General features: G+C 67.8%; 89 protein-coding genes, 1 tRNA gene and 2 riboswitches. Of the genes, 26 read left to right on the forward strand and 64 right to left on the reverse strand.

Annotation, left to right across the window (positions count from 1 at the left end; all coding sequences use genetic code 11):
* Positions 1-13: 13 nt before the first annotated feature.
* The gene (gene lon, locus AC3WQY_RS15055; RefSeq protein WP_492709533.1) at positions 14-2,344 is read left to right on the forward strand and encodes an endopeptidase La; all 2,331 of its coding nucleotides are present in this window, start codon (positions 14-16) and stop codon (positions 2,342-2,344) included.
* A 6-nt stretch (positions 2,345-2,350) separates the two neighbouring features.
* Here the strand turns inward: lon and AC3WQY_RS15060 are convergent, their stop codons facing one another.
* The 3 genes from AC3WQY_RS15060 to AC3WQY_RS15070 are packed head-to-tail and all read right to left on the reverse strand — an operon-like array spanning position 2,351 to position 5,371.
* Positions 2,351-3,334 (reverse strand): zinc-binding alcohol dehydrogenase family protein, encoded by a 984-nt coding sequence (locus tag AC3WQY_RS15060; RefSeq protein WP_492709534.1) that lies wholly within the window; start codon positions 3,332-3,334, stop codon positions 2,351-2,353.
* Between the two features lie 41 nt (positions 3,335-3,375).
* On the reverse strand, positions 3,376-4,611 hold the full coding sequence (locus AC3WQY_RS15065; protein WP_492709477.1) for a class I SAM-dependent methyltransferase: 1,236 nt from the start codon (positions 4,609-4,611) through the stop codon (positions 3,376-3,378).
* Positions 4,604-5,371: a Crp/Fnr family transcriptional regulator gene (locus AC3WQY_RS15070; protein WP_492709535.1), complete on the reverse strand. Its 768-nt coding sequence runs from the start codon at positions 5,369-5,371 to the stop codon at positions 4,604-4,606. Before AC3WQY_RS15070 ends, AC3WQY_RS15065 begins: the two co-directional genes overlap by 8 nt.
* Before the next feature lie 317 nt (positions 5,372-5,688).
* Between AC3WQY_RS15070 and AC3WQY_RS15075 the strand changes: the two genes are divergently transcribed.
* The 3 genes from AC3WQY_RS15075 to AC3WQY_RS15085 all read left to right on the forward strand — a co-directional run bounded on the left by AC3WQY_RS15075 (position 5,689) and on the right by AC3WQY_RS15085 (position 7,679).
* Positions 5,689-6,372 carry a sensor histidine kinase gene (locus AC3WQY_RS15075; protein WP_492709479.1) on the forward strand — a complete coding sequence of 228 codons (684 nt, stop codon included), beginning with the start codon at positions 5,689-5,691 and terminating at the stop codon, positions 6,370-6,372.
* Positions 6,369-7,061, forward strand: coding sequence for a response regulator (locus AC3WQY_RS15080; protein ID WP_492709481.1), 693 nt, complete (start codon positions 6,369-6,371; stop codon positions 7,059-7,061). The genes AC3WQY_RS15075 and AC3WQY_RS15080 overlap by 4 nt, the downstream gene beginning before the upstream one ends.
* A gap of 87 nt (positions 7,062-7,148) precedes the next feature.
* Entirely contained in the window at positions 7,149-7,679 is a 531-nt protein-coding gene (locus AC3WQY_RS15085) for a CBS domain-containing protein (RefSeq protein WP_492709482.1), read from the forward strand.
* Positions 7,680-7,694: 15 nt separating this feature from the next.
* On the opposite strand, the gene AC3WQY_RS15090 is transcribed toward AC3WQY_RS15085, so the two are convergent.
* Both AC3WQY_RS15090 and AC3WQY_RS15095 read right to left on the reverse strand, forming a co-directional pair.
* Positions 7,695-8,003 (reverse strand): hypothetical protein, encoded by a 309-nt coding sequence (locus AC3WQY_RS15090; protein WP_492709483.1) that lies wholly within the window; start codon positions 8,001-8,003, stop codon positions 7,695-7,697.
* Between the two features lie 13 nt (positions 8,004-8,016).
* Positions 8,017-8,445, reverse strand: coding sequence for a universal stress protein (locus tag AC3WQY_RS15095; RefSeq protein WP_492709484.1), 429 nt, complete (start codon positions 8,443-8,445; stop codon positions 8,017-8,019).
* 135 nt (positions 8,446-8,580) lie between these two features.
* On the opposite strand from AC3WQY_RS15095, the gene AC3WQY_RS15100 reads away from it, so the two are divergent.
* A complete protein-coding gene (locus tag AC3WQY_RS15100; RefSeq protein ID WP_492709485.1) occupies positions 8,581-9,030 on the forward strand; it encodes a host attachment protein in 450 nt (149 codons plus the stop codon).
* A gap of 8 nt (positions 9,031-9,038) precedes the next feature.
* Here the strand turns inward: AC3WQY_RS15100 and AC3WQY_RS15105 are convergent, their stop codons facing one another.
* Positions 9,039-9,557 carry a CBS domain-containing protein gene (locus AC3WQY_RS15105; protein WP_492709486.1) on the reverse strand — a complete coding sequence of 173 codons (519 nt, stop codon included), beginning with the start codon at positions 9,555-9,557 and terminating at the stop codon, positions 9,039-9,041.
* Positions 9,558-9,693: 136 nt separating this feature from the next.
* Here AC3WQY_RS15105 and AC3WQY_RS15110 point away from each other — a divergent pair, with 136 nt between their 5' ends.
* The gene (locus AC3WQY_RS15110; protein ID WP_492709487.1) at positions 9,694-10,356 is read left to right on the forward strand and encodes a phosphoribosyltransferase; all 663 of its coding nucleotides are present in this window, start codon (positions 9,694-9,696) and stop codon (positions 10,354-10,356) included.
* A gap of 1 nt (position 10,357) precedes the next feature.
* On the opposite strand, the gene AC3WQY_RS15115 is transcribed toward AC3WQY_RS15110, so the two are convergent.
* A complete protein-coding gene (locus tag AC3WQY_RS15115; protein WP_492709488.1) occupies positions 10,358-10,855 on the reverse strand; it encodes a GlcG/HbpS family heme-binding protein in 498 nt (165 codons plus the stop codon).
* 20 nt (positions 10,856-10,875) lie between these two features.
* Positions 10,876-12,141 (reverse strand): putative Na+/H+ antiporter, encoded by a 1,266-nt coding sequence (locus AC3WQY_RS15120; RefSeq protein ID WP_492709489.1) that lies wholly within the window; start codon positions 12,139-12,141, stop codon positions 10,876-10,878.
* A gap of 129 nt (positions 12,142-12,270) precedes the next feature.
* Here AC3WQY_RS15120 and AC3WQY_RS15125 point away from each other — a divergent pair, with 129 nt between their 5' ends.
* Entirely contained in the window at positions 12,271-15,513 is a 3,243-nt protein-coding gene (locus AC3WQY_RS15125) for an amidohydrolase family protein (protein WP_492709490.1), read from the forward strand.
* A gap of 3 nt (positions 15,514-15,516) precedes the next feature.
* Here the strand turns inward: AC3WQY_RS15125 and AC3WQY_RS15130 are convergent, their stop codons facing one another.
* From AC3WQY_RS15130 to AC3WQY_RS15145, 4 genes are all read right to left on the reverse strand, one after another.
* Positions 15,517-17,211 (reverse strand): serine hydrolase domain-containing protein, encoded by a 1,695-nt coding sequence (locus AC3WQY_RS15130; protein WP_492709491.1) that lies wholly within the window; start codon positions 17,209-17,211, stop codon positions 15,517-15,519.
* A gap of 123 nt (positions 17,212-17,334) precedes the next feature.
* Positions 17,335-18,888 (reverse strand): DegQ family serine endoprotease, encoded by a 1,554-nt coding sequence (locus AC3WQY_RS15135; RefSeq protein WP_492709492.1) that lies wholly within the window; start codon positions 18,886-18,888, stop codon positions 17,335-17,337.
* 62 nt (positions 18,889-18,950) lie between these two features.
* Positions 18,951-20,276 (reverse strand): ATP-binding protein, encoded by a 1,326-nt coding sequence (locus tag AC3WQY_RS15140; protein ID WP_492709493.1) that lies wholly within the window; start codon positions 20,274-20,276, stop codon positions 18,951-18,953.
* Positions 20,273-20,932 carry a response regulator gene (locus AC3WQY_RS15145; RefSeq protein ID WP_285232221.1) on the reverse strand — a complete coding sequence of 220 codons (660 nt, stop codon included), beginning with the start codon at positions 20,930-20,932 and terminating at the stop codon, positions 20,273-20,275. Before AC3WQY_RS15145 ends, AC3WQY_RS15140 begins: the two co-directional genes overlap by 4 nt.
* A 110-nt stretch (positions 20,933-21,042) precedes the next feature.
* Positions 21,043-21,146, forward strand: a riboswitch (glycine riboswitch).
* Positions 21,147-21,155: 9 nt separating this feature from the next.
* Positions 21,156-21,268, forward strand: a riboswitch (glycine riboswitch).
* Between the two features lie 59 nt (positions 21,269-21,327).
* Here AC3WQY_RS15145 and gcvT point away from each other — a divergent pair.
* The 4 genes from gcvT to AC3WQY_RS15165 all read left to right on the forward strand — a co-directional run bounded on the left by gcvT (position 21,328) and on the right by AC3WQY_RS15165 (position 27,257).
* Positions 21,328-22,443 carry a glycine cleavage system aminomethyltransferase GcvT gene (gcvT, locus tag AC3WQY_RS15150; RefSeq protein ID WP_492709494.1) on the forward strand — a complete coding sequence of 372 codons (1,116 nt, stop codon included), beginning with the start codon at positions 21,328-21,330 and terminating at the stop codon, positions 22,441-22,443.
* Positions 22,444-22,495: 52 nt separating this feature from the next.
* Entirely contained in the window at positions 22,496-22,870 is a 375-nt protein-coding gene (gcvH, locus tag AC3WQY_RS15155; RefSeq protein WP_492709495.1) for a glycine cleavage system protein GcvH, read from the forward strand.
* Between the two features lie 106 nt (positions 22,871-22,976).
* Entirely contained in the window at positions 22,977-25,853 is a 2,877-nt protein-coding gene (gcvP, locus tag AC3WQY_RS15160; RefSeq protein WP_492709496.1) for an aminomethyl-transferring glycine dehydrogenase, read from the forward strand.
* A 12-nt stretch (positions 25,854-25,865) separates the two neighbouring features.
* Entirely contained in the window at positions 25,866-27,257 is a 1,392-nt protein-coding gene (locus tag AC3WQY_RS15165; RefSeq protein ID WP_492709497.1) for an L-serine ammonia-lyase, read from the forward strand.
* Between the two features lie 12 nt (positions 27,258-27,269).
* On the opposite strand, the gene AC3WQY_RS15170 is transcribed toward AC3WQY_RS15165, so the two are convergent.
* Both AC3WQY_RS15170 and AC3WQY_RS15175 read right to left on the reverse strand, forming a co-directional pair.
* A complete protein-coding gene (locus tag AC3WQY_RS15170) occupies positions 27,270-28,013 on the reverse strand; it encodes a spermine/spermidine synthase domain-containing protein (RefSeq protein WP_492709498.1) in 744 nt (247 codons plus the stop codon).
* A 17-nt stretch (positions 28,014-28,030) separates the two neighbouring features.
* A complete protein-coding gene (locus AC3WQY_RS15175) occupies positions 28,031-28,807 on the reverse strand; it encodes a YoaK family protein (RefSeq protein ID WP_285232226.1) in 777 nt (258 codons plus the stop codon).
* Positions 28,808-28,873: 66 nt separating this feature from the next.
* Here AC3WQY_RS15175 and AC3WQY_RS15180 point away from each other — a divergent pair, with 66 nt between their 5' ends.
* A complete protein-coding gene (locus AC3WQY_RS15180; RefSeq protein ID WP_492709499.1) occupies positions 28,874-29,074 on the forward strand; it encodes a CopG family transcriptional regulator in 201 nt (66 codons plus the stop codon).
* Here the strand turns inward: AC3WQY_RS15180 and ftsH are convergent.
* On the reverse strand, positions 29,071-30,960 hold the full coding sequence (gene ftsH, locus AC3WQY_RS15185) for an ATP-dependent zinc metalloprotease FtsH (protein ID WP_492709500.1): 1,890 nt from the start codon (positions 30,958-30,960) through the stop codon (positions 29,071-29,073). The two genes, AC3WQY_RS15180 and ftsH, sit on opposite strands and share 4 nt — an antisense overlap.
* A 141-nt stretch (positions 30,961-31,101) precedes the next feature.
* Between ftsH and AC3WQY_RS15190 the strand changes: the two genes are divergently transcribed.
* Positions 31,102-32,367 (forward strand): putative glycoside hydrolase, encoded by a 1,266-nt coding sequence (locus tag AC3WQY_RS15190; protein ID WP_492709501.1) that lies wholly within the window; start codon positions 31,102-31,104, stop codon positions 32,365-32,367.
* A gap of 6 nt (positions 32,368-32,373) precedes the next feature.
* On the opposite strand, the gene AC3WQY_RS15195 is transcribed toward AC3WQY_RS15190, so the two are convergent.
* The gene (locus AC3WQY_RS15195; protein WP_492709502.1) at positions 32,374-33,435 is read right to left on the reverse strand and encodes a patatin-like phospholipase family protein; all 1,062 of its coding nucleotides are present in this window, start codon (positions 33,433-33,435) and stop codon (positions 32,374-32,376) included.
* A gap of 201 nt (positions 33,436-33,636) precedes the next feature.
* Between AC3WQY_RS15195 and AC3WQY_RS15200 the strand changes: the two genes are divergently transcribed.
* From AC3WQY_RS15200 to AC3WQY_RS15210, 3 genes are all read left to right on the forward strand, one after another.
* On the forward strand, positions 33,637-34,530 hold the full coding sequence (locus AC3WQY_RS15200; protein WP_492709503.1) for a hypothetical protein: 894 nt from the start codon (positions 33,637-33,639) through the stop codon (positions 34,528-34,530).
* Between the two features lie 116 nt (positions 34,531-34,646).
* The gene (locus AC3WQY_RS15205; protein WP_492709504.1) at positions 34,647-36,374 is read left to right on the forward strand and encodes a GGDEF domain-containing protein; all 1,728 of its coding nucleotides are present in this window, start codon (positions 34,647-34,649) and stop codon (positions 36,372-36,374) included.
* Between the two features lie 121 nt (positions 36,375-36,495).
* On the forward strand, positions 36,496-37,713 hold the full coding sequence (locus AC3WQY_RS15210) for a DUF4382 domain-containing protein (protein ID WP_492709505.1): 1,218 nt from the start codon (positions 36,496-36,498) through the stop codon (positions 37,711-37,713).
* A gap of 29 nt (positions 37,714-37,742) precedes the next feature.
* Here AC3WQY_RS15210 and AC3WQY_RS15215 read toward each other — a convergent pair whose 3' ends face one another.
* From AC3WQY_RS15215 to AC3WQY_RS15230, 4 genes are read right to left on the reverse strand one after another with little or no spacing between them, the layout of a single operon-like run.
* The gene (locus AC3WQY_RS15215) at positions 37,743-38,753 is read right to left on the reverse strand and encodes a TRAP transporter substrate-binding protein (protein ID WP_492709506.1); all 1,011 of its coding nucleotides are present in this window, start codon (positions 38,751-38,753) and stop codon (positions 37,743-37,745) included.
* Positions 38,754-38,778: 25 nt separating this feature from the next.
* Positions 38,779-40,077: a TRAP transporter large permease gene (locus tag AC3WQY_RS15220; RefSeq protein WP_285232235.1), complete on the reverse strand. Its 1,299-nt coding sequence runs from the start codon at positions 40,075-40,077 to the stop codon at positions 38,779-38,781.
* 5 nt (positions 40,078-40,082) lie between these two features.
* Complete coding sequence (locus AC3WQY_RS15225) at positions 40,083-40,589, reverse strand: TRAP transporter small permease (RefSeq protein ID WP_492709507.1); 507 nt, start codon at positions 40,587-40,589, stop codon at positions 40,083-40,085.
* Positions 40,586-41,083, reverse strand: coding sequence for a gluconokinase (locus tag AC3WQY_RS15230; protein ID WP_492709508.1), 498 nt, complete (start codon positions 41,081-41,083; stop codon positions 40,586-40,588). Before AC3WQY_RS15230 ends, AC3WQY_RS15225 begins: the two co-directional genes overlap by 4 nt.
* Positions 41,084-41,241: 158 nt before the next feature.
* Here AC3WQY_RS15230 and gntR point away from each other — a divergent pair, with 158 nt between their 5' ends.
* Positions 41,242-42,273 carry an HTH-type transcriptional regulator GntR gene (gene gntR, locus AC3WQY_RS15235; protein WP_492709509.1) on the forward strand — a complete coding sequence of 344 codons (1,032 nt, stop codon included), beginning with the start codon at positions 41,242-41,244 and terminating at the stop codon, positions 42,271-42,273.
* Between the two features lie 7 nt (positions 42,274-42,280).
* Here gntR and AC3WQY_RS15240 read toward each other — a convergent pair whose 3' ends face one another.
* Entirely contained in the window at positions 42,281-43,042 is a 762-nt protein-coding gene (locus AC3WQY_RS15240) for a substrate-binding periplasmic protein (protein ID WP_492709510.1), read from the reverse strand.
* A gap of 128 nt (positions 43,043-43,170) precedes the next feature.
* Here AC3WQY_RS15240 and AC3WQY_RS15245 point away from each other — a divergent pair, with 128 nt between their 5' ends.
* Positions 43,171-45,423, forward strand: coding sequence for a tetratricopeptide repeat protein (locus AC3WQY_RS15245; RefSeq protein ID WP_492709511.1), 2,253 nt, complete (start codon positions 43,171-43,173; stop codon positions 45,421-45,423).
* Between the two features lie 4 nt (positions 45,424-45,427).
* Here the strand turns inward: AC3WQY_RS15245 and AC3WQY_RS15250 are convergent, their stop codons facing one another.
* The 5 genes from AC3WQY_RS15250 to AC3WQY_RS15270 form a co-directional block, all read right to left on the reverse strand.
* Positions 45,428-48,673: an efflux RND transporter permease subunit gene (locus tag AC3WQY_RS15250; RefSeq protein WP_492709512.1), complete on the reverse strand. Its 3,246-nt coding sequence runs from the start codon at positions 48,671-48,673 to the stop codon at positions 45,428-45,430.
* Positions 48,674-48,683: 10 nt separating this feature from the next.
* Entirely contained in the window at positions 48,684-49,817 is a 1,134-nt protein-coding gene (locus AC3WQY_RS15255) for an efflux RND transporter periplasmic adaptor subunit (protein WP_492709513.1), read from the reverse strand.
* A 202-nt stretch (positions 49,818-50,019) separates the two neighbouring features.
* Positions 50,020-51,204 (reverse strand): MFS transporter, encoded by a 1,185-nt coding sequence (locus tag AC3WQY_RS15260; protein ID WP_492709514.1) that lies wholly within the window; start codon positions 51,202-51,204, stop codon positions 50,020-50,022.
* The gene (gene aroC, locus AC3WQY_RS15265) at positions 51,204-52,301 is read right to left on the reverse strand and encodes a chorismate synthase (protein WP_285232243.1); all 1,098 of its coding nucleotides are present in this window, start codon (positions 52,299-52,301) and stop codon (positions 51,204-51,206) included. Before aroC ends, AC3WQY_RS15260 begins: the two co-directional genes overlap by 1 nt.
* Before the next feature lie 73 nt (positions 52,302-52,374).
* Positions 52,375-52,839, reverse strand: coding sequence for a CBS domain-containing protein (locus AC3WQY_RS15270; protein ID WP_285232244.1), 465 nt, complete (start codon positions 52,837-52,839; stop codon positions 52,375-52,377).
* A 92-nt stretch (positions 52,840-52,931) separates the two neighbouring features.
* Here AC3WQY_RS15270 and AC3WQY_RS15275 point away from each other — a divergent pair, with 92 nt between their 5' ends.
* The 3 genes from AC3WQY_RS15275 to AC3WQY_RS15285 are packed head-to-tail and all read left to right on the forward strand — an operon-like array spanning position 52,932 to position 55,378.
* Complete coding sequence (locus AC3WQY_RS15275; RefSeq protein ID WP_492709515.1) at positions 52,932-54,236, forward strand: O-acetylhomoserine aminocarboxypropyltransferase; 1,305 nt, start codon at positions 52,932-52,934, stop codon at positions 54,234-54,236.
* A gap of 8 nt (positions 54,237-54,244) precedes the next feature.
* A complete protein-coding gene (locus tag AC3WQY_RS15280) occupies positions 54,245-55,045 on the forward strand; it encodes an alpha/beta fold hydrolase (protein ID WP_492709516.1) in 801 nt (266 codons plus the stop codon).
* 12 nt (positions 55,046-55,057) lie between these two features.
* Complete coding sequence (locus tag AC3WQY_RS15285) at positions 55,058-55,378, forward strand: Mpo1-like protein (protein ID WP_285232247.1); 321 nt, start codon at positions 55,058-55,060, stop codon at positions 55,376-55,378.
* A 7-nt stretch (positions 55,379-55,385) separates the two neighbouring features.
* On the opposite strand, the gene AC3WQY_RS15290 is transcribed toward AC3WQY_RS15285, so the two are convergent.
* Genes AC3WQY_RS15290 through kbl form a run of 3 tightly spaced genes read right to left on the reverse strand, consistent with a single transcriptional unit; the run spans position 55,386 to position 58,431 of the window.
* Positions 55,386-56,216: a MipA/OmpV family protein gene (locus AC3WQY_RS15290; RefSeq protein ID WP_492709517.1), complete on the reverse strand. Its 831-nt coding sequence runs from the start codon at positions 56,214-56,216 to the stop codon at positions 55,386-55,388.
* Between the two features lie 38 nt (positions 56,217-56,254).
* Entirely contained in the window at positions 56,255-57,196 is a 942-nt protein-coding gene (locus tag AC3WQY_RS15295) for an NAD-dependent epimerase/dehydratase family protein (RefSeq protein WP_285232249.1), read from the reverse strand.
* A gap of 14 nt (positions 57,197-57,210) precedes the next feature.
* Entirely contained in the window at positions 57,211-58,431 is a 1,221-nt protein-coding gene (kbl, locus tag AC3WQY_RS15300; RefSeq protein WP_492709518.1) for a glycine C-acetyltransferase, read from the reverse strand.
* A 95-nt stretch (positions 58,432-58,526) separates the two neighbouring features.
* On the opposite strand from kbl, the gene AC3WQY_RS15305 reads away from it, so the two are divergent.
* The gene (locus AC3WQY_RS15305) at positions 58,527-59,105 is read left to right on the forward strand and encodes a helix-turn-helix domain-containing protein (protein ID WP_285232250.1); all 579 of its coding nucleotides are present in this window, start codon (positions 58,527-58,529) and stop codon (positions 59,103-59,105) included.
* A 5-nt stretch (positions 59,106-59,110) separates the two neighbouring features.
* On the opposite strand, the gene AC3WQY_RS15310 is transcribed toward AC3WQY_RS15305, so the two are convergent.
* Complete coding sequence (locus AC3WQY_RS15310) at positions 59,111-60,364, reverse strand: YihY family inner membrane protein (protein ID WP_492709519.1); 1,254 nt, start codon at positions 60,362-60,364, stop codon at positions 59,111-59,113.
* 19 nt (positions 60,365-60,383) lie between these two features.
* On the opposite strand from AC3WQY_RS15310, the gene AC3WQY_RS15315 reads away from it, so the two are divergent.
* Both AC3WQY_RS15315 and AC3WQY_RS15320 read left to right on the forward strand, forming a co-directional pair.
* Entirely contained in the window at positions 60,384-60,785 is a 402-nt protein-coding gene (locus AC3WQY_RS15315; protein WP_492709520.1) for a DUF2069 domain-containing protein, read from the forward strand.
* A complete protein-coding gene (locus AC3WQY_RS15320; RefSeq protein WP_492709521.1) occupies positions 60,782-62,188 on the forward strand; it encodes an FAD-binding oxidoreductase in 1,407 nt (468 codons plus the stop codon). The genes AC3WQY_RS15315 and AC3WQY_RS15320 overlap by 4 nt, the downstream gene beginning before the upstream one ends.
* Positions 62,189-62,262: 74 nt before the next feature.
* Here the strand turns inward: AC3WQY_RS15320 and AC3WQY_RS15325 are convergent, their stop codons facing one another.
* The 25 genes from AC3WQY_RS15325 to rpsO all read right to left on the reverse strand — a co-directional run bounded on the left by AC3WQY_RS15325 (position 62,263) and on the right by rpsO (position 88,008).
* Positions 62,263-65,475, reverse strand: coding sequence for an efflux RND transporter permease subunit (locus AC3WQY_RS15325; protein ID WP_285232254.1), 3,213 nt, complete (start codon positions 65,473-65,475; stop codon positions 62,263-62,265).
* A gap of 3 nt (positions 65,476-65,478) precedes the next feature.
* Positions 65,479-66,633 carry an efflux RND transporter periplasmic adaptor subunit gene (locus AC3WQY_RS15330; RefSeq protein WP_285232255.1) on the reverse strand — a complete coding sequence of 385 codons (1,155 nt, stop codon included), beginning with the start codon at positions 66,631-66,633 and terminating at the stop codon, positions 65,479-65,481.
* A 134-nt stretch (positions 66,634-66,767) separates the two neighbouring features.
* On the reverse strand, positions 66,768-67,196 hold the full coding sequence (locus tag AC3WQY_RS15335; protein ID WP_492709522.1) for a DUF1178 family protein: 429 nt from the start codon (positions 67,194-67,196) through the stop codon (positions 66,768-66,770).
* 24 nt (positions 67,197-67,220) lie between these two features.
* Positions 67,221-67,817 carry an NUDIX domain-containing protein gene (locus AC3WQY_RS15340; protein WP_285232257.1) on the reverse strand — a complete coding sequence of 199 codons (597 nt, stop codon included), beginning with the start codon at positions 67,815-67,817 and terminating at the stop codon, positions 67,221-67,223.
* A gap of 1 nt (position 67,818) precedes the next feature.
* On the reverse strand, positions 67,819-68,127 hold the full coding sequence (locus AC3WQY_RS15345) for a DUF2818 family protein (RefSeq protein ID WP_285232258.1): 309 nt from the start codon (positions 68,125-68,127) through the stop codon (positions 67,819-67,821).
* A gap of 16 nt (positions 68,128-68,143) precedes the next feature.
* Complete coding sequence (gene nuoN, locus AC3WQY_RS15350; protein WP_285232259.1) at positions 68,144-69,628, reverse strand: NADH-quinone oxidoreductase subunit NuoN; 1,485 nt, start codon at positions 69,626-69,628, stop codon at positions 68,144-68,146.
* Positions 69,629-69,642: 14 nt separating this feature from the next.
* Positions 69,643-71,115 carry an NADH-quinone oxidoreductase subunit M gene (locus AC3WQY_RS15355; RefSeq protein ID WP_285232260.1) on the reverse strand — a complete coding sequence of 491 codons (1,473 nt, stop codon included), beginning with the start codon at positions 71,113-71,115 and terminating at the stop codon, positions 69,643-69,645.
* 18 nt (positions 71,116-71,133) lie between these two features.
* The gene (gene nuoL / locus AC3WQY_RS15360) at positions 71,134-73,179 is read right to left on the reverse strand and encodes an NADH-quinone oxidoreductase subunit L (RefSeq protein ID WP_492709523.1); all 2,046 of its coding nucleotides are present in this window, start codon (positions 73,177-73,179) and stop codon (positions 71,134-71,136) included.
* A gap of 7 nt (positions 73,180-73,186) precedes the next feature.
* A complete protein-coding gene (nuoK, locus tag AC3WQY_RS15365) occupies positions 73,187-73,510 on the reverse strand; it encodes an NADH-quinone oxidoreductase subunit NuoK (RefSeq protein ID WP_285232262.1) in 324 nt (107 codons plus the stop codon).
* On the reverse strand, positions 73,510-74,151 hold the full coding sequence (locus tag AC3WQY_RS15370) for an NADH-quinone oxidoreductase subunit J (protein ID WP_285232263.1): 642 nt from the start codon (positions 74,149-74,151) through the stop codon (positions 73,510-73,512). Before AC3WQY_RS15370 ends, nuoK begins: the two co-directional genes overlap by 1 nt.
* Positions 74,152-74,210: 59 nt before the next feature.
* Complete coding sequence (gene nuoI, locus AC3WQY_RS15375; protein WP_285235655.1) at positions 74,211-74,693, reverse strand: NADH-quinone oxidoreductase subunit NuoI; 483 nt, start codon at positions 74,691-74,693, stop codon at positions 74,211-74,213.
* Positions 74,694-74,697: 4 nt separating this feature from the next.
* Entirely contained in the window at positions 74,698-75,795 is a 1,098-nt protein-coding gene (nuoH, locus tag AC3WQY_RS15380) for an NADH-quinone oxidoreductase subunit NuoH (protein ID WP_285232264.1), read from the reverse strand.
* A gap of 4 nt (positions 75,796-75,799) precedes the next feature.
* Complete coding sequence (gene nuoG / locus AC3WQY_RS15385; protein ID WP_492709524.1) at positions 75,800-78,124, reverse strand: NADH-quinone oxidoreductase subunit NuoG; 2,325 nt, start codon at positions 78,122-78,124, stop codon at positions 75,800-75,802.
* 14 nt (positions 78,125-78,138) lie between these two features.
* On the reverse strand, positions 78,139-79,482 hold the full coding sequence (gene nuoF, locus AC3WQY_RS15390; RefSeq protein WP_492709525.1) for an NADH-quinone oxidoreductase subunit NuoF: 1,344 nt from the start codon (positions 79,480-79,482) through the stop codon (positions 78,139-78,141).
* 15 nt (positions 79,483-79,497) lie between these two features.
* Entirely contained in the window at positions 79,498-80,016 is a 519-nt protein-coding gene (locus tag AC3WQY_RS15395) for an NADH-quinone oxidoreductase subunit NuoE family protein (RefSeq protein ID WP_285232267.1), read from the reverse strand.
* Positions 80,013-81,266 (reverse strand): NADH-quinone oxidoreductase subunit D, encoded by a 1,254-nt coding sequence (locus AC3WQY_RS15400; protein ID WP_285232268.1) that lies wholly within the window; start codon positions 81,264-81,266, stop codon positions 80,013-80,015. Before AC3WQY_RS15400 ends, AC3WQY_RS15395 begins: the two co-directional genes overlap by 4 nt.
* 4 nt (positions 81,267-81,270) lie before the next feature.
* Complete coding sequence (locus tag AC3WQY_RS15405) at positions 81,271-81,864, reverse strand: NADH-quinone oxidoreductase subunit C (RefSeq protein ID WP_492709526.1); 594 nt, start codon at positions 81,862-81,864, stop codon at positions 81,271-81,273.
* 12 nt (positions 81,865-81,876) lie between these two features.
* Complete coding sequence (locus tag AC3WQY_RS15410; RefSeq protein ID WP_046113908.1) at positions 81,877-82,353, reverse strand: NuoB/complex I 20 kDa subunit family protein; 477 nt, start codon at positions 82,351-82,353, stop codon at positions 81,877-81,879.
* Between the two features lie 26 nt (positions 82,354-82,379).
* A complete protein-coding gene (locus tag AC3WQY_RS15415) occupies positions 82,380-82,739 on the reverse strand; it encodes an NADH-quinone oxidoreductase subunit A (protein WP_285232270.1) in 360 nt (119 codons plus the stop codon).
* A 245-nt stretch (positions 82,740-82,984) separates the two neighbouring features.
* A tRNA-Leu gene (locus AC3WQY_RS15420) sits at positions 82,985-83,069 on the reverse strand.
* Between the two features lie 101 nt (positions 83,070-83,170).
* Positions 83,171-83,542 carry a preprotein translocase subunit SecG gene (secG, locus tag AC3WQY_RS15425; RefSeq protein ID WP_285232271.1) on the reverse strand — a complete coding sequence of 124 codons (372 nt, stop codon included), beginning with the start codon at positions 83,540-83,542 and terminating at the stop codon, positions 83,171-83,173.
* Between the two features lie 64 nt (positions 83,543-83,606).
* Positions 83,607-84,347, reverse strand: a complete 741-nt coding sequence (gene tpiA / locus AC3WQY_RS15430) for a triose-phosphate isomerase (protein ID WP_492709527.1) — start codon at positions 84,345-84,347, stop codon at positions 83,607-83,609.
* Between the two features lie 15 nt (positions 84,348-84,362).
* Positions 84,363-85,349 carry an NAD(P)H-quinone oxidoreductase gene (locus AC3WQY_RS15435; RefSeq protein WP_492709528.1) on the reverse strand — a complete coding sequence of 329 codons (987 nt, stop codon included), beginning with the start codon at positions 85,347-85,349 and terminating at the stop codon, positions 84,363-84,365.
* 9 nt (positions 85,350-85,358) lie between these two features.
* Complete coding sequence (gene pnp, locus AC3WQY_RS15440) at positions 85,359-87,524, reverse strand: polyribonucleotide nucleotidyltransferase (protein WP_285232274.1); 2,166 nt, start codon at positions 87,522-87,524, stop codon at positions 85,359-85,361.
* A 214-nt stretch (positions 87,525-87,738) separates the two neighbouring features.
* On the reverse strand, positions 87,739-88,008 hold the full coding sequence (gene rpsO / locus AC3WQY_RS15445; protein WP_285232275.1) for a 30S ribosomal protein S15: 270 nt from the start codon (positions 88,006-88,008) through the stop codon (positions 87,739-87,741).
* Between the two features lie 429 nt (positions 88,009-88,437).
* Here rpsO and AC3WQY_RS15450 point away from each other — a divergent pair, with 429 nt between their 5' ends.
* Positions 88,438-88,878 (forward strand): Hsp20/alpha crystallin family protein, encoded by a 441-nt coding sequence (locus AC3WQY_RS15450; protein WP_492709529.1) that lies wholly within the window; start codon positions 88,438-88,440, stop codon positions 88,876-88,878.
* A gap of 8 nt (positions 88,879-88,886) precedes the next feature.
* Here AC3WQY_RS15450 and tsaD read toward each other — a convergent pair whose 3' ends face one another.
* The 9 genes from tsaD to uvrB all read right to left on the reverse strand — a co-directional run bounded on the left by tsaD (position 88,887) and on the right by uvrB (position 97,700).
* On the reverse strand, positions 88,887-89,918 hold the full coding sequence (gene tsaD, locus AC3WQY_RS15455) for a tRNA (adenosine(37)-N6)-threonylcarbamoyltransferase complex transferase subunit TsaD (RefSeq protein WP_285232277.1): 1,032 nt from the start codon (positions 89,916-89,918) through the stop codon (positions 88,887-88,889).
* The gene (gene fdx, locus AC3WQY_RS15460; RefSeq protein ID WP_285232278.1) at positions 89,919-90,257 is read right to left on the reverse strand and encodes an ISC system 2Fe-2S type ferredoxin; all 339 of its coding nucleotides are present in this window, start codon (positions 90,255-90,257) and stop codon (positions 89,919-89,921) included.
* A gap of 2 nt (positions 90,258-90,259) precedes the next feature.
* Entirely contained in the window at positions 90,260-92,116 is a 1,857-nt protein-coding gene (gene hscA / locus AC3WQY_RS15465; protein WP_492709530.1) for a Fe-S protein assembly chaperone HscA, read from the reverse strand.
* A 4-nt stretch (positions 92,117-92,120) separates the two neighbouring features.
* On the reverse strand, positions 92,121-92,648 hold the full coding sequence (gene hscB / locus AC3WQY_RS15470; protein ID WP_492709531.1) for a Fe-S protein assembly co-chaperone HscB: 528 nt from the start codon (positions 92,646-92,648) through the stop codon (positions 92,121-92,123).
* Positions 92,649-92,716: 68 nt separating this feature from the next.
* Positions 92,717-93,040: an iron-sulfur cluster assembly protein IscA gene (gene iscA / locus AC3WQY_RS15475; RefSeq protein WP_285232281.1), complete on the reverse strand. Its 324-nt coding sequence runs from the start codon at positions 93,038-93,040 to the stop codon at positions 92,717-92,719.
* A gap of 17 nt (positions 93,041-93,057) precedes the next feature.
* The gene (gene iscU, locus AC3WQY_RS15480; RefSeq protein ID WP_285232282.1) at positions 93,058-93,444 is read right to left on the reverse strand and encodes a Fe-S cluster assembly scaffold IscU; all 387 of its coding nucleotides are present in this window, start codon (positions 93,442-93,444) and stop codon (positions 93,058-93,060) included.
* Between the two features lie 26 nt (positions 93,445-93,470).
* On the reverse strand, positions 93,471-94,691 hold the full coding sequence (locus AC3WQY_RS15485) for an IscS subfamily cysteine desulfurase (RefSeq protein ID WP_285232283.1): 1,221 nt from the start codon (positions 94,689-94,691) through the stop codon (positions 93,471-93,473).
* A gap of 18 nt (positions 94,692-94,709) precedes the next feature.
* Positions 94,710-95,243 carry a Fe-S cluster assembly transcriptional regulator IscR gene (iscR, locus tag AC3WQY_RS15490; RefSeq protein WP_285232284.1) on the reverse strand — a complete coding sequence of 178 codons (534 nt, stop codon included), beginning with the start codon at positions 95,241-95,243 and terminating at the stop codon, positions 94,710-94,712.
* Positions 95,244-95,600: 357 nt separating this feature from the next.
* The gene (uvrB, locus tag AC3WQY_RS15495; RefSeq protein ID WP_492709536.1) at positions 95,601-97,700 is read right to left on the reverse strand and encodes an excinuclease ABC subunit UvrB; all 2,100 of its coding nucleotides are present in this window, start codon (positions 97,698-97,700) and stop codon (positions 95,601-95,603) included.
* Between the two features lie 168 nt (positions 97,701-97,868).
* On the opposite strand from uvrB, the gene AC3WQY_RS15500 reads away from it, so the two are divergent.
* Positions 97,869-98,784: amino acid aminotransferase (locus AC3WQY_RS15500; RefSeq protein WP_492709532.1), on the forward strand; the 916-nt coding region annotated here is incomplete at its 3' end.

Here is a 98,784-nt window from a genome sequence, read left to right on the forward strand (position 1 = left end):
GCCCTCGCCCACCCTGGTCGCCTTGCTGCCGATGCGCAACCTGGTGCTGTTTCCGCACGTCATGTCGCCCATCACGGTGGGCCGCAGCAAGTCGGTGGCGGCCTTGCAGCAGGCCATGGCCGGGGGGCTGCCGCTGGGCCTGGTGCTGCAGAAGAATGCCAGCGACGACGATCCAGGCCTCGATGCGCTGTGCGCCGTCGGCACCCTGGCGACCGTGGTGCATCACGTGAGCGCACAGTCCGACCAGCACCATGCGGTGTGCCGCGGCATGCAGCGTTTTCGCATCCTCGGCCCGGCCGAGGGCGAGCATCCCTTCCTCTGCGCCCGCATCGAGCCGCTGGAGGAATGCGACGAGCGCAGCTCCGAGTCCGAGGCCCTGGCGATACAGCTGCGCGAGCGCACCATGGAGTTGCTGGCGCTCTTGCCCAGCGTGCCGGCCGAACTGGTGCATGCGCTGCAGGCCACGCGCGGCGCGGCCGAGCTGGCCGACATCACCGCCAGCGTGATCGACGCCGAGGTGGCGGAAAAGCAGGCCCTGCTGGAGCTGCCCTCCTGCCAGGAGCGCATCGCCAAGCTGCTCAAGCTGCTCTCGCACCGCATCGAGGTGCTGCGCCTGTCCAGGGAAATTGGCGAACGCACCAAGGAACAGATCGACGACCGCCAGCGCCGCTACCTGTTGCGCGAGCAGCTGCGCACCATCCAGCAGGAGCTGGGCGAGACCGATGCGGTGGACGAGGAAGTCGGCCGGCTGGAGGAGGCCATCGCCAAGGCCGGCATGCCGGCCGACACCGAGGCGCACGCCCGCAAGGAGTTGCAGCGCCTGCGCCAGATGCCCGAGTCGTCCAGCGAGTACTCGATGCTGCGCAGCTACCTGGACTGGATGGTCGAGCTGCCCTGGGCGCTGCCTGCCGACACCCCCATCGACCTGGCGGCGGCGCGCCACACCCTGGAAGCCGAGCACCATGGCCTGGCGCGGGTGAAGCAACGCATCGTCGAATTCCTTGCCGTGCGCAAGCTCAGCCCGCAGGGGCGTGCGCCCATCCTCTGCTTCGTGGGGCCGCCGGGCGTGGGCAAGACCTCGCTGGGCCAGAGCATCGCACGCGCGCTGCAGCGGCCCTTTGTGCGCGTCTCGCTGGGCGGCGTGCACGACGAGGCCGAGATCCGCGGCCATCGCCGCACCTATATCGGCGCCCTGCCCGGCAACATCATCCAGGGCCTCAAGCGCGCCGGCGCGCGCGACTGCGTGATGATGCTGGACGAGGTCGACAAGCTCAGCGCCAGCGCCCATGGCGACCCCTCCGCCGCCCTGCTGGAGGTGCTGGACCCCGAGCAGAACAACAGCTTCCGCGACAACTACCTGGGCGTGCCCTTCGACCTCAGCCGCGTGGTCTTCCTCGCCACCGCCAATGTGCTGGACCAGATCCCGCCGCCGGTGCGCGACCGCATGGAGGTGATCGACCTGCCCGGCTACACGCAGGAGGAAAAGCTCAGCATCGCCACCAAATACCTGCTGCCACGCCAGCGCGAACTCAACGGCCTGAGCGCCGCGCAATGCGCGCTCAGCGAGGCGGCGCTGCGCGCCCTGGTGGCCGACTACACGCGCGAAGCCGGCGTGCGCCAGCTGGAGCGCGAGATCGGGCGCTGCCTGCGCCATGTGGCCCTGCGCGTCGCCGAGGGCCAGACCGCGGCGGTGGCGATCGACGCCGCCGATCTCGACGCCATCCTGGGCCCGGCCAAGTACGAGCGCGAGCAGGCGCTGCGCAGCAGCGTCACCGGCGTGGCCACGGGTCTGGCCTGGACACCGGTGGGTGGCGACATCCTCTTCATCGAGGCCACCCGCGCGGCCGGCAGCGGCCGCCTGATCCTCACCGGCCAGCTCGGCGAGGTCATGAAGGAAAGCGCCCAGGCGGCGTTGACGCTGCTGAAGGCGCAGGCCCAGGCGCTGCACATTCCGGCGGTGCAATTCGAGGGCATCGATGTGCATGTGCATGTGCCGGCCGGCGCGATTCCCAAGGATGGGCCCAGCGCCGGCGTGGCGATGTTCATCGCGCTGGCCTCGCTGTTCACGCACCGTCCGGTGCGCCATGATCTGGCGATGACCGGCGAGATCAGCCTGCGCGGCCTGGTGCTGCCGGTGGGCGGCATCAAGGAAAAACTGCTGGCGGCACAGCGCGCCGGGCTCAAGACGGTGCTGCTGCCGGCGCGCAATCTGAAGGACCTGCGCGAGCTTTCCGAGGCCGAGCGCGCCGCCCTGCAGATCGTGCCCCTGGACACCGTCGACGACGCCATCCGGGCCGCGCTGGGCGAGCCGCGGGCGCCGGCCGGCGGCTTCGAGCTCAGCTGAACCGGATCAGCCGCACTGCAGCACCGCGGCGCCCACCAGGCGCCCGCTGCGCAGGTCGGCGAGCGCCTCGTTGGCCTGCGCCAGTGGGTAGGCGGTGACGCGCACCTGCAGCGGCAAGGTCTGCGCCAGGCGCAGGAATTCCTCGCCATCGCGCCGTGTCAGATTCGCCACCGAGACGATGCGGCGCTCGCCCCACAGCCAGGCATAAGGGAAGCCGGGGATGTCGCTCATGTGGATGCCCGCGCACACCACCGTGCCGCCCGGGCGCAGCGCCCGCAGCGCCCGCGGCACCAGCGCCCCGTCGGGCGCGAACAGCAGCGCCGCATCCAGCGCTTGCGCCGGCGCCGCGTCGCTGCCGCCGGCCCAATGCACGGCCAGCTCGCGCGCCAGCGCCTGGGCCGCCAGGTCGCCGGGGCGCGTGAAGGCCCAGACCTCGCGCCCCTGCTGCACCGCCAGCTGCGCCAGCAAATGGGCCGCCGCGCCAAAACCGTACAAGCCGATGCGCCGCGCGTCCGGCCCGGCCGCCGCGTAGGCGCGCCAACCGATCAGCCCGGCGCACAGCAGCGGCGCCGCCTCCAGATCGCTGTAGCGCTCGGGCAGCGCAAACACATAGCGCGCATCGGCCAGCGCATACTGGGCATAGCCGCCCTCGATCTGCCAGCCGGTGAAGCGGGCGGCGGCGCAGAGGTTCTCGCGCCCGGCCAGGCAGGCCTCGCAGTGCCCGCAGGTCCAGCCCAGCCAGGGCACACCGACGCGCTGGCCAAGCACAAAGCCGCTCACCCCCTCGCCCAGCGCCGCGACCCGGCCGACGATCTCATGGCCGGGCACCAGCGCGTGATCCGGAAACGCCAGCTCGCCGTCCACCAGATGCAGATCGGTGCGGCAGATACCGCAGCAGGACACCTCGATACGCAGCTGGCCGGCACGCGGCTGCGGCAGTTGCTCGTGCCACAGCGCCCGCAGCGGCTCGCCCGGCGCCTGCTGGCACATGCTGCACCAGGGCCGCAGGCGCCGCTTGGCATGCGCGTCCATCAGCGCCCGCCCGCGCAGAGATGGGCGCGCGTGAAGGGATAGTCGCACTGGGCACCGCGCATGCCGCGGCCCTCGAGCCGGCCATCCGGCCTGGCGGCCAGCAGCTGGTAGAGCGACAGCCAGCCCAGCTCGAAGCTCATGGCCGAGCCGGCCAGGTACATGCGGTAGGCGCGCACCCTCGCCTCGTCGGTGAGCGCGCGCGCCTGCGCCAGCCGCGCTTCCAGCGCGTCCGACCAGGCCCACAGCGTACGCGCGTAATGCGGGCGCAGGTTCTCCGCGTCCAGCAACTCAAGACCGCCGCGTGCCAGGCTGGCACAGACATGCGAGACATGGCTCAGCTCGCCGCCCGGGAAGATGTGGTTCTCGATGTAGTCGCCGATGCCGGCGCCGAGCTGCCGGTTGTCGATGCCACCGGCGGTGATGCCGTGGTTGAGTACCAGGCCGCCGGGCCGCAGCAGCGCCGCCAGCTTGGCGAAATACCTGCGCAACTGGCCATGGCCGACATGCTCGAACATGCCGATCGAAGCGATGCGGTCAAAGCGCTCCGAGTCGGGCAGCGCGCGGTAGTCCATCAGGCGCATCTCGACCCGGCCGCGCAGCCCGCGCGCGTCAATCAGGCGATTTACATAGGCATGCTGGTGCTCGGAAAGGGTGATGCCCAGCGCGCTCACCCCATGGTGTTCGGCGGCCCACATCAGCAAGCCACCCCAGCCGGCGCCGACGTCCAGCAGGCGCATGCCGGGCTGCAGCTGCAGCTTGGCGCAGACATGGGCCAGCTTGGCCTCCTGGGCCTCGGCCAGACTCATGCCGGGGGCGCCGTAGTAGGCGCAGGAATAGACGCGCCGGGGATCGAGCCAGAGCGCGAAGAATTCGTCGCAGAGGTCATAGTGCGAGCGCACCGAGGCCGCGTCGCGCGGTGGCCGATGGCGCAGGCGCGAACGTAGGCCATGCAGCCAGCCGGGGCTCAGGGCACGCCGCCCCTGCCGCACCGGATCGCCGGCAAGCTCGGCCGCCACGCTCATCACGTCCTGCAGCCGCCCCTCGATGTCGAGGCTGCCGCGCACATAGGCGTCGGCCAGCTGGCCGATCTGGCCCCGCGCCAGACTCAACAGCACGCGCGGGTCATGCAGCTTGAGCCGCACCGCGGCGGCAGCCGCACCGGCGCTGCCGCCGGGCCATTCCAAGGCCAGGCGGCCCGGCAATTCGCGCAGACGGGCATCGACAAGCTCAAGCATGGCCAGCCAGTCGCTCCGCCTGCAGGTCCAAGTTGCCGCGCGTGCTCGACGCCAGCTGCCGCAGCAAGCCCATGTCCAGGATTTCCACCTCGCGGTTGTCCACGCGCAGGCAGCCCCAATCCGCCAGCAGCGTGAACGAGCGGCTGACGGTCTCGTGGGCAACGCCGAGATGGCTGGCGATATCGCGCCGGCACATGCGCAGGTACAAGCGCCGCGCCGACTGACCCATCAGCTGCATGCGCGCCGACAGCTGCAGCAGGAAGCGCGCCAGCCGGACCTCGGCCGCCACCGCCGCCATCAGCTGCAGCACCTCGCCCTGGCGCTGCAGCTCCAGGCTGGTGGCCTTTTGCAGCAGCGGCTCGAAGGCCGGTAGCGACGCGGCCAAGCCTGCCAGATCCTGCACCTGCAGGGCGAACACGCGTGCGTCCTCCAGCGCGATGGCCGCGGTGGGATGCCGGCCCAGGCAGATCGCATCAAAGCCCAGCAAGTCGCCGCGCAAGGCAAAGCCCAGCACCTGCTCGTAGCCATCCTCGGCGGTGCGCACGCGCTTGAAGGCACCGCTTTGCACGAAGTAGATGCACTCCACGCCCGCGCCCTCGTGGAACAGCGCCGCGTCGGCGCGCAGCTGACGCAGCGCGAGGGGGAAGCCGTCGCTGCTGGCGCCCACCTGCCAAGTCGCGCCGAGCAGCCTCAGCAGATCGGACAGGCTGTGAGGCAGCGGCGCGTCCCTGGCGGTTCGCTGCGGCGCGTAAGCGCGCATCAAGTCGGATCCGGATGCCGTGGCGTACATGAGAACTCCCGCGTTCCCGCAAGACTTTGAGGGCCTGCAGCAAGCATCGGCGATCGGCCGGGCCGACGCCATCGGCGCAAGGCGCGGCCTGGCGTGCGCGCATTCCGAGCCGGGTTCGGAGTATTCCTAGCCGCATGTGCGCCCTGGCCTTCGCAAACCCGATGCGCTTGCGCCAGGTCAAATCCACTCAGCGGCCTTGGGTGCAATTTCCAAGCTGCTGCGCCCTGCACACGACGAGTCGGGCGCTGGGGTTGATGATGGAACAGGAATCCACAGAGCGGGATGGCTTGGCGTTGGCGCTGCGGCGTTTCTCGGGCAGCCTGATCGATGCGCGCGAGGAGGAACGCCGCCGCATCTCGCGCGAGCTGCACGACGAAATGGGCCAGCGCCTCTCGGCCCTGAAAATGGGCTTGATGGGCTTGAGCGACGAACTGCACGGGCGCGCCAGCCAGAAGCAGTTGCAAGCCATGTTGCAGACCCTGGATGGCGTCGTTGCGGCGATGCGCAGGATTGCCGCGGACCTGCGGCCGCTGATGCTCGACGACCTGGGCCTGAACGCCGCGATCGAATGGCTGGCGCGCGAGTCGGGGCACCGGCTCGGGCTGGATGTGAGCGTGGAACTTGACGACAGCGAGCCCCCGGCCGATCACCGCATGGCCACCGCGCTTTACCGCATGGTGCAGGAGGCGCTCAGCAATGTCGGCAAGCACGCGCGGGCGCGGCGGGTCTGGATCGCCCTGCACCATGTCGGCCAGCAGCTGCAGCTGACGGTGCAGGATGACGGCTGCGGCTTTCCCAGCCCCCTGCCGAACCGCGATGATGCCTTTGGCCTGCTGGGCATGAGCGAACGCGCGGCCCTGCTGGGCGGCAGTCTGCTGCTGGACCAGGGGCCCGCGGGCGGCGCGCGCGTGCGGGTCTTGCTGCCGCTGGGCCAGCCAGCCGACCCGCAGCGCACGGGAGAGCCAGCATGACGCGCGCCTTCGATGCCCCGCTTGCCATGCCGCTGCGGCTGCTGCTGGTCGACGACCATGCCATGGTGCGCGAGGGCCTCCGGCACATCCTGCAGGCCTGCGACGCGCGCTGGACGGTGGACGAGGCGAGCTCCGGCCACGAGGCGCTGGCCAGCCTGGGCCGGCATGCCGCTGACGTCATGATCGCCGACCTCTCCATGCCGGGCATGAGCGGCCTGGAGCTGATCGCCCGGGTGCGGGCCGAGTTTCCGGCCACGCGCGTGCTGATGCTGAGCATGCATGCCGAGGAGCAGTACGCCTTGCGCGCCTTCAAGGCCGGCGCCCAGGGCTACCTCACCAAGGACAGCGCCTCGGCCGAGCTGGTCCGCGCCGTCAGCAAGCTGGCCGCGGGCGGCAGCTACGCCTCGGCCAGCCTGGCAGAACGCGTGATCCAGCAGCTCAGCGGCGCCCTCCCCGCGCCCAGCCACGAGCAGCTCAGCAACCGCGAACTCGAGGTGCTGCGGCGCCTGGTGGGCGGCCAGCGCCTGATCGACATCGCCGACGCGCTGCACCTTTCCATCAAGACGGTCAGCAGCCACAAGACGCATATCCTCGAAAAGCTGCGGCTGCCGAATCTGGCCGCCCTGGTGCGCTACGGCATCGAGCACCAGCTGGACGACGCCGATACCGGCCCCGGCCCGCTCGGCTAGCTGTTGAGCCGACTCAACGCCTGGCCGCCGGCGCTGCGCACACTCCGCATGTGGACGCCGTGGCGTCAGCTGCCAATGGAGCGAGCTATGCAAGTTGGAACCATGTGCAAACGGCAGGTCGTCAGCATTGACGCGCAGGGTTCGCTGGGTGAGGCCGCGCGCCTGATGCGCCAGCACCATGTGGGCGCCCTGGTGGTCACCAGCGGCGAAGCGCAGGGCCGGCATGTCTACGGCATCGTCACCGACCGCGACCTGGTGCTAGACGCGCTGGCGCGCGAGGCCAAGGGCGAGGATCTGCGGGTCGGCGAACTGGCCCACACCACCCTGGTGCTAGTTGCCGAGCACGCCGAGCTCGGCGACGCCATGCAGGCCATGGCGCACAGCGGCGTGCGCCGCCTGCTGGTGAAGGGCAGCAGCGACCAGTTGCTGGGCCTGCTCTCGCTGGACGACCTGATCGAAGCCTACTCGGCCGAGCTGGTGAGCCTGGTGCGCATCATCCGCAGCGGCATGGCCCGCGAGCTGCGCGACACCCCGGCCACGCCGGCGGCCCGGGGCGAGCCGCTGCTGATCCCGGCCATCGGCCGTGCCAACTGGGCCAGCGTGGTGGCCGGCGCCTGAGCGGCAGGCCCGCGCTCAGGGTTCGGACAGATGCGGGGGCGACTGGCCTTCGGCCGGCGCCCCGGTCTCGGGATCGATCCAGGCGGCCATGCCGATCTCGTCCTCGACCTCGGGCAGGGTCTCGCCGGGCGCCAGGCTTTCCTCGCCGGCGTGACGGTCGGCGCGCGCCAGCTCATAGCTCTCGAAGGGGCCGAAGGCCGGACCGTCCGGCTCGGCCTGCCAGTAATAGCCATCGGGCCGGTCCAGGATCAGCTCGTCCTCGCGCTGTTCGACGTGGGCGGCGCTCCGTGGCTGGCTTGCCTGGCGTGGTTGCTTGGGCTTCATGATGCCGATGACGCTACTTCACCAGCAGCACCGGCACGCTGGCCATGTGCACCACCCGTTGTGCCACCGAACCCAGCAGCACCCCGCCCAGCGCACCCATGCCGCGTGTGCCCATGACGATCTGGTCCACCCCGGCTTCGCTCGCCGCGCGCACGATCTCGGGCGCCACCATGCCGGTCACGCCCTTGCTGGCGATCACGTTCAGACCGCAGTCCTTGGCCATGCGGGCGGCGGTTTCCAGCACGCGCGCCTGGTTGGCGCGCACCGCGCTGTCCAGCTCCTCGAAGCCGGCGGGCGTCAGCTCGCCATAGAAGGCCGGCGGGCTGGCCACATGCAGCAGGATCAGCTCCAGCTGCGCCTGGGCCTTTGCCAGCTTGGCCACCGCCTCGATGGCATGCTGTGAATGCTCGGATCCATCGACGGGTATCAATAGCTTCAACATGATGTGCTCCAGCTGTCTATGCCGCCCCAGCGTAGCCAGGCGGGCTCGGCGGCCGTTGAGCCGGCGCAATGCCGCACGCCACCGCGGCACTAGATTCGTGGCAGGGCAGCCGCCAAGTGCTGCAAGGAGCCGGACATGAAGAAGCAATGGATCCTGATTGCCAACGCCGCCACGGCGCGCCTGTATGGCCGCGCCTCGCCGGCGCAGCCGCTGGAGGTGCTGGCCGAACACAATCACCCGGAAAGCCGGCTGAAGGGCAGCGAACTGGGCAGCGACCGGCCCGGCCATGAGGCCTCCGACCACAGCAGCGCCGGCAGCCGCTACGAGCCGCGCACCGACGCCCGCCGCAAGCAGCACCAGCAGTTTGCCGACGAGCTGGCCGAGCGGCTCGCCCAGGGCCTGGCGGAGGGCCGCTACGACAGCCTGTGGCTGTTCGCATCTAACCCCTTCCTGGGCGAACTCAGGGCGCGCCTGAGCCCCCAGGTGGCCCGGCATGTGCAGCTCGCACACGCGAGCGACCTCACCGCCCTGCCCCTTGACGAGCTGGCGCAAAGGCTGCGCGATCCGCGCCTGTTCGAGGCCTGATGGCCTTGCTATGCATGCACCGGCTGCTGCATGCCGGGCGTGCCATGGGCCAGGAACACCGGGCGCGGCGCGGCCGGCCGCGCTGGCGCGGCGGCCTCGTGCGCCAGCCCTTGGCGCTGCGCGGACGCCAGCCCGCTGGCCTGCGCGGCCAGGCTGTCCCAGAGATCATCGGCCGACACCAGGCCGATCAGTACCCCCTCGGCGTCGCTCACCAACAGGCGCCGCACACCGGCGTCGCGCATGCGCTCGATCGCCTCGGACAGGCTGGCGCTGACGGGCACCGCGTGCACGGGCGCGCTGGCGAGCTGAGCGACCAGGGTCTGCCGGTGGTCGCGATCGCGCGCCATGCCGTCGACGACCAGGTCGCGGTCGGTGATCAGGCCCAGCACCTGCTCGCGGCCGGCGGACACTTGCGTCACCACCAGGGCGCCGACATGTTGATCGCGCATCGCGAGCGCGGCGTCGCGCAGGCTTGCATCCGCATGAATCGTCACAACACGCCGGTGACACAGCTTGGCCAGACTCATGATTCACTCCAGCGGCCCGCAACGATGAGGGGGCCTGCCAGCAAGCCTAGGCGACGCGCGGGCGCGGGTGATTGCGCAGGCTCAAGTCGACGGTGGCCATGTTGATCGAGCATGGCACCAAATCCCGGATCCAGCGATGAGCACACCGAGCCTCGCACCGCCGCCCGAGCGCCCCCTGATCTTCGCCGACCGCGAGGACGCGGCGCACCGCTTGGCCGAACGCCTGCTGGGGTATCGCGGCCAGCGTCCGCTGGTGCTGGCGATACCGCGCGGCGCCGTGCCGATGGCCAAGCTACTCGCAGAGCGGCTGCAAGGCGAGCTGGACCTGGTGCTGGTGCGCAAGCTGCGGGCACCTTGGCAGCCCGAACTGGCGATCGGTTCGGTGGATGAGAGCGGCTGGACCTACCTGGCGCCTTACGCGGCCTCGGCGGGCGCCGATGCGGCCTATATCGAGGCCGAGAAGCGCCATCAACTGGAAACCATCCGGCGCCGCCGCGCCGCCTACACACCGTTGCGCGCGCCTGTCGATCCGGCCGGGCGCATCGTCATCGTGGTGGACGACGGCCTTGCCACCGGGGCCACCATGGTGGCGGCCCTGCATGGGCTGCGGCAGCGCCAGCCGGCGCGGCTGATCTGTGCGGTGCCGGTGGCGCCGGCCAGCGCGATCGAGAAGGTCGCGCCGCTGGCCGACGAGGTGGTGTGCCTGCAAACCCCGTACGGCTTCGAAGCCGTGGGGCAGTTCTATCGCCAATTCCCGCAGATCGAGGACGAGGAGCTGATGGCGCTGTTGCGCGATTGATTCAGAACTCGATCAGGTCGGCTACGGCCTTCAGCCCCGCGCGCGCACAGCCCTCGTCCTGCTCGCCGCCCGGTGCGCCGGACACGCCGATGCCGCCCAGCAGGCTGCCGCCGCCCTCAATCGGCAGGCCACCGCCCGCGGCGATGAAGCGCGGCTGGTTGCGCAGGCCGCTCATGGGGCGGCCGGGCTGGGTCTCCTGCGCCAGCGCGCTGCTGGCGGTGCGAAAGCTCAGCGCCGTCCAGGCCTTGCTGCCGGCCACGTCGACCGTGTGCGGCCCGGCATAGCGGTCGCGCAGCAGCACCTGGGTGATGCCGGATCGATCGACCACCGCCACCGCCACTTGGAAGCCCTGCTTGCGGCAGGATTCCAGCGCCGCGCGTGCCGCCTGCAGGGCGGTCTCAGGCGTCAGCGACCTGGTCGTGTAACTGCCTTCCTGGGCCTGCGCATGCAGACCGAAGCAGGCGCACAGCAGCATCGCAAGGTGGGTTTTGTAGGACATGCAAACCTCCAGCGGTTTCGTTAGAGCAAGGCAAACGACAACAAGGCCACCGCCGTCGGCAGCAGGGCGGCCGCCAGCAAGCCTAGCGGATGAATGCTCTCATCGGCAAAGCTGCCGCGCAATATCGCCACACCGGCGGGATTCGGCGCGTTGGCGATCACCGTCAGACCGCCACCGCAGATGGCGCCGGACACCAGCGCGATCTTGAACTCCTGGCTCAAGCCGGGCACCAGCGAGCCCAGATAGGTGAGCGCGGCGTTGTCGGTGATGGCCGTCAGCGCGGTGGCGCCGAAGAACACCGCGGTGGCGTCCATGCCCATCAGCAGCGGCTGCAACCACCATTGCTGCAGGCCGCCCAGCACCACCAGGCCGGCCAGGAAGAAGGCCACCAGCAGCGCCTCCTTCAGGATCAGCGCATCCTGGTGGCGCTGGTAGGCGGTGGCAAAACCGAGGAAGAACAGCAGCAGGCCCATGAACAAGGCGGGATGGTGGGCAAACACCACCACACCGGCCAGGAACAGCAGGTGCACCAGCATGATGGCAAGGGGCACGCGCGCCGCTTCGGCCGTCCTGGGCGCTTGCGCCATCACCGCCAACTCGGTGCGAAAGCACAGTGCCGCCAGGCCGGCATTGAGCAGCACCGCCAGCGCGGCCTTGCCGCCGAAATGGCTCAGCATGAAGTGGAGGTCCCAGCCCCAGGGGCCGGCCACCATCAGCACGGGCGGCGCCGCAAACGGCGTGAGCGCACCACCGATGGAGATGTTGACGAACAGCACGCCGACCGTGGCGTAGCGCAGCCGCGTGCTCACCTCATGAGCGAACAGGCGATCGCGCAGCATCAGCGCCGCCAGCGTCATCGCCGCAGGCTCGGTGATGAAGGAGCCCAGCAGAGGCACCAGGGCCAGCACCAGAAAGTAGGTGCAGGCGCCCTGCCCGGCGCGCGGCACCAGGCCGGCCAGGCCGCGCACCAGCGCGCCGGCCAGCTGCAGCACCGGCCGCGTGCCGGCTATCACCATGATGGCGAACACGAACATGGGCTCGGTGAAGTTGCGCGTGTCGATGTATTGCAGGGCCTGGCTGCGGCCTGCCAGCGCAAACAGGCACAGCATCAGCACCATGGCCCAGAAGCCGAACACCACCTCCACCTCGCCCAGCAGATGCCAGATGCCTGCATGGCGCGGCCGGCTGTGGGCGAGGTGCTCGAAGAACTTGGTCGAGAAGGTGTGCACCAGGGCGAGTGCGAACAAGAGGGCGCCGACCCACTGGATGCTGCTGTCGAAAGTCATGGTCTGCGGGCCATTCGGGCCCAGGTTCGGTGGGGCCCGATGGTAACCAGGCACGGCCGTTCGCCTAGCGACTCAAAACGGGGCAAGTCCCCTGGTGACGGGCTTGACGCGTCGCTAAGCTGCGCCGCCATGTCACACACATTCCGACTCCTCAGCACAGCGCTGCTCCAGGCGGCCCTAGTTTCCACCGCTGCCCTGGCCGCCGGTCCGGGTGAAACCAAGGCCCCGGCCTGGGACGTCAACAAGCCGCCCGGCGAGGCGCGCACGGTGCAGATCGATGCCCGCAGTGGCACCTGGATGAGCGTGGACGTGAGCCCCGACGGCAAGCAGCTGGTGTTCGACCTGCTGGGCGAGCTCTATCTGCTGCCCATCGAAGGCGGTGAGGCCAAGGCCCTGACCCACAGCATCGCCTGGGAGATGCAGGCGCGTTTCTCGCCCGACGGCAAGCAGCTGGCCTATGTGTCCGACGCCGGCGGTGGCGACAACATCTGGGTCATGAATGTGGACGGCAGCGGCGCGCGCGCCATCAGCAAGGAAGACTACCGGCTGATGAACAACCCGGTGTGGCACCCCAATGGCCGCTACATCGCCGCACGCAAGCATTACACCGGCACGCGCTCGCTGGGCTCGGGCGAGATCTGGCTGTTCAGCCTGGACGGCGGCAAGGGTGTGCAGCTCAACGAGAAACCCAACTGGCAGAAGGACCTCGGCGAGCCCGCGCTGTCGCCCGATGGCAAATACCTCTACTACTCGAACGACGCCACGCCCGGCCGCAGCTTCGAGTACAACAAGGACTCCAACAAGGAGATCTTCCGCATCGTGCGGCAGGACCTCGTCGACGGCAGCAGCGAGCCCTTCGTCACCGGCCCGGGCGGCGCGGTCCGCCCCACGCCCTCGCCGGATGGCAAGTACCTCGCCTTCGTGCGGCGGGTGCGCAACCAGTCCACGCTGTTCCTGAAGGATCTGCAGAGCGGCCGCGAATTCCCGGCCTGGGGTGAGCTCGAGCGCGACATGCAGGAGTCCTGGTCGGTGCAGGGCGTCTATCCCGGCTTTGCCTGGACCCCCGACGCCAAGCAGATCGTCGTCTGGGCCAAGGGCGGGCTGTGGCGGGTCGACCCCTTCAAGCAGAGCGCCGCCCCCATTGCCTTCCATGTGAAGGACAGCCGCGAGGTGCGCCCGGCGCTGCGCGTGGCGCATGAGGTGGCGCCCGACCAGTTCGATGTGCACCAGCTGCGCTGGGTCAACGTCTCGCCCGACGGGAAACGTGCGGTGTATTCCGCCTTGGGCTATCTGTATCTGAAGGAGCTGCCTAACGGTACGCCAAAGCGTCTGACGCAGCAGGGCGAGCATTTCGAATCCTTCCCGAGCTTCTCGCGCGATGGCCGCGAAGTCGTGTTCACGACCTGGAGCGACGAGAAGCTGGGCAGCGTGCGCAAGCTGGACCTGGCCAGCGGCCGCGAGACCCTCATCACCAAGGAACCCGGCAAATACCTGCAGCCGCGCTTCTCACCCGACGGCAAGCAGGTGGCCTATGTGAAGGCGCGCGGCGGCTTCCTCACGACGCCCTGGCATGGCCTGGAGACGGGCGTGTTCATCACCGCCAGCGACGGCCGTGGCAAGGCCGAGCGCATCAGCAAGGACGGCGATGCGCCGCAGTTCGGCGCCGGCAGCGAGGCCCTCTATCTGACCCGCCACGGCTTCGCCAATGAGGTCGACTCGGCGCACAAGCTGGTGCGCGTGAGCCTGGCGGACCGGCAGGAGACCGAAATCGCCAAGAGCGAGTTCGCGAGCGAATACGCGGTCTCGCCCGACGGCCGCTGGCTGGGCTTCGCCGAGCGCTTCCACGCCTATGTGATGCCGCTGCCGCTGACCGGCAAGTCGATCAGCGTCGGCCCCAAGGCCGAGGCCCTGCCGGTCAAGCAGCTGGACGTGAACGCCGGCGAATACCTGCATTGGTCGGGCGACAGCCAGACCCTGCGCTACACCCTGGGCGACGAGCTCTTCAATGTGCCGGTGGTGGACGGCAAGCCCTCGGAGACCGGCATCAAGATCGGCTTCAAGCAGGCCGCCGACAAGCCGCGCGGCAGGCTCGCCATCAGCGGCGCGCGCATCGTCACGATGAAGGGCGACGAGGTCATTGAAGACGGCGTGATCCTGGTGGACGGCAACCGCATCGCCGCGATCGGCAAGCGCGGCGAGGTGCAGGTGCCGGCCGATGCGCTCGCCATCGATGCCAAGGGCAAGACTGTGATCCCCGGCCTGATCGACGCGCATTGGCATGGCGGCATGGGCGAGAGCCAGATCATTCCGCAGCAGAGCTGGGTCAACTACGCCTCGCTGGCCTTCGGCCTCACCACCATCCACGACCCCTCCAACCGCACCAGCGACATCTACACGCAATCGGAGATGCAGCGCGCCGGCCATGTGGTGGCGCCGCGCATCTACTCCACCGGCACCATCCTCTATGGCGCCAAGGCGGATGTGACGGCCATCGTCAACAACCTCGACGACGCCCTCACCCACCTCAAGCGCCTCAAGGCCGGCGGCGCGATGAGCGTGAAGAGCTACAACCAGCCGCGCCGCGACCAGCGCCAGCAGATCCTCGAAGCGGCGCGTCAGACCGACATGATGGTGGTGCCCGAGGGCGGCTCGCTATTCCAGCTCAATATGACCCAGGTGGTAGACGGCCACACCGGTGTGGAGCATGCCTTGCCGGTGGCCAAGGTCTACGACGATGTGAAGCAGCTCTGGAGCCAGACCCAGGTGGGCTACACGCCGACGCTCAACGTCGGCTACGGCGGCCTGGATGGCGAGCATTACTGGTACGCCACCACCGAGGTGTGGAAGCACCCGATTCTTTCGCAGTTCGTGCCGCGCTCGGTGCTGGAGCCGCGCAGCGTGCGCCGCCTCACCGCACCGCTGGAAGACTTCAACATCATCCAGGTGGCCAAGACCGCCACCGAGCTGGAGCGCGCCGGCGTGCGCACCAATATCGGCGCCCATGGCCAGCGCGAGGGCCTGGGCGCGCATTGGGAGATGTGGATGTTCGGCCTGGGCGGCATGAGCTCGCTGGAAGCGATCCGCAGCGCCACCCTGAATCCGGCCCGCTACCTGGGGCTGGACAAGGACATCGGCTCGCTCGAGGCCGGCAAGCTGGCCGACCTGGTGATCATCGACGGCGATGTGCTGGGCAATATCCGCAACAGCGACAAGATCAGCAATGTGATGCTGAACGGGCGCCTGTACGCGCTGCCCTCGATGAACGAGGTGGGCCTGCGCAGCAAGGCGCGCAAGCCCTTCTTCTTCGAAGGCGCCGGCGTGCACACGCCCATCGACACCGAGATGGTGTCGCATGGGCATGATGGCGATTGAACGTCAGCGGCGCTGCATCACCAGCTTGTTGGGCCCCTGCAGCAGGGTCAGCTGGCTGGCGCGGCCCTCGCTGAGCACGAAGTCGAGCTTGGCGTCGACCTGGGCGACGTAGAGGTTCAGCGGCGTCGTGGCCTTGAGTTCGAAGGCCGGCTGGCCAGGCGCCTGGCCGCGCAGCACGCCCTGCTCGTCCCTGAACACCTTGATCTGGAACTGCGGCGACTGGTACTCGCCGATCAAGGCCTGCTGCTGTTCGGGTGAGAGCGCGATCGTCGTCACGACGGGCAGGTCGCCACTGCGCTTCCAGTCCTCGGCCGCGCCCTCGCCATCCTGGTAGAGCGTCAGCGCGACGACCTTGCCGGCGCCATCGCGCTGGGCCTTGAAGCGCGCCACGCTCATCTCGAAGGCAAACTCGTCGGGCCCGACCGGCAGCAGCGCCACCGGCCGGCCGCCACCGCGCGTGGACATCAGGCGGCCGTCCTGCACGGCCAGCATGCGCGTCTGCTTGTCGTCGAGCGCATAGACGCCTTCGAAGGCCTTGAGCTGCGCGGCCGACATCGCGATGGGCAGCAGCTCCGCGTATTTGTGGCCGGTCGCGAAGGCGCCGAGCTTGCGCGACAGCAGGTCCAGATTGAGCCCCGGGCCGGTCGAGTTGCGCAGCAGCACCACGCTGGTCTGGGTCTGCGGCAGGTAGGCGAGCGAGGAGACGAAGCCGTTGATGCCGCCGCCATGCTGGTAGAGGGTCTGGCCGCGCAGCGTCTGGCTGGCGATGCCGAAACCGTAGTTGGCCGCGCTGGCCTTGCCCTCTGGCGTCACCATGCGCGCGTAGCTGGCGGGCGACAGCAGCTTGCCGCCATGCAGCAGCCGGTTCCAGCGCCAGAGCTCGTCGACGGTGGAGACAAAGGCGCCGGCCGCATGCGGCTGGGTCATGCTGATCATGTTGTCCACAATCACGCCCTGGGCCAGATCGGCGCCATAGCCGCTGGCCATGCCCTTGATGACGCGCGTCTCGCCGGGATAGCCGGTGCGCGCCAGCTGGTTCGGCGACAGCATGGCCTCGTTGATGTACTGATGCCAGGGCTTGCCGGTGATCGCCTCGATGACGGCGCCCACCAGCACATAGCCCGAGTTGTTGTAGAGCCAGCCCTGGCCGGGCGCGAAGTCCGCCGGCTGGTTCTTGAACTCGTCGATCAGCTGCGCGGTGCTCAGCTCGCGCCGCACCGGGTTGGCCATATAGCCCGGGATGCCGGTGTAGCTCTTGATGCCCGAGGTGTGGTTGAGCAGCTGCAGCAGGCTGATCTTGTCGCCCTGCGGGTAGGCGGGCAGGTATTTGGCAAGCGGATCGTCGAGCCGGGCGCGCCCCTCGTCGATCAGCTTCAGGAGCGCGGCGGCGGCGAACTGCTTGGTCACCGAACCGATGCGAAAGGCCTGGTCGGGCGAGAGCGGCACGCCCAGCTCCAGGCTGGCCATGCCGCGCGCACCGCGATACAGCACGTGCTCGCCGCGTGCGACCAGAATCGCCACGCCCGGGCCGTCGCGGCCAAGCTTCTGCTCATCGAGCAGTTGCTCGGCGTAGGCGGCGATGCTGGGCCCATCGGGCAGGGTCTGGGCGCTGGCCGGCGAGATCAGGCCGGCGAGGAACAGGCTGCCGAGCAGGGCCTGGCTGCTGATGGGACGGACATGGCGGCGGGTGTCGAGCACGGGCGGGCTCCTCGGTGGTTTTTGAGGAGCGCAGCATGCCCCTGCGCCATGCCCAGATCAAAGCCGCGGGCGACGAAGCGCAGCGACCGCGGGATGAACCGTCAACAAGGCCGACCGGGCCGCTCAGCCCAGGCGCACCGGCACGAAGATCTTCTCCTTGCCGCGCTGCACCAGCAGGGCCACCGACTTCTCCGCGCCGGCCACCACCGAGCGCACTTGCTCGATGCTGCTGACCGGCGTGCCATTCACCGCCAGCAGCACATCGCCGGGGCGCACGCCGGCCTGTGCGGCGGGGCCGCCGGCATCCTCCACCACCAGGCCCTCGCGCAAGCCGGACTCGCGCTTTTCCTCGGGCTGCAGCGGGCGCAGCGCCAGCCCCAGCTTGCCCTGGGCCGGGCCGGCGTTATCGTCGCTGCTGGCCACTTGCGCGCCCTTGTCGTTGGCATCGCCGAGCTTGGCGCTGATTTCCTCGCGCTTGCCCTGGCGCCAGATCTCCAGCTTGGCGCTCTCGCCCGGCGTGGCCAGGCCCAGCAGGGTGGGCAGGTCGGTGCTGGCGACGATCGCCTGGCCCTTGAACTTCAGGATCACATCGCCCGGACGCAGGCCGGCCTTGGCGGCGGGCCCGCCCTCCTCCACGCTCGCCACCAGCGCGCCCTCGGGGCGCTCCAGCTTGAAGGAATCAGCAAAGCTCTGGTTCACGTCCTGGATGGTCACGCCCAGGCGCGCATGCTGGGCCTTGCCGCCGTTCTGGATCTGCTGGCGCACCCGGTTCGCGAGCTCGATCGGGATCGCAAAGGACAGGCCCTGGTAGCCGCCGCTCTGGCTGTAGATCTGCGAGTTGATGCCCACCACCTCGCCGCGCGCATTGAAGAGCGGGCCGCCCGAGTTGCCGGGATTGATGGCCACGTCGGTCTGCAGGAAGGGCACGAAGTTCTCCTGCGGCAGCGCGCGGCCCTTGGCGCTCACCACGCCGGCGCTGACGCTGTTCTCGAAGCCATAGGGCGAGCCGATCGCCAGCACCCATTCGCCCACGCGCAGATCCTTGGTGGAGCCGAGCTGCACGGTGGGCAGGCCCTTGGCCTCAATCTTGATCACCGCCACATCGGTCTTGGGATCGGCACCCAGCACCTTGGCGCGGAACTCGCGGCGATCGGTGAGCTTGACGGTGACCTCGCTGGCATCGCGCACCACATGGGCGTTGGTGAGGATCACGCCGTCGTCGCTGACGATGAAGCCCGAGCCCTGGCCGCGCGTCGGCATCTCGCGACCTTCCGGGCCACCCGGCATGCCGGGCACGCCGAAGCGGCGGAAGAATTCGTAGAAGGGATCGTTCGGGTCCAGCTGCGGCTGCTGGCCGCGCCGCATCGAGGTCTTGACGCTGCCGGTGACGCTGATGTTCACCACCGCGGCGCCCTGGCGCGCGGCGATCTGGGCAAAGTCGGGAAAGCCGGCGGGGCCAGGTGTTGCCACCGGGGCCGGCCCTTGCGCGCTGGGCGCGGCGCTGGCCAGCAGCTCGCTGGCAGGCGTCGCGGCTTCGGCGGTGGCCGAGGTCTTGATCGCCACCGCGCCGCGCATCGCTGCGGCACCGCCGGCGGCGCCCAGCACCCCGGCGGTCACCAGCGCCCACACGAGGCGCTTGGCCGGAACCATGGTTTCGCTGACTTGCTTGGTGTTCATGAGGAAGCCTCCTGAGAGTGAGTTGACGCGATGGCCGAACTTTGCTCTTTGAGACTTAGACCTCACTTAATGCGCGGCAGGCGCAGTTCGACGCGCAAGCCACCCAGCGTGGCGGCCTCGCCCAGCGTGAGCCTGGCCCCATGGCGCTCTGCGATCGCCTTCACGATGGCCAGGCCCAGGCCGCTGCCGCTGGCCTGCTGCGCGTCGGCGCTGCGGTAGAAGCGGTCGAACACGCGTTCGCGCTCGGCCACCGCAATGCCGGGGCCGCTGTCCTCCACCACCAGCAGGGCCTCGTCGGGCGTGGCCAGCAGGCTCACGTCCACGCGCCCGCCTTCGGGGCTGTACTTGACGGCGTTGTCCAGCAGATTGCGCAGCAGCATGCGCAGCGCCTGGGGCTCACCCTGCACCTGGGCAGCATCGCAGCGCGTCAGCCCCAGGTCGATCTGGCGCGCCGCGGCGGCATCGCTGATGTCCACCACCGCATCCTTGCAGAGCTGGTCCAGCGCCAGCGGCTGCGCCAGCTGCTGGGCCTCGCCCGGCGCCTGCTCGCGCGCCAGCGCCATCAGCTGTTCGATCAGATGGCTGGCGCGCTCGATGCCGCTGGCCAGGCGCCCGATCGCCAGTGCCTGGCCGGGTGCATCGGGCGCGCGCTGCAGCGATTGCAGCTGCAGCTTGAGCGCCGCCAGCGGCGAGCGCAGCTCGTGCGCCGCATCGGCGATGAAGTGCTGCTGCGCCTCGAAGGCCTGGCGCACCCGGCCCAGCAGGGAGTTCAGCTCATCCACCAGTGGCTTGACCTCGGCGGGCAGCTCCTCGCTGGCCACCGGCGAGAGATCGTCGACCGCGCGCGCGGCCAGCTGGTCGCGCACCTTGGCCACCGGCTCCAGCGATTGGCTCACCACCCACCACACCACCAGGGCCAGCAGCGGCAGCATCAGGGCGATGGGCGCGATGGTGCGAAAGGCCAGTTGCCCGGCCATGCGCTGGCGCACCGCCAGGTCCTGCGCCACCTGCACCACCTGGTAGCGGGTCTGCAGCGAGAACACGCGGAAATGCTTGCCATTGGCGTCCAGGTTCGAGAAGCCCAGTACCGCGCGCTGTGGCAAGAGCGCCTCACCGGGCGAGCGGAACATCGGCACGCCGTCCAAGCCCCAGACCTGCACCATGAAGTCGTAGCTCTTCTGGTCGCCCAGCGGCAGGCTCACCGTGCCGCTGCCGACGCTGCCCTGCAGGGAGAAGGCCATCTGCTGCATGTGGTAGTCGAAGATCTCGTCGGCCTCCTGCAGCGCGGTGCGGTAGGCGCTGCCGCCCTGCACCAGGGCCGAGAGCGAGAAGGCCAACAGCAGGAAGGCGATCAGGCGGTAGCGCAGGGAGCGGGGAAACAGCATCATTCCTTGGGCACCCGGTAGCCCACGCCGCGCACGTTCTGGATCAGCGCCGCACCCAGCTTCTTGCGCAGGCCGTGGATATAGACCTCCACCGCATTGCTGCTGATCTCGTCCTTCCAGCTGTAGAGCTTTTCCTCCAGTTGCTGGCGCGACAGCACCATGCCCGGCCGCGCCAGCAGCGGCTCCAGCACCGCCCATTCGCGCGCCGACAGCGTGACCTGCCGGCCTTCGGCCACCACCTCGCGGGTGGCGGGGTTGATGCTCACGCCGCGGTGTTCGTAGACCGGCTCGGCGCGGCCGCTGGCACGGCGCAGCAGCGCGCGGATGCGCGCCAGCAGCTCGTGCAGCTCAAAGGGCTTGAGCACATAGTCGTCGGCGCCGGCGTCCAGCCCGGCAATGCGCTGCTCGAGCGCGTCGCGGGCGGTGGCGATCAGCACCGGCATGACCTGCTTGCGCGCGCGCAGCGCGCGCAGCACGCTCATGCCATCGCGCTTGGGCAGGCCCAGGTCCAAGAGCACCAGGTCGTAGTTCTGCGCCTGCAGGGCCGCGTCGGCCAGCTCGCCGTCGCGCACCCAGTCGACCGCATAGCTTTCGGCGCGCAGCAACTCGAGCAGTTGCTCGCCAATCATCGGGTCGTCTTCCACCAGCAGCAGTCGCATGCCAAGTCCTCTTGCCGGATTTACGGGGAAGTGAGATTTTCCATGCGCGGCAAGGCCGGCCATTAGACGAGACTTAATTTGCTCGCCCGGCCCCAAAACCATGGCTACAATCCGCGCCGTCAGGAGAGAGCTTTCCACGCAAAGCCGCCGAAGGCGCAGAGGCACTGGTGATCCCACGCTTCGAACGCTCAGGCAAAAGGACTGACAAGACGCCTCGATGCAGGCGTTCCTCACTGGAGAGAGGCGGGTCTTTGTTGAACCCGTCCACCGAAGGGGCAAGCTGTCGGCGATACGCCGGTGGTCAATCTCTCAGGTACCAAGGACAGCGAGGGCATATCCCCCACCATCGGTCTCAGGACCGGGTGGGCTTTCAGAATGCCCTCGGAGTAAGTCCCTTGTCTGCCGCACTCAAGACCACCCCCCTGCACGCTCTGCACATCGAACTCGGCGCCAAGATGGTGCCCTTTGGCGGCTACGACATGCCGGTGCAGTACAAGGAAGGCATCCTCGCCGAGCACAAGCACACGCGCACGGCGGCCGGCCTGTTCGACGTTTCCCACATGGGCCAGCTGCGCCTGGTCGGTGCCGATGCCGCTGCCGCACTGGAAACGATCGTGCCCGTCGACGTGATCGACCTGCCGGTGTTCAAGCAGCGCTATGCGCTCTTCACCAATGAGCAGGGCGGCATCCTCGACGACCTGATGCTGTGCCGCCGCCCCGACGACATCTTTGTGGTGGTGAACGCCGCCTGCAAGGAGCAGGACACCGCGCATCTGCAGGCCAAGATCGGCGGCCGCTGCGAGGTCATCAGCCTGCCCGAACGTGCCCTGCTGGCGCTGCAGGGCCCGCAGGCCGTCACCGCGTTGGCGCGCCTGAACCCAGAGGTGGCCAAGCTCACCTTCATGACCGGCGGCTTCTTCAATCTGGACGGCATCGAGACCTTCCTGACCCGCTCGGGCTATACCGGCGAAGACGGCTTCGAGATCTCGGTGCACAACGACCAGGCGGTGGCGCTGGCGCGCAAGCTGCTGGCCCAAGCCGAGGTCAAGCCCATCGGCCTAGGCGCGCGCGACACCTTGCGCCTGGAAGCCGGCCTGTGCCTGTACGGCCATGACATCAATACCGAAACCACGCCGGTGGAAGGCGCGCTGACCTGGGCGATCCAGAAGGTGCGCCGCGCCGGTGGCGCGCGTGCCGGGGGCTACCCCGGTGCCGCGGTGATCGACGGCCAGCTCGCCGGCGGCGCCAGCCGCAAGCGCGTGGGCCTGATCAGCGCGGAGCGCATGCCGGTGCGCGAAGGCGCCAAGGTGGTGGACGCCGAGGGCAAGGAACTGGGCGTCGTCACCAGCGGCTCGCTGGGCCCCACGGTGGGCAGCCCGGTGGCCCTGGCCTATCTGCCCAGCAGCCACACGGCGGTGGGCACGCCGGTGTTCGCCCTGGTGCGCGACAAGCGCGTGGCCATGACCGTGGCCCCCACGCCCTTCGCGCCACATCGTTATTTCCGCGGCTGATCGCCATCTCTTTTTTCAACCTGGTTTTTTCTCCCGACATTCGGAGCACACCATGAGCATCAAGTACACGCCTGACCACGAGTGGGTCCAGATCGAAGCCGATGGCACCGCCACCGTGGGCATCACCGTCCATGCGCAAGACGCGCTGGGCGATGTGGTGTTCGTGGACCTGCCCAATGTGGGCCAGAGCTATGCCGAGAAGGAAGTGGCCGGCGTGGTGGAGTCGGTGAAGGCCGCCGCCGACGTCTACATGCCCGTGGATGGCGAGATCACCGCCGTCAACGAAGAGCTGCGCAACGACCCCTCGCTGGCCAACACCGATCCGCTCAAGAGCGGCTGGTTCTTCAAGGTCAAGCTGAGCAACCCTGCCCAGTTGGACGCGCTGATGGACGGCACCGCCTACGACGAGCTGGTCAAGAACAGCTGATCCCAGCCGTTCACAGCAAAGCAGAAAGAAAGCGGGCACGGAGTGCCCGTTGTTGTATTGAAAACCGGTGCCCTGGCCACGAGCCCGGGCGCCTGAGGATTGCGCCATGTTGATGTCTGCCCTGAAGCCGCTCGGTGAGCTCGAGAACGCCGCCGAATTCCAAGCCCGCCATATCGGCCCCGACGCGGCCGACGAGGCAGCGATGCTGTCCGTGATCGGCGCGGCCTCGCGCCGTGCGCTGATCGAGGCCATCGTGCCCGCCAGCATCAAGCGCAGCCAGGGCATGCAGCTGCCGGGTGTCGCCACCGAAGCCCAGGCGCTGGCCGAGCTGAAGGCCGTGGCAGCCAAGAACAAGGTGCTGAAGAGCTATATCGGCCAGGGCTATTACGACACCCTGACCCCCGGCGTGATCCTGCGCAACATCCTCGAGAACCCCGCCTGGTACACCGCCTACACGCCCTACCAGGCCGAGATCTCGCAGGGCCGCATGGAAGCGCTGGTGAACTTCCAGACCATGGTCACCGACCTGACCGGCATGGCGATTGCCAACTCCTCGATGCTGGACGAGGCCACCGCCGCCGCCGAGGCCATGACCCTGGCCGCACGCGTGGGCAAGAGCAAGTCCACGGTGATCTTCGTCGCCGACGATGTGCTGCCGCAGACCCTCGAAGTGGTGCGCACCCGCGCCAAACCGCTGGGCTTCAGCGTGCAGGTGGGCACGGCCGCCGAGGCCGGCCAGAGCGAGTGCTTTGCGGCGCTTGTGCAATACCCTGGCGTGAGCGGTGAGGTGCGCGGCTTGCAGGCGACGGCCGATGCGGTGCACGCCCAGGGCGGCCTGCTGATCGTGGCCGCCGACCTGCTGGCGCTGACGCTCCTGAAGGCGCCCGGCGAGCAAGGCGCCGACATCGCCGTGGGCACCACCCAGCGCTTCGGCATGCCGATGTGCAATGGCGGCCCGCACGCCGCCTACATGGCCTGCAAGGACGAGTACAAGCGCAACCTGCCCGGCCGCCTGGTGGGCGTGAGCGTCGATGCCCATGGCAACCCGGCCTACCGCCTGGCGCTGCAGACGCGCGAGCAGCACATCCGCCGCGAGAAGGCCACCTCGAACATCTGTACCGCCCAGGTGCTGCCGGCCGTGGTGGCCAGCATGTACGCGGTCTACCATGGCCCGCAAGGCCTGAAGCGCATCGCGCAGCGCGTCGCCAGCTACACCGCCATCCTGGCCCAGGCGCTGGGCGAGCGCGTGGCCAACGGCAGCGCCTTCGACACGCTGGAGATCAAGACCGGCGCCGCCACCGAGGCCACCCTGGCCAAGGCCGTGGCCGCCGGCATGAACTTCCGCCGCAGCTCGGCGCAGAGCGTGTCGGTCTCGCTGGACGAGACCACCACGCGCACCGACCTGGCCGCCATCCTGGCGGTGTTCGGCCTCTCGGCGGACCTCGCCGCCTTCGAGAAGGGCGTCGCCACCCTGATCCCGGCCGAGCTGCAGCGCACGAGCGCCTACCTGACGCACCCGGTGTTCAACCGCTACCACTCGGAAACCGAGATGCTGCGCTATCTGCGCGCCCTGGCCGACAAGGACCTGGCGCTGGACCGCAGCATGATCCCGCTGGGCTCCTGCACCATGAAGCTCAACGCCACCAGCGAGATGATCCCGATCACCTGGCCGGAGTTCGCGGGCGTGCACCCCTTCGCCCCGCACGATCAGCTGCAGGGTTATGCGCAGCTGAACGAGCAGCTCACCGGCTGGCTCTGCCAAGCCACCGGCTATGCCGGCATCTCGCTGCAGCCCAATGCCGGCTCGCAGGGCGAGTACGCGGGTCTCTTGGCCATCAAGGCCTGGCACGAGTCCCGCGGCGATGCGCATCGCAAGATCTGCCTGATCCCCGAGTCGGCCCATGGCACCAACCCCGCCTCGGCCCAGATGGTGGGCATGCAGGTGGTGGTGACCAAGTGCGACAAGGAAGGCAATATCGACCTGGTCGACCTGAAGGCCAAGTGCGAGCAGCATGCCGCCAACCTTGCCGCCATCATGATCACCTATCCCTCCACCTATGGCGTGTTCGACACCCATGTGAAGGAGATCTGCGCCATGGTGAAGAGCCACGGCGGCCGCGTCTATGTGGACGGCGCCAATATGAACGCCCTGGTGGGCGTGGCGGCGCCCGGCGAGTTCGGCGGCGATGTGAGCCACCTGAACCTGCACAAGACCTTCTGCATCCCGCACGGCGGTGGCGGCCCAGGTGTCGGCCCGGTCTGCGTGGTGGCCGATCTGGTGCCCTATCTGCCGGCGCACCGCTCGGCCGGTTACCAGAGCGAGACCGCCATCGGCGCCGTCTCGGCCGCGCCGCTGGGCAATGCCGCGGTGCTGCCGATCAGCTGGATGTATGTGCGCATGATGGCCGCCGAAGGCCTGACCGCCGCCACCGAGGTGGCCATCCTCTCGGCCAACTATGTGGCCGCGCGTCTGGCCGATGCCTACGACATCCACTTCAGCGGCAATATCGCCGGCGTGAAGGGCGGCGGCGTGGCGCATGAGTGCATCCTGGACCTGCGCCCCCTGAAGGACGCCACTGGCGTCGGCGCCGAGGACGTGGCCAAGCGCCTGATCGACTATGGCTTCCATGCCCCCACCCTGTCCTTCCCGGTGGCGGGCACGCTGATGGTGGAACCCACCGAAAGCGAATCCAAGGCCGAGCTGGACCGCTTCTGCGACGCCATGCTGGCGATCCGCGCCGAGATTGCCCAGGTGGCCGATGGGGTCTGGACGCGCGAGGACAACCCGCTGGTGAATGCGCCGCATACTGCCGAGAGCCTGCTCAAGACCGAGTGGACGCATGGCTACAGCCGCGAGGTCGCCGCCTACCCGGTGGCCACGCTGCGCCGCCAGAAGTACTGGGTGCCGGTGGGCCGGGTGGACAACGTCTACGGTGACCGCAACCTGGTCTGCTCCTGCCCTCCCCTGTCCGACTACCAGTAAAGAGAGCCCCCGATGGCCGTTTCCGTTTTCGACCTGTTCAAGATCGGTATCGGGCCATCCAGCTCGCACACCGTGGGGCCCATGCGCGCTGCGCGCCTGTTCGGCTTGCGCCTGCGGCATGAGGGGCTGCTGGAGCGCACCGCGCGCGTGAGCTCACAGCTCTACGGCTCGCTGGGCGCCACCGGCAAGGGCCACGGCAGCGACAAGGCGGTGCTCTTGGGCCTGTCCGGCCACGAGCCCGACAGCGTCGATGTGGAGCGCATCGAGGGCTATCTGACGGAGATCCGCGCCAGCAAGCGCATCAGCCTGCTGGGCGAGCATGGCATTGGCTTCGACGAGGCGAAAGACCTGACCCTGTTCCGCCGCCAGAGCCTGCCCCTGCACGCCAATGGCATGCGCTTCAGCGCCTTCGATGCGGCGGGCGAGCTGCTGGCCGAGCGCACCTACTACTCGGTGGGCGGCGGCTTCGTCGTCACCGAAGAGGTGCTGGCCGACGGGCAGAAGCAGAAGGTGATTGCGCCCGATGCCACCGTGCTGCCCTACCCCTTCAAGACCGGCGACGAGTTGCTGGTCTTGACCAAGACGCACGGCATCAGCATCGCCGAGGTGATGCGGCGCAACGAGCGTCATTGGCGCAGCGACGAGGAAACGCGCGCCGGGCTGCTCAAGATCTGGCAGGTGATGCAGGACTGCGTGACGCGCGGCTGCCGCACCGAGGGCATTCTGCCGGGCGGCTTCAAGGTCAAGCGCCGTGCCGCCCAGTTGCACCGCGACCTCACCGCCAACCCCGAGGCCGCGCTGCGCGACCCGCTGCAGGTGATGGACTGGGTCAACCTCTATGCGCTGGCAGTGAACGAGGAGAACGCCGCCGGCGGCCGCGTCGTCACCGCGCCCACCAATGGCGCGGCCGGCATCGTGCCGGCGGTGCTGCACTACTACAGCCGCTTCGTCCACCACGCCAACGACGAGGGCGTGATCGACTTCCTGCTCACCGCCGCGGCGATCGGCATCCTCTACAAGGAAAACGCCTCGATCTCGGGCGCCGAGGTGGGCTGCCAGGGCGAGGTGGGCGTGGCCTGCTCGATGGCCGCGGCGGCGCTGTGCCAGGTGATGGGCGGCACGCCCGAACAGGTAGAGAACGCCGCCGAGATTGGCATGGAGCACCACCTGGGCCTGACCTGCGACCCGGTGGGTGGCCTGGTGCAGATCCCCTGCATCGAGCGCAACGCGATCGCCTCGGTAAAGGCCATCAACGCGGCACGCATGGCGCTGCGCGGCGATGGCACGCATTTCGTCAGCCTGGACAAGGTCATCAAGACCATGCGCGACACCGGCGCCGACATGATGACCAAGTACAAGGAGACCGCGCGCGGCGGTCTGGCAGTGAATATCGTCGAGTGTTGAGGCTGGCGGCGCTCAGGCGCCGTCCTGCAGGCGCTTGAGCTCGGCCGCCACCGCGGCAAACGAGGGCAGCAATTCGTCCCAGGTCTGGCGATCGAAATGCCGCGGCTTGCGCAGGAGCGCCGGCCGCGCCTGCCGCAGCAGCAGGCCCTTGCAGGCGAACACGATGCTGTTGCTGCAGTCGCCGTCGCCCACCACCAGCACCTCTTCGCCGAAGCTGCGCCGTATGCGCGCCAGATGGGTCTCGAAATCGACATGGCCGGTGTGCAGATTGGCCACCATCAGGCCGTTGGGCTGCAAGGCATCGAGGCAGTCGTCGTAGAAGCGCTGCGAGCACAGGGCCGGCGGCGTGCCCTCGCTGTCGAAACCGTCCACCATCAGCACGTCCATGCGGTAGGGCGGGAAGCGCACGAAATCGGCGCCGTCGCCCTCGCGCACCTTGAATCGCTCGTCGTCCGGCGGCACCTTGAACTCGCTCTTCAGCGCGATCACATGGGGGTTGATCTCCACCACCTTGATGCGCGTCGTGGGCAGGTAGCGGTGGCAGAACTTGGCCAGCGAGCCGCCGCCCAGGCCGATCATGGCGAGCGTGTCGGGCTCGTCCTTGAGCAGCAGAAAGCCCATCATGGTGCGCGTGTAGTCCAGGTCCAGCGCATAGGGCCGCAGCGTCTGCATGCGGCTCTGGATCTCGCAGATGGAGAAATGCAGGGCCTTGGTGTTAAGCGTCTCGTAGACGAAGGGCTTGACGTGGTCGTTCACGGGTTCGGATTCGAGCATCAGGTGTGGCGAGACAGGGGATGGGAGAGCTGGCGGCCATGCCGCAGGTCGAGCAGCAGCGGTGGCGCGGCCAGCACGACCAGCAGGCAGGCAATCGGGATGGTGGCACTGAAGCCGAAATGCTTGAAGGCCAGCGCGCCGAGCAGGCCGCCGAAGAAGAACAGGCCCAGCACCAGCGCATGGATGGCCAGCTTGTCGCGGTTGGCCCGCACGACATGGATGGCATTGGCATCGGGGTTGCGGTTCCAGTAGAACAGCCGCCCGAGTTCAAGGCCCAGGTCGGTGATCACACCGGTCATATGGGTGGTGCGTATCTCGGCGCGCGAAATCTTGGTGACGATGGCGTTCTGCAAGCCCATCACAAAGCACAGCAGCAGCACCGCGGTGGGGATCAGCAGATGCTCGAAGGAGCTCAGGTGCGCGCCCACCAGGCCAAAGGCCAGCAGCAGCACCGCCTCCAGCAACAGCGCCAGCGCATATTTGCTGCGCAGTTGGCGGCGTCTGGCCCAGTTGATCAGCACCGCCGTGCAGGCGGCGCCGCACACGAACGAGGCCAGCGCGGCCAGCCCGGCAACCGCCAGGCCGAAACCGCCGGTGGCCAGGTCGTCCGCGATCGCTGAGACGATGCCCGTCATGTGCGAGGTGTAGCGCTGCACGGCCAGATAGCCACCGGCATTGATGGCACCGGCCACAAAGGCCAGGATGCCACCCAACTGCCGGTTCGCCTCGCGGGTGCGAACCCGGCCGGTCAGACGATGCAGGTAGTGGAATGCCATTGGCTTGTAATCTAATGTGCATTCAGCATGATTGCAATTACAATTTGATTAACATATGGAGCCGGTATGGAACTGAAGACTGCCCGCCTGACCGTGTTGATCGATCCAGCCAAGAAGAAGGCCTTTGAAATGCTGTGTGCCAAGCAGGACGTGACACCCTCCCAGGTGGTGCGCAAGCTGATACGCGAATACCTCGCGGCCCACGGCGTGAGCTTTGTGCCGGGCGGCGAGGACGACAGCGGCGCCGGGGCCCAAGCGTCAACTTAAGCGTCGACGGAAACTCCGGCCGCAGGCAGCGCCCTGGCTGCCTCGGCCAGCGGCCGCAGTTCTTCCTCGCCAAGACTCTCCTGCACCAGCAGGCGTTCGGCCCCTTGCGCCAGCAGGTCGCGGCGGGACGCCAACAAGGCCGTGGCGCGGCCATAGGCCTCATCCACCAGGGCGCGCACCGCGTCGTCGATGCGGCGCGCCGTCGCGTCGGACAGCCCGCCCTCCAGCGCCAGGTTCTCGGGCAGCTCCAGAAAACGCTGGCGCTGGCGTTCGTAGACCACCTGCCCCACCGTTTCCGACATGCCGTAGCGCGTCACCATGTCGTGGGCGATGTCGCTGGCCTTGACCAGATCGTCGGCCGCGCCGGTGGAGACCTCGCCCAGCAGCAGCGCCTCGGCCGCGCGCCCAGCCATCAGCACCGCCAGGCGATTGCACAGCTCGCTGCGGCTGGCCAGGTAGCGATCCTCGCTGGGCCGCTGCAAGGTGTAGCCCAGCGCGCCCACGCCGCGGGGAATGATGGAGATCTTGTGCACCGGGTCGCTGCCGGGCAGCACCATGGCCACCAGGGCATGGCCCATCTCGTGCACCGCCACCGTGCGGCGCTCCTGCTCGCCCAGCACGCGCTGGCGATGCTCCAGCCCGGCGACGATGCGCTCCACCGCCGCGGTGAAGTCCTGCATCGCCACCGCCTCGGCGCCGCGCCGCGTGGCCAGCAGCGCCGCCTCGTTGACCAGGTTGGCCAGATCCGCGCCGGCAAAGCCGGGCGTCAGCGCCGCCACCGCGTCGGGGTCCACATCCGCACCCAGCGTGACCTTCTTGACATGCACGCGCAGCACGTCGACGCGGCCCTTGCGGTCGGGCCGGTCCACCAGCACCTGGCGGTCGAAGCGGCCGGCGCGCAGCAGGGCCGGGTCCAGCACCTCGGGCCGGTTGGTGGCGGCCAGGATCACCACCCCGGTGCTGGCGTCGAAGCCGTCCATCTCGGCCAGCAACTGGTTGAGCGTCTGCTCCTTCTCGTCATGGCCGCCGCTCAGCGGGCCGACGCCGCGCGCACGGCCGAGGGCGTCGAGCTCGTCGATGAAGATGATGCAGGGCGCCGAGGCGCGGGCCTGCTCGAACAGATCGCGCACGCGCGCCGCGCCCACGCCGACGAACATCTCGACGAACTCCGAGCCGGTGATCGAGAAGAAGGGCACGCCGGCCTCGCCCGCCATGGCGCGCGCCAGCAGGGTCTTGCCGGTGCCGGGCGGCCCGACCAGCAGCACGCCCTTGGGCATGTGCGCCCCCAGGCGGCCATAGGCCTTGGGGTTCCGGAGGAAGTCCACCGATTCGCGCAACTCGGCCTTGGCCTCGTCGACGCCCGCCACATCGTCGAAACGCACCCCCACATCGGTCTCGGAATGCAGCTTGGCGCGGCTCTTGCCCACCGAGAGCAGACCACCCAGCCCGCCCTGCCCCGCCATGCGCTTGGCCATCAGGCTCCAGACCCCCATCAGCACCAGGGCCGGCACCACCCAGGACAACAGGTCGCGCAGCAAGGTGTTCTCCACCACGCCCTCGAAGCGCACCTCGTACTGCGCCAGCTCCCGTGCCAGCTCGGGCGCGACGCGGGTGGTGACGATGCGGGTGCGGCCGTCGGGCTGCGCGGCCTTGAGCTTGCCCTCGATGAACTGGCTGCCCACCGTGATGGACTCCAGCCGGCCGGCCTTCAGGTGCTGGAGGAACTCGCTGTAGGGAATCGGCTGGACCTGGGTGGACGCGACCCACAGATCGCGCAGCCAGAACAGCGCCACCAGGGCCAGCAGCAGCAACCAGAGCTTTTGCGGCCGCCAGTCCAGCGGCGGGTTCGGCGCGGGTTTGGGCGGCTCGGGCGGGTTCGGGCTCATGGCGGCGATTCTCCTGGACGGGGCGAACGATGTCGCCGCAGGCCCCCAGTCTCGCTGATCTGGATCAAGGCCGGCCGCAGACAGCGGGCCTAGCTTGAGCGCTGCGAGCGGCTCGAAAATGCGTCCCGGAGGCATGCGGCCATGAACCATTCTTCTCCTGCTTGGCGCGGCAGCATGCTGCTGTGCCTGGCCCTGCTGTGGGCACCCACGGCTTGGGCGCGGGAGCTGCAGGTGGTCGATGCCGGCAGCGGCCTGCCGATCGCCGCGGCCACGCTGGTGGCGGGCGGCGCGCAGACGCTCAGCGATGCCTCCGGGCGCGCCGAGCTTGCCGAGACGGCGGGCAGCAGCGTGTCGGCCCGCGCGCCGGGCTACCAGCGCCGCACGCTGGCACTCGCCGGCAGCGGCCCCTTGCGCATCGCCCTGCAGCCCATCCAGCCCAAGGCCCTCTATCTGTCGGCCTATGGCATCGGCAACGCGCTGTTGCGCGCCGACGCCTTGCAGCTGATCGAGCGCACCGAGCTGAATGCCCTGGTGATCGACATCAAGGGCGATCGCGGCATCGTGCCCTACCGCAGCGCGGCGGTGGCCGCGGCGGGCCTGGCGCAGCCTATCGTCACGGTGGCCGACATGCCCGCGTTGATGGCCGAGCTGAAGGGCCGGGGGCTGTACCTGATCGCGCGCATCGTGGTGTTCAAGGACGAGCCGCTGGCCCAGGCCCAGCCCCGCTGGGCCGTGCACGACGCGCGCGGCCAGCTCTGGCAGGACCGCGAGGAACTGGCCTGGATCGACCCCTTCGAGCGCGCGGCCTGGGAGCGCAGCCTGGCCCTGGCCGAGGAAGCGGCGGCGCTGGGCTTCGACGAGCTGCAGTTCGACTACCTGCGTTTCCCGGATCAGGCCGGCCTGCGCTTCGGTCAGCCCAATACCGAGGCCGGCCGGGTGGCCGCCATCGTCGCCTTTCTCGACGCCGCCCGCCAGCGCGTGGCGCGCTACAACGTCTTCATCGCCGCCGACATCTTCGGTTACGTGGTCTGGAACAGCGACGACACCCAGATCGGCCAGCAGCTCGAGAGCCTGGTCGGCCATGTGGACCTGTTCTCGCCCATGCTCTATCCCTCGGGCTTCGCCTTCGGCATTCCCGGCCATCGCGAGCCGATGAAGGCACCCTACGAGTTGGTGGCGCATTCGCTGCAGCGCGCCGGCGAGCGCACCGGCCGCGGCCCGCCGCTGTACCGGCCCTGGTTGCAGGCCTTTGCCGACTATGCCTTCGACCACCGGGCCTTCGGCGCCACCGAGATCCGCGCCCAGATCGACGCGGCCGAGGCCCAGGGCACGCAGGGCTGGATGCTGTGGAACCCGCGCAACCGCTATGAGGCCGCGGGTCTCAAGGGAAAAGAGCAGCCGCGCTGAGGTGGCTCAGGGGCCGCGCGGCGCCAGGAACAGGGCCTGCGCGTCCATCGAGCTGCGCTTGCCCACCGCCGGCAGATCGGTGTGCAACCAGGCCTGCGCGGCACGGCGCCCCAGCTCGAACAGCTGGCGCAGCAGGCGCGGGTCGGTGTTGAGCTTGCTGGAGGCGTCGAAGGGCGCCAGGCCCGGCTCATCGGCAATGCGGTGCATGCGCAGGGCCTTGTAGCGCGTCGGGTCCACGCGCTGATCGGCCAGCAGCTTCTGCACGAAGGCGATGGCGCGCAACTCGGCCACCAGGCTGGCGTTGAAGGTGATCTCGTTGACGCGGTCGTTGATCTCGACCGCCGTCTGCGGGATGCCGTCATGTTCGCGCGGATTGATCTGCACCAGCAGCACATCGTCGCTCGCGGTGCCATAGATCAGCGGCCAGAGCGCCGGATTGCCGGAGAAGCCGCCGTCCCAGAAGGCCTCGCCGTCAATCACCACCGTCTGCGCGCTCTGCGGCAGGCAGGCCGAGGCGAGCAAGGCATCAATGCTCAGCTCCGTGCCGCTGAAGATATGCGGCTGGCCGCTGCGTACCGAGGTGGCGGCCACGAAGACCTTCAGCGGGCCATGGCGCAAGGCATCCTCGTCCACATGGGCGGCGACGATGTCGCGCAGCGGGTCGAGCTTGAAGGGGTTGAGCTGGGCCGGGCTCCAGAGCTTGAGCCAGTTGTCCCACAGCGCATAGCCGGGCCATTGATCGCGGTTGAAGGCCCAGGCCGGCAAGCTGGGGCCGGGCGGCGCCCAGCAGCCCGCCACGCCACCGATGGCCTGCCAGAACTTCGCCAATGCGGCACGCGCGCCCGCCGCCTCGCCGCGGGCCCAGCCGCTGGCCAGCACGGCGGCATTCATCGCGCCGGCACTGGTGCCCGAGATGCCATCGATGGCCAGCCGACCATCTTCCAGCAACGCGTCAAGCACGCCCCAGGTGAAGGCGCCATGCGAGCCGCCGCCCTGCAGGGCGAGGTCGATGGCGGGGCGGGCCTGCGGCGCGGCGCGGGAGCGTGAGGGGCGGGAGCTGGTGGGCATGGCATGCAGCGTTGGGCGGTCGCGGGGGCCGGAGCGGGCATTGTGCCGGCCCGGCGCCGGCAGCGCTGGCACGGCAGAGCCAGCACTTGGTCACGGATTCGGCGTGAATGCGTGCCTCGGGCCGGCTGGTAGCCGTGAATACATGCCAATATCAAAACATTCTGTTACGACACGTCGTTCATGCCCCGGTGTCTGAGCATCTTGTGGCGCCTTGGGCACAAGGCGATACGCGGCGCTGCCCTGCTCGGGGCTGCGTTGGCGCTGGCGAGCCCGGCCGCCGCCGCGCCGCTCGAGCGCCTGGTCTGGGCCGGCGCGCCCTACGCGCCCATGGCGATCCGCGAGGGGCCACTGCGCCTGCGCGGCTATGTGGACCGCATGGTCGCCGAGGTGCTGCAGCCCGGCCTGCCGCAGTACCGGCACGAGACCCTCGACGCCTCGCCGATGCGGCTCGATCGCGAGCTGCAGGGGCCCGAACAGGCGGTCTGCAGCCCGGCCTTCAGCCGCACGCCCAGCCGCATGCAGCGCTATGCCTTCACCGAGGCGATCTTTCGCTTCCTGCCAACGGGCGTGGTGTTGAGGAAGACGGATGCACGCGCTCCGGTCACCGCGGGCGAGCGTGCCACCCTGTCGCTGCGGGAACTGCTTGTGCGCAAGGTGCAGATGGGCTTGGTCGGCTACCGGGCTCACGGGCCGGCGGTGGATGCGCTGCTGAGCGACCATGCGGCACAGGTGCGGCGCTTCATTCTCGGCACCTCCAACCAGTCGGTGCTGGCCATGCTGGCGCGCGGCCATGCCTTGGACGCGGCGTTGGTGTACGAGTTCGAGCTGAGCTACTTCAACAGCCTGCATCCCGAACTCGGCCGCACGCTGGGCTGGTGGCCATTGACCGAACTCAGCGACACGCAGCTCTCCTACATCGCCTGCTCGAACAATCCGGCCGGCCGGCGCGCCGCCGCCGCCATCGATGCCCTGCTGACCCAGCCGGGCGTTCGGGAGCGCATCCAGGCGCTCTACGAGGAGTGGCTCAATGCCGACAGCCAGCAGCAGCTGCGCGCGCTGCGCGGCCGCATGGGTGCGAGGTACTGGCAGGAATGACGCGCCGCTCCTCTTGCATCGGCGGGACCCAGCGGGTCCGAGCCCTGCTGCTCGCAGGCGCGCTGCTGGCCGCAGGCGGCTTGTCGGCCGGCGCGCGCGCCGCAGATGCCGGCAGCGTGGCGTTGGGCCAAGAGATCGCGCGGCTGCAGCGTGCCGGCCTGCCCGCCGCGCTGGAGCAACGCCGGCAATTGCTGAACGGCCTGCAAGCCCGCCTGACCCCGCAGGACAGCCGAAATGCGCTGGCGCTGAGGGTGCTGGAGTGCCAGGACCCGCTCGAGCCCGAGACCTTTTTGCGCGGTGTCGAGCAGACGCTCAAGGCCGGGCTTGAAAAGGACGCCGATCGCCTGCTGCTGCTGGAATGCGCGGGGCGCCTGCAGGAGCCGCTGCGCAGCGCCGCCGCGGCAATCGCCAGCTACACCGAGGGCATCGAGCTGGCCCGCGCGCTGAAGCAGGAAGACATGTTGCTGACGTTGCTGGGGGTGCGCAGCGGAGCGCGCTCGCAAACCGGCCAGCATGCGCTGGCGCTGACGGATGCGCTGGAGGCCTACCGGCTGGCGGAGGCCCGCGGCACCTCGGACTACGGCTTCGCACTGCAGAACATCGGCATCGCCTATCGGCGCATCGGCGAGCTGGAGCTGGCGATCCAGTACCTGGAGCGCAGCCGCCAGCAGTCCGCGCGCCTGGACCGTTGGGATTCGCTGGTCAGCGATCTGCTGCAGCTTGCCTACTCGTACCACGACCTCGGTCAGCTGGACACGGCAATGGCGCTGTTCCGCCAGGTGCAGCAAGGCGCCGAGGCGCGCGGCGATTTCGCCAACCTCGCCGCGGCCCTGGCGGGCCAGGCGATGAGCGAGGTGAAGGCCAAGCGCTACACCGAGGCGCTGGCCTCGGCAAGCGCGGCACGCCGTGCCTTTGACAAGGTCGGCATCACGGATCGCATGCCCGAGTTCCAGCGCGCCCGCGCCCTGGCCGGGCTGGGCAAGCATGCCGAGGCGGCCCGCCTGTTCGACGCCTTGCTGCCCACCTGGGAGGCGGAGGGCCAGACCCGCTACCTCACCATGCTGCTCGAGAGCCGCGCCGCGACGCGGGCGGCCCTGGGCCAACACGCGGCCGCGTACGCGGATCTCAGGCGTTACCAGACCCTGCGCGAGGCACAGGTGAGCCAGCAGGCGGACCAGCGCAGCCAGTGGATGCGGCAGCAATTCGACGCGTCGCAGCGCGAGCGGCAGATCCAGGCCTTGATCGCGGCGCGGCGGGCCCAATACCTCGCGATCGCGCTGGCGCTGGTGTTGCTGGTGGCGGTCGTGGCGATCGCCTGGCGCTGGCGCCTGCGCAGCCGCAAGTACCGCGACCTGGCCTTGACCGACACCCTCACCGGCGTGGCGAACCGCCGCTGCGTCGAGCGCTACGCGCAGCAATGCCTGGCCTCGCGGCGCTTCGGCCAGCACGCGGTAAGCCTGCTGATGTTCGACATCGACCACTTCAAGCGAGTCAACGATCAGCATGGCCACGCGGCCGGCGACCTGGTGATCCAGCGGGTGGCGCAGACCGGCAGGGCGCAGCTGCGCCAGGGTGACCTGCTGGGGCGCGTGGGCGGTGAAGAATTCCTGGTCGTGCTGCCGGGCACCGATGCGGACGCCGCGCGGGCCGTGGCCGAGCGTGTCCGCAAGGCCGTGCAGGCGCTTGACTTCAGCGACGTGCATCCCGAACTCAGGGTCACGATCAGCCTCGGCTTCGCTGCCGCGGGGGCCGCCGAGGGCCGGGATCTGGCCCATTGGCAAGCCTGCGCCGATGCCGCGCTCTACCGCGCCAAGCAGGGTGGGCGGAATCAGGTCCAGGGCTGAGCAAAACGCCTGCTTACACCTGCAACACGCCGCTTCCGGCGCCAGCGCCCCGGCTCGGATCAAATTCGAAAGCTAGCCAGGAACTCGTCCAGGGAGTTCCACTTTCCAGGAGATCCACACCATGAACATCGCAAAAAATACGCCCCTCGCATCCCGTCTGGCCGCTGCCGCGCTGGCAGTCATCCTCGGCGCCTGCGGCGGTGGCGGTGGCGACGCCGGCACCAGCCCGCCGCCCGCCTCCACTATGGGCAGTCTGCGCGTGGCGCTGACCGATGCACCCAGCTGTGGCTACGAGCATGTCTTCGTGTCGGTGCAGAAGGTGCGCGTGCACCAGAGCAGCAACGCCGCCGACGGCGACGCGGGTTGGTCGGAGCTGGTGCTGGCACCGGCCAAGCGTGTCGACCTGCTGACGCTCACCAACGGCGTGCTGAGCGAACTCGGCCAGACCGCCCTGCCCGCCGGCAAGTACACCCAGCTGCGTCTGGTGCTGGCGGCCAATGATGGCGCCAACCCGATGGCCAACGCCGTCACGCCCAGCGGTGGCCAGGAGGTCGCGCTCAGCACGCCCAGCGCGCTGCAGAGCGGGCTGAAGCTGAATGCCAATATCGACGTGGCCGCCGATCAGGTGGCCGACATGGTGCTGGACTTCGACGCCTGCCGGTCGGTGGTGCGCCTAGGCAACTCGGGCGGCTACAACCTCAAGCCGGTGGTGGCGGTGCTGCCGCGGGTGAGCGATGCGGCCCAGCGCGTGATCGGCTATGTGGTGCCGGCGCTGGCCGCTGGCACCCAGGTCTCGGCCCAGCTCAACGGCGTGCCGGTCAAGTCCACGGTGCCGGACGCCAGCGGCAAGTTCGTGCTGGCGCCCCTGCCGGTGGGCAACTACGACGTGGTGATTCAGAGCAGCGGCCGGGCCACCGCCACGGTGACGGGCGTGCCGGTGAGCAGCACCGCGAACACCACGCTCAACGCCGCCAGCGCGCCGATCGACCCGCCGCTGTCGGGCCAGCATCTGGCCAGCGGCACGGTGACCCTGAACCCGGCGGTGAGCCCGATCGACGCCATGGTGGTGGCGCGCAAGACCTACACCGGCGGCCCCACCGTCGAGGTGGCTGCGATGCCAGTGGACGGCCTGACGGGCTCCTTCGCCTTGACTCTGCCGAGCGCGGCGCCGGTCAAGACCGCCTACCTGGCCAACGCCACGGCGCTGAGCTTCCTGGCCGACACCGCCACGCCGACCGGCAAGTACAGCCTGGTGGCCAGCACGGCCAGCCTCAGCAAGACCTTGATCATCGACGTCAGCAACAGCGATGCGCTGGCGCTGAGCCTGACGCTGCCCTGAGGCACAGCCAGGCCGCGCCGCCTGCCGACTTACTTCCTGGCGCGCAGCCTGCCCAGCTCGGCCTGGGTCTCGTTCCAGAGATCCATGCCGACGTTGGCGGCAATGCTGGCGTTCACGCGCGTCAGGCGGTCGCGCATGCGGCCGGCCTCGGCGGGGCTCAGCTCGTTGATCTGCATGCCTTTGGCCTTGAGGTCGGCGAGCGCCTTGGCGGCCTCGTCGCGCGTGTCCTTGCGTTCGAACTCGCGCGCGGCGACGGCGGCCTTCTGCAGCGCCGCGCGCTCGTCCTTGCTGAGGCCGTCCCAGTACTTCTTGCTCACCAGCACGATCCAGGGGCTGTAGACATGGTTGGTGACGGTGAGGTACTTCTGCACCTCGTAGAACTTGCTGGAGAGAATCGTGTTGTAGGGGTTCTCCTGCCCGTCCACCGCCTTGGTCTCGAGCGCGCTGAACAGCTCCGAGAAGGGCAAGGGCACGGCATTCGCGCCCAGGCTCTTGAAGCTGTCGAGGAAGACGTTGTTCTGCATCACGCGCAGTTTGATGCCGTCCAGATCCTCCAGCCTGGCCACCGCGCGCTTGTTGTTGGTGAGGTTGCGGAAGCCGTTCTCCCAGTACACCAGGCCCACCAGGCCTTTCTCTTCCAGCTTGGCCTTGACCTTCTCGCCGATCGGCCCGTCCAGCAAGGCGTCGGCTTCCTTGGCGTTGTTGATCAGGAAGGGCGTGTCCCACAGCGCCATCTCCTTGACGATGCCCACCAGGGTGGCGGTGGAACCCACCATCATTTCCTGCGCACCGCCGATCAACGCCTGCTGCATTTGCGTGTCGGGGCCCAGCGCCGCGCCGCCGATGGCGCGCAGCTTCATCTTGCCGCCCGAGGCCGCGGCGAGCTGCTCGGCAAAGAGCTTGACCGCCCTGCCCTGGTTGCTGGCCTCGGCCAGGCCGTAGCCAAAGCGGATCAGGCGCGGCTTGATGTCCTGCGCCATGGCGCTGCCGGCGGCCAGGGCCAGCGCGGTGACGAGGATTCTGAGGGTCAGCTTGGTCATGAACGGGGTCTCCTTGAGCATGGGTTCAGCGCATCCACGCCACCGGCGCGATGACGATTTGCGGGAACAGGGTGAACAGGGTCAGTATCAGCACATAGGTGATGAGGAAGGGGTTCACGCCCTTGATGACCTGGTGCATGGACAGGCGGCCCACGCCGGCCACCACATTCAGCACCGTGCCCACCGGCGGGGTGATCAGGCCGATGGCGCCGTTGAGCACGAACATCAGGCCGAAGTAGACCGGGTCGATGCCGGCCTTCACCGCGATCGGCAGCATCACCGGCGCGAAGATCAGGATGGTGGGCGTGAGGTCCAGCGCCGTGCCTATCACCACCAGGGCGATCATCATCACCGCCATCAAGAGGCGCGGCGACTCCACCAGCGCGCCCAGCCAGCCGGTCAGCACGCCGGGCAGATCGGCCAGCGTGATCATGTAGCTGGCCACCTGGGCGCCGGCGCACAGGAACATCACCACCGCGGTGGTCTTGGCGGCACGCACCAGCACCTCGTGGAAGCCGGCCAGGCTCAGCTCGCGGTGCACGAAGAAGGCCACCACCAGGGCATAGACGGCCGCCACCACGGCCGCCTCGGTGGGCGTGAACAGGCCCGACTTCATGCCGCCGATGATGATCAGCGGCATCAGCAGGGCCCAGAAGGCCTTCACGGTGGCGCGCAGGCGCTCGCGCATCGGCAGCGGCTCGCCCTGGGGCAGATCGATCTTGCGCAGCTGCAGCTTCCAGGCCACCACCAGGCCCACGCCCATGATCAGCCCCGGCACGATGCCCGAGAGGAACAGCGCCGAGATCGAGGTGTTGGTGGTCACGCCATAGATCACGAAGGGCATCGAGGGCGGGATGATGGGCGCGATGATGCCGCCCGAGGCGATCAGCCCGGCCGAGGTGTGCATGGGATAACCATGGCGCTGCATCATGGGCAGCAGGATGGTGGCCAGCGCGGCGGTGTCGGCCAGCGCCGAGCCGCTCATGCTGGCCATCAGCACCGCGGCGCCGATCGCCACGAAGCCCAGGCCGCCGCGGATATGGCCCACCCAGGCCTGCGCCATGGTGATGATGCGCCGGCTGATGCCACCGGCATTCATCAGCTCGCCGGCCAGGATGAAGAAGGGCACGGCCAGCAGCGGGAAGCTGTCCACCCCGGCCACCAGGTTCTGCGCCAGCAGCTGGGTGTCCCAGAAATCCAGCGCCCAGGCCATGCCGGCGCCGGTCAGCACGAGGGCGAAGGCCATCGGCATGCCGATGCCCATCAGCGCCAGCATGCCGACCGAGAAGATCACGAAGGCCAGCGCCTCGTTGCTCAAGCCCATGACCATCATTCCACCTCCAGGTCGTGGCCAAGATCGAGCGGCGCAGCGCGCAGCAACTGCCATAACGCCATCAGCGCGATCGCCAGCGAGCTAAGCAGGGCCGGCAGCGGCAGCAGCGCGCTGGAATAGCCCAGCACCACCGATTGGCTGTCCACGCCCACCCGCACCTGCTGCCAGGCGCCCCAGGCCACCAGGCTGGCCGCCAGCACCACGGCGGCGCGGATCACGGCGGCCATCAGCATGAGCGCGCGCGGCCGGCTGCGCAGCGGCAGCAGAAAGCTGGTGAAGGCCATGTGCTCGCCGCGCGGATAGGCCGCAGTGGCGCCGATGAAGACCATCCAGACAAACAGCAGGCGCGAGAGCTCTTCGCTGGCCGCCACGCCGCTGCCGAAGCCGTAGCGCAACACCACGTTGACGAAGACGGCGGCGGCCATCACCGCCAGGCAGGCGGCCATCGCGCCCTCGCTGAGGCGCAGCCAGAGTGGCCTGCCGGAACTGCTGCTACTCGTCATGCTTGGCTCCTTGCCCAGCCGGCGGCCAGGTCGAGTTGTTCTTGCGGCGGCAAGGCCGCCGACACCGTGAGGACCCCGGCCTCGCCGCATGGCGATTCGAGGGTCTGGAACTGGCTTTGCACCAGGCTGGCGGGGAACAGATGCTGGTGCGCACGCGCGGCGACGCGCTGCAGCGCCAACTCGGGGCTGATCTCGAGGAACACGAAGCCCAAATCCGGCCGCGCCGCGCGCAGGCGCTCGCGGTAGCTGCGTTTGAGCGCGGAGCAGCTCAGCACCACGCCCTGGGGATGGGCCTGCAGCTGCAGCGCCAGGCGCTCCAGCCAGCCATGGCGGTCGGCGTCGGTCAGCGCGCTGCCGGCCGCCATCTTGGCCACCGACGCCGCATCGTGAAAGCTGTCGCCCTCCAGAAAGGTGAAGCCCAGGGCCGCTGCCAGCCCCTGACCCAAGCTGGTTTTGCCGCAACCGGCGACACCCATGACGGTGATGGCATGCATTGGACAGCGCTATCCCATTCAAGTAAAAAAACCAGGTGACCCGGCACCTGCTGCAAGTGCCCCGGCCTCGCATGGGTGAAACACCGCATGGCTCAAAGGTCAGGACAGCGCTATCCTAGCGCCCAGACCAGACGCACCACATCAGGGAAACTACGGCCATGTCCGCGCCAACCGCACCAAAACGACGCCGTGCCACCGGCCGCACCACGCTGGCCGAGGTGGCCCAGGCAGCGGGCGTCAGCCCCATCACCGTGTCGCGCGCGCTGCGCGGCGAACGCGCGGTCGCCAGCGAGCTGGTGAACCGGGTGCGCGAGGCCGCCGAACGCCTGGGCTATGTGCCCGACCCGGCGGCGCGCGCGCTGGCCTCCTCGCGCAGCACCCAGGTGGCCGTGCTGATCCCCCTGCTCAGCAATGCCCTGTTCGTGGACCTGCTGGACGCGGCCCAGCGCAGCCTGCTGGAGGCCGGCTACCAAAGTCTGATTGGCGTCACCCATTACCGCCCCGACGAGGAGGAGGCGCTGCTGCGCGCCTACCTGATGCACCGGCCGGCCGGCCTGATCGTGACCGGCTTCGACCGCACCGAGGCCGCCCGGCGCCTGATCGCCGACAGCGGCGTGCCCTGCGTGCATGTGATGGAAACGCATGCCGAGCCGGGGGTCTACAGCGTGGGCTTCTCGCAGTCGGATGCCGGCCGCGCGATGACGCAATGCCTGCTCGCGCATGGCCGCCAGCGCATCGCCTTCGTGGCCGCCCAACTGGATCCGCGCACCCTGCAGCGCGCCAGCGGCTATCGCCAGGCCATGCAGCTGGCCGGCCGCCACGAGCCCAAGCGCGAGCTGCTATCGCCCCGCCCCTCCTCGATGGCGCTGGGCGCGGAACTGTTCGAGCAGCTGATGCGCGAACAGCCCGACACCGATGCGATCTTCTTCTGCAACGACGACCTGGCCCAGGGGGCGCTGCTGGCCGCGCTGCGCCTGCGCATTGCCGTGCCCACGCGGGTGGCGGTGGCGGGCTTCAACGACCTGACCGGCAGCGACCAGATGCTGCCGGCGCTCAGCACGGTGCGCACGCCGCGTGCCGCGATCGGCCGCGAAGCCGCACGCATGCTGCTGGGCCTGATCCGCGGCGAGCAGCCCGCCGCGCCCAGCCTGGACCTGGGCTACGAGCTGGTGCTGAGGCAAAGCCTCTAGCGCCTTCTCAGCGCTTGCCCAGCGGCGGGTTGTCGTTGGGCAACCAGCGCTTGTAGATGGTCAGAAAACGACCGTCCTGCTTCATCGCGTCGAGCTGCTGCTGCCAGGCCTTCACGGTGGCATCGGACGTGGTGAGCGAGAACGCGATATAGCCCTCGGAGCTGGCAAAGCTGTAGACCACCTCGAAAGCGTCCGCCGGCACGCCGGCCTGGGCCATGATTTGCGGCATGGTGATGCGCTCGGTGGCAAACAGCGGTGCGCGCCGCGCCTGCAGCATCTTGATGCCCTGCACCGGGTCGCTCACCGGCACCAGGTTCTTGAAGCCCTGGGTGCTGAGCTGCTCGCCGGTGTACCAGTCGCGCACCACCAGCACCGCCTTGACCTTCTTCGCATCGTTGAGGCTGCGCAGGCGCACGCCGTCGCCGTTGGGGGCGTAGATCGAGCTGTAGAAGGTGACGATGGGGCCAACCCATTTGAAGAGCTTCTCGCGCGCCGGCGTGCGCGCCATCGCGAACAGCGCCACCGGCTCACGGCCCTGGGCTTCGCGGTAGGCGCGGCTCCAGGGCATGAACTCGATCTCGGCCGGCGCGCCCAGGCGCTGCTGGATCTCGCGCACGATCTCGACCGACAGGCCCTTGCCAACGCCGTTCTCGCTGAAATTGACCGGTGCGAACTCTTCGCTGAGCAGGCGCAGGGCGGGCGCGGCGCGCGCCATGGCTGGCAGGCAGCAGGCGAGGCCGATGGCGAAAGCAAGCAGTGAATGTCGCATGTGGAAGCGCATGCTAGCGATCCTGAACCAATCCACAAGCCGGGTCTGCCCCAGCGTTGCGGCACGCTGGCGGCGAGCCGTGCCTGGATAATCGCGCCGCCCGCCAGAACAGCCCCGATGCCCCAACGATGAGCGCAACGCGCGACCCTTCTCCGCTCGAACTGCAGCCGCTGCTGCTGAGCTTCAACGCCAGGCGCTATGACGAGATGGAGCGGGCCGCACGCGCATTGCTGCTGAGCTTTCCGGACTCGGGCGCGCTCTGGAAGGCGCTCGGCGTCGCCCTGCAGGCCCAGGGCAAGGAGGCCATCGAGACGCTGAGGCGCGCGCGCACGCTGCTGCCGGACGATGCCGAACTGCCCAGCAATCTCGGCAATCTCCTGAGCCAGCAGGGCCGGCATGAGGAAGCGCTGGGCTGCTACCGGGACGCCCTCGCGCTGCGCCCCGATTTCGCCGAGGCGCATGGCAACCTTGGCCTGGCGCTGATGCGCGCCGGGCGGCTGGACGAAGCCCAGTCTCGCCTGCAACGCGCCCTGCAACTGAAGCCGGGTTTCGTCGAAGCGCATTGCAATCTCGGCCTGGTGCTGCAGCGGCTTGGCCGCATGGACGAGGCGCTGGCTTCGTTCGAGCGCGCGCTCGCCCTCAAGCCCGACTTCGCCGCCGCCCAGTCGCTGCTGGGCAAGGCGCTGTTCGATGCGGCCCATGCCCTGGCCGCGCAGGGCCGGACCGAGGCCGCGATCGCCCGCTACCAGCAGCTGCTGCGGCGGCAACCCCAGCATCTGCCCGCCCTGTGCAATCTGGGCCTGCTGCAGCAGGGGCTGGGCCGGCTTGCCGACGCGGAGGCACTCTACCGGCGCGGCCTCGCGCTCGATCCCGGCGCCACCGAATTGCTGAACAACCTCGGCAACACCTTGAAGGCCCAGGGCCGTCTCGACGAAGCCCTGACGCTCTACCGTCGCGCCATCGCCGCCCGCCCCACCGACACGCTGGCCCATGGCAATCTGGCCGCCGCCCTGCGCGAACTCGGCGACTTCGACGGCGCGGCGCATTGCTATCGGCGCATCCTGGCCCTGCAACCCGAGCAGCGCTGGGCCCATAGCGACCTGCTGTTCCTGCAGTGCCATCTGGAGCCCGATGCAGCGGCCGCAGCGCGCGCCGCGGCCGAACGCTATGGCGCAATGCTGGCCAGCATCACCCCGGCGCGCGACGGCTGGCCCGACGCCGCCGAGCCGACGCGCTGCCTGCGCGTCGGTCTGGTGTCGGCCGACCTGCGCGAGCATCCGGTCGGCTACTTTCTGCAAGCCTTGCTGGCGGCCTTGGCGGCGCAGGCCAGCGACAGGCTGACCCTGCTGATCTATGCGAATAATGCGCAGCACGATGGCCTCAGCGCAGCGCTGAAGGCCAGCGTTTCAGGCTGGCGCCAGGTGCAGGACATGAGCGATGCGCAGCTGGCGGCGCAGATCGAGGCGGACGGCGTTGACATCCTGATCGACCTCTCGGGCCACACCGCGGGCAACCGCCTGCCCGTGTTCGCGCGCAAGCCCGCGCCGCTGCAGCTCTCCTGGCTGGGCTATTGCGCCAGCACCGGCGTGGCCGCCATCGACTATGTGCTGAGCGACCCCTGGATTGCACCGCCGGGCACGGAGGCGGCCTTCACCGAACGGCTGTGGCGCCTGCCCGAGAGTTTTCTGTGCTTCACGCCGCCCACGCCGGCACTGCCGGTAGCCCCCCTGCCCGCTGCCACACGCGGCCATCTCACCTTCGGCTGCTTCAATAAGCTCAACAAGCTCAACGACGCGGTGCTGCGCTTGTGGGCCGAGCTGCTGGCCGCGGTGCCGGGCAGCTGGCTGTACCTGAAGAATGCCCAGCTGGATATCGCCAGCACGCGCGCCGGCCTGCAGGCCCGCCTTGCCGCGCTGGGCGTGCCCGCCGAGCGCCTGTGGCTGGAGGGCGCCAGCCCGCGCGCCGACTATCTGCGTTGCTACGCAAACGTCGACATCGCGCTGGACCCCTTCCCCTACCCCGGCGGCACCACCAGCATGGAGGCGCTGTGGATGGGTGTGCCGGTGCTGACCCTGGCCGGCACCACGCCGCTGTCGCGCCAGGGCGTCAGCATCATGCAAAACCTGCAACTGCCTGATTGGGTGGCCGCCGACCGCGCCGACTATCTGGCCTTGGCGCAGCGGCATGCCGCCGACCTGCCGGCCCTGGCGGTGTTGCGCCAGGGTCTGCGCGCGCGCCTGCTGCGCTCGCCGCTGTGCGACGCGCCCCGCTTCGCCACGCATTTCGAAGCGGCGCTGCGGCAGCTTTGGCGCCACCACTGCGACGAAAAAAAGGCCCCGAACCAGTCGGGGCCTCCAGGCTGCGTCTCACCGCAAGCTTGAACCGTCAGTCCTTCGCGGCGGGCATGGCGCCGGGCATGTCCAGCGGCATCGCGCTGCCATGGGTTGCGTCCGCCGCGGCAGTCTGCGAGCCCTTGGGCGCCGGCTTGCGCAGGCGCACCAGGTAGGAGTACAGCACCGGCACCACCACCAGGGTCAGGATGGTCGAGGTGATCACGCCGCCGATGATGGCGCGGCCCATCGGCGCCTGGATCTCGCCACCCTCGTTGAGCGCGATGGCCATCGGCAACATGCCGAACACCATCGCCGCGGTGGTCATGATGATGGGGCGCATGCGGATCAGGCCGGCCTGCAGCAGGGCATCGGGCACCGAGGCGCCGGCCTTGCGGGCATGGTTGGCAAAGTCCACCAGCAGGATGGCGTTCTTGGTCACCAGGCCCATCAGCATCACCAGGCCGATCATCGAGAACACGTTCAGCGTGGTCCCGGTGACCAACAGGGCCAGCATCACGCCGATCAGGGCCAGGGGCAGCGAGGCCATGATGGCGATGGGTTGCACGAAGCTGCCGAACTGGCTGGCCAGCACGATGTAGATGAAGATCACCGCCAGGCCCATGGCCGCCAGCAGACCCTTGAAGGCGTCGGCCTGCTGCTTGCCGGCACCGTCCACATTGAAGCTGGTGCCGGGCGGCAGATGGGTGGCCTTGATGAGCTTCTGCACATCCGCGTTGACGTCGCCGGAGGGGCGACCCTCGACGCCGGCGAACACGGCCTCGCGGCGCTGCAGGTTCTGGCGGCGGATCACCTCGGGGTTGAACACCGGCTCGATGGTGGCCACCTGGTCCAGCGCGATCGGCGAGCCGTCCTTGGCAAAGGCCACCGGCAGCTTGAGCATCTGGTCGACACGCTGGCGCTGCTCCACCGGCAGGCGCAGCAGCACCTCGACCTGGTTGCCATCGGGCGTGGTCCAGTAGGTGGCCACGTCGCCATTGACATAGGCGCGCAGCGATGCCGCCACCTGCGGGCCGGTGAGGCCCAGTTCGCGGATGGCCGAGTCCTTGAGCTTGACGGCGAAGGCCGGCAAACCGGGCTTGACGGTGGTCTCCACGTCCACGGCGCCCTTGATCTTCTTGATCTTGGCGACCAGGTCGTTGGCCACCTGGGTCAGCACCTCGGGATCATTGCCCAGGATGGTGATCCAGATCTCGCGGTTGCCACCGACGCTGGCGTCCACGCCGGGGATCTTGGCGATGTCGGCGCGGATCGCGTCCTCGATCTCCTTCTGGCTGCGCTTGCGCGCCTTCTTGTCCACCAGCGAGATGCTCAGCGTGGCCTGGTTGCGGCCGGTGGCCAGGCCCTCGCCGGTGCTGCCGACCACGGTGGAGACCGTCTTGATCTCCGGGTAGCGGTTCAGGATCTCCTCGATCTGCGCCACCTTGGTGCTGCTGCGCTCCAGGCTGGAGGCCACCGGCAGGCGCAGGTTGATCTGGGTGAAGCTGTCGTCCGTCTTGGGCGCGAACTCCGAGCCCACGAAACCGGCCAGCACCAGCGCAATGAAGAAACTCAGCGTGCCGCCCCACAGCACCAGGCCGCGCGGCGTGATGGTGGCAAAGCGCAGGCGGCGCTTTTGCGTGCGGTCGCGCAGGCCCTGGGCATCGAAGGGGCGCGCGAACACCGGCAGCCAGGCGCGGTAGCGGCGACCCGAGAACACCCAGCGGATGGTGCGCTCATAGACCCGGTGCAGCACATCCATGCCCAGGTCGGTGGCACGGATCATGTGCCCGATCACCGGCATGCGCTTCAGATAATGGCTGGGCGGGTCCTTCCAGACCGAGCTCAGCATCGGGTCGAGCGTGAAGCTGACGAACAGGCTCACCAGCACCGCCACCGCCACCGTGATGCCGAAGGGGTAGAAGAACTTGCCGATGATGCCGCCCATGAAAGAGACCGGCACGAACACCGCGCAGATCGCGAAGGTGGTGGCCATCACCGCCAGGCCGATCTCGTTGGTGCCGTCTTCGGCGGCGCGGTGGTGGTCCTTGCCCATCGCCACATGGCGCACGATGTTCTCGCGCACCACGATGGCATCGTCGATCAACAGACCGATGCACAGCGAGAGCGCCATCATGGTCATGAAGTTGAGCGTGAAGCCGAAGGCATGCACGGCGATGAAGCTGGAGATCACCGCGATCGGCAGGGTCAGGCCCGTGATGATGGTGGAGCGCCAGCTGTGCAGGAACAGGAACACGATGGCCACGGTCAGCAGCGCGCCCTCGATCAGGGTGTGCTTGAGACCTTCGAGCGAATTCTTGACGTTGTCGCTGGAGGCGTAGATCAGGTTCAGCTCGACATCGGCCGGCAGGCTCTTGCGTAGCTCGGCCATCGCTTCCTTGACGCCGTCGCCGGTGGCGACGATGTTGGCGTCCTGCTGCTTGAAGACATTGAAGGTCACGGCCTGGGCGCCGTTGATGCGCGCGATGCTGTCGGCCTCGCGCTCACGCTCGACCAGCTTGCCCAGGTCGCCCAGGGTCAGCACCAGATTGCCACGCCGTGCCACCACCACGTTGACGAACTGCTTGGGATCCTTGACGCGGCCCTCGACGCGCAGGATCGCGTCGGCGGTCTGGTCGGAAATCAGGCCCACCGGCTGGTCCATATTGGCGTCACGCAGGGCGGCCGAGATTTCGGCCGGCGTGACGTTGTAGGCGCGCAGGCGCAGCGGATCCAGATCGATGCGCACCTCGCGCGTCACCATGCCGCTCACGTCCACCCGCGCCACGCCGTCGACGCGACCGAGGCGCTTGGCCACCGTCAGCTCGGCCATCATCGAGAGCTCGCGCGCCGGGCGCGTCTTGCTCATCAGCGCGGCCAGCACCACCGGCTGGTTCTCCTCCACCGAGGCGCGCGCCACGGTGGGCGCCTTGGCATCCTTGGGGAAGATCGCCTGCACGGCGGAGACGCGGTCACGCACCTCCTGCATGGCGCGGCCCATGTCGGTGTTGAGGCCGAACTCGACCTGGGCCTGCACACGGCCCTCGAAGCTGCGCGAGATCACCTTCTCGACGCCAGCGATGCTGTTGAGCGCCTCTTCCAGCGGCTTGGCGATTTCACGCTCCACCGCCTCGGGCGAGGCGCCGGGGTAGCGCACGTCAACCGAGGCCACCGGGATGGAGATGTCGGGCAGGTTCTCCACGCCCAGCTTGGCGTAGCTGAACAGGCCCAGCACGCAGAGGGCCACCATCACCATGGTGGCGAAGACCGGGTTTTGAATCGAGACGCGTGTCATCCACATGGCGTGCTCCTCAGTTGGCCGCCGGGGCTGCCACGGCGCTGGCCACCTTGGCATCCTTGGATTTGGCGGCCACCACCTCGGCCTTGCTGCCTTCGCGCAGATTGTCGAAGCGCGCCGCCAGCACCTGGGCGTCCGCGCTGAGGCCTTGCAACACCTCGACGCGGCCCTCGCGCTGGTCGCGCCGGCCAGTGGTGACGATGCGGCGCACCAGCGCGCCCTTTTCGATCATCCAGACATGGTCCTGGCCCGAGGTGCTGCCCACCGCGGCAATCGGCACCGCCAGGCGCTGCGCATCGTCCTGCAGCTCCACGCGGGCGACCGCGTACTGGCCGGCACGGAACTCCTCCTTGGGGTTGCTGAGCTCCAGGGTCACGCCGATCGAGCGGGTGCCGGGTTCGGCGGCCGGCGCGATGCGGGCGATGCGAGCCTCCACCGGCTTGTCCACGCCCTCGATGCGCACGTTCACCGCCATGCCGGGCTTGAGCCGGCTGACCTCGTGCGTGCCCACCAGGCCCGCCAGCTCCAGCTTGCTGAGGTCGACGATGCTGAGGATCTGCTGCTCGGGTGCCAGCTTCTCGCCCGGCAGGGCATGGCGCTTGGACACCACGCCGTTGATGGGTGCCACCAGGGCGGCCTGGCGCAGCACCACCTGGCTGGTGTCGTACTGGGCCTTGGCGCTGAGCAGGGAGGCGCGCGCCGCTTCCAGCGCGGCACGCGAGGTGTCCAGCGCGGTGGAGGCAATGAATTTCTGATCGGCCAGGCCCTGGTTGGCCTTGTACTGGCGCTCGGCCTGATCGAGCTGGGCGCGGGCGGATTCCACGCTGGCGCTGCGCTCGGCGGCGCGGTAGCGCAGCTCCTCCAGATCGACCTGGCCCAGGGCCTGGCCGACACGCACGCGGCTGCCTTCGGCCACCGCCAGGCTGAGCAGGGTGCCGGCCGACTTGCTGCGCACCACCACCGTGCCCGGCGCCACCAGCGGGCCCGAGAACTCGATCAACTCGGGCATGCTGACCTTGGTCGGCTTGACGACCTCGCCAGCGGTGAACTCCAGGGCCACCTCGGCCTTCTTGTCATCGGGTTTCTTGGGGCTATCGCCCTTGCTGGCAAACACGGCCACACCGGTACCACCGGCCAAGATGGCCACGGCCACACCACCATAAATCCATTGCTTGCGCATGGTTCCCCCGATCGAAGCGGATGTTGAAAGTGGGGGCAGTGTAGGGACGCGATTCGCGGCTGCCAGGGGGCCTGCGACGAACTGCGGATTGCTCGACCCCGGATGCTCACAGCACGGACAAAAGGTGGCCCATGCGTGACCAACCGTGACGAAATGCAAAGTGCGCGCGTCAGCGCGTGGCGTCCAGCCGGGCGCTGCGCCAGCAGCACAGCGCGCCCAGCAGCGCCGCCGCGGTGGCCGCCCAGAAGGTGGCGGCATAGCCCCACAGCGAGGCCAGCGAGGCGCCGCCCACGCTGCCCAGCACGCCCGAGCAGCCATAGCCCAGCACCGAGTAGAGCGCCTGGCCGCGGCCGCGCAAGCGCCCCGGGAAGTAGCGCGTCACCAGCGCGATGCAGGCGGTGTGCTGGGCGGCAAAGGTGAGCGCATGGGTGCACTGCGCCAGCACCAGCACCCAGACCCAGGCACCAAAGGCGGCGGTGGCGGCAAAGCGTGCGGCCGACAGCAGCGCCGCCGCCATCAGCCAGCCATGCAGGCTGCCGCGCTCCAGCAAGCGGCCCTGGAAGGCAAACCAGACGATCTCCACCACCACCGACACCGCCCACAGCCCGCCCACCACCGGCTTGCCATAGCCCAGCTCGTCCAGGTAGAGGCTGAAGAAGGCATAGAGGGCCGAATGCGCCAGCACGGTGAGGAACACGCCGGCGAAAAACCAGCGCACCTCCGGGTGGCTGAGCACCTCGCGCAGCGGCGGCGCCGGCTCATGGCCATGCGAGGGCGCATGCTGCTCGGGCAGGCGGTGCGCGGCCCACACCACCAGCAGCAGCAGGGCGATCACGGTCCAGGCGAAGTAGCGCATGCCGAAATGCTGGAACCACCAGCCGGCCAGCAGCACCGTGCTGAGAAAGCCGACCGAGCCCCAGACGCGCACGCGCCCGTACTTGCGCGCATCCATGCCGCCGCCCTGGGTCACCAACTGCGCCGCCACCACGGTCTCGGTGAGCGGCACGATGGCGGCGTTGAACAGGTACATCAGAAAGCAGGCCGCCGCCAGGCTGGCAAAGCCGGGTGGCAGCAGAAAGCCCAGCGAGGCCAGCAAGCAGGCCAGGCTGGCCCAGCGGATCAGGCGCACGCGCTGGCCGCTGCGGTCGGCCAGCGCGCCCCAGGCATAGGGCGCGAACAGCCGCGTCCAGCTCGAGATCGAGACCAGCACGCCGATCGCGAACACCGGCAGGCCCAGTTCCTTGTACCAGAGCGGCGCGTAGGGATTGAAGGCGCCGATGCTGGCGAAATAGGCGAAGGACAGCAGCGCGCAGGCACCCAGCGTGCGGCCGGGGGCAGCGGCCGCGTCGGCCATCAGATGTGCGAGGGGATGGCCGGCAGCGCGTGCCGCACGTCACCACATTGCGCGCGGTGGCGCAGCGCATGGTCCATCAGCACCAGGGCCAGCATGGCCTCGGCGATGGGGGTGGCGCGGATGCCCACGCAGGGGTCGTGGCGGCCAAAGGTTTCCACCTGGGTGGGCTCGCCGGCGCGGTTGATCGAGGCCTTGGCGCTGCGGATCGAGCTGGTGGGCTTGATGGCGATCGAGACCGAAAGATCCTGGCCGGTGGAGATGCCACCCAGCACGCCACCGGCGTTGTTGCTGGCAAAGCCGCCGGGGGTCAGCTCGTCGCCATGCTGGCTGCCACGCTGCGCCACGCTGGCAAAGCCGGCGCCGATCTCCACGCCCTTGACCGCGTTGATGCCCATCATCGCGTAGGCGATCTCGGCGTCCAGCTTGTCGAACAGTGGCTCGCCCAGGCCCACCGGCACGCCGGTGGCTTCCACGCGGATGCGCGCGCCCACCGAGTCGCCGGCCTTGCGCAGGGCGTCCATATAGTCCTCCAGCTCGGCGATCTTGCTGGCGTTGGCGGCGAAGAAGGGGTTCTGCCCCACATGCTGCCAGCCCTCGAAGGGGATCTCCAGCTCGCCCAGCTGGGTCATGCACCCGCGGAACTCGGTGCCGTACTGCTGCTTCAACCATTTGCGCGCCACCGCGCCGGCCCCCACCATGGGCGCGGTCAGGCGCGCCGAGGAGCGGCCGCCGCCGCGCGGATCGCGCAGGCCGTATTTGCGCCAGTAGCTGTAGTCGGCGTGGCCGGGGCGGAAGGTGTCAAGGATGTTGCCGTAGTCCTTGCTGCGCTGGTCGGTGTTCTTGATCAGCAGGCAGATCGGCGTGCCAGTGGTGAGGCCCTCGTAGACGCCGGAGAGGATCTCGACGGCATCGGGCTCGTTGCGCTGGGTCACATGGCGCGAGGTGCCGGGGCGGCGCCGATCCAGCTCGGGCTGGATGTCGGCCTCGCTGAGGCTCAGGCCGGGCGGGCAGCCATCGATCACGCAGCCGATCGCCGGCCCATGGCTCTCGCCGAAATTCGTGACGCGGAACAACTCACCAAATGTGCTGCCTGACATGCCGGATCCAAGAAAACAGAGCCCGGCCGAGATGCCGGGCTGTGGCCTGGATTCTATCGACAGCGGGCCGCGCTCAGAGCTTGGCGCTGTCGGCGCCCTCTTCCTCGACCGGCCAGTCGCGGATATAGGCCTTGAGCATGCGGTTCTCGAAGTCCTGGCTGTCGACCACGGCCTTGGCCACGTCGTAGAAGGAGATCACGCCCATCAGCGTCTTGCCGTTGAGCACCGGCATGTAGCGGGCATGGCGCCCCAGCATCATGCGGCGCACCTCGTCGATCTCGGTCTCGGGCGTGCAGGTGAGCGGATGGTCGTCCATCACCGTGCGCACGATGGAGGAACCGACGCTGCCGCCATTGCGCTGCACCGCCGCGATCACCTCACGGAAGGTCAGCATGCCCACCAGATCGCCATGCTCCATCACCACCAGCGAACCGATGTCGTATTCGGCCATGGTGGCGATGGCTTCGGCCAGCGCTTGATCCGGCGCAACCGTGTAGAGGGTCCCGCCCTTGACGCGGAGTATGTCGACAACTTTCATGGTGGGCCTCCTCGGAGATCTGGGTAATGGACTGCGGCAGATGGCGTCCAACATAGCACACAATGCCCGCATCGAACACAAGCGGAGACACCATGTCCGGCTACGCCGACCCTGGCTTTGATACCTTGGCGCTACACGCGGGGGCAACACCCGACCCCGCCACCGGCGCACGCGCCACGCCCCTGCACCTCACGACCTCCTTCGTCTTCGAAAACTCGGAGCACGCGGCCTCGCTGTTCAATATGGAACGCGCCGGCCATGTCTACTCGCGCATTTCCAACCCCACCACCGCGGTGTTCGAGGAGCGCGTGGCGGCGCTGGAAGGCGGAGTGGGCGCGATCGCCACCGCCAGCGGCCAGGCCGCCCTGCACCTGGCCATCGCCACCCTGGCCGGCGCCGGCGCGCACATCGTGGCCTCGGCCGCGCTCTATGGCGGTTCGCACAATCTGCTGCACTACACGCTGGCGCGCTTCGGCATTGCCACCACCTTTGTGCGCCCCGGCGACCTGGACGCCTGGAAGGCGGCGATCCGCCCCAACACCAAGCTGCTGTTCGGCGAGACCCTGGGCAACCCGGGGCTGGACGTGCTCGACATACCGAATGTGGCCGCGATCGCACACGAGGCCGGCCTGCCGCTGCTGGTGGACTCGACCCTCACCACGCCCTATCTGATGCGGCCCTTCGAGCATGGCGCCGATCTGGTCTATCACTCGGCCACCAAGTTCCTGAGCGGCCATGGCACCGTGGTGGGCGGCGTGCTGGCCGACAGCGGCGCCTTCGACTGGCAGGCCGCGCACGCGCGGCACGGCCGCTTCCCCGAACTGTGCGAGCCCTACGCGGGCTTCCACGGCATGGTGTTCAGCGAGGAAAGCACGGTGGGCGCCTTCCTGCTGCGCGCGCGCCGCGAGGGCCTGCGCGATTTCGGCGCCTGCATGAGCCCGCACACCGCCTGGCTGATCCTGCAAGGCATCGAGACGCTCTCGCTGCGCATGCAGCGTCACGTCGCCAATGCGCAGAAGGTGGCCGAGTTCCTGGAAGCCCAGCCCGGCGTGGCGCGCGTGGGCTACCCGGGCCTGGCCAGCCACGCGAGCCATGCGCTGGCGCAGCAACTGTTGCCCAAGGGCTGCGGCTCAGTGTTCAGCTTCGACCTCAAGGGCAGCCGCGAGCAGGGCAAGCGCTTCATCGAGGCGCTGAAGATCTTCAGCCACCTGGCCAATGTGGGCGACTGCCGCTCGCTGGTGATCCACCCCGCCAGCACCACGCATTTCCGCATGGACGATGCGGCGCTGGCCCAGGCCGGCATCACGCCGGGCACGATACGCCTGTCGATTGGCCTGGAGGATGCGGATGACCTGATCGCCGACCTCAAGACCGCTCTCAAGATCGCTGCCAAGTAAGCCCCCCCATGAAGCTGCAAGTCAACGCACAGACCGTCTACGCCTATACCGGCGGCAAGGACTTCGACCCCACCCTGCCCTGCATCGTGTTCGTGCATGGCGCCCTGCACGACCACAGCGTCTGGACCCTGCTGGCCCGCTGGTTTGCCCACCATGGCCACGGCGTGCTGGCCTTGGACCTGCCCGGCCACGGCCGCAGCGAGGGTCAGGCCTTGCCTTCGGTGGAGGCGCTGGGGGCCTGGCTCGTGCAGGTGCTGGACGCCGCCGGCGTGCAGCAGGCCAGCCTGGTGGGCCACAGCATGGGCTCGCTGATCGCCCTGGAGGCCGCGGCGCAGGCGCCGGCGCGCGCCGGCCGGCTGGTGATGGTGGGCACGGCCTACCCGATGAAGGTCTCCGAGGCCCTGCTGGAAACCGCGCGCACGGCGCCGCTCAAGGCCATGGACATGGTGAATGTGTTCTCGCACAGCAGCCAGGCCAGCAAGCCCTCCTACCCCGGCCCCGGCGCCTGGCTGCATGGCGGCAATCTGCAGCTGATGCGGCGCGTGCAGGCGGGCTACACCCATGGCAATCTGTTCGAGCATGATTTCCGCGTCTGCGATGCCTATGCCCATGGCCTCGAGGCCGCGCCAGCGGTGACCTGCCCGGTGCACTTCATCCTCGGCGAACGCGACCAGATGACCGCCCCCAAGCAGAGCCAGGCCTTGGCCGCGGCGCTGCAGGCGACGGTACATCGCGTGCCCGCCGGGCATTCACTGATGGCAGAGGCGCCGGACCCGGTATTGAATGCACTCCGCACCGCCATCGCCTAGGAGAAGCCCATCATGAGCAGCGCCAGCCAGGTCCAGGACTTCCGCAGCTTCGCCGAGTTCTACCCCTTCTACCTGGGCGAGCACCGCAACCCCACCTGCCGGCGCCTGCACTTCCTGGGCTCGAGTCTGAGCCTTGTTTGCCTGGCCCTGCTGCTGGCCACCGGCAGCTGGCAATTCCTGCCGCTGGGCCTGGTGGCCGGCTATGGCTGCGCCTGGATCGGCCATTTCGGCTTCGAGAAGAACAAGCCCGCCTCCTTCAAGCGCCCGCTCTGGAGCTTCATGGGCGACTGGGTCATGTACAAGGACATCTGGACCGGGCGCATCCCGTTCTGAGCAGCGCTCAGTTGCGGTAGGCCAGCCCCAGGCTCCAGCCGAAGGCGCTGCGGCGCTGGTCCAGCGGGCTGTCGGCCGCCGGCCCCAGCAGGGTGCTGAGGCTGGCGCCCGCATAGCCCACCCAATGGCTGCCGAAGGCGCGCGTGTAGTTGGCGCCCAGGGTGGCGTCGCGCAGGCCGGCACCGGGCTCGTAGGCGCAGCCATAGCGTTGCGCGGCCGGGCTGTCGGCCGGCACGCCGAAGTAGCTGAGCATGTGGCGGCGATCGCCCGCCGAAGCACTCACGAAGGCGTTCAGCTCGGCCATCGGGCTGCGATAGAGGCGGCGCGTCAGATCGATGGTGGCCACGGCACCGCCGCGTTTGCCCAGCAGATCCTGGCTCAGGGCGCCCGAGAGCTGCCATGGCGGCGCCAGCGCATAGCTCGCGTAGAGGCGGCCGCGCAGGGTGCGCTGCACATCCGGCAGGCCCGCCGTGCTGCTGACGGCATCGCTGTTGCGGCCGCTGTCGAAGCGCAGGCCGAAGCCCACGCGCAAGCTGCTGCTGCGGAACAGCTCGCGGCTGGCGCCGGGACCCGGGCCGACGGCCTCGTTGCCAAAGCCCATCAGGCCCCCCGCCCCCGAGGTGGAGATGCGCCAGCGCCCCCAGCGCAGCGCCCACAAGGGCTTCAGGCTGAGGCTGCGCTGCTCCGAGCCCCAGTAATCGGGGCCGGCGCGCAGGCCCAGGCCCAGCAGGTAGCGAAAGTCTTCCTCATCCGCCGCCGGCAGGGTCTGGGCAGCGGCGGGGCCGGCGCCGAGCAGCAGCATGGCGCCAAGAGTGAGCGCAGCAGGGTTCACACGCATGCCGCAAGCTTAGCAGCGCCATGCCGCCACCCATGCACTCAGGTCAAGAGCGGGCGCAATTCCTTGAGCATGTCGCCCACCATGGCGCGCAGGTCGTAGGCCAGTTGCCAGCCCCAGTCGGCCCTGGCCCTGCTGTCGTCGATGGACTGCGGCCAGCTGGCAGCAATCGCCTGGCGGAAATCGGGCGCGTAGCTGATCTCGAAAGCGGGGATCTCGGCGCGGATCGCCGCGGCAATCTCGGCCGGCGTGAAGCTCACGCCGGCCAGGTTGTAGGAGCCGCGCTCGCGGATCGCCTCGGCGGGCGCTTCCATCAGCTCGATGGTGGCGCGCAGCGCGTCCGGCATGTACATCATCGGCAAGGCCTGACCCTCTTCGAGGAAGCAGCTGTAGCGGCCCGTCTTGAGCGCGGCGTGGAAGATCTCCACCGCGTAATCTGTAGTGCCGCCGCCGGGCGGGGTCTTCCAGCTGATCAGGCCGGGGTAGCGCAGGCTGCGCACGTCCACGCCATGGTTGGCGTGGTACCAGCGGCACCAGCCCTCGCCCGCCAGCTTGGAGATGCCATAGACGGTGCTGGGGTCCATCACGGTGTCCTGCGGCGTCGCCAGCTGCGGCGTCTTGGGGCCGAAGGCGGCGATCGAGCTGGGCCAGAACACGCGCTCGAGCTTCTGCACCCGCGCCAGCTCCAGCACGTTCAGCAGGCCCTTCATGTTCAGGTCCCAGGCCCACATGGGGTGCTTCTCGCCGGTGGCGGAGAGCGCCGCGGCGAGGTGGTAGACCTGGGTGATGCCATGGCGCTTGGCCACCGCGGTGAGCGCAGCGGCATCGGTCACGTCCAGCATCTCGTGCGTGAGCGTGGGCACGCGGCCCTCGGGGGCCAGGTCGCTGGTGATGACGTTGGCATTGCCGTGCCGCAGCGCCAGCTCTTGCGCCAGCTCGGTGCCGATCTGGCCGTTGGCGCCGATGATGAGGATCTTGGTCATACGCGTGTTTCTGCTCAGGCGGGAATCAAACCCAGTTCGCGGCCGGCCTGGGTGAAGGCCGCCACCGCCTTTTCGAGGTGATGGCGCTCATGGCCGGCCGAGACCTGCACGCGGATGCGCGCCTGGCCCTTGGGCACCACCGGGAAGAAGAAGCCCACGGCGTAGACGCCCAGCTCCAGCAGGCGGGCGCTGAGCTGCTGGGCCTTCACCGCGTCGTAGACCATGATGGGCACGATGGGGTGGGTGCCGGGCTTGATCTCGAAGCCGGCGGCCTGGATGGCGGCGCGGAAATAGGTAGTGTTGGCCTCCAGCTTGTCGCGCAGCGCGGTCGAGGCTTCCAGCAAATCCAGCACGGCAATCGAGGCGCCGACGATGCTGGGCGCCACCGTGTTGGAGAACAGATAGGGGCGCGAGCGCTGGCGCAGCAGCTCGATCACTTCCTTGCGGCCGCTGGTGAAGCCACCCGAGGCGCCGCCCAGGGCCTTGCCCAGGGTGCCGGTGATGATGTCGATCTTGCCGAACACATTGCGGTACTCATGCGTGCCGCGGCCGGTCTTGCCCAGGAAGCCGCTGGCATGGCATTCGTCGATGCCCAGCAGCGCGCCGTATTGGTCGGTGAGCGCGCGAATCTTGTCGAGCTGGGCGATAGTGCCGTCCATCGAGAACACGCCGTCGGTGAACACCAGCACATGGCGCGCGCCCTTGGCGCGGGCGGCCTGCAGCTGCACTTCCAGGTCGGCCAGGTCGTTGTGCTTGTAGCGATAGCGCTGCGCCTTGCACAGGCGGATGCCGTCGATGATGGAGGCGTGGTTGAGCTCGTCGCTGATGATGGCGTCCTGCTCGCCCAGCAGCGGCTCGAACAGGCCGCCATTGGCGTCAAACGCGGCGGCGTAGAGGATGGTGTCCTCGGTGCCGAGGAAGCGCGCCAGGCGTGCCTCCAGCGTCTTGTGCAGGTCCTGCGTGCCGCAGATGAAGCGCACCGAGGAGAGGCCGTAGCCATGCGTGCGCAGCGCCTCATGGGCGGCGGCGATCACGTCCGGATGCGAGGACAGGCCCAGGTAGTTGTTGGCACAGAGGTTGATGACGTCGCCGCCCTCGGCGGTGTGCACGTCGGCACCCTGCGGCGTGGTGATGACGCGCTCCTTCTTGAACAGGCCGGCATCGCGGATACCTTGCAGTTCCTGGCGCACATGCGCATAGAAGGCGTCGCCGCTGTTCACGCTGGTGGTCATCATGGGTCTCCTGGTGCACAATCCGTTAAATAGAACGCAGTTCGTTATATCGAACTTTCGTGCAGTATCCAGGATTAACCCCAACCGGTCAAGACAGCATGTCCGTTCCCAATCTCGATACCCTGGAGCCGCCGCGCGTCGGCGCCACCCTGCAAACGCTGCGCCAGGGCCAGGGCTTGTCGCTGGACGAACTCTCGCGCCGCGCCGGGGTCAGCAAGTCGATGCTCTCGCAGATCGAGCGCAACCAGGCCAATCCCACGGTGGCGGTGGTGTGGCGACTGGCGAACGCGCTGCGCGTGGACCTCTCGGAGCTGCTGGGCGGCGAGCGGCCCAGCGCGCCCGCCATCGAGGTGGTGCCGGCCCATGGCACGCCGGGCATGAGCAGCCCGGACGGGCTGTGCAAGCTGCGCATCCTCGGCCCGATCGACCTGGCGGGCCAGTTCGAGTGGTACGAGCTGACGGTGCAGCCGGGCGGCGCGCTGGAATCGGCCGCGCACGAGCCCGGCTCGCGCGAGCATCTCAGCGTGCTCAGCGGTGCGCTCGAGGTCAGCGCCGGCCAGGTGACGCAAAAGCTCAAGAGCGGCGAGACGGCGCGCTATGCGGTGGACGGCCCGCACGCGATCCGCAACCACGGCAAGCAGCCCGCCAGCGCCCTGCTGGTGGTGCTGCATCCGTGAAGCCATCAGCCCAGTAGCTCGGCCAGGCTCAGGCGCTCCCAGTCGCTGCGCCCCCACAGCGCCGCCAGGCTCTCGCTGCGCTCGGCCAGCAGCGCCTGGATGAGCGGCGCCGCGGCCACCTCGGCGGGCGCGCACAGCAGCACCAGGCGCTGCGCGCCGGCCTCTTCCAGGCGCCCCACCCAGTTAAGGTCCAGCAGGCTGTCGATCACCGGCTCCAGCTGCAAGGGATCGACGCGCAACGCCTCCGCCAGCTGCAGGCCGTGTAAACCGCCCGCGCCGGTATCACGGGCGCGCAGCAGCTCGCGCAGGCTCTCCAGCGCCAACTCGAAGGCCAGGCCCGGCGCCTCGGCGCGGCGCCGCATGCGCGTCGACAGGCTGGGCGCGTTGGCCGCCAGGATCGCGCCCAGCAGCACGATGGCCCAGCCCAGATAGATCCAGATCAGGAAGATCGGCACGGTGGCAAAGGCGCCGTAGAGGGTCGAATAGGTCGGCACCTGCTTGACGTACCAGGCCAGGCCGCTCTTGGCGAGCGCGAAGGCAATGGCGACGAAGGCGCCGCCCATCAAGGCATGGCGCCAGCGCACATGGGTGTTGGGCACGTAGTGGAACAGGCCGGCCATGGCGGCGCCCAGCACCAGCATGTCCACGCTGTTGAGCAGCACGCTGAGGCTGCGCGGCAGATTGCTCACCAGGCCCTGGCCGGCCGAGATCGCGTAGCTGGTGAGCGTGAGGCTGGCACCCAACAGCAAGGGCCCCAGCGTCAGCGCGGCCCAGTACACCAACACCCGCTGCGCGATCGGGCGCGGGCGCTGCACGCGCCAGATCGCGTTGAGCGTGCGATCGATGGTGAGCATCAGCATCAGCGCGGTAAAGCCCAACACCACCAGGCCCACCGTGCCCACCCGGTTGGCCTTGCTGGCGAACTGCGTCAGCGCCGCCAGCACCGGCTTGGCGATATTGGGCGGGATCAGGCTCTTCAGAAAATACTGCTCCAGCGCCGACTGGAAGGACGAGAACATCGGGAAGGCGGTGAACAGCGCCAGCATCACCGTCAGCAGCGGCACCAGCGAGATCAGCGTGGTGAAGGTGAGGCTGCCGGCGGTGAGGCCCAGGCGCTCCTGCTTGAAGCGCTCGCGGAAGGTCAAGAGGGTCTGCCACCAGGGCCAGGCGAGCAGCTCGGTGATGAATGCGGACAGCAGCGCGATCGGGTTGCGGACGGGAACGCCGCTGGCGGCGCGCGGGGCTTTTGTTGTGGTCATGCTGGCTATGATGCCAAACATGTCAACAGTCCCCCCACAGTCACCCGCCCTGCGCAGCCAACCGCGGCCGCAGGAAGCGCGTTCACGCAACCTCGCCCTGGCCTGCGTGGCCGCGCTGTTCCTGCTCTGCCTGGCCTGGGAGCTGTGGCTGGCGCCCACCGGCCGCGGCACCTTGGCCCTCAAGGCCCTGCCCCTGCTGCTTCCGCTGCTGGGGCTGTGGCGCTACCGGCTCTACACCTTCCGCTGGCTGAGCCTGATGATCTGGCTTTACTTCGCCGAGGGCGCCGTGCGCGCCACCAGCGAGCATGGGCTCTCGCAGGCCCTGGCGGTGCTGGAAGTGCTGCTGAGCGTGGCCATCTTCGTCGCCTGCGCGATGCAGGTACGCCAGCGCCTCGCGGCCGCCAAGCAGGACCAGCCGTGACGCAGGCCCTGCTGAGCGAGCTGCGCGCGGCCCTGGGGCAGGCCCAGGTGCTCAGCGAGGGCGACCTGTCCGCCTACGAGCGCGATTGGCGCAAGCGCTATGCCGGCAAGGCGCTGGCCGTGGTGCGCCCCGGCAGCACAGCCGAGGTGGCCGCGGTGGTCAGGCTGGCGGCCGCGCATGGCGTGAGCATCGTGCCGCAGGGCGGCAACACCGGCCTGGTGGGCGGCGGCGTGCCCGACGCCAGCGGCGCGCAGCTGCTCTTGAGCCTGCAGCGCCTGAACCGTGTGCGCGAACTCGATGCCGCCAACCTCACGCTCACGGCGGAGGCCGGCTGCATCCTGCAGGCGGTACAGGCCGCGGCCGCGGCACAGCAGCTGCTGTTCCCGCTGAGCCTGGCCGCCGAGGGCAGCTGCACCATCGGCGGCAACCTGGCCGCCAATGCCGGAGGCACGCAGGTGCTGCGTTATGGCAATGCGCGCGAGCTGTGCCTGGGGCTGGAGGTGGTGACGCCGCAAGGCGATATCTGGGACGGGCTCGGCGGCCTGCGCAAGGACAACACCGGCTACGACCTGCGCGACCTCTACATCGGCAGCGAGGGCACGCTGGGCATCATCACCGCGGCCACGCTCAAGCTCTATCCGGCGCCGCTGGCGCAGATGACGGCGCTGGCCGCCTGCGCCAGCCTGGAAGCGGCGGTGGCGCTGCTGGGCCTGGCCCAGGCCCGCGCCGGCTCAAGCCTGACCGGCTTCGAGGTCATGAACGGCTTTGCGCTGAGTCTGGTGGCCAAGCATTTCCCGCAGCTCACCCAGCCGCTGGGCCCGCAACCCTGGACCGTGCTGCTGGAGCTGTCCGACAGTGAAAGCGAGGCGCATGCCCGCGCGGTCTTCGAGGGCCTGCTGGAGGCTGCACTGGAGCAGGGCCTGATCCACGATGCCGCGGTGGCCGAGAGCCTGGAGCAATCGCATGCGCTCTGGCATCTGCGCGAGTCCATCCCGCTGGCGCAGAGCGAGGAAGGCCTCAATATCAAGCACGACATCGCCCTGCCCGTCTCGCGCATCCCCGCCTTCGTCGCCTGCACCGACGCCGCGCTGCGGGCGCGCTGGCCGGGCATCAGGCTGGTGGACTTCGGCCACCTGGGCGACGGCAATCTGCACTACAACGTGCAGGCGCCCGAGGGCATGGACGCGGCGGCCTTTCTGCGCAGCCAGGAGCAGGCCGTCAACCAGCTGGTGTTCGACGCCGTGCTGGCGCATGGCGGCTCGATCTCGGCCGAGCATGGCATCGGCCAGCTCAAGCGCGAGGAACTGGCGCGGCGCAAGCACCCGGTGGCGCTCGAACTGATGCGCGCCATCAAAAAGGCCCTAGATCCCCAGGGCCTGATGAATCCGAACCGGCTGATCTGACTCAGCCTCGGCGCTGGTATCGCGCCAAGGCCCTCGCCAGCCACAAAGCCCCTTCCGGGCCTTTGTGCGCGGGCTCAGTCGGCGCCGGCCGGCTGTACGCCGCGGCGGCCGCGCACCAGCCCGCCAAGCTTGAGCAGCATGCGGAACACGAAGCGCAGCAGGGTCAGCGCCAGGATCGCCTCGACCAAGGTCATCACGAAGGCGACCAGGGTGTTCCAGCGCGCATCGCGGCGCCGGAACTTGGCGAACATGCGGTCCTTGGCGATCTCGATGCTGTCGTAGAAGCTCGGCACCACCAGCAGGGTCAGCAGGGTCGAGGTGATGGTGCCGCCGATGATGGCCACCGCCATCGGGCGGTAGAACTCGCCGCCGTCGCCCACGCCGATGGCCACCGGCAGCATGCCGGCGATCAGCGCGAACGTGGTCATCAGAATCGGCCGCAGGCGCTTGCGGCCCGCATGCATCAGGGCCTCCTCGCGGTCCATGCCCTCGGCCTCTTCCTGGCGCGCCGCATCCAGCAGCAGGATGGCGTTCTTGGCCACCAGGCCCATCAGCATGATGATGCCGATGAAGCTCATCAGGTTGAGCGTGCCCTTGGTGAGCAGCAGCGCCACCACCACGCCGATCAGCGACAGCGGCAGCGACAGCATCACCCCCAGCGGCGCGGTGAACGAGCCCATCTGCATCACCAGGATCAGGTACATCAGGCCGACGCCGCTGATCAGCGCAATGAACATGGCGCCGAAGACCTCGTTCTGGGTCTCCGAATCGCCGCCCAGCTCCAGGCCGAAGCCGGGCGGGAAGTCGATCGCCTTGGCGATCTTCAGCGCATCGGCGGTGACCTCGCCGGGCGAGCGCTCATGCGCATTGGCCGACACCGTGATGGTGCGCTTGCCATTGGCATGCTCGATCTGCGAGGGGCCGCGGCCCATGCGGATGCTGGCGATCTGCTCCAGCGGCACCATGCGGTTGGTGCCCGCCACCGACACCGGCAGGCGCTCGATATTGCTGAGGTCCACGCGGTCGTCGGGGTGCAGGCGCACCGCCACGTCGCGGGTCTCGCCCGTCGGGTCGACCCAGTCGCCCACCTCCACGCCGGCAAAGGCCACGCGCAGGGCCTGGGCCGCATCGCCCACCGAGATGCCCAGCGAATTCGCCAGCCCGCGGTTCAGCTCGATCTGCAGCTCGTTCTGCGGATCCTGCTCGGACAGGCCCACGTCCACCGCGCCCTTGACCTCGCGCAGCTTGGCGATGAAGTCGTTGCTGATGTCCAGCAGCTTGCGCGCATCGGTGCCGTTGAACTGGATCTGCACCGGCTTCTGGCCGCCGTTGTTGAGGTTGTCCTGCACCGTGTACTCGGCGCCCACCAGGCGCGAGACCTTGCTGCGCAGATCCGCGGCAATCTCCTCGGCCGAGCGCTGGCGCTGCTTGGCCTTGCCCAGGTCCACATAGATGGTGCCGCCGCCGACACGCACGCGGCTGTTGGTGGCCACCGTCTCGGGCAGGCCGCGCGCCAGCGTGGCGGCCGCCTCCAGCTTGAGCTTGGCGTATTCCAGATTGGTACTGGCGGGCGTGCGCACGTTCACCACCACCATGCCGGCGTCCGAGGTCGGCAGGAAGCTGGTACCGAGGAACTTGCCAGCCAACACCACCGCGGCGACCAGGCTGCCGACCGCAAACACGGCCATCCAGCGGCGGTGATGCAGGGCCCAGGCGATCACGCGGCCATAGCGGTCGGACTGGTGGTCGAACCAGTTGTTGAAGCGCTGCAGCTGACGGCTGATGCCGGTCTTGGGCTTGTGGTGCTCGCCCGGTGGGTCGCCCCAGAAGGCCGACAGCATCGGGTCCAGCGTGAAGGAGATCAGCAGGCTCACCAGCACCGAGGCCACCACGGTCAGGCCGAAGGGGCGGAACCATTCGCCCGACACGCCCGGCATGAAGGCCACGGGAATGAACACCGCGACGATGGAGAAGGTGGTGGCGGCGACGGCCAGGCCGATCTCGGCCGTGCCGTTGAGCGCCGCGGTGCGGCGATCGGCGCCGCGCTCCATATGGCGCACGATGTTCTCGCGCACCACGATGGCATCGTCGATCAGCACGCCGATGGCCAGCGAGAGGCCCAGCAGGCTCATGAAGTTGAGCGTGAAGCCGCACAGCCAGACGGCGATGAAGGCGGCGATCACCGAGGTCGGCAGGCTCAGCGCCGTGATCATGGTGGAGCGCCAGGAGTTCAGGAACACATAGACCACCGCAATCGTCAGCCCGGCGCCGAACACCAGGGCGTGGATGACGTTGTCGAGGTTCTCCTGCGATTCCTTGCCCTCGTCGCGCGTCACCTCCAGGGTCGTGCCCTTGGTGAGCGTGGGAGCCAGCTTGGTGACCAGCTTGTTGACCTCGGCCGCCACCGTGACGGTGGAGGCGTCGCGGGTGCGCGTGACCGAGATGCCCACATTGGGCCGGCCATTGCGCACGCTGAAGCTGCCGAGTTCGGCAAAGCCGTCACCGATCTGGGCCAGCTGACCCAGGCGGATCGACTCGCTGCCCATCTGCTTGACCACCACTTGCTGGAAGTCGGCGGGCGATTCAATGCGGCCCTGCAGGCGGATGCTCTGGTCCTCCATCTGGCCGCGCACCTTGCCCACCGGCACCGAGATGTTCTGCGCGCGCAGCGCCGCCACCACCTCGGTGACCGAGACGTTGTACTCGCGCAGCTTCTCGGCGCGCAGCAGCACGCTCAGCTCGCGGCGCAGCGCGCCGTTCACCGCCACCGTGGCCACGCCCGGGATGCTGCGGAACTTGTCGGCCAGCTGGTCCTCGGCCAGGCGGCTGATCTCGGCATGGCTCTGGCTGGTGGACGAGAGCGCCAGCTGCATCACCGGCTGTGCCGAGACGTCGAAGCGCTGCAGCACCGGCTCGCGCATTTCGACCGGCAGCTTGTAGCGCACCGTGGCGATGGCGTTGCGCACATCGTCGGCGGCCTCGATCAGGTTCTTGCTGAAGTTGAAGATCAGCTGGAACTCGGCCGCGCCCTCGCGCGAGGTCGAGTTGACCTTGCGCACGCCCGACAGGCCCTGCAGCGATTTCTCGACGCGGTTCACCACCTCGCGCTCCACCGTGTCCGGCGAGGCGCCCGGGTAGGCGATGCTCAGGAACAGCATCGGCTCCTGCACATCCGGGATCGAGTTGACGCGCAGCTTCTTCAGGGCCATCAAGCCCAGGCACATCACCGAGATGATGATGACGATCGTGGCGATCGGCTTCTTGATGCTGAAGTCTGAAAGAAACATGGTTTACTTTCCGGTCGGGGAGGATTGCGCCGCCACCTTCAGCAGCTCGACGCTCTGGCCATCCTTGAGCGTGCTGCCGGGCTTGGCCAGCACCTGGTCGCCGGCCTTCAGGCCGGTCAGCACCGCGTAGTTGCCGGTGCGCACATCGCGTGCGCCCAGCTGCACTTCCACCTTGTTCAGCTTGCCGCCCTGCAGGCGCCAGGCATAGCTCTTGTCGCCCACGCGCTGCACGGCCGCGTCTTCCAGCAGCAGGGCCTGGCTGGCGCTGGACTCGACATGGCCCTCGGCATAGAGGCCGGCGGCCTTGGGCTTCTCGCCCTCGGCAAAGGCCACCATCACCTCGACCTGACGCGTGGTGGCGTTGGCCGCCACGTCCACGCGCTTGACCTTGCCGTTGAAACCGGCAGCGCCGTAGCCGTTGACGCGGAAATGCACGCCCTGGCCGACCTTCAGTTCGGCCAGGCGATCGGCGGCCACCAGGCCCTCGAAGCGCAGGCTTTGCGGATCGATCACCTTGACCAGCTCCTTGCCGACCTGGGCGGTATCGCCGGCCGAGACCTTGCGCTCGCTCACCACGCCGTCAAAGGGCGCGCGCACCTCGGTGCGCTGCAGCTGCTGGCGCGCGGTGGCGGCGCGGGCCTTGGCCGCCACCAGATCGCTTTGCGCGTTGTTGCGGCGGATCTCGGCGTCCTCGGTGGCCTGGATCGAGCTCATGCCCTGGGCCTGCAGGGTCTTGAGGCGTTGGTACTGGCGCTCGGCCTGCTCGAAGCTCTGGCCGGCGGCGCGCGCCGATTCCTCGGCCGAGGCCAGGCTGTCGCGGATCGCGGTGTCGTCCAGGCGCACCAGCAGGTCGCCGCGTCGCACCGGCTCACCGTTTTCCTTCAGCACCTGCAGCACGATGGCCGAGACCTCGGCGCGCAGATCGGCGCGGCGCTCGGGCTGGATCGAGCCGGTGATCACCGGGCCGCTGGCAAAGCTGCTCAGATCCAGGGCGCGCAGGTCTTCGGCGGCCACCAGCAGCGGCTTGCTGTCGGCGCCGGCCGCCACGGAGGCCGCCTTGGCCTCGCCGGCACCGGCGGGCTTGGCAGCATCGTTGGAGGGTTTGCTGCAAGCCACCAGGGCAAGGGCGATGGCAACAGCGAGCAGGGACTCACGCATGTGGGCTCCGAGAGTTCTAGTGAGAGGCAAAGAGTCGCCCGGGCCGGACGGCCAGGGCGCGGGGGGCAGCTTACGTGCGATCGGGAATATAGCCGCAGGTCATGGTGCGACGGATCCCAAACATGTCAGCAGTGCTACTGCAGGGTGCCCTTGAGCGCGTCGGCCATCGGCAGGGGCAGCACGGCGATGCCCTCCTCCACCAGCTCGCGCGTCTGTTCGGCGGTGGCACGGCCACGGATGCCGCGCTCCTCGGTCTCGCCATAGTGGATGCGGCGCGCCTCTTCGGTGAAACGCTCGCCCACGTCCTCGGTATTGGCCATCAGCTGCCGCACCGCCGCCATCACCCTGGCCTGCTCGTCCTTCATGCTGCTGGCCGGCTTGGGCTCGGCACGCAGATGGGAGACATTCAGCCGCGCCGCGGTGGGCAGGCGCTGCACCTGCTGGCTGCCGCACAGCGGGCAGGCCACCAGCCGGCGCTCCTGCTGCGACTCATAGTCCGCCGCGGAGCCAAACCAGGCTTCAAAGCGATGGCCATGTTCACAGGCGAGGTTCAGGACAAGCATGCTCGAATGATAGGCAGATGCCGTTCAACGCGCTGAGCGCGCCGGCTGCCAGTCCAGCGCCCATTGGCCCGCCTGCCAGCGCGCCAGCCAGAGCATGGCCACCAGGGTCTTGGCGTCGGTCAGCGCGCCGGCCTGGGCCAGCGCGTCCAGCTCCGCCGGGCTGTGCGTCACCAGGTCGAGGAACTCGCCCTCGTCGAGCTGGCGCGCGCCCGCGCTGAGGCCGCGCGCGAAGAAGATCTGGATGCCTTCGTCCGAATAGGCGATGGCGTTGTGCAGCACGCCGGCATGGGCCCATTCGCGCGCCTGGTAGCCGGTCTCCTCGCGCAGCTCGCGCTGGGCGCAGGCCAGCGCGCCCTCGCCCGCATCCAGCTTGCCGGCCGGAAACTCCAGCATCACGCGGCCCATCGGGTAGCGGTACTGGCGCTCCAGCAGCAGGCGGCCGTCGTCCAGCAGGGGCACGATCATCACCGCGCCGGGATGGCGGATGTATTCGCGCGCGGCCTCCCTGCCGTCGGGCAGGCGGATGCGGTCGCGCCGCACGCGGAGGAAGTGGCCCTCGTAGACCGGCTGTGAGTCGAGGCACTGCTCGCGCAGATGCCCATCGTCGTCCTCGGCCTGCATCTCAGTCCTGGTGCCGGCCGCGGCGCAGATAGCGCCACACAAAGCCCGGGAAGCCCAGGGTGATGAATAGGCACAGACCGGCGGCATAGAACTCCCAGCCCTGCGGCTGGCGCTGGCCCATGCGGGCCTCCAGCGCGAAGCCCAGGCCCAGGGTCAGGCAGGCCATCAGCAGCAGTTCCAGCAGGCGCCAGCCCACCGCCTTGGGTTGGCGCCTGGGGCCCAGCAGCAGGATGCGCGAACTGAAATACGGCAGGTTGGCCGAGACCAGCGCCACCAGCAGCACCAGCCAGACGGCCGCGGTCTGATTCATCGAACGGACCTGGGGATCAGCTCGCCAGCGTGCGCACGATGGCCTGGGCGCACATATTCATCAGGCCACCGGGCAGCAGGCCGAACACCAGCACCGCGGCGCCGTTCAGCGACATCACCAGGCGCACGTCGGTGGGCGCGGTGAGCGCCGAGCGATCGCTGGGTTCGTCGAAGAACATCACCTTGATGACGCGCAGGTAGTAGAAGGCGCCGACCAGGGACACCAGCACCGCCGCCACCGCCAGCCACAGATAGAGCTGCACATTGGTGGACACCAGGGCCTGCAGCACCGACAGCTTGGCGTAGAAGCCGGCCGTGGGCGGAATGCCCGCGAGCGAGAACATGAAGATGGTCATCACCAGCGCATACCAGGGGCTGCGCTTGGCCAGGCCGGCCAGATCACTGATCTGCTCGGACTCATGGCCCTGGCGCGACAGCAGCATGATCATGCCGAAGCTGCCCAGCGTCGTCAGCACATAGGTCACGGCGTAGAACATCGCCGAGCTGTAGGCATTGGCGGCCGAGAGCGTGTTGTTGTTGACCACGCCCGAGGCCAGGCCCAGCAGCATGAAGCCCATCTGCGCGATGGTGGAATAGGCCAGCATGCGCTTGAGGTTGGTCTGCGCGATGGCGGCCAGATTGCCCACCAGCAGCGACATCACCGCCAGCACGATCAGCATCTGCTGCCAGTCCACCGCCAGGCCCAGCATGCCCTCCACCAGCAGGCGGATGGTGATGGCAAAGGCGGCCAGCTTGGGCGCACCGCCCAGCAGTAGCGTGGCGGCCGTGGGCGCGCCCTGGTAGACGTCGGGCACCCACATGTGGAAGGGTGCGGCGCCGAGCTTGAAGCCCAGGCCGGCGACCACGAAGACCACGCCGAAGATCAGCACGGACTTGTTGGGGGCGCCGGTGCTGATGACCTCGAACACGCGCGGGATCGACAGCGAACCGGTGGCGCCGTACATCATCGACAGGCCGTAAAGCAGGAAGCCGCTGGCGAGCGCGCCCAGCACGAAGTACTTCATCGCGGCCTCGGTCGACACCGCATGGTCACGGCGCAGCGCCACCAGGGTGTAGAGCGAGAGGCTCATCAGTTCCAGGCCGAGGTAGATGACCAGGAAGTTGTTGGCCGACACCATGATGCAGATGCCCAGATAGGTCAGCAGGCTGAGCGTGAACAGCTCGCCCTTGAGCATCTCGCGCGACTCGGCGTAGGGGCGCGCATAGACCAGGGTGACGATGGTGGCGACGGCCGCGAAGGCCGCCAGCAGATGGCCCATGGGGTCGGACACCACCATGCCCTGCATCGCATAGACGGTGCCGCCAGCGTTGAAGTAGCTGAAGTGCATGCCGGCCAGCACCGCCAGCGTCAGCTGGGTCAGCCAGTAGGTCGGCGTGCGGCGCGGGTCGGTGACGAACAGGTCCACCAGCGCCACCAGGCAGGACATGCCCAGCAGGACGATTTCGGGGTAAACCGCGAGCCAATTCATTTGGGTGTTCATTTGCTTATCGGCCCTCAGAGCTTCGAGATGGCCACATGCTTGAGCAGCTCGGTGACCGAGACATGCATCACATCGGTGAAGGGCTTGGGATACACACCCATCCACAGCACCGCCGCAGCCAGCAGCGCCATCATCAGGAACTCGCGGCCGTTGATGTCCTTGAGTTCACGCACATGGTCGTTGCCAATGGCGCCGAAATAGACGCGCTTGTACATCCACAAGGTGTAGGCGGCGCCGAACACCAGGGCGGTGGCGGCGATCGCGCCGAGCCAGAAGTCGGCCTTCACCGTGCCCAGGATCACCATCCACTCGCCGACGAAGCCGCCGGTGGCCGGCAGGCCGCAGTTGGCCATGGCAAAGAACAGCGCGAAGGCAGCGAACTTGGGCATGGTGTTGACCACGCCGCCGTAGTCGGCGATCTCACGCGAATGCACGCGGTCGTAGAGCACGCCGATGGAGAGGAACATCGCGCCGGAGACAAAGCCGTGCGAGATCATCTGCACGATGCCGCCGGACACGCCCAGCTCGTTGAAGATGAAGAAGCCCAGGGTCACGAAACCCATGTGGGCGATGGACGAGTAGGCCACCAGCTTCTTCATGTCCTTCTGCACCAGCGCCACCAGGCCGATGTAGACCACCGCGATCAGCGAGAGCGCGATGATGAACCAGGCGTATTCGCGCGCCGCGTCGGGGGCGATGGGCAGCGAGAAGCGCAGGAAGCCATAGGCACCCAGCTTCAGCATGATGGCCGCCAGCACCACCGAACCGCCGGTGGGCGCTTCCACGTGGGCGTCCGGCAGCCAGGTGTGCACCGGCCACATCGGCACCTTCACCGAGAAGGCCGCCAGGAAGGCGAAGAACAGCAGGGTCTGCGCGTTCAACGGCAGCGGCAGCTTGTGCCAGCTCAGGATGTCGAAGCTGCCGCCCGACTTGTAGTACAGGTAGAGCAGGGCCACCAGCATCAGGAGCGAGCCGGCCAGCGTGTAAAGGAAGAACTTGAAGGCCGCGTAGACGCGCCGCGGGCCGCCCCAGACGCCGATGATGATGTACATCGGGATCAGCGTGGCCTCGAAGAACACGTAGAACAGCATGCCGTCGAGCGCGCAGAACACGCCGATCATCAGGCCCGAGAGCACCAGGAAGGCGCCCATGTACTGGTTCACGCGCGACTGGATCACCTCCCAGGCCGCCAGCACCACGATCACGGTGATGAAGGCCGTCAGCGGCACGAACCACATCGAGATGCCGTCCACGCCCAGGTGGTAGCGGATGTTGAAGCGATCGATCCAGGGCAGGTTCTCGCCGAACTGGGCAGCGGCCGTGCTGGTGTCGAAGCCGGTGATGAGCGGCAGCGTCACCAGGAAGCTGGTGACGGCGGCCACCAGGGCCAGCCAGCGCACGGTCTTGGCCTGGTCGTCACGCCCCAGGGCCAGCAGCACGAGGCCGCTGACGATGGGCAACCAGATGGAAATACTAAGCAAGGACATTCTTGTTCTCCGCCCGGATCAGAAACCGGCCAAGGCTCTGAATTGGGGCCCGATGTAAGGCCACAGCTGCCAGGTCATCAAGCCGATGACGCCCAGAATCATCACCAGGGCATACCAGTACAGGTGGCCGGTCTGGACGCGCCGCACGAGGCCGGCAATGCCGCCCACCGCCCTGGCCGAGCCATTGATCAGCACACCGTCGATCAGCGCGGCATCGCCGCCCTTCCACAGGCCCACGCCGATGGCGCGCGCCGCGGCGGCGAAGATGTTCTCGTTGATCCAGTCCATGTAGTACTTGTTCTCCAGCACGTTCACGACGGGCTTGAAGACGCGCGCGATGGTGGCCGGGATGCTCGGCGCCACCATGTAGAACACATAGGCCGTCACCACGCCGCCCAGCGCCAGCCAGAACGGCAGCGCCGTCAGGCCATGGGTGGCCATCGCCACCGCGCCGTGGAACTCATGGGCCAGCTCCTCCATCGCGTGGTGGACCTCGTGGTTCACGAAGATCGCATCCTTGAAGAAGTCGCCGAACAGCATCGGCTGGATGGTCAGGTAGCCGATCACCACCGAGGGGATGGCCAGCAGGATCAGCGGTGCCGTCACCACCCAGGGCGACTCGTGCGGCTCGTGGTGGGCGCCGTGGTCGTCGTGGTGGTCATGCTCGCCCGGGAAGGGCTTGTGATGGAAATGTTCCTTGCCGTGGAAGACCAGGAAGTACATGCGGAAGGAATAGAAGGCCGTCACGAACACGCCCACGATCACCGCAAAGTACGCGAACTGCGCACCCGGCAGGTGGCTGGCGTGCACCGCCTCGATGATCGAGTCCTTGGAATAGAAGCCCGAGAACAGCGGCGTGCCGATCAGCGCCAGCGAACCCAGCAGCGAGGTGATCCAGGTGATGGGCATGTACTTGCGCAGGCCGCCCATATTGCGGATGTCCTGGTCGTGGTGCATGCCGATGATGACCGAGCCCGCGCCGAGGAACAGCAGCGCCTTGAAGAAGGCGTGCGTCATCAGGTGGAACACCGCCACCGAGTAGGCCGAGGCGCCCAGCGCCACCGTCATATAGCCCAGCTGCGACAGCGTCGAGTAGGCCACCACGCGCTTGATGTCGTTCTGGATGATGCCCAGGAAGCCCATGAAGAGCGCGGTGATGGCACCGATCACGAGCACGAAGTTCAGCGCCGTGTCGCTGAGCTCGAACAGCGGGCTCATGCGGGCGACCATGAAGATGCCGGCCGTCACCATGGTGGCGGCGTGGATCAGCGCCGAGATCGGGGTCGGGCCTTCCATCGAATCGGGCAGCCAGACATGCAGGGGGAACTGCGCCGACTTGCCCATCGCGCCGATGAACAGGCAGATGCAGGCCACGCTCAGCATCATCCAATCGCTGCCCCACAGCGGCGCCGGGAACTTGATCTGCGCGAGCTCGCCCGCCTTGGCAAAGGTCTCGGCATAGCTCAGCGAGCCGCCATAGGCGACCAGCAGGCCGATGCCCAGGATGAAGCCGAAGTCGCCCACGCGGTTGACCAGGAAGGCCTTCATGTTGGCGAAGATCGCCGTCGGCTTGGTGTACCAGAAGCCGATCAGCAGGTAGGACACCAGGCCCACCGCTTCCCAGCCGAAGAACAGCTGCAGCATGTTGTTGCTCATCACGAGCATCAGCATGGAGAAGGTGAACAGCGAGATGTAGGCGAAGAAGCGCTGGTAGCCGGGGTCTTCCTCCATGTAGCCGATGGTGTAGATATGCACCATCAGCGAGACGAAGGTCACCACGCACATCATCATGGCGGTGAGGCCGTCGACCAGGAAGCCGACTTCCATCTTCAGGCCACCCAGCACCATCCATTCGTAGACGGTCTGGTTGAAGCGCGCGCCGTCGATGGCGACCGACTTCAGCGTCATCGCCGAGATGATGAAGGCGATCAGCACGCCCAGGATGGTGAGCGTGTGGGCGCCGCGGCGGCCGATCTGCTTGCCGAAGAAGCCGGCCGCGATGGCACCGGCCAGGGGCGCCAGCGGCACCGCCAGCAGCAGGTTCTGTGAGAGTTGTGCGGACATGTTCTTATCAGCCCTTCAAGGCGTCCAGTTCTTCCACATTGATGCTGGCGCGATTGCGGAACAACACCACCAGGATCGCGAGGCCGATCGCCGATTCGGCGGCCGCCACGGTCAGGATGAAGAACACGAAGACTTGGCCCGCCATGTCGCCCAGGTAGTGCGAGAAGGCCACGAAGTTCAGATTCACCGCCAGCAGCATCAGCTCGATCGCCATCAGGATGACGATCAGGTTCTTGCGGTTCATGAAGATGCCGATCACCGAGAGCGCAAACAGCAGCGCGCCCAGGGTGAGGAAATGTCCCAGCGTGAGACCGGTAGCTACGGCACCCATCATGCGGCTCCTTCGTTCTTGTCGGCAGCGGGGGCTGCGGGCAGTTCCACCGTGGGCTGCATCTTCAGCACGCGCAGGCGGTCAGCCTTCTGGACCTTGACCTGCTCGGCCGGGTCCTGGTAGCGCGAATCCTTGCGGCGGCGCAGCGTCAGCGCGATGGCGGCGATGATGGCCACCAGCAGCAGCACGGCCGCGATCTCGAGCGGATACAGGTATTGCGTGTAGATCGCAATGCCCAGCATCTTGCTATTGCCCAGCTGGGCCGAGACCGGGTCCAGCGCCGGTGCCTCGCTGAGGCGGAAACCGCTCATCAGCACCGCGGCCATTTCCAGCGCGATGAAGGCGCCCACCAGTCCCGCCAGCGGCAGATGCTTCCAGAAGCCCTGCCGGATGCTGTCGGTGTTGATGTCCAGCATCATCACGACGAACAGGAACAGCACCATCACGGCGCCGATGTAGACCAGCACCAGGGCGATCGCCAGGAACTCGGCCTTCAGCAGCATCCAGATGCAAGAGCCGGTGAAGAAGGCCAGGATCAGGAACAGGGCCGAATGCACGGTGCTCTTGGCCGTGATGACACGGAACGAAGAGGCCAGCAAGATGGCCGAGAAAACGTAGAACAGCGCAGTGGTTGTTTGCATGGGAATCCTGCAAGCGTCAGCTGTGTGAGGGGCCAGGCGCAAGACCTGACCCTCAGCCATCAGCGGTACTTGGCGTCGGCCTCCTTGGTGGCTGCGATCTCTTTTTCATAACGGTCGCCAACGGCCAGGAGCATGTCCTTGGTGAAGTACAGGTCGCCGCGCTTTTCGCCGTGGTATTCGAAGATCGGCGTCTCGACGATCGAATCCACCGGGCAGCTCTCCTCGCAGAAGCCGCAGAAGATGCACTTGGTGAGGTCGATGTCGTAGCGCGTGGTGCGGCGGCTGCCGTCCTCGCGCACGTCCGACTCGATGGTGATCGCCATCGCCGGGCAGACCGCCTCGCAGAGCTTGCAGGCGATGCAGCGCTCTTCGCCATTCTCGTAGCGGCGCAGCGCGTGCAGGCCGCGGAAGCGCGGCGACAGCGGCGTCTTCTCTTCCGGGAACTGCACCGTGATGTTGCGCGAGAGGAAATGCCGGCCGGTCAGGGCCATGCCCTTGAACAGCTCGGTGAGCAAGAAGCTCTTGAGGAAATGTTTGACCATCACGTCACTTCCAGATGTTCAGCGGCGACTGGATCCACAGTCCGACCACAACAAGCCAGATCAGGGTCACGGGAATGAAGATCTTCCAGCCCAGACGCATGATCTGGTCGTAGCGGAAGCGGGGGAATGTGGCGCGCACCCACAGGAACATGGTGACGACGACGAACATCTTGGCGAACAGCCAGAACCAGTTCCAGAACGGCAGCGTGGCCTTGATGAGGGCCGGCGTTTCCATGCCCAGCAGGCTCCAGGAAATCGGTGCCGACCAGCCGCCCAGGAACATCACCGAGGCCATCGTGGAGACCAGGATCATGTTGGCGTACTCGGCCAGGAAGAACATCGCGAACGCCATGCCCGAGTACTCGATCATGTGGCCGGCCACGATCTCCGACTCGCCTTCCACCACGTCGAAGGGGTGACGGTTGGTTTCGGCCAGGCCCGAGATGAAGTAGACGACGAAGATCGGCAGCAGGGGCAGCCAGTTCCAGGACAGGAAGTTCATGCCCATCGCAGCGAAGCGGCCGGTCTCCTGCGAGATCACGATCTGGCTCATGTTCATGCTGCCGGTGACCATCAGCACCACCACCAGCGCGAAGCCCATCGCGATTTCATAGGACACCATCTGGGCCGAGGCGCGCAGCGCACCCAGGAAGGCGTACTTCGAGTTGGAGGCCCAGCCGGCGATGATGACGCCGTAGACCTCCAGCGAGGTGATGGCCATCAGGAACAGCAGGCCGGCGTTCACGTCCGCCACCGCCGCCTGCGGGCCGAACGGCACCACCGCCCAGGCCGCCAGCGACGGCATGATGGTCATGATGGGGCCGAGGAAGTACAGGCCCTTGTTGGCAGCCGTCGGGATGATGATCTCCTTGAAGATCAGCTTCACCGCATCGGCGATCGGGGTCAGCAGGCCGTAGGGGCCGACGCGGTTCGGGCCCGGGCGGATCTGCGACCAGCCGATGGCCTTGCGCTCCCAGAGCGTCAGGTAGGCGACGAACAACATCAGCGGTGCCACCACCGCGATGATCTTGAGCAGGCTCCAGATGACGGGCCAGAAGCCGCCCAGGAGCGCGTTGCCGGATTGATAGAGGCTGTCGATCATGGGTTCACACCTTGGCAATCGTCAGGCTGCCGAACGCGGCGCCGAGGGCGGCCGTTTCGGGCAGGCCGGCCGGCACACGCACCACATTGGCAGGCAGGCCGGCATCCAACTTGGCGGCCAGTTGCGCCGTGCCGGCGCCGTCCTGGCTCACGCTGATGCGGCCGCCCTCGGCCAGGCCGAGTTGCTCCCACAGTGCCTTGGACACGCGGGCCACGGCGGACCGGCGCGCGTCGGTGGTCAGCTGCAGCGAGCTGGCGCGGCGCACCAGGGCATCGGTGGCGTAGATGGGCAGGTCGGCGATGCGCTCGATGGCGGCCGGTTGGCCGAACACCACGGCGGCCTGGCCGGCATTGCTCAGACGCGCACTCAGATCGGCATCCACACCCAGCGCCTCGGCGCGCACCTGCTCGGAGCTCTCATGGCCAAAGCCCTGCAGGCCCAGCAGATTGCCCAGCACGCGCAGGATCTTCCAGCCCGGGCGGGTTTCACCCAGCGGCTTCACCACGCCCACAAAGCTCTGCAGGCGACCTTCGGCATTCACGAAGCTGCCCGAGGTCTCGGTGAACGGCGCGGTGGGCAGCAGCACGTCGGCGTAGTCCATGCCCGACTTGAAGGGGCTCAGCACCACCACCATGTCGGCAGCGTCCAGGGCCTTGGCGGCGGCGGCCGGGTTGGCGGCGTCCAGCAGCGGATCGGTGTTCAGCAGCAGCAGCGCCCGGGCGCCCTTGGCACCCAGGATTTCGGCGGCGTTCGCACCGCCCTGCCCCGGCATCGCCTTCACCAGCTGCGCGCCCACCGTGTTGGCGGCGGCCGTCAGGTAACCGACGCTGGCGCCGGTCTGCGCGGCAATCCAGTTGGCCAGGCTCAGCAGGCTGGCGGCCTGCGGATGTTCGGCGGCGGCGTTGCCCAGCAGCACGGCCTTGCGCGAGCCGCTCAGCAGCGCCGCGGCGATGGCCTTGGCGGCCGCGGTGGCCTGGCCGGCGGCCGGCGCCTGCACGCCCACGCTCTCGGCGATGGCGGCGGCCACGTTGGCCAGCTCCTGCACCCAGGCGCTGGGAGCCGCGGTGATGCGCGCGGCCACCGGCAGCAGCCAGTCATCCTCGCTGGCATGCAGGCTCAGCACCTGGGCGCCGTGGCGGGCGGCCTGGCGCAGGCGCTGCGCGAACAGCGGGTGGTCCTTGCGCAGGAAGGAACCGATCACGAACGCGCGGTCCAGTTCGCTCAGGGACGCAATCGGGGTACCCAGCCAATGCGCCTTGCCGGCCTCGGCCACGTTGTCGAAGGCGGCATGACGCAGGCGATGGTCGATGTTCTCGCTGCCCAGGCCGCGCACCAGCGAGGCCAGCAGGTGCAGCTCTTCCACCGTGCTGTGGGCCGAGCCCAGGGCGGCGATGCTGGCGGCGCCATGCTGGCTCTTGATGCCTTGCAGGCCCTTGGCCACGTACTCGAGCGCCACGCTCCAGTCGACTTCCTTCCACTGGCCGCCCTGCTTGATCATGGGTTGGGTCAGGCGGGCGTCGCTGTTGAGGGCCTCGTAGGAGAAGCGGTCGCGGTCGGCGATCCAGCATTCGTTGACGTCTTCGTTCTCCAGCGGCACCACGCGCATCACCTGGTTGCCCTTGACCTGCACGATCAAGTTGGCACCGGTGGAGTCATGCGGGCTGACGCTCTTGCGACGCGACAGCTCCCAGGTGCGGGCGCTGTAGCGGAAGGGCTTGCTGGTGAGCGCGCCCACCGGGCAGATGTCGATCATGTTGCCGGACAGCTCGGAATCCACCGTGCGGCCGACAAAGGTCTGGATCTCGCTGTGCTCGCCGCGGTGGGCCATGCCCAGTTCCATCTGGCCGGCGATCTCCTGGCCAAAGCGCACGCAGCGGGTGCAGTGGATGCAGCGGCTCATCTCCTCCATGGAGACCAGCGGGCCGACGTTCTTGTGGAACACCACGCGCTTTTCTTCGGTGTAGCGCGACTTGCCGGCGCCATAGCCCACCGCCAGGTCCTGCAGCTGGCACTCGCCGCCCTGGTCGCAGATGGGGCAATCCAGCGGATGGTTGATGAGCAGGAACTCCATCACGCCCTGCTGGGCCTTGATGGCTTTCTCGCTCTTGGTGCGCACGATCATGCCCTGCGTCACCGGCGTGGCGCAGGCCGGCATGGGCTTGGGCGCCTTCTCCACGTCCACCAGGCACATGCGGCAGTTGGCGGCGATGGAGAGCTTCTTGTGATAGCAGAAATGCGGGATGTAGGTGCCGGCCTTCTCGGCCGCATGCATCACCATGCTGCCTTCCAGGACCTCTACCTTCTTGCCGTCGAGTTCGATTTCAACCATATCTCTTCCTGCGCTCAGGCAGCGGCCGGCACCAGGGCCGTCTTGTGTTCGATCAGGTGCACGAACTCGTGCTTGAAATGCTTGATCATGGCGCGCACCGGCATCGCCGCGGCATCGCCCAGGGCGCAGATGGTGCGGCCCTGGATGTTGTCGGCGACCGAGTTCAGCAGCTCGATGTCTTCGGGCTTGCCATGGCCGTTGGCGATGCGCTCGACCACGCGGTGCATCCAGCCCGTGCCTTCGCGGCAGGGCGTGCACTGGCCGCAGCTCTCATGTGCGTAGAAGTAGGACAGGCGCAGCAGGCTCTTCACCATGCAACGGCTGTCGTCCATCACGATCACCGCGCCCGAGCCCAGCATGGAGCCGGCCTTGGCGATGGAGTCATAGTCCATCGTGCATTCCATCATCGTCGCGGCCGGCAGCACCGGCGCCGACGAGCCGCCGGGAATCACGGCCTTCAGCGTGCGGCCCTTGCGCACACCGCCGGCCAATTCCAGCAGCTTGGCGAAGGGCGTGCCCAGCGGAACCTCGTAGTTGCCGGGGCGCTCGACGTCGCCCGAGACCGAGAAGATCTTGGTGCCGCCGTTGTTGGGCTTGCCGATCTCGAGGTAGGGCTGGCCACCGTTGCGGATGATCCAGGGCACCGCCGCGAAGGTTTCGGTGTTGTTGATGGTGGTGGGCTTGCCGTAGAGGCCGAAGCTGGCCGGGAATGGCGGCTTGAAGCGCGGCTGGCCCTTCTTGCCTTCCAGCGATTCCAGCAGCGCGGTTTCCTCGCCGCATATATAGGCGCCGAAGCCATGGTGGGCGTGCAACTGGAAGCTGAACTCCGAACCCAGGATGTTGTCGCCCAGCAAGCCGGCGGCGCGCGCCTCTTCCAGGGCCGCTTCGAAGCGCTCGTAGACCTCGAAGATCTCGCCGTGGATGTAGTTGTAGCCCACCTTGATGCCCATCGCGTAGGCGGCGATCGCCATGCCTTCGATGACGATGTGGGGGTTGTACATGAGGATGTCGCGGTCCTTGCAGGTACCGGGCTCGCCCTCGTCGGAATTGCAGACCAGGTACTTGGCGCCCGGGAACTGGCGCGGCATGAAGCTCCACTTCAGGCCGGTGGGGAAGCCCGCACCGCCGCGGCCGCGCAGGCCGGAGGTCTTCACTTCGGCGATCACCTGATCGGTCGTGAGCCCTTCGCCACCATCCTTGCCCAGGATCTTGCGCAGCGCGGCATAGCCGCCGCGCGCTTCGTAGTCCTTCAGGCTCCAGTTGCTGCCATTCAGGCCGGCATAGATCTGCGGGCCGAGGTGGCGGTCGTGGAAACAGGTTTCGACGCCCTTGGCTTGAAACTTGGAGAGATCCAGCATGCTATTTCTCTTCCCTCAGTTCTTGGCCGAATTGTTGGAATTGGCCTTGAGCACGTCGACCAGTTCGTCGAGACGCTCATGGCTCATGAAGCTGCACATCTGGCGATCGTTCACCAGCATCACCGGCGCATCGGCGCAGGCGCCCAGGCACTCGCATTTCTGCACGGTGAAGAGGCCATCGGCGGTGGTGCCGCCCTCTTCCACGCCCAGCTTCTGGCACAGATGGTCCAGCGCCTGCTGGCCGTTGCGCAGCAGGCAAGGCAGGTTGGTGCAGACGTTGAGCTTGAACTTGCCCAGCTGCCGCTGGTTGTACATGTTGTAGAAGGTCGTGACCTCGTACACCGCGATGGCCGGCATGCCCAGGTAGGCGGCGATGGCGTCTTCGCTCTCGCGCGACACATAGCCCTGCTCCTGCTGCACGATGGACAGGCAGGCCATCACGGCCGACTGCTTCTGCTCGGCCGGGTACTTCGCGACTTCGCGGTCGAAGCGAGCGCGCGTGGCCTCGCTGATCACATAGGTGGTGGCGCTCATCGATCGATCTCACCAAAAACGATATCCATGGTGCCGATCACGGCAACAGCGTCGGCAATCATGTGGCCCTTGGCCATCTCATCCAGCGCGGCCAGATGCGAGAAGCCCGGCGCACGGATCTTCAGGCGGTAAGGCTTGTTGGCACCGTCGCTGACGATGTAGATGCCGAACTCGCCCTTGGGATGCTCGACGCCCACATAGGCCTCGCCCTCGGGCACGCGGAAGCCTTCGGTGAAGAGCTTGAAGTGGTGAATCAGCTCTTCCATGTTCGACTTCATGTCGACACGGGCGGGCGGTGCCACCTTGTGGTTGTCGGTGATGACCGGGCCGGGGTTGGCGCGCAGCCAGTCCACGCACTGCTTGATGATGCGGTTGGACTGGCGCATCTCTTCCATGCGCACCAGATAGCGGTCGTAGGTGTCGCCGTTGGTACCCACCGGAATGTCGAAATCCATCTGGGCGTAGACATCGTAGGGCTGGGTCTTGCGCAGATCCCAGGCGATGCCGGAGCCGCGCAGCATCGGGCCGCTGAAGCCCATGTTCAGCGCGCGCTCGGGGCTGACGACGCCGATGCCCACGGTGCGCTGCTTCCAGATGCGGTTGTCGGTCAGCAGGGTTTCGTAGTCGTCGACGTTTTTGGGGAAGCGCGCGCAGAAGTCGTCGATGAAGTCCAGCAGCGTGCCCGAACGGTTCTCGTTCAGCATCGCGATGGTCTTGGCGTTCTTGATCTTCGAGACCTGGTACTGCGGCATGCTGTCCGGCAGGTCGCGGTAGACGCCGCCCGGACGGAAATAGGCCGCGTGCATGCGCGCGCCCGACACCGCCTCGTACATGTCGAACAGATCCTCGCGCTCGCGGAAGGCGTAGATGAGGATGTTCATGGCGCCGCAATCGATGCCATGCGCGCCGATCCACAGCAGGTGGTTCAGCAGGCGCGTGATCTCGGCAAACATCACGCGGATGTATTGCGCGCGCAGCGGCACGTCCACGCCCAGCATCTTCTCGATCGCCAGGCAGTAGGCATGCTCGTTGGCCATCATCGACACATAGTCGAGCCGGTCCATATAGGGCAGCGACTGGATGTAGGTCTTGGTCTCGGCCAGCTTCTCGGTGGCACGGTGCAGCAGGCCGATATGCGGATCGGCGCGCTGGATCACTTCGCCATCCAGCTCCAGCACCAGGCGCAGCACGCCGTGGGCGGCCGGATGCTGAGGCCCGAAGTTGAGGGTGTAGTTCTTGATATCGGCCATGGTTTTACAGCCCGCCGTAGTTGTCTTCGCGGATGACGCGCGGCGTGATCTCACGCAACTCAATCGTCACCGGCTGGTAGATCACGCGCTTCTGCTCGGCGTCGTAGCGCATTTCCACATGCCCCTGGGTCGGGAAGTCCTTGCGCATCGGGTGACCGATGAAACCGTAGTCGGTCAGGATGCGACGCAGGTCCTCGTGGCCTTCAAAGATGATGCCGTAGAGGTCGAAGGCTTCGCGCTCGAACCAGTTGGCCGAATTCCAGATCGGCGTGACGGCCGCCACGCAGGGGAAATCGTCGTCGGCGCAGAACACCTTCAGGCGCAGGCGCCAGTTCTTGTTGACCGACAGCAGGTGCGAGGCCACCGCATAACGCGGGCCTTCATAGCCACCGTCGCCGTAGGCGCTGTAGTCCAGGCCGCACAGGTCGATCAGCTGTTCGAAGCGCAGCTCCGAATGGTCGCGCAGCGTCTTGGCTACGGCTAGGTAGTCGGCGGGCGAGACGCGGATGGTGATTTCGTCGAACTCGCGCTTGAGTTCCAGAATCTGGCCGGCCAGCACCTTCTCCAGTGCGGCCTGCAAGGTATCAAGTTTGCTCATTGATGGCAGCCTTCAGCGTGCGATGGTGTTCTCACGGCGGATCTTGGCCTGCAGCTGCAAGATGCCATAGAGCAAGGCCTCGGCGGTGGGCGGGCAACCGGGCACGTACACGTCCACCGGCACGATGCGATCGCAGCCGCGCACCACCGAATAGCTGTAGTGGTAGTAGCCGCCGCCGTTGGCGCAGGAGCCCATCGACAAGACCCAGCGCGGCTCGGCCATCTGGTCGTAGACCTTGCGCAGCGCCGGCGCCATCTTGTTGCACAGGGTGCCGGCCACGATCATCAGATCGGACTGGCGCGGGCTCGGACGGAACAACATGCCGAAGCGGTCGATGTCGTAGCGCGCCGCACCGGCATGCATCATCTCCACCGCACAGCAAGCCAGACCAAAGGTCATCGGCCACAGTGAACCGGTCTTGGACCAGTTGATCAGCTTGTCCACCGAGGTGGTGACGAAGCCTTCCTTCAAAACGCCTTCGATACCCATGGGGCGTGCCTTCGCGTCAGAGCAGTTTATTCCCAGTCCAGGGCGCCTTTTTTCCACTCGTAGGCAAAGCCCACGACCAGAATGCCCAGGAAAATCATCATGGCCCAGAAACCCGTGGCTCCAATTTCGCGCAGGGCCACGGCCCAGGGAAACAGGAAGGCGATTTCCAGGTCAAACAATATGAAGAGAATGGCCACGAGGTAATAGCGCACATCGAATTTCATGCGTGCGTCTTCAAAGGCCTCGAAGCCACATTCGTAAGGGGAGTTTTTGGCCTGATCCGGCCGATTGGGTCCCAGCAGGAAGCCCAGAACCTGGGGCGCTATACCTACCGCTGCGCCGACCAAGATAAAGAGGATGACGGGGAGGTACTGTTCCAGATTCACAGTTTTTGCTCTCGGTTGCGCTGCCCTGCGGCCTCCAGGCCCAGCAGCAACATATTCGACAAAAGCAACGGGCGCGCCGTTGGCGATGGAGTATCGCTCACGGACTGCGCCCGCCTAGTCCCTTCGCAGCATCCGGCATGACCTTCGTCAAACCTTCACCACTACAGGGCGCCACAACCAACATCACCAACACATCGTCGGGCTCCAACCCTGGGATGTTAACTGACGACCTCGATCGCATTGTTTGGTGCCGACGGCGAGACTCGAACTCGCACAGCTTTCGCCACTACCCCCTCAAGATAGCGTGTCTACCAATTTCACCACGTCGGCGCTTGCCTGTTATTCGGTTGCTTGAGGATTGCTTCCGAGACAGCCTTGAATTCTATACCGAAATTTCAAGGCTCCAGCGAGATTCGCTGTATTTTTGCGACTCAGTTCGAGGCCGCGGAAGCCGGTGCCGCGGGCAGGCTGGTCGGCACTGCAGCTGCGCCGGATGCGGGTGCCGCAGGCGCCGTCGGAGCGGCACGGTCCAGCACGCTTTCGCCACCCGCCGGAGCCGCGCTGCCGCGGCTGCCCAGATAGGCCAGGCCCAGGGTGCAGACAAAGAACAGCGTGGCGCACACCGCCGTGCTGCGCGACAGGAAGTTGGCGCTGCCGGTGGCGCCGAACAGGCTACCCGAGGCACCGCTGCCGAACGAGGCGCCCATATCGGCACCCTTGCCATGCTGCACCAGCACCAGGCCGATCATCGCCAGGGCGCTCAGCAGTTGCACGATCAGTACCAGATTCATCAACACTTGCATCTCAAACTCTCCAGGAAATCATTCGCGATCGCGGCCGCCTCGGCCGCATCGCCTTGTTACGGGCTCAGCCGGCAGCGCGGCAGATGGCCGAGAAGTCAGCCGCCTTGAGGGCGGCGCCGCCGATCAGGCCACCGTCGATATCGGGCTGGGCAAACAGTTGCACCGCGTTGTCGGGCTTGACGCTGCCGCCATACAGAATGCGCATCGCGTCGGCCTTCTGCGTCGCGGCGGCGAGCTGCTTGCGCAACACCGCATGTACCGCCTGCGCCTGTTCGGGCGAAGCGGTGAGGCCGGTGCCGATCGCCCACACCGGCTCATAGGCCAGCACGATCTCGCCAATGCAATGCGTCAGCGTATGGATCACCGCGGCCAGCTGGCGCTTCACGACCGCCTCGGTTTGCCCCGCCTCGCGTTCGGCCAGGGTTTCACCCACACAGACGATGGGCGTCACGCCATGCGCGAGCGCAGCCTTGGCCTTGTCGGCCACCAGCTGATCGCTCTCATGGTGATAAGCGCGACGCTCGGAGTGGCCGACGATGACATAGCGGCAGCCAATGTCGGCCAGCATGGCCGACGAGACCTCGCCGGTGTAGGCGCCCTGCTCATGGGCCGAGCAGTCCTGGGCACCAAAGGCCACCGCCTGGCCGGTCAACGCCAGGGCGGTCTCGGTGATGTAGGGAAACGGCACGCAGACCGCCACATCGGCGTTCCACGGACCCGCCTCCTTCAAGCCGGTCAGCAACAAGGCATTGGCAGCACGGCTGCCGTGCATCTTCCAATTGCCCACCACCAACTTCTTGCGCATCGCTAACACTCCAACTTACCAGCTCAGCACGATCTTGCCCACATGCTCGCCCGACTCCATGAGTGCGTGCGCGGCAGCGGCCTGATCGGCTGGCAATTGTTTGTAGATCACCGGCGCAATGGTGCGCGCCGCCAGCAAGGGCCAGACATGCGCGCGCAGCGCGCGCGCAATGCCGCCCTTGAACTCGAGCGAGCGCGGCCTGAGCGTCGAGCCACTGACGGTCAGACGCCGGCGCAAGACCTGACCCGCATCGAACTCGGCCTTGACGCCACCCTGCACCGCGATGATGACGGCCCGGCCGTCGTCGGCCAGGCATTGCACATTGCGGGCCACATAGTCGCCCGCCACCATATCGAGGATCACATCCACGCCACGGCCCGCGGTGGCCGCCTTGACCTCGGCCACGAAGTCCTGCGTGCGATAGTTGATCGCCACATCGGCACCCAGCTTCAGGCAGGCCGCGGCCTTCTCGGCATTGCCCACCGTCACCAGCACCTTGGCGCCAAAGGCCTTGGCCAACTGGATCGCCGTCACGCCGATGCCGCTGCTGCCGCCATGGATCAGGATGCTTTCGCCGGGCTGCAGACGTGCCCGCTCGAACACATTGCTCCAGACGGTGAAGAAGGTCTCGGGCAGGCTGGCCGCCTCGGCCATGCTCCAGCCATCCGGCACCGGCAGGCATTGCGTCACGGGGGCCGTGCAAAGCTCGGCATAGCCACCGCCCGCCACCAGCGCGCAGACCGCGTCGCCAATGTGCAGGCCGGCCGCAGCCAGGGCCTGCGCATCGCCCGCAACAATGCGCCCCGCCACTTCCAGGCCAGGCAGATCGCTGGCACCGGGAGGCGGCGGGTACGCACCCTTGCGTTGCAGTACATCCGGGCGGTTGATGCCATAGGCCTGCACGGCGATCAGGCACTCCCCTGCCCCGGCGACGGGGTCGGGTCGGCTGACCAGCTGCAGCACCTCGGGCGCGCCCGGCTGCGTGATGGCGATGGCCTTCACTGCCAGGCCTTACTCGGCCGCGCCTTCTTCGGCCACCGGGGCAGCGACGGGCGCTGCCTGCGGTGCGAATGCGGGCGCAGCGTCGCGGTCGATCAGGGCCTTCATCGACAGCTTGATGCGACCCTTCTCGTCGGTCTCCAGCACCTTGACCTTGACGATCTGGCCTTCGGTCAGGAAGTCGGTGACCTTCTCGACGCGCTGGTGGGCGATCTGGCTGATGTGCAGCAGACCGTCCTTGCCGGGTAGCAGGTTCACGAGCGCACCGAAGTCCAGGATCTTGGTGATCGGGCCTTCGTAGACCTTGCCCACTTCCACTTCGGCGGTGATCTCTTCAATGCGCTTCTTGGCGTGTGCGGCCTTGTCGGCGTCGGTCGAGGCGATGGTGATGGTGCCGTCTTCACCGATGTCGATGGTCGTGCCGGTCTCTTCGGTCAGCGCACGGATGGTGGCGCCGCCCTTGCCGATCACGTCACGGATCTTCTCGGGGTTGATCTTCATGGTGTACAGACGGGGCGCGAACTCCGACACCTCGGTCGAGGCGCCGGCCACCGCTTCCACCATCTTGCCCAGGATGTGCAGACGCGCTTCCTTGGCTTGCGCCAGCGCGACCTGCATGATTTCCTTGGTGATGCCCTGGATCTTGATGTCCATCTGCAGGGCCGTGATACCGGTGGTGGTACCCGCGACCTTGAAGTCCATGTCGCCCAGATGATCTTCATCGCCCAGGATGTCGGTCAGCACGGCGAAACGGTTGGCGTCCTTGATCAGGCCCATGGCGATACCGGCCACGTGTGCCTTCAGCGGCACGCCGGCGTCCAGCAGCGAGAGGCAGCCGCCGCACACCGAAGCCATCGACGAGGAGCCGTTGGACTCGGTGATCTCCGACACCACACGGATCGAGTAGGGGAAGTCTTCCTTGTTCGGCAGCACCGCCACCAGGGCGCGCTTGGCCAGACGGCCGTGGCCGATTTCGCGGCGCTTGGGGCTGCCCACGCGACCAGTTTCGCCGGTGGCGAACGGAGGCATGTTGTAGTGCAGCATGAAGCTCTCGCTGAACTCGCCGGCGAGCGCGTCGATGGTCTGCGAATCGCGGTCGGTGCCGAGGGTCGCGGCCACCAGGGCCTGGGTCTCGCCACGCGTGAACAGCGAGGAACCGTGGGCGCGCGGCAGCACACCGGCGCGGATCTCGATCGGGCGCACGGTGCGGGTGTCGCGGCCGTCGATGCGGGGCTCACCGGCCAGGATCTGGCCACGCACGATGCGGGCTTCGATCTCGAACAGCAGGCCGTCGACCTCGACACCGTCGAATTCCACGCCCTCGGCCTTCAGGGTCTCCTTGACCTTGGCATAGGCCTCGCGGCAGGCCACGGTGCGGGCTTGCTTGGAGCGGATCTGGTAGGCGGCGCGCAGCGCCTCTTCGGCCAGGGCCGTGACCTTGGCGATGAAGGGCTCGTTCTTGGCCGGAGCCACCCAGTTCCAGCTCGGCTTGCCGGCGTCGCGCACCAGTTCATGGATCGCGTTGATGGCGATCTTGCCCTGCTCATGGCCGAACACCACGCCACCCAGCATGATGTCTTCGCTGAGCTGGTCGGCTTCGGATTCCACCATCAGCACGGCGGCCTCGGTACCGGCCACCACCAGGTCCAGCTTGGAGTCCAGCAGCGCGGTCTTGCCGGGGTTCAGCACGTATTCGCCGTTCACATAGCCCACGCGCGCAGCGCCGATCGGGCCATTGAAGGGGATGCCGGAGATGGCCAGCGCGGCGCTGGTGGCGATCAGGGCGGCGATGTCGGCCTGCACCTCGGGGTTCAGCGACACCACATGCACCACCACCTGCACTTCATTGAAGAAGCCTTCGGGGAACAGCGGGCGGATCGGGCGGTCGATCAGGCGCGAGGTCAGGGTTTCCAGCTCGCTGGGGCGGCCTTCACGCTTGAAGAAGCTGCCGGGGATCTTGCCGGCGGCATAGGTCTTCTCGAGATAGTCGACGGTCAGCGGGAAGAAGTCCTGGCCGGCCTTGGCCTCGCCCTTGGCGACCACGGTGGCCAGCACCACGGTGTCTTCGATGTTCACCAGCACGGCGCCGGAAGCCTGGCGTGCAATCTCGCCAGTTTCCATGATGACCTGGTGGTTGCCCCATTGGAAGGTCTTGGTGACTTTGTTGAACAAGCTCATGTTCATCTCCTCTAGTGTTTGGGCGCTTGCGGTGCGCCTGCGAACCGGGAGTGGGGCTGGGTTTGGCCGGATGCCATTCCAGGGGGCCTCGGGCGAAGCACCTTGGAATGACACATCTCAACCACGTCAGCTCAACTCCAAAACGTTGAACTACAAAGACAAAGAGCCTGTGCTGGCAGTAGTTCCAGACAGGCTCCTTGATCGCGACAGCTGCTTACTTACGCAGACCCAGCTTCTGGATCAGTGCGGTGTAACGCGCAGCGTCCTTGCGCTTCAGGTAAGACAGCAGGCTCTTGCGGGCGTTGACCATCTTCAGCAGACCGCGGCGGCCGTGGTGGTCCTTGGCGTGCAGCTTGAAGTGGGGGGTCAGCTCGTTGATGCGAGCGGTCAACAGGGCCACTTGGACTTCCGGCGAACCGGTGTCGTTGGCGCTGCGAGCGTTCGACTTGACGATGTCTGCTTTGTTCAGATCGGCGACTGCCATGGTGCGTTCCTAGCTATCGGAATCCGCCGGGCAGCGCTCCCATGAAGGGACTAAAGCGTCGCTCTCAGACGGTTTCCAGGTTTTCAACTTGCGGTCACAGGTGAAACCGACCCGTGCCGTGCCTTGCTCCACGCCACCAAACAATGCCTGGCGGCGCAAAACCTGCGGATTGTAGACCAAAACCGGACGCAGGCGCAGCACACAGACCGATTCGGATGCACAAGCCTCCGCATATGGCAGCGCATGCGGACGGTTTCAAGAGGCTTGTGCAAGCAATGCGGACGCATGTCACCTGAATTTGACGGCCGGCAAGGCGGCCGCTGCCGCAGCTCTTGAAAGCGCCCGCCCTGCACCTAAGTTCGGGCCATGGGCACTGACCGCTCCGTTGCCGGCAGGCCCGTTGTTCCACCGATTCCGCAAGGAGGCTCTATGTTTCTCGTTCCCGTGAACCGCAATGCATCCGAACTCTCGCGCAGCCTGGAGCGTCTGTTTGACGACGGCCTGAGCAACTTTTTCGGCGACGGCCGCGAGCTCACCAGCCAGTTGCGCAGCCCGGCGCTGGATGTCAGCGAAACCGAGCAGGGCTACACGGTCAAGCTGGACATGCCCGGCGTGCCCAAGGAAGCCGTGAAGATCAGCATCGACGGCCGCCGCATCAGCGTGGACGCCGAGACCCGCAAGGACGAGGAGAAGAAGGACGGCGAGCGGCTGCTGTACCGCGAACGCTCCAACTCGCGATTCTCGCGCAGCTTCAGCCTGCCCGAGGAAGTGAGCCAGTCCGACTCCAGCGCCAAGATGGACCATGGTGTGCTGACGTTGAACCTCGCCAAGCGCCAGGCCAAGGGCGCCGCACAACTGACGGTGAGCTGAACGCGTCGTCAGGCCGCCGCAAGATCCCAGCGCGGCCTGACTTCGAAGCTGCCATCGCGCCTGAGCTGGCCCATGCCGCGCTGCAAACGCATGGCGGCGGCCATCGCGATCATGGCGCCGTTGTCGGTGCACAAGCTGAGTTCGGGATAGTGCACACGCACGCCACGCTTGGCACAGGCGCTGTTGAGTTGCTCACGCAGGGCGCTGTTGGCACCCACGCCGCCGGCCACCACCAGGCGCTTGAGGCCCGAGGTCTTGAGCGCCAGCAGCGACTTCTTCACCAGCACCTCGACGATGGCGGCCTGCGTGGCGGCCGCCAGATCAGCACGCTGCTGTTCGGTCGGCGATTCGCCCAGGCGCTTCACCTGGGTCAGCACCGCCGTCTTCAGGCCCGCAAAGCTGAAATCCGGCTTGCCGCTGTGCAGCAGCGGCCGTGGCAATTCGAAGGCCTTGGGGTCGCCCTGCAGGGCCAGCTTGGCCAGATGCGGACCGCCCGGGTAAGGCAGGCCCAGCAGCTTGGCGCTTTTGTCGAAGGCCTCGCCGGCCGCATCGTCGATGGTTTCGCCCAGGATCTCGTAGCTACCCACATCGTCCACCCGCATCAGCTGCGTGTGCCCGCCCGAAACCAGCAGGGCCACGAAGGGAAACTCGGGCGCATCCGTCGAGAGAAAGGGCGAGAGCAAATGGCCTTCCAGGTGATGCACGCCCAGGCTGGGCTTGCCCAGCGCGGCGGCCAGCGCCACCGCCACGCCGGCCCCTACCAAGAGGGCGCCGGCAAGGCCTGGCCCCTGGGTATAGGCAATCACATCCACGTCCGCCAAGCCCAACTGCGCCCCGGCCAGGACCTCGCGCGTGAGCGGGATGACACGGCGGATATGGTCGCGCGAGGCCAGCTCGGGTACCACACCGCCATAGGCCTGGTGCATGCTGATCTGGCTGTGCAGGCCCTGCGCCAGCAAGCGCGGCGCGCCCTGCTCGGGCACCTCGACCAGGGCCACCCCGGTCTCGTCACAGGACGACTCGAAGCCCAGCACGCGCATTCAGTGCTTTTCCTTGGCGTGGTTGATCGAGTACTTGGGGATTTCAATGGTGACGTCCTGATTCGCCAGGATGGCCTGGCAGCTCAGGCGCGAATCGGGTTCCAGCCCCCAGGCCCGATCCAGCATGTCTTCCTCGCCCTCCTCCATCTCGGACAGCGAACGCTGGCCGGCGCGCACGATCACGTGGCAGGTGGTGCAGGCGCAGACCTGGTCGCAGGCGTGCTCGATGGGAATGTCGTTGTCCAGCAGGGCCTCGCAGATCGAGGTGCCGGACGGTGCCGTCACCTCGGCGCCCTGCGGGCAGTACTCGGGATGGGGAAGAATCTTGATGATGGGCATGGTCAGAGCTGCTCGATGTTGCGGCCCGCCAGCGCCTGGCGTATGCCTTTGTTCATGCGTGCGGCCGCGAAGGCCTCGGTTCCCTTGGCCAGGGTCTCGACGGCGGCATTGATGCGATCGGCGTCTTCGCCGATCGCCGCGGCCTGCATCTGCTCCAGCAAGGCGTCGATCTCGGCATGTTCGCCCGCCGTCAGCAGGTCGGCGTCGGCCGCCAGCGCCGACAGGGTGGCCAGGCGCATGCGCTCGGCCTCCACCCGCGCCTCGCGCAGCGCGCGCGCCTTCATATCGGTCTCGGCACTGGCAAAGCCATCCTTGAGCATGCTGGCGACCTGCTCGTCCGAGAGCCCATAGCTGGGCTTGACGCTGATGGCGGCCTCCACGCCCGAGCCCAGTTCGCGCGCCGACACGCTCAGCAAGCCATCGGCGTCGACCTGGAAGCTCACGCGGATGCGCGCCGCACCGGCCACCATGGGCGGAATGCCGCGCAGCTCAAAGCGCGCCAGCGAGCGGCACTCGCTCACCAGTTCGCGCTCGCCCTGCAGCACATGGATGGCCATGGCGGTCTGGCCGTCCTTGAAAGTGGTGAAGTCCTGCGCCTTGGCCACCGGAATGGTGGCGTTGCGCTCGATCACGCGCTCCACCAGGCCACCCATGGTCTCCAGCCCCAGCGACAGCGGGATCACGTCCAGCAACAGGATCTCGCCATCGGCCGCGTTGCCGGCCAATTGGTTGGCCTGGATGGCGGCACCCAGGGCCACCACCTCGTCCGGGTTCAGATTGGTCAGGACCTCGCGGCCGAACAACTGGCCGACGGCCGCGCGCACGCAGGGCATGCGGGTCGAGCCGCCCACCATCACCGTGCCTTGCACCTCGTCGGCCTTGATCTTCGCGTCACGCAGCACGCGGCGCACCGCGATCAGGGTCTTGTCCACCAGCGGCTTGGCCAGCGCTTCGAACTGCTGGCGGCTGACGCTCACACCGACGCGCCCCGCGTCCAGCTCGCAGGCCAGCTCGGTGGACTCGGCCGCGGACAGCGCCTCCTTGGCGCGACGCGCGGCGACCAGCACGGCGCGCTTGTCGTGCGCACTGGCGGCTGCCAGGCCCGCCTGGGCCAGCGCCCAGTCGGCCAGCAACTGGTCAAAGTCGTCACCGCCCAGGGCGGCATCGCCGCCGGTGGCCACCACCTCGAAGACGCCGCGCGTCAGGCGCAGCAACGAGATGTCGAAGGTGCCGCCGCCCAGGTCATAGACCGCGTAAAGCCCCTCGGACGCGTTGTCCAGCCCATAGGCGATGGCCGCCGCGGTGGGCTCGTTGATGAGGCGCAGCACCTTGAGGCCGGCGAGCTGGGCCGCATCCTTGGTGGCCTGGCGTTGGGCGTCGTCGAAGTAGGCCGGCACGGTGATCACGGCACCGAACACGTCGTCGGCAAAGCTGTCTTCGGCACGATAGCGCAGCGTCGCCAGGATCTCGGCGGAGATCTCCACCGGCGACTTGACGCCCGCGCGCGTGTTCACGCTCAACATACCCGGCGTGTCCTCGAAGCGGTAGGGCAGCTTGTCGCGGCCGCCGATGTCCGCCAGCGCGCGCCCCATGAAGCGCTTCACCGAGACGACGGTGTGCTCGGGGTCGTCGGCCTGCGCCGCCAGCGCTTCGGCACCGATCTGGCGCCCGCCATCCTCGAGGTAGCGCACCGCCGACGGCAGGATCACGCGACCCTGCGCATCTGGCAGACACTCGGCCACGCCATGGCGTACCGAGGCCACCAGCGAATGGGTGGTGCCCAGGTCGATGCCGACGGCGATGCGCCGTTCATGCGGATTGGGCGACTGGCCCGGTTCGGAAATCTGCAGCAATGCCATGTTCTTATTGTCCCAGCCCGTCCAGGGCGTCCAGGCGCTTGTCGATATCGGCGCGGAAGCGTGTCACGAACATCAGCGCGCGCACGCGCTGGGCCGCAGCGGCCGCATCCTGTTTGTCGTCCAGCAGCGTGCCGGCCTCCGCCAGCAAGGCGCGTTCGCGCGCCGCCACCAGATCGTCCAGCGCCTGCACCGCCGCCACGCCATCGGCCTCGTCGAGGGCCTCGCGCCATTCCATCTGCTCCATCAGGAAGCCGGCCGGCATGGCGGTGTTGTCATGCTCTTGCAGCGGCGCACCGCGCAGTTCGCACAGGTAGGCGGCGCGCTTCATCGGGTTGCGCAGACGCTGGTGGGCCTCGTTGACGCGCACCGCCCATTGCATCGCCAGACGCTGTGCGGCCGCGCCGTCGGCGGCGAATTTATCCGGGTGCACGCGGGCCGCCACCGCCTTCCAGCGCGCGTCGATATCGGCCAGCTCCTGCGCAAAGCGCTGGGGCAGGCCAAAGAGGCTGAAATCGTCGTCGGCGAGATTCATGAAGCGTGGTCAGCGAAGCAACAAAAACGCGGCCAGGGTTGGCCGCGCCTCGTCATCGGAGCATGGGCTCAGACGCGGAAAGACTCACCGCAACCGCAGCGATCCTTCTCGCGCGGGTTGCGGAACTTGAAGCCCTCGTTCAAACCCTCGCGCACGAAGTCCAGCTCGGTGCCATCCAGGTAGGGCAAGCTCTTCGGATCGATCAGGATCTTGACGCCATGGCCCTCGAACACGATGTCCTCCGGCGCCACGTCATCGGCGTATTCCAGCTTGTAGGCCAGCCCCGAGCAACCGGTGGTCTTCACCCCCAGGCGCACACCCACACCCTTGCCGCGCTTGGTGATATAGCGCGTCACATGGCGCGCCGCGGCTTCCGTCAAGGTCACTGACATCCTGAACTTCCCGCGGCTTACTGAACGTGCTTGGCGCGGTAGTCATCCACCGCGGCCTTGATGGCGTCTTCGGCCAGGATGGAGCAGTGGATCTTCACCGGCGGCAGTGCCAGTTCCTCGGCAATCTGGGTGTTCTTGATGTCGAGGGCCTGGTCCAGGGTCTTGCCCTTGACCCACTCGGTCACCAGCGAGCTGGAAGCGATGGCCGAGCCGCAACCATAGGTCTTGAACTTGGCATCCTCGATCAGCCCGGTGGCGGGGTTGACCTTGATCTGCAGCTTCATCACATCGCCGCAGGCCGGCGCACCCACCATGCCCGTGCCAACGCTGTCGTCACCCTTTTCGAAGGCGCCGACGTTGCGGGGGTTCTCGTAGTGATCAACGACTTTTTCACTGTATGCCATCTTGTTCTCCTGCTAGTTCCGGCCGCTCAGTGCGCGGCCCACTGGATGGTGCTGAGGTCAATACCATCCTTGTACATATCCCACAGCGGCGAGAGCTCGCGCAGTTTCGCCACCCTGTCCTTCAGCGTGCTGACGGCATAGTCGATCTCCTCCACCGTGGTGAAGCGGCCGATCGTCATGCGCAGGGATGAATGCGCCAGCTCATCGCTGCGGCCCAGGGCGCGCAGCACATAGCTGGGCTCCAGGCTGGCCGAGGTGCAGGCCGAACCGGACGACACCGCCAAGCCCTTCACGCCCATGATCAGGGACTCGCCCTCCACATAGTTGAAGGACATGTTCAGGTTGTGCGGCACGCGCTGCTTCAAATCGCCATTGACGAACACCTGCTCGATGCCCGACAGGCCATCCAGCAGGCGCTGGTGCAGCATGCGGATGCGCTCGCCCTCTTCCTTCATTTCCAGCTTGGCGATGCGATAGGCCTCGCCCATGCCGATGATCTGGTGCGTGGCCAGCGTGCCCGAGCGCATGCCACGCTCATGGCCGCCGCCGTGCATCTGCGCTTCCAGGCGGATGCGCGGCTTGCGGCGCACGAACAGCGCGCCGATGCCCTTGGGGCCATAGGTCTTGTGCGAGGCCAGGCTCATCAGGTCGACCGGCAGGCTCGCCAGGTCGATCTCCACCTTGCCGGTGGCCTGCGCGGCATCGACGTGGAAGATCACGCCGCGTTCGCGGCAGAGATTGCCGATCGCCACGATGTCCTGGATCACGCCAATCTCGTTGTTGACGAACAAGACCGAGGCCAGGATGGTGTCCGGCCGCAGCGCGGCCTTGAACGCTTCCAGATCCAGCAGGCCGTTCTCCTGCACATCCAGGTAGCTGACGTCGAAACCCTGACGTTCCAGCTCGCGGCAGGTGTCCAGCACCGCCTTGTGCTCGGTCTTGAGGGTGATGATGTGCTTGCCGCGGGTCTTGTAGAACTGCGCCGCACCCTTGATCGCCAGGTTGATGGACTCGGTGGCGCCCGAGGTCCAGACGATTTCGCGCGGATCCGCATTCACCAGCGACGCGACCTGCTCACGCGCCTTCTCCACCGCGGCCTCGGCCTCCCAGCCCCAGGCATGGCTGCGGGACGCGGGGTTGCCGAAATGCTCGCGCAGCCAGGGCACCATCACATCCACCACGCGCGGGTCCACCGGGGTGGTGGCGCCGTAGTCCAGGTAGATCGGGAAATGCGGGGTCATGTCCATGGTTGAGAAACTGCGGGTTTACTTGTTGAAGGCGTTGCCGAGCGCGAACACCGAGTTCGGCGCGGTGATACGGATGGGTTTGACGACGGGGGTCGAGGAGATCGCACGCTTGATCGGCGCCTCCTCGATCGTGACGCCCTTGGCGAGCTGGTCTTCCACCAGCTTGCGCAGCGACACGGAGTCCAGGTACTCGATCATCTTGGCGTTCAGGCTGGTCCAGAGTTCGTGCGTGATGCAGCGGCCGGTGTCCTCGCCCATGCAGTTTTCCTTGCCACCGCAACCGGTGGCGTCGATGGGCTCATCCACCGCCACGATGATGTCGGCCACCGTGATGTTCTCGGACTTGCGCCCCAGCGAATAACCGCCGCCCGGGCCGCGCGTGCTCTCCACCAGTTCGTGGCGGCGCAACTTGCCGAACAGCTGCTCCAGATAGGACAGGGAGATCTGCTGGCGCTGACTGATGGCGGCCAGGGCCACCGGGCCGCTGTTTTCACGCAGCGCCAGATCGATCATGGCCGTGACGGCGAAACGCCCTTTGGTGGTCAAACGCATGGAATACTCCTTCGGCCTCGAGGGGCCCTGAGCCAGCACGAACTAAACGAACACTGGAAAACCCTGCTTGCTCAATGCAAGTCATCGACAGCCTGGGTTTACCCTCGCCTATGTCCGAGCATTTTACTCAATTATCGCCAAGCTTGCTCGGCACGCGTCCCGCGCGGCGCAAGGCCCTGCTGGTGTCAGGTCTTGCGTAGCCGCTGTCGCAGCGCTTGCGCCAGCGGCGCGCAGGCCGCTGCGCCCAGGAACAGGGCCAGCTTGCATCGCGAAGATGAGATCGAAGTGATCGAAATCAAGCGCCCCGGGCTGCCGCGCCCGCTGTGCCAACAGGCCGCAGCCGCGCGCCAGCGCGCCTCATTTGCCTGGCTTGATGGCGCTGATCGGCACTATGTTGTCGTGCACGGCCGCGCCAAAGGCCTGCTCGCGTAGCTCGGCCAATTGGTCGCGGATGCGCGCCGCCTTTTCGAACTCCAGGTTGCGCGCATACTCCAGCATCTGCTTCTCGAGCTGGGTGATGCGCTTGCTGAGGTCCTTCTCCGACAGCACCTCCACCTCGGCGGCGTGGATCAGCTTCTGGTCGTCGCGACCTGGCTTGTCGGAATAGACACCGTCGATCAGATCGCGGATGCGCTTGTTGACGCCGCGCGGCGTGATGCCGTGCTCGAGATTGAAGGCCACCTGCTTGGCGCGGCGCCGCTCGGTCTCGCCGATCGCCTTCTTCATCGACTCGGTCATGCGATCCGCATAGAGGATGGCCTTGCCGTTCAGGTTGCGCGCGGCCCGGCCTATGGTCTGGATCAGGCTGCGCTCGGCGCGCAGAAAGCCCTCCTTGTCGGCATCCAGGATCGCCACCAGCGAGACCTCGGGGATGTCCAGGCCTTCGCGCAGCAGGTTGATGCCTACCAGCACATCGAACACCCCCAGGCGCAGGTCGCGCAGGATCTCCACCCGCTCCACCGTGTCCACGTCCGAGTGCAGATAGCGCACCTTGACGCCGTTGTCGCTCAGGTAGTCGGTGAGCTGCTCGGCCATGCGCTTGGTCAGCGTGGTGATGAGCACGCGCTCGTTCACCTTCACGCGCTCGTGGATCTCCTGCAGCACGTCGTCCACCTGGTGGGTCGCGGGCCGCACCTCCACCGTCGGATCCACCAGGCCGGTGGGCCGCACCACCTGCTCCACCACCTGCCCCGAGTTCTGCTGCTCGTAGGCCGCCGGCGTGGCCGAGACAAACACCGCCTGGCGCATCTTGCGCTCGAACTCCTCGAACTTGAGCGGCCGGTTGTCCAGCGCCGAGGGCAGGCGGAAGCCATATTCCACCAGCGTGGTCTTGCGCGCCCGGTCGCCGTTGTACATGCCGCCGAACTGGCCGATCAGCACATGGCTCTCGTCCAGGAACATCAGCGCATCGGGCGGCAGATAGTCCACCAGGGTCGGCGGCGGCTCGCCCGGCGCGGCCCCGGAGAGATGGCGGGTGTAGTTCTCGATGCCCTTGCAATGCCCCACCTCCTGCAGCATCTCCAGGTCGAAGCGGGTGCGCTGCTCGACGCGCTGCGCCTCCACCAGCTTGCCCTCGGCCACGAACTGGCCGACGCGCTCGCGCAGCTCGGCCTTGATGGTGTCCATCGCGGCCAGCACGCGATCGCGCGGCGTGACGTAATGGCTGCTGGGGTAGACCGTGAAGCGCGGGATCTTCTGGCGGATCTGGCCGGTGAGCGGGTCGAACAGCTGCAGGGCCTCGACCTCGTCGTCGAACAGCTCGATGCGCAGGGCCAGTTCCGAATGCTCGGCCGGGAACACGTCGATGGTGTCGCCCCGCACGCGGAAATGCCCGCGCACGAACTCCATCTCGTTGCGCTGGTACTGCATGCGTATCAGCTGGGCGATCACATCGCGCTGGCCCATCTTGTCGCCCACGCGCAGCGTCATCACCATCTGGTGATAGTCGGCCGGGTTGCCGATGCCGTAGATGGCCGACACCGACGCCACGATCACCACGTCGCGCCGCTCCATCAGGCTCTTGGTGCAGGACAGGCGCAACTGCTCGATCTGCTCGTTGATGGCGCTGTCCTTCTCGATGAAGAGATCGCGCTGCGGCACATAGGCCTCGGGCTGGTAGTAGTCGTAGTAGCTGACGAAGTACTCCACCGCGTTCTTGGGAAAGAAGTCGCGGAACTCGCTGTAGAGCTGCGCCGCCAGCGTCTTGTTGGGCGCAAAGACGATGGCAGGCCGCCCCAGGCGCGCGATCACATTGGCCATCGTGAAGGTCTTGCCCGAGCCGGTCACGCCCAGCAGGGTCTGGTAGCTGAGGCCATCGTTGATGCCCTCCACCAGCTGCGCGATCGCGGTCGGCTGGTCGCCCGCCGGCGGAAAGGGCTGAAAAAGCTGGAACGGCGAGCCTTCGAAAGAGACGAACTCGCCCTTCGGGGCGTTCGTGTCTTCCTCGGCAATAGGCATCACGGCAGGTGCATCTGGCATGGGGGATTCCCTGAGATCGGCCCGCGTCCCCGCCTAAAATGGCGGCGCTGTCGCGGGCTGCGAACCCGACAGCGTAGCGCAGCCGGCACTGGCTTGCCGGCGCCACTCCCTCCCGCTCTTGCCACCGTCCTGTCAGGAAAGACGCCCATGTCCTTGTTTGCCGCCGTCGAAATGGCCCCCCGCGACCCCATCCTGGGTCTGAACGAGCAATTCAATGCCGACACCAATCCCGCCAAGGTGAACCTGGGCGTCGGCGTGTATTACGACGAGAACGGCAAGCTGCCCCTGCTGCGTTGCGTGGCCGAGGCCGAGGCGCAGATGCAGGCCGCCCCCAAGGCGCGCGGCTATCTGCCCATCGACGGCATCGCCGCCTATGACCAGGCGGTGCAGGGCCTGGTGTTCGGCGCCGACAGCGCCGCGGTGCGCGAGGCCCGCGTGGCCACCGTGCAGGCCCTCGGCGGCACCGGCGGCCTGAAGATCGGCGCCGACTTCCTCAAGCGCCTGAGCCCCGATGCCCAGGTGCTGATCTCCGATCCGAGCTGGGAGAACCACCGCGCGCTGTTCACCAACGCCGGCTTCAAGGTCTCGACCTACCCCTATTACGACGCCGAGCAGCGCGGCATCCATGTCGCCGGCATGCTGGCCACGCTGCAGGCCGCCGCACCCGGCACCATCGTCGTGCTGCACGCCTGCTGCCACAACCCCACCGGCTACGACCTCAGCGCCGAGCAATGGGCCCAGGTCGTCGAGGTGGTGAAGGCGCGCGGCCTGGTGGCCTTCCTGGACATGGCCTACCAGGGCTTTGGCGAAGGCATCGCCGAGGACGGCGCGGTGGTGCAGCAGTTCCTGGCCGCCGGCCTGGACTTCTTCGTCTCCACCAGCTTCTCCAAGAGCTTCTCGCTCTACGGCGAGCGCGTCGGCGCGCTGAGCGTGGTGTGCGTCTCGCCCGAGGAGGCCAAGCGCGTGCTGAGCCAGCTCAAGATCGTCATCCGCACCAACTACTCCAACCCACCCACCCATGGCGCCCAGGTGGTGGCCATGGTGCTCTCCCCCCCCGCCCAGC

This window comes from Roseateles sp. FW301-B2, from assembly GCF_058788955.1.

Bases quoted from the DNA above. Each gene is read 5' to 3' on its own strand.
- AC3WQY_RS15085 (WP_492709482.1), top strand. From the start codon at position 7,149: ATGCAAGTTGGAACCATGTGCAAACGGCAGGTCGTCAGCATTGACGCG.
- AC3WQY_RS15355 (WP_285232260.1), bottom strand. From the start codon at position 71,115: ATGTCCTTGCTTAGTATTTCCATCTGGTTGCCCATCGTCAGCGGCCTC.
- nuoF (WP_492709525.1), bottom strand. From the start codon at position 79,482: ATGCTGGATCTCTCCAAGTTTCAAGCCAAGGGCGTCGAAACCTGTTTC.
- iscU (WP_285232282.1), bottom strand. From the start codon at position 93,444: ATGGCATACAGTGAAAAAGTCGTTGATCACTACGAGAACCCCCGCAAC.
- AC3WQY_RS15345 (WP_285232258.1), bottom strand. From the start codon at position 68,127: ATGAATCAGACCGCGGCCGTCTGGCTGGTGCTGCTGGTGGCGCTGGTC.
- AC3WQY_RS15195 (WP_492709502.1), bottom strand. From the start codon at position 33,435: ATGCCCACCAGCTCCCGCCCCTCACGCTCCCGCGCCGCGCCGCAGGCC.
- AC3WQY_RS15275 (WP_492709515.1), top strand. From the start codon at position 52,932: ATGTCCGGCTACGCCGACCCTGGCTTTGATACCTTGGCGCTACACGCG.
- tsaD (WP_285232277.1), bottom strand. From the start codon at position 89,918: ATGCGCGTGCTGGGCTTCGAGTCGTCCTGTGACGAGACCGGGGTGGCC.
- iscA (WP_285232281.1), bottom strand. From the start codon at position 93,040: ATGTCAGTGACCTTGACGGAAGCCGCGGCGCGCCATGTGACGCGCTAT.
- AC3WQY_RS15290 (WP_492709517.1), bottom strand. From the start codon at position 56,216: ATGCGTGTGAACCCTGCTGCGCTCACTCTTGGCGCCATGCTGCTGCTC.
- nuoG (WP_492709524.1), bottom strand. From the start codon at position 78,124: ATGGTTGAAATCGAACTCGACGGCAAGAAGGTAGAGGTCCTGGAAGGC.
- rpsO (WP_285232275.1), bottom strand. From the start codon at position 88,008: ATGGCAGTCGCCGATCTGAACAAAGCAGACATCGTCAAGTCGAACGCT.
- iscR (WP_285232284.1), bottom strand. From the start codon at position 95,243: ATGCGTTTGACCACCAAAGGGCGTTTCGCCGTCACGGCCATGATCGAT.
- gcvH (WP_492709495.1), top strand. From the start codon at position 22,496: ATGAGCATCAAGTACACGCCTGACCACGAGTGGGTCCAGATCGAAGCC.
- gntR (WP_492709509.1), top strand. From the start codon at position 41,242: ATGTCCGCGCCAACCGCACCAAAACGACGCCGTGCCACCGGCCGCACC.
- AC3WQY_RS15410 (WP_046113908.1), bottom strand. From the start codon at position 82,353: ATGGGTATCGAAGGCGTTTTGAAGGAAGGCTTCGTCACCACCTCGGTG.
- AC3WQY_RS15140 (WP_492709493.1), bottom strand. From the start codon at position 20,276: ATGATGCTGTTTCCCCGCTCCCTGCGCTACCGCCTGATCGCCTTCCTG.
- AC3WQY_RS15280 (WP_492709516.1), top strand. From the start codon at position 54,245: ATGAAGCTGCAAGTCAACGCACAGACCGTCTACGCCTATACCGGCGGC.
- AC3WQY_RS15245 (WP_492709511.1), top strand. From the start codon at position 43,171: ATGAGCGCAACGCGCGACCCTTCTCCGCTCGAACTGCAGCCGCTGCTG.
- AC3WQY_RS15145 (WP_285232221.1), bottom strand. From the start codon at position 20,932: ATGCGACTGCTGCTGGTGGAAGACGACCCGATGATTGGCGAGCAACTG.
- AC3WQY_RS15285 (WP_285232247.1), top strand. From the start codon at position 55,058: ATGAGCAGCGCCAGCCAGGTCCAGGACTTCCGCAGCTTCGCCGAGTTC.
- AC3WQY_RS15115 (WP_492709488.1), bottom strand. From the start codon at position 10,855: ATGTCCTACAAAACCCACCTTGCGATGCTGCTGTGCGCCTGCTTCGGT.
- AC3WQY_RS15225 (WP_492709507.1), bottom strand. From the start codon at position 40,589: ATGACGAGTAGCAGCAGTTCCGGCAGGCCACTCTGGCTGCGCCTCAGC.
- AC3WQY_RS15135 (WP_492709492.1), bottom strand. From the start codon at position 18,888: ATGAACACCAAGCAAGTCAGCGAAACCATGGTTCCGGCCAAGCGCCTC.
- AC3WQY_RS15250 (WP_492709512.1), bottom strand. From the start codon at position 48,673: ATGTGGATGACACGCGTCTCGATTCAAAACCCGGTCTTCGCCACCATG.
- hscA (WP_492709530.1), bottom strand. From the start codon at position 92,116: ATGGCATTGCTGCAGATTTCCGAACCGGGCCAGTCGCCCAATCCGCAT.
- AC3WQY_RS15395 (WP_285232267.1), bottom strand. From the start codon at position 80,016: ATGAGCGCCACCACCTATGTGATCAGCGAGGCCACGCGCGCTCGCTTC.
- nuoH (WP_285232264.1), bottom strand. From the start codon at position 75,795: ATGATCGACAGCCTCTATCAATCCGGCAACGCGCTCCTGGGCGGCTTC.
- AC3WQY_RS15190 (WP_492709501.1), top strand. From the start codon at position 31,102: ATGAACCATTCTTCTCCTGCTTGGCGCGGCAGCATGCTGCTGTGCCTG.
- pnp (WP_285232274.1), bottom strand. From the start codon at position 87,524: ATGAGCTTGTTCAACAAAGTCACCAAGACCTTCCAATGGGGCAACCAC.
- AC3WQY_RS15105 (WP_492709486.1), bottom strand. From the start codon at position 9,557: ATGAGTCTGGCCAAGCTGTGTCACCGGCGTGTTGTGACGATTCATGCG.
- nuoK (WP_285232262.1), bottom strand. From the start codon at position 73,510: ATGGGTGCCGTAGCTACCGGTCTCACGCTGGGACATTTCCTCACCCTG.
- AC3WQY_RS15260 (WP_492709514.1), bottom strand. From the start codon at position 51,204: ATGGCCGACGCGGCCGCTGCCCCCGGCCGCACGCTGGGTGCCTGCGCG.
- uvrB (WP_492709536.1), bottom strand. From the start codon at position 97,700: ATGCCTATTGCCGAGGAAGACACGAACGCCCCGAAGGGCGAGTTCGTC.
- AC3WQY_RS15315 (WP_492709520.1), top strand. From the start codon at position 60,384: ATGTCAACAGTCCCCCCACAGTCACCCGCCCTGCGCAGCCAACCGCGG.
- AC3WQY_RS15240 (WP_492709510.1), bottom strand. From the start codon at position 43,042: ATGCGACATTCACTGCTTGCTTTCGCCATCGGCCTCGCCTGCTGCCTG.
- AC3WQY_RS15485 (WP_285232283.1), bottom strand. From the start codon at position 94,691: ATGGACATGACCCCGCATTTCCCGATCTACCTGGACTACGGCGCCACC.
- AC3WQY_RS15180 (WP_492709499.1), top strand. From the start codon at position 28,874: ATGGAACTGAAGACTGCCCGCCTGACCGTGTTGATCGATCCAGCCAAG.
- AC3WQY_RS15325 (WP_285232254.1), bottom strand. From the start codon at position 65,475: ATGTTTCTTTCAGACTTCAGCATCAAGAAGCCGATCGCCACGATCGTC.
- tpiA (WP_492709527.1), bottom strand. From the start codon at position 84,347: ATGCGCAAGAAGTTGGTGGTGGGCAATTGGAAGATGCACGGCAGCCGT.
- AC3WQY_RS15065 (WP_492709477.1), bottom strand. From the start codon at position 4,611: ATGCTTGAGCTTGTCGATGCCCGTCTGCGCGAATTGCCGGGCCGCCTG.
- AC3WQY_RS15125 (WP_492709490.1), top strand. From the start codon at position 12,271: ATGTCACACACATTCCGACTCCTCAGCACAGCGCTGCTCCAGGCGGCC.
- AC3WQY_RS15305 (WP_285232250.1), top strand. From the start codon at position 58,527: ATGTCCGTTCCCAATCTCGATACCCTGGAGCCGCCGCGCGTCGGCGCC.
- AC3WQY_RS15335 (WP_492709522.1), bottom strand. From the start codon at position 67,196: ATGCTTGTCCTGAACCTCGCCTGTGAACATGGCCATCGCTTTGAAGCC.
- AC3WQY_RS15175 (WP_285232226.1), bottom strand. From the start codon at position 28,807: ATGGCATTCCACTACCTGCATCGTCTGACCGGCCGGGTTCGCACCCGC.
- AC3WQY_RS15295 (WP_285232249.1), bottom strand. From the start codon at position 57,196: ATGACCAAGATCCTCATCATCGGCGCCAACGGCCAGATCGGCACCGAG.
- nuoN (WP_285232259.1), bottom strand. From the start codon at position 69,628: ATGAACACCCAAATGAATTGGCTCGCGGTTTACCCCGAAATCGTCCTG.
- AC3WQY_RS15270 (WP_285232244.1), bottom strand. From the start codon at position 52,839: ATGAAAGTTGTCGACATACTCCGCGTCAAGGGCGGGACCCTCTACACG.
- AC3WQY_RS15220 (WP_285232235.1), bottom strand. From the start codon at position 40,077: ATGGGCTTGAGCAACGAGGCGCTGGCCTTCGTGATCTTCTCGGTCGGC.
- ftsH (WP_492709500.1), bottom strand. From the start codon at position 30,960: ATGAGCCCGAACCCGCCCGAGCCGCCCAAACCCGCGCCGAACCCGCCG.
- AC3WQY_RS15340 (WP_285232257.1), bottom strand. From the start codon at position 67,817: ATGCAGGCCGAGGACGACGATGGGCATCTGCGCGAGCAGTGCCTCGAC.
- nuoI (WP_285235655.1), bottom strand. From the start codon at position 74,693: ATGGTCAAACATTTCCTCAAGAGCTTCTTGCTCACCGAGCTGTTCAAG.
- AC3WQY_RS15230 (WP_492709508.1), bottom strand. From the start codon at position 41,083: ATGCATGCCATCACCGTCATGGGTGTCGCCGGTTGCGGCAAAACCAGC.
- kbl (WP_492709518.1), bottom strand. From the start codon at position 58,431: ATGATGACCACCAGCGTGAACAGCGGCGACGCCTTCTATGCGCATGTG.
- aroC (WP_285232243.1), bottom strand. From the start codon at position 52,301: ATGTCAGGCAGCACATTTGGTGAGTTGTTCCGCGTCACGAATTTCGGC.
- fdx (WP_285232278.1), bottom strand. From the start codon at position 90,257: ATGCCCATCATCAAGATTCTTCCCCATCCCGAGTACTGCCCGCAGGGC.
- AC3WQY_RS15450 (WP_492709529.1), top strand. From the start codon at position 88,438: ATGTTTCTCGTTCCCGTGAACCGCAATGCATCCGAACTCTCGCGCAGC.
- AC3WQY_RS15095 (WP_492709484.1), bottom strand. From the start codon at position 8,445: ATGTTGAAGCTATTGATACCCGTCGATGGATCCGAGCATTCACAGCAT.
- AC3WQY_RS15405 (WP_492709526.1), bottom strand. From the start codon at position 81,864: ATGAGCAAACTTGATACCTTGCAGGCCGCACTGGAGAAGGTGCTGGCC.
- AC3WQY_RS15165 (WP_492709497.1), top strand. From the start codon at position 25,866: ATGGCCGTTTCCGTTTTCGACCTGTTCAAGATCGGTATCGGGCCATCC.
- AC3WQY_RS15120 (WP_492709489.1), bottom strand. From the start codon at position 12,141: ATGACTTTCGACAGCAGCATCCAGTGGGTCGGCGCCCTCTTGTTCGCA.
- AC3WQY_RS15310 (WP_492709519.1), bottom strand. From the start codon at position 60,364: ATGACCACAACAAAAGCCCCGCGCGCCGCCAGCGGCGTTCCCGTCCGC.
- AC3WQY_RS15110 (WP_492709487.1), top strand. From the start codon at position 9,694: ATGAGCACACCGAGCCTCGCACCGCCGCCCGAGCGCCCCCTGATCTTC.
- AC3WQY_RS15215 (WP_492709506.1), bottom strand. From the start codon at position 38,753: ATGACCAAGCTGACCCTCAGAATCCTCGTCACCGCGCTGGCCCTGGCC.
- AC3WQY_RS15100 (WP_492709485.1), top strand. From the start codon at position 8,581: ATGAAGAAGCAATGGATCCTGATTGCCAACGCCGCCACGGCGCGCCTG.
- AC3WQY_RS15210 (WP_492709505.1), top strand. From the start codon at position 36,496: ATGAACATCGCAAAAAATACGCCCCTCGCATCCCGTCTGGCCGCTGCC.
- secG (WP_285232271.1), bottom strand. From the start codon at position 83,542: ATGCAAGTGTTGATGAATCTGGTACTGATCGTGCAACTGCTGAGCGCC.
- AC3WQY_RS15090 (WP_492709483.1), bottom strand. From the start codon at position 8,003: ATGAAGCCCAAGCAACCACGCCAGGCAAGCCAGCCACGGAGCGCCGCC.
- AC3WQY_RS15400 (WP_285232268.1), bottom strand. From the start codon at position 81,266: ATGGCCGATATCAAGAACTACACCCTCAACTTCGGGCCTCAGCATCCG.
- AC3WQY_RS15370 (WP_285232263.1), bottom strand. From the start codon at position 74,151: ATGCAAACAACCACTGCGCTGTTCTACGTTTTCTCGGCCATCTTGCTG.
- AC3WQY_RS15330 (WP_285232255.1), bottom strand. From the start codon at position 66,633: ATGCGTGAGTCCCTGCTCGCTGTTGCCATCGCCCTTGCCCTGGTGGCT.
- gcvP (WP_492709496.1), top strand. From the start codon at position 22,977: ATGTTGATGTCTGCCCTGAAGCCGCTCGGTGAGCTCGAGAACGCCGCC.
- nuoL (WP_492709523.1), bottom strand. From the start codon at position 73,179: ATGTCCGCACAACTCTCACAGAACCTGCTGCTGGCGGTGCCGCTGGCG.
- AC3WQY_RS15060 (WP_492709534.1), bottom strand. From the start codon at position 3,334: ATGTGCCAGCAGGCGCCGGGCGAGCCGCTGCGGGCGCTGTGGCACGAG.
- hscB (WP_492709531.1), bottom strand. From the start codon at position 92,648: ATGAATCTCGCCGACGACGATTTCAGCCTCTTTGGCCTGCCCCAGCGC.
- AC3WQY_RS15070 (WP_492709535.1), bottom strand. From the start codon at position 5,371: ATGCGCGCTTACGCGCCGCAGCGAACCGCCAGGGACGCGCCGCTGCCT.
- AC3WQY_RS15080 (WP_492709481.1), top strand. From the start codon at position 6,369: ATGACGCGCGCCTTCGATGCCCCGCTTGCCATGCCGCTGCGGCTGCTG.